This is a genomic window from Rhizobium sp. P28RR-XV, from assembly GCF_012641385.1.
In the GTDB taxonomy this organism is placed as follows: Bacteria; Pseudomonadota; Alphaproteobacteria; order Rhizobiales; family Rhizobiaceae; genus Rhizobium.
Map to the genome: position 1 here is coordinate 1 of NZ_JABAIG010000006.1, position 115,343 is coordinate 115,343.

The 115,343-nt window shown below is 60.4% G+C and carries 102 protein-coding genes, 2 pseudogenes and 1 riboswitch (1 of these 105 running past the window's edge); of the genes and pseudogenes, 51 read left to right on the top strand and 53 right to left on the bottom strand.

All coding sequences use genetic code 11. The annotated features are described in order from the left end of the window. Positions 1 to 110, bottom strand: a pseudogene (locus HGP12_RS13790) (IS5/IS1182 family transposase); the annotation flags it as partial. Between the two features lie 390 nt (positions 111 to 500). Between HGP12_RS13790 and HGP12_RS13795 the strand changes: the two are divergent. Then, positions 501 to 752 carry an AbrB/MazE/SpoVT family DNA-binding domain-containing protein gene (locus HGP12_RS13795; protein WP_168842352.1) on the top strand — a complete coding sequence of 84 codons (252 nt, stop codon included), beginning with the start codon at positions 501 to 503 and terminating at the stop codon, positions 750 to 752. After that, complete coding sequence (locus HGP12_RS13800) at positions 749 to 1,147, top strand: type II toxin-antitoxin system VapC family toxin (RefSeq protein WP_168842351.1); 399 nt, start codon at positions 749 to 751, stop codon at positions 1,145 to 1,147. The genes HGP12_RS13795 and HGP12_RS13800 overlap by 4 nt, the downstream gene beginning before the upstream one ends. Positions 1,148 to 1,382: 235 nt before the next feature. Here the strand turns inward: HGP12_RS13800 and HGP12_RS13805 are convergent, their stop codons facing one another. Both HGP12_RS13805 and HGP12_RS13810 read right to left on the bottom strand, forming a co-directional pair. Continuing rightward, complete coding sequence (locus HGP12_RS13805) at positions 1,383 to 2,303, bottom strand: dihydrodipicolinate synthase family protein (RefSeq protein WP_168842350.1); 921 nt, start codon at positions 2,301 to 2,303, stop codon at positions 1,383 to 1,385. 81 nt (positions 2,304 to 2,384) lie between these two features. Then, positions 2,385 to 3,098, bottom strand: coding sequence for a FadR/GntR family transcriptional regulator (locus HGP12_RS13810; protein ID WP_168842366.1), 714 nt, complete (start codon positions 3,096 to 3,098; stop codon positions 2,385 to 2,387). Positions 3,099 to 3,310: 212 nt separating this feature from the next. Between HGP12_RS13810 and HGP12_RS13815 the strand changes: the two genes are divergently transcribed. From HGP12_RS13815 to HGP12_RS13835, 5 genes are all read left to right on the top strand, one after another. Beyond that, the gene (locus HGP12_RS13815) at positions 3,311 to 5,257 is read left to right on the top strand and encodes an ABC transporter substrate-binding protein (protein ID WP_168842349.1); all 1,947 of its coding nucleotides are present in this window, start codon (positions 3,311 to 3,313) and stop codon (positions 5,255 to 5,257) included. A gap of 86 nt (positions 5,258 to 5,343) precedes the next feature. Next, the gene (locus tag HGP12_RS13820) at positions 5,344 to 6,330 is read left to right on the top strand and encodes an ABC transporter permease (RefSeq protein WP_168842348.1); all 987 of its coding nucleotides are present in this window, start codon (positions 5,344 to 5,346) and stop codon (positions 6,328 to 6,330) included. A 9-nt stretch (positions 6,331 to 6,339) separates the two neighbouring features. Further along, the gene (locus HGP12_RS13825) at positions 6,340 to 7,461 is read left to right on the top strand and encodes an ABC transporter permease (RefSeq protein ID WP_168842347.1); all 1,122 of its coding nucleotides are present in this window, start codon (positions 6,340 to 6,342) and stop codon (positions 7,459 to 7,461) included. 7 nt (positions 7,462 to 7,468) lie between these two features. After that, positions 7,469 to 9,190 carry an ABC transporter ATP-binding protein gene (locus HGP12_RS13830; RefSeq protein ID WP_168842346.1) on the top strand — a complete coding sequence of 574 codons (1,722 nt, stop codon included), beginning with the start codon at positions 7,469 to 7,471 and terminating at the stop codon, positions 9,188 to 9,190. Between the two features lie 128 nt (positions 9,191 to 9,318). Beyond that, positions 9,319 to 10,506 (top strand): galactarate dehydratase, encoded by a 1,188-nt coding sequence (locus tag HGP12_RS13835; protein WP_168842345.1) that lies wholly within the window; start codon positions 9,319 to 9,321, stop codon positions 10,504 to 10,506. Positions 10,507 to 11,094: 588 nt separating this feature from the next. On the opposite strand, the gene HGP12_RS13840 is transcribed toward HGP12_RS13835, so the two are convergent. The 3 genes from HGP12_RS13840 to HGP12_RS13850 form a co-directional block, all read right to left on the bottom strand. Further along, positions 11,095 to 12,405, bottom strand: a complete 1,311-nt coding sequence (locus tag HGP12_RS13840; RefSeq protein WP_168842344.1) for an MFS transporter — start codon at positions 12,403 to 12,405, stop codon at positions 11,095 to 11,097. A gap of 169 nt (positions 12,406 to 12,574) precedes the next feature. Next, positions 12,575 to 12,781 carry a KTSC domain-containing protein gene (locus HGP12_RS13845; RefSeq protein WP_168842343.1) on the bottom strand — a complete coding sequence of 69 codons (207 nt, stop codon included), beginning with the start codon at positions 12,779 to 12,781 and terminating at the stop codon, positions 12,575 to 12,577. A gap of 117 nt (positions 12,782 to 12,898) precedes the next feature. Then, positions 12,899 to 13,330 (bottom strand): VOC family protein, encoded by a 432-nt coding sequence (locus HGP12_RS13850; RefSeq protein ID WP_168842342.1) that lies wholly within the window; start codon positions 13,328 to 13,330, stop codon positions 12,899 to 12,901. A 67-nt stretch (positions 13,331 to 13,397) separates the two neighbouring features. On the opposite strand from HGP12_RS13850, the gene HGP12_RS13855 reads away from it, so the two are divergent. The 11 genes from HGP12_RS13855 (at position 13,398) to HGP12_RS34035 (ending at position 23,663) form a co-directional block, all read left to right on the top strand. Then, positions 13,398 to 13,979 (top strand): TetR/AcrR family transcriptional regulator, encoded by a 582-nt coding sequence (locus HGP12_RS13855; RefSeq protein WP_168842341.1) that lies wholly within the window; start codon positions 13,398 to 13,400, stop codon positions 13,977 to 13,979. A 198-nt stretch (positions 13,980 to 14,177) separates the two neighbouring features. After that, complete coding sequence (locus tag HGP12_RS13860; RefSeq protein ID WP_168842340.1) at positions 14,178 to 15,164, top strand: BMP family protein; 987 nt, start codon at positions 14,178 to 14,180, stop codon at positions 15,162 to 15,164. Between the two features lie 15 nt (positions 15,165 to 15,179). Next, the gene (locus tag HGP12_RS13865; protein WP_168842339.1) at positions 15,180 to 16,604 is read left to right on the top strand and encodes an amidase; all 1,425 of its coding nucleotides are present in this window, start codon (positions 15,180 to 15,182) and stop codon (positions 16,602 to 16,604) included. Then, positions 16,601 to 18,127 (top strand): ABC transporter ATP-binding protein, encoded by a 1,527-nt coding sequence (locus HGP12_RS13870; RefSeq protein WP_168842338.1) that lies wholly within the window; start codon positions 16,601 to 16,603, stop codon positions 18,125 to 18,127. Before HGP12_RS13865 ends, HGP12_RS13870 begins: the two co-directional genes overlap by 4 nt. Then, a complete protein-coding gene (locus tag HGP12_RS13875; protein WP_168842337.1) occupies positions 18,117 to 19,166 on the top strand; it encodes an ABC transporter permease in 1,050 nt (349 codons plus the stop codon). The genes HGP12_RS13870 and HGP12_RS13875 overlap by 11 nt, the downstream gene beginning before the upstream one ends. Continuing rightward, positions 19,163 to 20,104 carry an ABC transporter permease gene (locus HGP12_RS13880; protein WP_168842336.1) on the top strand — a complete coding sequence of 314 codons (942 nt, stop codon included), beginning with the start codon at positions 19,163 to 19,165 and terminating at the stop codon, positions 20,102 to 20,104. The genes HGP12_RS13875 and HGP12_RS13880 overlap by 4 nt, the downstream gene beginning before the upstream one ends. A 15-nt stretch (positions 20,105 to 20,119) precedes the next feature. Next, a complete protein-coding gene (locus HGP12_RS13885; RefSeq protein WP_168842335.1) occupies positions 20,120 to 21,412 on the top strand; it encodes an amidohydrolase family protein in 1,293 nt (430 codons plus the stop codon). A gap of 747 nt (positions 21,413 to 22,159) precedes the next feature. Continuing rightward, positions 22,160 to 22,354, top strand: a complete 195-nt coding sequence (locus HGP12_RS13890) for a hypothetical protein (protein ID WP_168842334.1) — start codon at positions 22,160 to 22,162, stop codon at positions 22,352 to 22,354. Positions 22,355 to 22,508: 154 nt separating this feature from the next. After that, positions 22,509 to 22,748 (top strand): DUF1778 domain-containing protein, encoded by a 240-nt coding sequence (locus HGP12_RS13895; RefSeq protein WP_312862887.1) that lies wholly within the window; start codon positions 22,509 to 22,511, stop codon positions 22,746 to 22,748. Continuing rightward, entirely contained in the window at positions 22,745 to 23,281 is a 537-nt protein-coding gene (locus tag HGP12_RS13900; protein WP_168842332.1) for a GNAT family N-acetyltransferase, read from the top strand. Before HGP12_RS13895 ends, HGP12_RS13900 begins: the two co-directional genes overlap by 4 nt. Positions 23,282 to 23,285: 4 nt before the next feature. Next, complete coding sequence (locus tag HGP12_RS34035; protein WP_312862888.1) at positions 23,286 to 23,663, top strand: substrate-binding domain-containing protein; 378 nt, start codon at positions 23,286 to 23,288, stop codon at positions 23,661 to 23,663. Between the two features lie 357 nt (positions 23,664 to 24,020). Here the strand turns inward: HGP12_RS34035 and HGP12_RS13910 are convergent, their stop codons facing one another. Beyond that, a complete protein-coding gene (locus HGP12_RS13910) occupies positions 24,021 to 24,350 on the bottom strand; it encodes a hypothetical protein (RefSeq protein WP_246703379.1) in 330 nt (109 codons plus the stop codon). Positions 24,351 to 24,590: 240 nt separating this feature from the next. Here HGP12_RS13910 and HGP12_RS13915 point away from each other — a divergent pair, with 240 nt between their 5' ends. The 8 genes from HGP12_RS13915 to HGP12_RS13950 all read left to right on the top strand — a co-directional run bounded on the left by HGP12_RS13915 (position 24,591) and on the right by HGP12_RS13950 (position 33,376). Continuing rightward, positions 24,591 to 25,475, top strand: coding sequence for a dihydrodipicolinate synthase family protein (locus HGP12_RS13915; RefSeq protein ID WP_168842331.1), 885 nt, complete (start codon positions 24,591 to 24,593; stop codon positions 25,473 to 25,475). Between the two features lie 21 nt (positions 25,476 to 25,496). After that, positions 25,497 to 26,156, top strand: a complete 660-nt coding sequence (locus HGP12_RS13920; protein ID WP_168842330.1) for a GntR family transcriptional regulator — start codon at positions 25,497 to 25,499, stop codon at positions 26,154 to 26,156. Between the two features lie 60 nt (positions 26,157 to 26,216). Beyond that, positions 26,217 to 27,548, top strand: coding sequence for an ABC transporter substrate-binding protein (locus tag HGP12_RS13925; RefSeq protein WP_168842329.1), 1,332 nt, complete (start codon positions 26,217 to 26,219; stop codon positions 27,546 to 27,548). After that, positions 27,548 to 28,483: a carbohydrate ABC transporter permease gene (locus HGP12_RS13930; RefSeq protein ID WP_168842365.1), complete on the top strand. Its 936-nt coding sequence runs from the start codon at positions 27,548 to 27,550 to the stop codon at positions 28,481 to 28,483. Before HGP12_RS13925 ends, HGP12_RS13930 begins: the two co-directional genes overlap by 1 nt. A gap of 1 nt (position 28,484) precedes the next feature. Next, positions 28,485 to 29,300: a carbohydrate ABC transporter permease gene (locus tag HGP12_RS13935; RefSeq protein WP_168842328.1), complete on the top strand. Its 816-nt coding sequence runs from the start codon at positions 28,485 to 28,487 to the stop codon at positions 29,298 to 29,300. A gap of 31 nt (positions 29,301 to 29,331) precedes the next feature. Then, entirely contained in the window at positions 29,332 to 30,390 is a 1,059-nt protein-coding gene (locus HGP12_RS13940; RefSeq protein ID WP_168842327.1) for an ABC transporter ATP-binding protein, read from the top strand. Beyond that, on the top strand, positions 30,387 to 31,340 hold the full coding sequence (locus HGP12_RS13945; RefSeq protein ID WP_168842326.1) for a PfkB family carbohydrate kinase: 954 nt from the start codon (positions 30,387 to 30,389) through the stop codon (positions 31,338 to 31,340). The genes HGP12_RS13940 and HGP12_RS13945 overlap by 4 nt, the downstream gene beginning before the upstream one ends. A 314-nt stretch (positions 31,341 to 31,654) precedes the next feature. Then, the gene (locus HGP12_RS13950; protein WP_168842325.1) at positions 31,655 to 33,376 is read left to right on the top strand and encodes an ABC transporter ATP-binding protein; all 1,722 of its coding nucleotides are present in this window, start codon (positions 31,655 to 31,657) and stop codon (positions 33,374 to 33,376) included. A 55-nt stretch (positions 33,377 to 33,431) separates the two neighbouring features. Here HGP12_RS13950 and HGP12_RS13955 read toward each other — a convergent pair whose 3' ends face one another. From HGP12_RS13955 to HGP12_RS13985, 7 genes are all read right to left on the bottom strand, one after another. Then, entirely contained in the window at positions 33,432 to 34,730 is a 1,299-nt protein-coding gene (locus HGP12_RS13955) for an LLM class flavin-dependent oxidoreductase (RefSeq protein ID WP_168842324.1), read from the bottom strand. A gap of 32 nt (positions 34,731 to 34,762) precedes the next feature. Continuing rightward, positions 34,763 to 36,103: an MmgE/PrpD family protein gene (locus HGP12_RS13960; protein WP_168879139.1), complete on the bottom strand. Its 1,341-nt coding sequence runs from the start codon at positions 36,101 to 36,103 to the stop codon at positions 34,763 to 34,765. Between the two features lie 2 nt (positions 36,104 to 36,105). Then, a complete protein-coding gene (locus HGP12_RS13965; RefSeq protein ID WP_168842322.1) occupies positions 36,106 to 36,894 on the bottom strand; it encodes an amino acid ABC transporter ATP-binding protein in 789 nt (262 codons plus the stop codon). A gap of 10 nt (positions 36,895 to 36,904) precedes the next feature. Beyond that, positions 36,905 to 37,678, bottom strand: a complete 774-nt coding sequence (locus HGP12_RS13970) for an amino acid ABC transporter permease (RefSeq protein ID WP_168879140.1) — start codon at positions 37,676 to 37,678, stop codon at positions 36,905 to 36,907. After that, positions 37,675 to 38,424: an amino acid ABC transporter permease gene (locus tag HGP12_RS13975; RefSeq protein ID WP_168842320.1), complete on the bottom strand. Its 750-nt coding sequence runs from the start codon at positions 38,422 to 38,424 to the stop codon at positions 37,675 to 37,677. Before HGP12_RS13975 ends, HGP12_RS13970 begins: the two co-directional genes overlap by 4 nt. A 29-nt stretch (positions 38,425 to 38,453) precedes the next feature. Continuing rightward, entirely contained in the window at positions 38,454 to 39,290 is an 837-nt protein-coding gene (locus HGP12_RS13980) for a transporter substrate-binding domain-containing protein (protein ID WP_168842319.1), read from the bottom strand. 166 nt (positions 39,291 to 39,456) lie between these two features. After that, positions 39,457 to 40,869, bottom strand: coding sequence for a short-chain fatty acyl-CoA regulator family protein (locus tag HGP12_RS13985; protein WP_168842318.1), 1,413 nt, complete (start codon positions 40,867 to 40,869; stop codon positions 39,457 to 39,459). A gap of 206 nt (positions 40,870 to 41,075) precedes the next feature. Between HGP12_RS13985 and aceA the strand changes: the two genes are divergently transcribed. From aceA to HGP12_RS14015, 6 genes are all read left to right on the top strand, one after another. Next, positions 41,076 to 42,365: an isocitrate lyase gene (aceA, locus tag HGP12_RS13990; RefSeq protein WP_168842317.1), complete on the top strand. Its 1,290-nt coding sequence runs from the start codon at positions 41,076 to 41,078 to the stop codon at positions 42,363 to 42,365. 26 nt (positions 42,366 to 42,391) lie between these two features. After that, positions 42,392 to 42,637: a hypothetical protein gene (locus HGP12_RS13995; RefSeq protein ID WP_168842316.1), complete on the top strand. Its 246-nt coding sequence runs from the start codon at positions 42,392 to 42,394 to the stop codon at positions 42,635 to 42,637. Positions 42,638 to 42,945: 308 nt separating this feature from the next. Beyond that, entirely contained in the window at positions 42,946 to 43,827 is an 882-nt protein-coding gene (locus HGP12_RS14000; protein WP_168842315.1) for an NmrA family NAD(P)-binding protein, read from the top strand. A gap of 25 nt (positions 43,828 to 43,852) precedes the next feature. After that, positions 43,853 to 44,224 carry a hypothetical protein gene (locus HGP12_RS14005; RefSeq protein WP_168842314.1) on the top strand — a complete coding sequence of 124 codons (372 nt, stop codon included), beginning with the start codon at positions 43,853 to 43,855 and terminating at the stop codon, positions 44,222 to 44,224. A gap of 70 nt (positions 44,225 to 44,294) precedes the next feature. Continuing rightward, complete coding sequence (locus HGP12_RS14010) at positions 44,295 to 45,011, top strand: SDR family NAD(P)-dependent oxidoreductase (protein ID WP_168842313.1); 717 nt, start codon at positions 44,295 to 44,297, stop codon at positions 45,009 to 45,011. A 104-nt stretch (positions 45,012 to 45,115) separates the two neighbouring features. Then, positions 45,116 to 45,574 carry a MarR family winged helix-turn-helix transcriptional regulator gene (locus HGP12_RS14015; RefSeq protein WP_168842312.1) on the top strand — a complete coding sequence of 153 codons (459 nt, stop codon included), beginning with the start codon at positions 45,116 to 45,118 and terminating at the stop codon, positions 45,572 to 45,574. 187 nt (positions 45,575 to 45,761) lie between these two features. Here HGP12_RS14015 and HGP12_RS14020 read toward each other — a convergent pair whose 3' ends face one another. After that, entirely contained in the window at positions 45,762 to 46,724 is a 963-nt protein-coding gene (locus tag HGP12_RS14020) for an asparaginase (protein ID WP_312862889.1), read from the bottom strand. Then, on the bottom strand, positions 46,721 to 48,172 hold the full coding sequence (locus HGP12_RS14025) for an amino acid permease (RefSeq protein ID WP_168842310.1): 1,452 nt from the start codon (positions 48,170 to 48,172) through the stop codon (positions 46,721 to 46,723). Before HGP12_RS14025 ends, HGP12_RS14020 begins: the two co-directional genes overlap by 4 nt. A gap of 276 nt (positions 48,173 to 48,448) precedes the next feature. Between HGP12_RS14025 and HGP12_RS14030 the strand changes: the two genes are divergently transcribed. Continuing rightward, positions 48,449 to 49,876, top strand: coding sequence for an aspartate ammonia-lyase (locus tag HGP12_RS14030; protein WP_168842309.1), 1,428 nt, complete (start codon positions 48,449 to 48,451; stop codon positions 49,874 to 49,876). Here HGP12_RS14030 and HGP12_RS14035 read toward each other — a convergent pair. Then, positions 49,848 to 50,561: a FadR/GntR family transcriptional regulator gene (locus HGP12_RS14035; protein ID WP_168842308.1), complete on the bottom strand. Its 714-nt coding sequence runs from the start codon at positions 50,559 to 50,561 to the stop codon at positions 49,848 to 49,850. The two genes, HGP12_RS14030 and HGP12_RS14035, sit on opposite strands and share 29 nt — an antisense overlap. Before the next feature lie 222 nt (positions 50,562 to 50,783). Here HGP12_RS14035 and HGP12_RS14040 point away from each other — a divergent pair, with 222 nt between their 5' ends. Then, a complete protein-coding gene (locus HGP12_RS14040) occupies positions 50,784 to 51,965 on the top strand; it encodes an MFS transporter (RefSeq protein WP_168879141.1) in 1,182 nt (393 codons plus the stop codon). 92 nt (positions 51,966 to 52,057) lie between these two features. Here the strand turns inward: HGP12_RS14040 and HGP12_RS14045 are convergent, their stop codons facing one another. From HGP12_RS14045 to HGP12_RS14125, 17 genes and pseudogenes are all read right to left on the bottom strand, one after another. Next, positions 52,058 to 52,468, bottom strand: coding sequence for a hypothetical protein (locus HGP12_RS14045; RefSeq protein WP_168842306.1), 411 nt, complete (start codon positions 52,466 to 52,468; stop codon positions 52,058 to 52,060). A 154-nt stretch (positions 52,469 to 52,622) separates the two neighbouring features. Beyond that, positions 52,623 to 53,009 carry a DUF6960 family protein gene (locus tag HGP12_RS14050; RefSeq protein WP_168842305.1) on the bottom strand — a complete coding sequence of 129 codons (387 nt, stop codon included), beginning with the start codon at positions 53,007 to 53,009 and terminating at the stop codon, positions 52,623 to 52,625. Between the two features lie 41 nt (positions 53,010 to 53,050). Then, the gene (locus tag HGP12_RS14055) at positions 53,051 to 53,395 is read right to left on the bottom strand and encodes a hypothetical protein (RefSeq protein ID WP_168842304.1); all 345 of its coding nucleotides are present in this window, start codon (positions 53,393 to 53,395) and stop codon (positions 53,051 to 53,053) included. A 66-nt stretch (positions 53,396 to 53,461) separates the two neighbouring features. Beyond that, on the bottom strand, positions 53,462 to 53,833 hold the full coding sequence (locus HGP12_RS14060) for a hypothetical protein (protein ID WP_168842303.1): 372 nt from the start codon (positions 53,831 to 53,833) through the stop codon (positions 53,462 to 53,464). A gap of 296 nt (positions 53,834 to 54,129) precedes the next feature. Continuing rightward, positions 54,130 to 54,666, bottom strand: a complete 537-nt coding sequence (locus HGP12_RS14065) for a hypothetical protein (protein WP_168842302.1) — start codon at positions 54,664 to 54,666, stop codon at positions 54,130 to 54,132. 893 nt (positions 54,667 to 55,559) lie between these two features. Continuing rightward, positions 55,560 to 59,774 (bottom strand): annotated as a pseudogene (locus tag HGP12_RS14070) (beta strand repeat-containing protein); the annotation flags it as partial. A 984-nt stretch (positions 59,775 to 60,758) separates the two neighbouring features. After that, positions 60,759 to 67,508 carry a filamentous hemagglutinin N-terminal domain-containing protein gene (locus HGP12_RS14075; RefSeq protein WP_246703380.1) on the bottom strand — a complete coding sequence of 2,250 codons (6,750 nt, stop codon included), beginning with the start codon at positions 67,506 to 67,508 and terminating at the stop codon, positions 60,759 to 60,761. Between the two features lie 188 nt (positions 67,509 to 67,696). Then, positions 67,697 to 68,254, bottom strand: coding sequence for a hypothetical protein (locus tag HGP12_RS14080; RefSeq protein ID WP_168842301.1), 558 nt, complete (start codon positions 68,252 to 68,254; stop codon positions 67,697 to 67,699). A 57-nt stretch (positions 68,255 to 68,311) separates the two neighbouring features. Continuing rightward, complete coding sequence (locus HGP12_RS14085) at positions 68,312 to 68,773, bottom strand: hypothetical protein (RefSeq protein ID WP_168842300.1); 462 nt, start codon at positions 68,771 to 68,773, stop codon at positions 68,312 to 68,314. A 20-nt stretch (positions 68,774 to 68,793) separates the two neighbouring features. Then, positions 68,794 to 70,572: a ShlB/FhaC/HecB family hemolysin secretion/activation protein gene (locus HGP12_RS14090; protein WP_168842299.1), complete on the bottom strand. Its 1,779-nt coding sequence runs from the start codon at positions 70,570 to 70,572 to the stop codon at positions 68,794 to 68,796. Between the two features lie 16 nt (positions 70,573 to 70,588). Further along, positions 70,589 to 71,266 carry an invasion associated locus B family protein gene (locus tag HGP12_RS14095; protein ID WP_168842298.1) on the bottom strand — a complete coding sequence of 226 codons (678 nt, stop codon included), beginning with the start codon at positions 71,264 to 71,266 and terminating at the stop codon, positions 70,589 to 70,591. A gap of 392 nt (positions 71,267 to 71,658) precedes the next feature. Further along, positions 71,659 to 72,879, bottom strand: a complete 1,221-nt coding sequence (locus tag HGP12_RS14100) for a DUF1501 domain-containing protein (RefSeq protein WP_168842297.1) — start codon at positions 72,877 to 72,879, stop codon at positions 71,659 to 71,661. Between the two features lie 2 nt (positions 72,880 to 72,881). Next, positions 72,882 to 74,396, bottom strand: coding sequence for a DUF1800 family protein (locus tag HGP12_RS14105; RefSeq protein ID WP_168842296.1), 1,515 nt, complete (start codon positions 74,394 to 74,396; stop codon positions 72,882 to 72,884). Between the two features lie 75 nt (positions 74,397 to 74,471). Then, positions 74,472 to 74,921 (bottom strand): periplasmic heavy metal sensor, encoded by a 450-nt coding sequence (locus HGP12_RS14110; protein ID WP_168842295.1) that lies wholly within the window; start codon positions 74,919 to 74,921, stop codon positions 74,472 to 74,474. Further along, on the bottom strand, positions 74,918 to 75,382 hold the full coding sequence (locus HGP12_RS14115) for a hypothetical protein (RefSeq protein WP_168842294.1): 465 nt from the start codon (positions 75,380 to 75,382) through the stop codon (positions 74,918 to 74,920). The genes HGP12_RS14110 and HGP12_RS14115 overlap by 4 nt, the downstream gene beginning before the upstream one ends. Next, a complete protein-coding gene (locus HGP12_RS14120; protein WP_281408244.1) occupies positions 75,375 to 75,983 on the bottom strand; it encodes an RNA polymerase sigma factor in 609 nt (202 codons plus the stop codon). The genes HGP12_RS14115 and HGP12_RS14120 overlap by 8 nt, the downstream gene beginning before the upstream one ends. Before the next feature lie 321 nt (positions 75,984 to 76,304). Further along, entirely contained in the window at positions 76,305 to 77,108 is an 804-nt protein-coding gene (locus tag HGP12_RS14125) for an EF-hand domain-containing protein (RefSeq protein WP_168842292.1), read from the bottom strand. Between the two features lie 497 nt (positions 77,109 to 77,605). On the opposite strand from HGP12_RS14125, the gene HGP12_RS14130 reads away from it, so the two are divergent. After that, on the top strand, positions 77,606 to 78,247 hold the full coding sequence (locus HGP12_RS14130; RefSeq protein WP_168842291.1) for a TetR family transcriptional regulator: 642 nt from the start codon (positions 77,606 to 77,608) through the stop codon (positions 78,245 to 78,247). 171 nt (positions 78,248 to 78,418) lie between these two features. On the opposite strand, the gene HGP12_RS14135 is transcribed toward HGP12_RS14130, so the two are convergent. Further along, positions 78,419 to 79,510 (bottom strand): porin, encoded by a 1,092-nt coding sequence (locus HGP12_RS14135; protein WP_168842290.1) that lies wholly within the window; start codon positions 79,508 to 79,510, stop codon positions 78,419 to 78,421. Between the two features lie 612 nt (positions 79,511 to 80,122). Here HGP12_RS14135 and HGP12_RS14140 point away from each other — a divergent pair. From HGP12_RS14140 to HGP12_RS14170, 7 genes are all read left to right on the top strand, one after another. Beyond that, positions 80,123 to 80,866: a hypothetical protein gene (locus HGP12_RS14140; protein ID WP_168842289.1), complete on the top strand. Its 744-nt coding sequence runs from the start codon at positions 80,123 to 80,125 to the stop codon at positions 80,864 to 80,866. Between the two features lie 133 nt (positions 80,867 to 80,999). After that, positions 81,000 to 81,132, top strand: a riboswitch (TPP riboswitch). 92 nt (positions 81,133 to 81,224) lie between these two features. Next, positions 81,225 to 83,051 (top strand): phosphomethylpyrimidine synthase ThiC, encoded by a 1,827-nt coding sequence (gene thiC / locus HGP12_RS14145; RefSeq protein WP_168842288.1) that lies wholly within the window; start codon positions 81,225 to 81,227, stop codon positions 83,049 to 83,051. Position 83,052: 1 nt separating this feature from the next. Beyond that, positions 83,053 to 84,033, top strand: a complete 981-nt coding sequence (gene thiO / locus HGP12_RS14150) for a glycine oxidase ThiO (protein WP_168842287.1) — start codon at positions 83,053 to 83,055, stop codon at positions 84,031 to 84,033. Beyond that, positions 84,024 to 84,221 carry a sulfur carrier protein ThiS gene (thiS, locus tag HGP12_RS14155; protein ID WP_168842286.1) on the top strand — a complete coding sequence of 66 codons (198 nt, stop codon included), beginning with the start codon at positions 84,024 to 84,026 and terminating at the stop codon, positions 84,219 to 84,221. The genes thiO and thiS overlap by 10 nt, the downstream gene beginning before the upstream one ends. A 2-nt stretch (positions 84,222 to 84,223) precedes the next feature. After that, entirely contained in the window at positions 84,224 to 84,997 is a 774-nt protein-coding gene (locus tag HGP12_RS14160; protein ID WP_168842285.1) for a thiazole synthase, read from the top strand. Continuing rightward, a complete protein-coding gene (locus HGP12_RS14165) occupies positions 84,994 to 85,605 on the top strand; it encodes a thiamine phosphate synthase (protein ID WP_168842284.1) in 612 nt (203 codons plus the stop codon). Before HGP12_RS14160 ends, HGP12_RS14165 begins: the two co-directional genes overlap by 4 nt. A gap of 156 nt (positions 85,606 to 85,761) precedes the next feature. Continuing rightward, a complete protein-coding gene (locus HGP12_RS14170) occupies positions 85,762 to 86,109 on the top strand; it encodes a hypothetical protein (RefSeq protein WP_168842283.1) in 348 nt (115 codons plus the stop codon). Positions 86,110 to 86,221: 112 nt separating this feature from the next. Here the strand turns inward: HGP12_RS14170 and HGP12_RS14175 are convergent, their stop codons facing one another. Beyond that, positions 86,222 to 87,082, bottom strand: coding sequence for a DUF1989 domain-containing protein (locus tag HGP12_RS14175; protein WP_168842282.1), 861 nt, complete (start codon positions 87,080 to 87,082; stop codon positions 86,222 to 86,224). A 128-nt stretch (positions 87,083 to 87,210) separates the two neighbouring features. Here HGP12_RS14175 and HGP12_RS14180 point away from each other — a divergent pair, with 128 nt between their 5' ends. Beyond that, positions 87,211 to 88,095, top strand: coding sequence for a LysR substrate-binding domain-containing protein (locus HGP12_RS14180; RefSeq protein WP_168842281.1), 885 nt, complete (start codon positions 87,211 to 87,213; stop codon positions 88,093 to 88,095). Between the two features lie 76 nt (positions 88,096 to 88,171). Here HGP12_RS14180 and HGP12_RS14185 read toward each other — a convergent pair whose 3' ends face one another. The 4 genes from HGP12_RS14185 to HGP12_RS14200 form a co-directional block, all read right to left on the bottom strand. After that, positions 88,172 to 88,573 carry a type II toxin-antitoxin system tRNA(fMet)-specific endonuclease VapC gene (locus HGP12_RS14185; protein WP_168842280.1) on the bottom strand — a complete coding sequence of 134 codons (402 nt, stop codon included), beginning with the start codon at positions 88,571 to 88,573 and terminating at the stop codon, positions 88,172 to 88,174. Further along, positions 88,573 to 88,806 carry a type II toxin-antitoxin system VapB family antitoxin gene (gene vapB, locus HGP12_RS14190; RefSeq protein ID WP_168842279.1) on the bottom strand — a complete coding sequence of 78 codons (234 nt, stop codon included), beginning with the start codon at positions 88,804 to 88,806 and terminating at the stop codon, positions 88,573 to 88,575. The genes HGP12_RS14185 and vapB overlap by 1 nt, the downstream gene beginning before the upstream one ends. A gap of 143 nt (positions 88,807 to 88,949) precedes the next feature. Further along, a complete protein-coding gene (locus tag HGP12_RS14195; RefSeq protein ID WP_168842278.1) occupies positions 88,950 to 89,954 on the bottom strand; it encodes a LacI family DNA-binding transcriptional regulator in 1,005 nt (334 codons plus the stop codon). A 72-nt stretch (positions 89,955 to 90,026) separates the two neighbouring features. Beyond that, positions 90,027 to 90,911 carry a LysR family transcriptional regulator gene (locus HGP12_RS14200; RefSeq protein ID WP_168842277.1) on the bottom strand — a complete coding sequence of 295 codons (885 nt, stop codon included), beginning with the start codon at positions 90,909 to 90,911 and terminating at the stop codon, positions 90,027 to 90,029. A gap of 114 nt (positions 90,912 to 91,025) precedes the next feature. Here HGP12_RS14200 and HGP12_RS14205 point away from each other — a divergent pair, with 114 nt between their 5' ends. Continuing rightward, positions 91,026 to 91,211 carry a 4-oxalocrotonate tautomerase gene (locus HGP12_RS14205; protein WP_120667565.1) on the top strand — a complete coding sequence of 62 codons (186 nt, stop codon included), beginning with the start codon at positions 91,026 to 91,028 and terminating at the stop codon, positions 91,209 to 91,211. A 39-nt stretch (positions 91,212 to 91,250) separates the two neighbouring features. Here the strand turns inward: HGP12_RS14205 and HGP12_RS14210 are convergent, their stop codons facing one another. Beyond that, complete coding sequence (locus tag HGP12_RS14210; protein WP_168842276.1) at positions 91,251 to 91,517, bottom strand: hypothetical protein; 267 nt, start codon at positions 91,515 to 91,517, stop codon at positions 91,251 to 91,253. Positions 91,518 to 91,675: 158 nt separating this feature from the next. Next, positions 91,676 to 92,137, bottom strand: a complete 462-nt coding sequence (locus tag HGP12_RS14215) for an Lrp/AsnC family transcriptional regulator (protein ID WP_168842275.1) — start codon at positions 92,135 to 92,137, stop codon at positions 91,676 to 91,678. A 184-nt stretch (positions 92,138 to 92,321) separates the two neighbouring features. Here HGP12_RS14215 and putA point away from each other — a divergent pair, with 184 nt between their 5' ends. From putA to HGP12_RS14250, 7 genes are all read left to right on the top strand, one after another. Continuing rightward, positions 92,322 to 96,026 carry a trifunctional transcriptional regulator/proline dehydrogenase/L-glutamate gamma-semialdehyde dehydrogenase gene (gene putA, locus HGP12_RS14220; RefSeq protein ID WP_168842274.1) on the top strand — a complete coding sequence of 1,235 codons (3,705 nt, stop codon included), beginning with the start codon at positions 92,322 to 92,324 and terminating at the stop codon, positions 96,024 to 96,026. A gap of 268 nt (positions 96,027 to 96,294) precedes the next feature. Further along, entirely contained in the window at positions 96,295 to 97,254 is a 960-nt protein-coding gene (locus tag HGP12_RS14225) for a LacI family DNA-binding transcriptional regulator (RefSeq protein WP_312862891.1), read from the top strand. A 44-nt stretch (positions 97,255 to 97,298) separates the two neighbouring features. Then, the gene (locus tag HGP12_RS14230; protein WP_168842361.1) at positions 97,299 to 98,537 is read left to right on the top strand and encodes an ABC transporter substrate-binding protein; all 1,239 of its coding nucleotides are present in this window, start codon (positions 97,299 to 97,301) and stop codon (positions 98,535 to 98,537) included. A 67-nt stretch (positions 98,538 to 98,604) separates the two neighbouring features. After that, positions 98,605 to 99,522 (top strand): carbohydrate ABC transporter permease, encoded by a 918-nt coding sequence (locus tag HGP12_RS14235; RefSeq protein WP_168842273.1) that lies wholly within the window; start codon positions 98,605 to 98,607, stop codon positions 99,520 to 99,522. After that, on the top strand, positions 99,519 to 100,382 hold the full coding sequence (locus HGP12_RS14240; protein ID WP_168842272.1) for a carbohydrate ABC transporter permease: 864 nt from the start codon (positions 99,519 to 99,521) through the stop codon (positions 100,380 to 100,382). Before HGP12_RS14235 ends, HGP12_RS14240 begins: the two co-directional genes overlap by 4 nt. Positions 100,383 to 100,406: 24 nt before the next feature. Further along, complete coding sequence (locus tag HGP12_RS14245) at positions 100,407 to 102,338, top strand: glycoside hydrolase family 127 protein (RefSeq protein WP_168842271.1); 1,932 nt, start codon at positions 100,407 to 100,409, stop codon at positions 102,336 to 102,338. Between the two features lies 1 nt (position 102,339). Then, the gene (locus HGP12_RS14250) at positions 102,340 to 103,413 is read left to right on the top strand and encodes an ABC transporter ATP-binding protein (RefSeq protein WP_168842270.1); all 1,074 of its coding nucleotides are present in this window, start codon (positions 102,340 to 102,342) and stop codon (positions 103,411 to 103,413) included. Positions 103,414 to 103,475: 62 nt separating this feature from the next. On the opposite strand, the gene HGP12_RS14255 is transcribed toward HGP12_RS14250, so the two are convergent. The 11 genes from HGP12_RS14255 to murQ form a co-directional block, all read right to left on the bottom strand. Then, a complete protein-coding gene (locus tag HGP12_RS14255; protein WP_168842269.1) occupies positions 103,476 to 103,889 on the bottom strand; it encodes a type II toxin-antitoxin system VapC family toxin in 414 nt (137 codons plus the stop codon). Continuing rightward, positions 103,886 to 104,134 carry a type II toxin-antitoxin system VapB family antitoxin gene (locus HGP12_RS14260; RefSeq protein ID WP_168842268.1) on the bottom strand — a complete coding sequence of 83 codons (249 nt, stop codon included), beginning with the start codon at positions 104,132 to 104,134 and terminating at the stop codon, positions 103,886 to 103,888. The genes HGP12_RS14255 and HGP12_RS14260 overlap by 4 nt, the downstream gene beginning before the upstream one ends. Before the next feature lie 79 nt (positions 104,135 to 104,213). Next, on the bottom strand, positions 104,214 to 106,484 hold the full coding sequence (locus HGP12_RS14265) for an FdhF/YdeP family oxidoreductase (protein WP_168842267.1): 2,271 nt from the start codon (positions 106,482 to 106,484) through the stop codon (positions 104,214 to 104,216). A 141-nt stretch (positions 106,485 to 106,625) separates the two neighbouring features. Next, positions 106,626 to 107,576: a lytic transglycosylase domain-containing protein gene (locus tag HGP12_RS14270; protein ID WP_168842266.1), complete on the bottom strand. Its 951-nt coding sequence runs from the start codon at positions 107,574 to 107,576 to the stop codon at positions 106,626 to 106,628. A gap of 108 nt (positions 107,577 to 107,684) precedes the next feature. Then, a complete protein-coding gene (locus tag HGP12_RS14275; RefSeq protein WP_168842265.1) occupies positions 107,685 to 108,800 on the bottom strand; it encodes an anhydro-N-acetylmuramic acid kinase in 1,116 nt (371 codons plus the stop codon). Between the two features lie 10 nt (positions 108,801 to 108,810). Continuing rightward, on the bottom strand, positions 108,811 to 109,812 hold the full coding sequence (locus tag HGP12_RS14280) for a serine hydrolase domain-containing protein (protein ID WP_246703384.1): 1,002 nt from the start codon (positions 109,810 to 109,812) through the stop codon (positions 108,811 to 108,813). Positions 109,813 to 109,848: 36 nt separating this feature from the next. Further along, entirely contained in the window at positions 109,849 to 111,588 is a 1,740-nt protein-coding gene (locus HGP12_RS14285) for an ABC transporter ATP-binding protein (RefSeq protein ID WP_168842263.1), read from the bottom strand. Next, entirely contained in the window at positions 111,585 to 112,424 is an 840-nt protein-coding gene (locus HGP12_RS14290) for an ABC transporter permease (RefSeq protein ID WP_168842262.1), read from the bottom strand. Before HGP12_RS14290 ends, HGP12_RS14285 begins: the two co-directional genes overlap by 4 nt. Next, the gene (locus HGP12_RS14295; RefSeq protein WP_168842261.1) at positions 112,424 to 113,383 is read right to left on the bottom strand and encodes an ABC transporter permease; all 960 of its coding nucleotides are present in this window, start codon (positions 113,381 to 113,383) and stop codon (positions 112,424 to 112,426) included. Before HGP12_RS14295 ends, HGP12_RS14290 begins: the two co-directional genes overlap by 1 nt. A 27-nt stretch (positions 113,384 to 113,410) precedes the next feature. Continuing rightward, positions 113,411 to 114,931, bottom strand: a complete 1,521-nt coding sequence (locus HGP12_RS14300; protein WP_168842260.1) for an ABC transporter substrate-binding protein — start codon at positions 114,929 to 114,931, stop codon at positions 113,411 to 113,413. Positions 114,932 to 115,012: 81 nt separating this feature from the next. Continuing rightward, a protein-coding gene (gene murQ, locus HGP12_RS14305) for an N-acetylmuramic acid 6-phosphate etherase (RefSeq protein ID WP_168842259.1) crosses the window boundary here: on the bottom strand, positions 115,013 to 115,343 show its 3' portion. Its footprint extends 593 nt past the window's final position; only the last 331 of its 924 coding nucleotides appear in the window; its start codon lies off the right edge, out of view; the stop codon is at positions 115,013 to 115,015.

Consider the following 115,343-nt stretch of genomic DNA (forward strand, 5'->3'; position numbering starts at 1 on the left):
ATGCGGTTGTCGCGGCCAGACGAGCCGCGCGTGCGCTCGTCACCAATGATGTGATGCGCTATCCGCGCCCACTGTTCGTCCCGAAGGATCAGACGATCCAAAACACCCATGACTGCCTCCAAAAGACCGTCTTGAATCTGATTCGCTCAGCCTTGGAAACCCAAGAGTCCACACCTCCTAACCGCGAGCGTCGGCGTGAAACGCGAATAAGAATATTAAGTGCTGAGGTCGCCATACCGGTCAGCTCATCATGAGCTTGTATCGGGTGACCGCAACGTCAATGGGGCCGCTTCAATACGATTAAATTGCCGCTTGTTCATTGCGCGTTGTCAGTAAGCTTCTGCTAGAGCCGATCCACTTTAATTGGGGTCATATCCCCATTCCGCGAAGCTCGCCAACAGTGTCTCATTGTGCCAAACACAACTATATTTTGAATTGGCTTGTCGGTAATGTGAATTTCAATTACTATGCAGATAGATCTTATGAAGGAGGAATTTCCTATGACGTCTCTGGCTGTAACAATGAAAGGTCAAGTCACTTTAAAGCGAGATTTGTTGCAGCACCTAGGCATCAAACCCGGAGAACGGATCGAATTCGACAAGCTCCCGGGCGGTGAGCTTCGAGTAAAGGCCGCCCGGCCAACCGGAACCATTGATAAATTCATCGGGCGGCATGCTGGCAAGATCAAAAAGCCGCTGACGATCAGTGAAATGAATGAGATTGCCGCCTCCGGCTGGGCAGGAGAAGAATGAAAATATCGGTCGATACGAATATCTTAGTTCGGGCTGTATTGCAGGACGATGCAAAGCAGGCGGAGACTGCCGGTAAACTTCTAAAAGAAGCGTCACTGATCGCCGTTTCCTTGCCGTGCCTATGTGAGCTCGTTTGGATACTGCGCCGTGGCGCCAGGTTATCAAAAGACGATATCGCCACGACAATCCGTGATTTGCTGGACGCGGGCAATGTCGTGATGAACCGTCCCGCGGTTGAGGCCGGCCTTGCGATCCTCGAAGCCGGCGGTGACTTTGCCGATGGTATCATGGCTTATGAGGGTAACTGGTTGGGCGGCGAAACCTTTGTCTCGTTTGATAAACAAGCGGTCGAATTGGTGACGCAGCAAGGACAGCCAGCACAGCTCGTGTCGTGACTAAAGGCCCCCACATATCTCCAGCGCGGGAACCCTTTTCTCAATCCACAGCGGATACAAAGAAGGCTCATCAGTATCACCCCGTCCCGACTGTCGATCCTAAAAGGTCGATCAGGAGCTTTACGGCATCAGGCGGCCGTCCCATATATCATTGTCCCATATCTAATTTTGGGCGCCGAAGCTCGCTCTTTCGGCGCCGCGCCGTTAGGTTCGAAATTTGCAGAGACGCCTCATGTCAGTTGGCGAAAAGCTCGCCTGCTTCCTGCCAGGCACGAAGCAGGGCAAACAGTTCCTCGCGATCCTTCTGATCGAGGCATGGCAGCCCCGGAACACGAACGGGGCCGACATTCAAGCCGGAGTAGGTCACCGCTTCCTTGACGACCGTGACATTGGCGCCGTTGCGGAACTTTGTGCGCATGCGCTCGAAGGGCTCGAGCTTGTCGACGATCGCGCGGGCGGCAGCAAAGTCTCCTTTCGCCAAGGCCGCGAGAACGGCAAGCGACAGCTTCGGTGCGACGTTGACGAGGCCGGAGGTGAAACCGCGCGCGCCGGCGGCTGCAAACGCCGGAGCCCAGCTTTCGGCGAGACCGCAGACGAACAGCGCGCCACTCGGATCTGAGGCGGCGATCGCTCGCGAAAGCAGCATCAGATCGGTCGTCGCGAACTTAATGCCGGCAATATTGCCGTGACCGGCCAGGCGAACCATGTCATCGACACTAAAGCCTTCGGCGCGGACATAGGCGACGAGCGGCAGGCGCGACGCCTCCGCCAGATCGTGGAAATAGTCGATCTGCGAAGCGGGGGCGGCGAAAGGATCCACCGGCTGATGCGACATCACGGCGGAGGCGCCGATCGAGGCGGCATCCTTGGCCATGCCAATTGCCTCGCGCAGGGAACGACCGATTGCCGCCGTCACCGGTGCCTTGCCGTCCACACCCTTTATCGCGGCTTCGTGGACGCGGCGGATTTCCTCGGGCGTGAGCGCATAGAATTCGCCTGTATTGCCTGCCGCGACGATGTTGTGAATGCCGGCTGCGGCCACGCGCTGGTAGACCTTGGCGGTCACCTGCGGTTCCACCTCGCCGCTTGCATCATAAGCCGTGACCGGAACACCGGATACGCCGGTCAACGCTTGCCGCATGGTCTCAATGCTCATCTTCCTACCCTTCATCACCCATCGAGGCGCAAGCGAGGAAGCTTGAAGAAGCCATCACCCCGCTCCAGCCTTATCCAATTCCTAAACGCCCTGGAACATGCGGGCGCGTGCATTCAATATGTGTCGCTTCATGGCATCATGCGCTTCGGTCTCCTGCCGCGCGAAGATCGCCTGCACGATGACGGCATGCTCGTCCTGAACGCTGCGGATCTGCTCTGGCGTCCGCTTGAGACTGAGACTGCGCGTCACCGAATGGCCGATGGCGAAGTGCGGCCTGAACAATTCGCGGACAGTGATATGGAACTGGTTGCCGGTGGCGATCGCAATCGCATCGTGCAGCTCCTGGTCCTCTTCCGCGCCGAGGCGGCCTTCGCCAAGACATTGTTCGATCTTTTGAAGCGCCGCCGTGATCCGCTCCTTGTCCTCCGGCTGCCAGTTGCGCGCCGCAAGCTCGGCGGCTTCCGCCTCGAGACCGGCACGAAATTCAAAAAAGCGCTGGACATCGGCGAGCGATCCCACGGGCACCATTTTCAGAACTGAAGAATCCGGCCTTTGGCGCACATAGGAACCGGACCCCTTGCGCGATACGATCAAGCCATCGGCACGCAGCCGCTCCAGAGCATCGCGCACCACGGGCCGCGACGCACCGAACATCTCCGCGAGCTTGGCTTCCGCCGGCAGTCTTTCATTCACCGGAAACTGTCCGTCCGCGATCATGGCGACGATCCTCTCATAGATGATGTCGCCGAAGCGCGTCGCGCCCGTACCGGGATCGTTGGCGACAGAGAGTTTCATCATCGTCCTTTTTGAATGCCGGCCAGCACCGGACATAGCGCATTTCCTGCGCGTCAGAGCTACTAAATCTGTAAAAATCTGTCAACTCTTGTAATTATCTGAGAACGTAATATGGTCTCGACGCTGCGCCAGAGGGGTGCAATGGCGACGGGTTGGGAGCTTGTCGCGTCGGCTCAGGGAAAACCCGGCCGCGGTTAAAATGGGAGGATTTGATGCGCGATGAAACAGTGTCCCGTGGCGTGAGCAGACGTGCCGTCCTCGGAGGCATGGCGGGAATGGCAGCCCTGTCTCTGGCCGGCCGCGTCAGCGCCGCCGATGCGGCCGGCGAGGCGCCTGCCTTGGCTGAACTCGTCAAGGGCGGCAAGCTGCCGCCACTGGCCGAGCGGCTACCGAAAAAGCCGATGGTGGTCACGCCTTACGAAAAGGTCGGCACGTATGGCGGTACGTTGCGGCGCGGCCTGCGCGGCTCTTCCGACCATAACGGCATCCTGCGCATGGTAGGCAACCAGAGCCTGGTGCGCTGGAATCTCGAATTCACCCAGGTTCTGCCGAATCTCGCCGAACGCTGGGACGTCAATGCCGACGCCTCGCAGTTCACCTTCTACCTCATCCAGGGCGCGCGCTGGTCGGACGGCCATCCTTTCACGGCCGACGATGTCGTTTTCGCCATCGAGGACTGCGTCAAGAATACCGATCTCTATAGTGCTGCGCCCGCGCAGCTCTCGGTCGCTGGCAAGGCCGTCGATGTCACGAAAATCGACGACCACACGGTGAAATTCACCTTCGCGGCACCGAACGCACTCTATCTGGAAAACCTTGCAACCCCGCTCGGCCAGCATCCGACGCTGTTTCCCAAGCACTATTGCAGTCAGTTCCTGCCGAAATACAATCCGAACGTTGCCGACGACGCGAAGAAGGCTGGCGCCAGCAGCTGGCCCGAATTTTTCCGCGCACGCTGCGGTGATATCGAGATCCCCTCGCGCTGGGGCAATCCGGACAAACCGACGCTCGATCCCTGGGTCGTCAAGGAGCCTTATACCGGCGGTGCCACCCGCGTCGTCATGACCCGCAATCCCTACTTCTGGCAGGTCGATACATCAGGCAACCAGCTTCCCTATGTCGACGAGATCAATTTCGGCATTTCGCAGGATGTCGAATCCCTGATGCTGAACGTCATCTCCGGCAAGATCGACATTCAGGAACGCCATATCAGCGTGCTCGCCAATAAGCCGACGCTCTCGCAGAACATGAAGAAGGGCGACTATCGCCTCCTAACTCTTGTCCCTTCGACCTCGCAGCAATGCCAGATCTATTTCAACATTACCCATAAAGATCCGGCCATGCGCAAGATGTTTGCCGACAAATCGGTCCGGCAGGCGCTCTCGCTCGGGATCAACCGGCAGGAAATCATCGACATCGTCTATTTCGGCCAGAGCCAGCCCTACCAGGCTGGACCGCGACCGGAGCACCCCTGGTACAATGAAAAATACGCCCGCCAATTCACCGATTACGATCCGGACAAGGCCGGCGCCATACTCGATCAGGCCGGCTACGGCAAGAAGGATGCGAACGGCTTTCGTCTGAGGCCGGACGGCCAGAAAATCTTCTTCGCCATCGATGTCATTCCGACCCTCTATCCCGATCTGGTCGATGCTCTCGAACTGGTGAAGGCACATTGGGCGCAGATCGGCGTCGACATGAAAGTCAACACGATCGAGCGCGCGCTCTACTACACTCGCGGTGACGACAACGCCCACGACGCCCAGGTGTGGCCGGGGCCTGGCGGCCTCGACCCCATGCTCGACCCGCGTGATTTCTTCGCCTTTCATCCGCAGGGTTCGCGCTACGCCATTCCGTGGTCGGTCTGGTACACATCGAACGGCAAGAAGGGCGAGGAACCGCCGGAAAGCCAGAAGAAGCGCATGAAGCTCTTCGACGAGGCACGTTCGACGGCGGATCTCGACAAGCGCGGCGCCGTCATGAAGCAGATCTTCGACATCGCCGCCGAAGAGTTTGAAACCGTTGGGCTTTGCCTTGCCGTCGGCGGCTTCGGCATTATCCGCAACAATCTGCACAATGTTCCAGAAAAGCAACCTGACAGCTGGTCCTGGCCCAACCCGGGACCGGCCATGCCGCAGCAATTCTTCTTCACCAGCTGACCACACCGATCAAGCGCCGCCTTGCATGGGCGGCGCTTTCCTTCATGCGGAGCTGCCCGTGGCAGCACTCACTGCGAGAAACAGCCATGCTGGTCTTCATCGGTAAACGCCTTTTGTGGATGATCCCATCCCTTTTCGCCATCAGCTTCCTGGCCTTCGTGCTGATCCAGCTGCCGCCTGGCGACTATGTGACAACCTATATCGCCACGCTCGCCTCGTCGAACGAAGTGGTCGACCAGAACACGGCCGCGCAGTTGCGCGAACGCTTCGGTCTCGACCAGCCGATGCTCATCCAATATCTGAAATGGATCTGGAACATCATTTCGCGCGGCGATTTCGGCATCTCCTTCGAATGGCAGCAACCGGTTTCCGGCCTGATTTGGGAGCGCATGGCGCTGACACTCGTGCTGGCGCTGGCAACCCTCGTCGCCACCTGGGCGATCGCCTTGCCGATCGGGGTCTATTCCGCCGTCAAGAAATATTCGATCGGCGACTATCTGTTCACCGCCTTCACCTTCCTTGGGCTCGCCATCCCGTCGTTCCTGCTGGCTCTGGTGCTGATGTATGTTGCGGCGGTCGAGTTCGGGCAGGATGTCGGCGGTCTGTTCTCCTCCGAATTCGAGACCGCGCCCTGGAGCATCGCCAAGATGCTGAACCTGCTGTCGCATATCTGGCTCCCCGTCATCATTCTCGCCGTCTCGTCAACAGCAAGCCTCATCCGCGTCATGCGTGCCAATATGCTGGACGAGCTGCCCAAGCCATATGTGACGACCGCCCGCGCGAAAGGCCTTTCGGAATTCCGGCTGCTGGTCAAATATCCGCTGCGCATCGCGCTCAACCCGTTCATCTCGACCATTGCCTGGCTGCTGCCCAACCTGATCTCGGGGTCCGTCGTGGTGGCGATCGTTCTCAACCTGCCGACAGCCGCACCGCTGCTGCTCCAGGCCCTGATGGCGCAGGACATGTATCTTGCCGGCGCCTTCGTGCTTTTGATCTGCGCACTGACGCTGATCGGGTCACTCATCAGTGACATTCTGCTCGCCCTTGTCGATCCCCGCATCCGGTTGGAATAGGAGCAGTCCATGGCCGACATTGCCGTTACAAACCTGCGTCCCGACCGCGCCGCCGTCGCCTCGCAATGGCAGCTGATCTGGTGGGCATTCCGTCGCCACAAGCTGGCCATGATCGCCCTCGTCGTCACCGTGATGATGTACATCGTTGCGATCGTGCCGGGCTTCTTTGCCATCAACGATCCCAATCAGCAAAATGCGCGCGCGACCTTCCACCCGCCGCAGCGCGTGCATTTCATCGATACTGCGAACGGCTTCTCCATCGGACTGCACTACTATCCGCTGAAGCTCACGCGCGACCCGGAAACGCTGGCGGCGATCTTCAAGGAAGATGCCAGCAAGCGGGTTTCCGTCACCTTGTTCGGGCGCGGCTACGAATATTCCGTGCTCGGGCTCTTCACGAGCAACATCCATCTGCTGGCATCCTCGGACAAGTCGACGCCGCTTCTTCTGTTCGGTGCGGATCGGCTCGGCCGCGACGTCTTCAGCCGCACCGTTCAGGGCTCACAAATCTCGCTGTCGATTGGTCTCGTCGGCGTGTTCTTTTCGCTTCTGCTTGGCATCGTTCTTGGAGGGATTTCAGGCTATTACGGCGGCAAGCTAGACTTCTTCATCCAACGCTTGATCGATTTCGTGCTGTCGCTGCCGACCATTCCGATCTGGCTTGCCATGGCGGCAGCCCTGCCGCAAGGCTGGCCGGCCGCGCTTCAATATATGATGATCACGATCATCCTGTCATTGACCGGCTGGGCGCAGCTTGCCCGTGTCGTGCGCGGTCGCTTCCTGTCGCTGCGAACGGAAGAATTCGTCGCCGCTGCCAGGCTGGATGGCGCCAGTGAGGGCCGCATCATCTTCCGCCATATGCTGCCGAGTTTCGCGAGCCACATCATCGCTTCCATCACGCTTGCCGTGCCGGCGATGATCCTGGCCGAGACCTCTCTTTCCTTCCTCGGGCTGGGACTGCAGCCGCCGACAATCTCCTGGGGCGTGCTGCTGCGCGAGGCGCAGAACATCCGCTCGATCGCAACGGCCCCATGGCTGTTCCTGCCGGGTGTCGCCGTGGTCGTCGCCGTCATGGCCCTGAACCTTCTCGGCGACGGCCTGCGCGACGCGGCCGATCCCTACAACAAATGAGGCGGGCATGACCGATATCGTTTCCATGAACACTGCCCGCCCGCTGCTGCAGGTCAAGAACCTGACCGTCGACTTCCCCTTGCGAACGGGCACTTTTCGCGCGGTCGACAACCTCTCCTTTGCCATCGAGCCCGGAAAGACGCTCTGTGTCGTCGGCGAAAGCGGCTCGGGCAAATCTGTCACCGCACGATCGATCCTGCAGATCGTCGACACCCCCGGCCGTATTACCGGTGGCTCGATCGTGCTGAATGGAGCCGGCGGCAGCTCGGTGGATCTCGTCAAGCTCAATCCGCGCGGTCGCCAGATCAGGGCAATCCGCGGGCGCGATATCGCCATGATCTTCCAGGAGCCGATGGCGTCGCTCTCGCCCGTCCACACGGTCGGCGACCAGATCATGGAAGCGCTGCGTCTCCATACGAAGATGAGCAAGGCGGAAGCGCGCGTCGAGGCCATTTCGCTTCTGAAGCAAGTGGAAATCCCCTCGCCGGAAAAGGCGGTGGACCGCTATGCGTTTCAATATTCGGGCGGCATGCGCCAGCGCGCCATGATCGCCATGGCGCTTGCCTGCAAGCCGCAGCTTCTGATCGCCGACGAGCCGACGACCGCGCTCGACGTGACGACACAGGCCGAAATCCTCGACCTCATCGCCCGGCTGCAGAAGGCCAGCGGCATGGCGGTGCTGTTCATCACCCATGACATGGGCGTTGTCGCGCAGATCGCCGACGACGTGCTCGTCATGCACAATGGTGTCGTCAGGGAATACGCGCCGGTCGAGCAGATCTTTCATGCGCCGAAGGATGATTATACGCGCATGCTGATCGGATCGGTGCTGAAGCTCGAAAGGAAGGCCGAAATCCGCCTTGCGCGGCCGCCGCTCGACAGATCCGCGGCGCCGATCCTCGAATTGCGCAACGTGTCCATGGCCTTCGGCGAGGTTCACGCTCTCAATGATGTCTCGATCTCGCTTCTGCCGCGCGAAACGCTTGGGATCGTCGGCGAGAGCGGATCCGGCAAAACGACGATGGGCCGCTCAATCATGCGCCTCATCGACCCGACCGCCGGAGAGATCCTTTATCGCCGCCCCGAGGGCGAGGTCACCGATCTTGCGAGCGCCAAGGGACCGGCTCTGGCTTCGGCCCGCCGCGAACTGCGCATGGTGTTCCAGGACCCCTTCGGCTCCCTCAATCCGCGCATGACCGTCTCGCAGATCATCGGCGAACCATTGCTCGTCAACGGCATCGCCAAAGGCCGGGCACTCGATGAGCGCGTCTGCCATCTGATGGAACAGGTCGGGCTTGATCCAAGGGCGCGCGAGCGCTATCCGCATGCCTTTTCCGGCGGCCAGCGCCAGCGTATCGGTATCGCCCGCGCCATCACGCTTAATCCGCGCGTGATCGTCGCCGATGAGGCGACCTCCGCGCTCGACGTCTCCGTGCGCTCCCAGGTGCTTGATCTTTTGATGCGCCTGCAGGACGAACTTGGTCTCGCCTATATCTTCATCAGCCATGATATCGGCGTCATCCGCTATATGTGCGACCGCGTCGGCGTCATGTACAAGGGGCGCCTCGTTGAGGTCGGCGATGCCGACAAGGTCTGCAATTCACCCGAACATGCCTATACGCAGGCGTTGATCTCGGCGATCCCGCGTCCCGACCCGCGCGATCGGGATCGCTCGCGGCGCTTCCGTTATGTCGAGCCAGAAACCGTGAAGAACGGCAGTGCCGCGTGAGGGGTCTGTCGACATAGCCACGGCAACCCATTCGCCACGGATCCGACGTCCGCTCGGCACGGCAACGTTTTCCCAACCCGCGGCATCTCCCATGCCGCATTCATGTCAATCGATAGAAGGAAGGTAAGATGAAAATCGACCGCATGCGGGTGTTCATGACCCGCGACAAGGACCGGCCACGCGTCATCGTGGCGCTGGATACGGATGACGGACTGACGGGCTGGGGCGAATGCTACAATCACGGCCCCGATTTGGCACTGCCGCCGCTGCTCGACTATCTCTATGGCTTCATCGCCGGCCAGGATCCAAGCCGCATCGACTATCTCGTCAACCTGTTGATCCAGCAGAGCCGCTTCCCGCCCGGCGCGCTTGGCCTTTCGGCGATCTCGGCGCTCGATCATTGCCTTTGGGATCTCTCGGCCAAAGCCCTCAATGTCCCGGTCTACAAGCTGCTCGGCGGCGCGGTACGAGATCGCGTCAAGGTCTATGCCGGCGTCTATACGGCACCGGATGCACCGGCGGCACGCGACGAGCTCGACCGCTTGAACGCCGAATGGGGCTTTACCGCCTTCAAGCTCAGCCCCTGGCGCATCGATATGCATGCCCATCGCTGGGGCAATGTCGTCAAGGCATCGGCCGATTATTTCCGCTCGCTGCGCGAAACCGTGCGCGACGATTATGAGATCGCCTTCGATGCGCATGCCAAAATCTTCGAGCCGGTCGCCGCGCGGCAGCTCGGCAATGCGCTGGCTCCCTATGATCCGCTCTTCTACGAGGAACCGCTGCGCCCTGAGAATATCGAAATGTGGGGCGAGCTGAAACAAGGCCTCAACTGCGTGCTGGCAACCGGCGAGTCCCTCTATAACCGCAACGAATTCCTGCGGCTGCTGCAGGTCAAGGGTGCCGACCTCATCCAGCCCGACATCTGCGTCGTCGGCGGCATCAGCGAGATGCGGCGCATCGCGACGATCGCCGAGGCGCATTTCGTCGGTGTTGCTCCGCATAATCCGATGGGTCCGCTCGCAACAGCCGTCAACGTGCACTTCTCGGCCGCCGCGCAGAATTTCAAGATCCTCGAATACCGGCTGCCGAAGGGCCAGGCCTATGTCTATGGCGGCAACGAGGTCGAGCAGCGACAGGGCGAAACCCGTTATGTCGTCGATCCTTATCTGCCGAAGGATGGCTATCTCGAGCTTAGGCCCGACCGCCCCGGCTGGGGCGTCGACATGGATGAGAAGGCTATGGAAGAGGAAGGTTATATCCATTGGCAAAGACGCGTGCCTAAGCGTCCGGACGGTTCCTACGCCTTTGCATGACAATCTCTGGCGATCTTAATCGCTCAGCCGCCAATTCAAAAATGGAACCGCTGGATTTTGCGGTTCCATTTTTTTGCCATGACCGCAGTTGGCTCTAAGCGGACTAAATGGGCGGCGCATCTCTAATCGGCGAGCGCTTAGGGTCCGCTGGTTTCGTTATTTCTTCTTCTCTTGATCGTGATGCCACTTGATGGCGAAGAACATGCCGGTGCCTAACACGAGAACCTTGAACGCAATGAAGACTATAGGGAACCAATCCCACATTTTGGATATTTCCAGACTATTACTTGACGCTAACTACCGCGAGGAGCACTACCCCAAAACTGCTGCATACGACATCAGCCATGTTGACGCAGATGAGATCACAACATTCCCATCACACGGCATAAGTGGGCTAGCTAGCCCCATGTTTCCGGACAGGGTGTTTAACCTAACAAGGTGGTGACCGCTCCTGGCTCATAGCTGCCATCGCGGCCGATGGTGGGCCGATTCCAAAGTACTTTGCTCATGGTAAAATAGTGCTTGAATGCCTGGGAACGCCCGCCGTCCTTTTCCCCAAGGCGGGTGATCGCCTGACTTCGCTCGTATTCACTTCAGGCGCGCCGCACTTACATCGCCAAGATCGTCTCGCCTCGGCGTGCGCGGCACCATGCGTCCGACGATGAAAACCAATAGTGCCGCAGCCAGCAGGCAAGCGGCAAGGAAGAACATCGGCGCGATCGTGCTTCCGGTGGAATCCTTGATCCAAGGAACGACGTTCTGCGCAATGAAACCGCCGAGATTGCCGACGGAATTGATTGCGGCAAGGCCGGCGGCGGCGCCCGCGCCCTGAAGGAAGCGTGACGGCAAGCTCCAGAAGACCGGCTGGCCGGCGAAGATGCCGGCGGCGGCAATGCAGAGGAAAGCAAACTGCAGCGTATGATCGGGAATGACAGCGGACAAGACCAGGCTTATGGCACCGATCAAGGCGGGAATGACGATGTAGGGCGTTTTCGATTCCGCCTTGTCCGCCGCTGCCGGCACTGCATAAAGGGCGACCGCGACCAGAAGCCAGGGAATGATGTTGAGGAAGCCGTTCGTCGTGTTGCTGACGCCGAAATTCTTCACGATGGTCGGCAGCCAGTAGCTGAGCCCGTAGGCGGCGAGCGGAAAGCCGACATAGCAAAGCGCCATCAGCAGTACGCGCGGATTGATAAGCGCCTTGAAGCCGTCGGCGGCATTTTGCTCCATGGCCGAATTTTCGACCGCGAGCCGATCTTCAAGCCAGCGCTTTTCCGTGTCGTCGAGAAAGGTCGCCTTGGCGGGCAGGTCCGGCAGGTAAAACAGGGTGACGAAGCCGGCGATGATCGCGGGAACGCCCGTCACGAGGAAGACCCATTGCCAGCCGGCGATGCCATAAAGCCCGTTGAGGTCCAGCAGCACGCCGCCGAGCGGCGCACCGATCGCATTGGCAAAGGCGCTGAAGATCATGAAAAGCCCGACCATGGTGCCGCGATAGGCCGAAGGATACCAAAGGGTCAGAAGATAGAGCACACCGGGAAAGAAGCCTGCCTCGCAGGCACCGAGCAGGAAGCGAAGGATATAGAACATCGTGGCGTTCTGCGTATAGGCGAGCGCGACCGTGACCACGCCCCAGGATATCAGGATACGCGCGAACCATCTGCTCGCTCCGAATCTGTCGAGAAGCAGGTTGCTCGGTACTTCGAAGATGAAATAGCCGATGAAGAACAGCGAGGCGCCGAGACCATAGGCATATTCGCTCATGCCGAGATCGCCGACCATCTGCAGCTTTGCGTAACTGACGTTCTGGCGATCGATATAGGCAATCAGATAAAGGATCCCCAGGAAAGGCATGAGCCTCCAGGTGATCTTGGATATAAGTTGCTTTTCATCAATCACGCCGCGTCCTCCCTGGGAGATGGTTCTGATTGATGTAGATAGTGCAACTCTTCGTTTATCAATGCATTGGTGGATAAGCTTGGCCACCGCCCATGGACTTGTGGCCGGAGAGCAACAGGCGAGCCGACGTCTTCAAGGCGAGACGGCGAAGTGGCTTCGCATTCTTATCTCAAGCGACGCGTTCGAACTGGGTGCGGATATGCTCGATATAGTGCTGGCCGGGTGAAGGCGCCTTCACCATGGCTAAGGCAGCCTTTTGCGGAACACCGGCAAATTGGCGCTCCTCGCCGTTTCTGAAACGGATGTAGAGTCGCCCGTCGTCCGGGCGGAAGAAAACGGATTTAATGATTTTTGATGAAACAGAAAGCTCTTGCATGGATCACCCTTACCTCTGGCCGGGTTATCGCACGAAAACCGAAATATTGGGTGAAGTGAGCTAGTTAACGAAGAATACAGTTATATCGGCGGATTTTATCGATCGCCACGCCGGGTCCTACGGGTCCTTTGGCAAGGCATCGTCAGCGTAGAGCGCTGCGAATTCCGCACTTGGTGGTATCGGCTTGATAACGTCGATCAGAACGCCATTCGGATCGGCCGTGATGAAGTGGCGCTGCCCGAAAGCCTCGTTTCGAATGGCACGCAAGATCGGCAAGCCGACCTCCTGCACGCGGCTATAGACCGCATCGACATCCTCCACTTCGAAGTTGAGCAACAGCCCCGCCACCCGGCCGCGCGCCTGCGCCGGGATTGTCTCATGCCGCCCATCCAGGATGGCGAGATTGATGCGGCCATCCTCAACCGATTGCAAATGCGCGTACCAATCGCTGGCAAAGCTTTCCTGAAAACCGAAATGCTCGATGTAGAAGGCCGCAGTTTCCGCGACGCGCTCGGTCATGATGACCGGATAGTAGCTCGTGACCTTCATGCTTCCCATCTCCTCCCAAAAGACATACAATCTGCCTGTATTTCTGAATAACATACAGGCTGCATGCATGCAAGACTATCGCTCCAATCGGGAAAGAACCGAAAAGACCAAGGCTGCGCTTATCGCGGCGGCGCGCGCATTGTTCGTGGAGAAAGGCTATGCCGAGACATCGACGCCGGAGATCGTCGCTGCGGCCGGCATCACCCGCGGTGCGCTCTATCATCACTTCGAGGACAAACGTGCGCTGTTTCGCGCCGTCGTCAGGGAGGAAGCCCTGGCGGTGACGCGCGCGATCGAACAGGCGACGCCGGAACAACTTGCGCCACGCAACGCTCTGATTGCCGGCAGCAACGCCTATCTCGATGCGATGCGCGTTACCGGCCGTACCCGGCTTCTGCTGATCGAAGGGCCGACAGTGCTCGGCCTTGCGGAGATGAAGCAATTGGACGAGGAAACGACCACCCTCACCCTGAAGCAAGGATTGGAGGCAGCCCTCGGTCACGGCCATGGGCCGGACACTCCCGTCGAGGCGCTTGCGGATATCCTATCGGCCGCGTTCGATCGGGCGGCGCTTGCCGTCGATGCCGGCGGCGACGCAAGACGTTATCGCATCGCCATTGCACATATGATCGAACATATCGCCGGCTGATATGCTTGCTTGCCAAGTCGCAACCGATCAAAGCTTGCGGAACAATTGAATACCGGCCGCTCGGACTGTTTATGGGTGTAGGCGGCAAACAGATATCAGGCGTATTCGCATATTATTTGGGCACGCCTGTTGCTTGACACTTTTTTAGCCCCCTTCTATGATTTTTACCAAATGATCAAAAAGTAGGGGAACTTAAAAATGACCAATGAAATCATACTGTCGCGCCGTGCCGTCATAGCATCCGGCATCGCGCTCGGCGTCAGTGCGCTGGCGCCGGCCGCTCGCGCCGCCGCGCCGCTCAAGGTGGCGGGCATACACGCCTCACCGGTCGAAAATGCCTGGAATTCTTGTCTTCACAAGGCGCTGCAGGACGCCGCCAAGGAAGGTGTGATCGAATACGTCTTTTCCGAGGGTGTTTCGGGCACGGACTACCCCCGCGCGATGCGCGAATATGCCGAACAGGGCAACAAGCTGATCATCGGTGAAGCCTATGCCGTAGAGAAGGAAGCACGCCAGGTTGCCGCCGACTATCCGGACACGGCCTTCGTTCTTGGGTCCAGCGGCGAAGCCGCAGGCGGCAATTTCGGCGTCTTCGGCACCTGGAACTATGACGGCGCCTATCTCGCCGGGATGCTGGCGGGCAAGATGACCAAGTCCAATATCGTCGGCTCCGTCGGCGCCATCCCGATCCCCGAAGTCAACATGCTGATCAATGCGTTTGCTGCCGGCGTCAAGGCGGTCAATCCCAACTGTAAGCATCTCGTCTCCTTTATCGGCACCTTCTTCGATCCCCCGAAGGCGCGCGAAGCCGGCCTCGCCCAGATCGACGCCGGCGCCGACGTTCTCTTTGGCGAACGCATCGGCACAGCCGATGCCGCCAAGGAGCGTCACATCAAATCGGTGGGATCTCTGATCGACTACACGCCGCGTTATCCCGATACCGTCTTTGCCAATGCCATGTGGTATTTCCGTCCTATTCTCAACGCAGCGATCGCCGATGTCGCCGCCGGCAAGCCGGTCGGCCGCAACTACACGGCCTACGGCCTGATGAAGGAAGGCGGCAGCGATATCGTCTATGTCAAGGGCGTGGCGCCGGCGGAGGCGGAAGCTGCGATGGAGAAGGTTCGCGCCGACATCAAGGCCGGTACCTTCGAAGTGCCGAAGGTACCGGATCAGCCGAAGTAACCGTCCGGCTCGATCATGGGCAATCCGTCGTTCGCAGATGCCACGGAGCTGGCCGGCGCCATCAAGTCCGGCAAGCTTGCCTGCATGGATGTCATGCGGGCAGCCATTGCCGCCTGCGCCAGATACGAAACGCTTGGTGCCACCGCCTATCTGGATCCTGAAATGGGGCTTGCTGCCGCACAGGCCATGGATCAGGAGGCATCGGCGCGGCCCGAGCGGTTTGCGATGCGACCGTTTGCAGGCGTCCCAACCCTTGCCAAGGACCTCGGCGGCCCCTTTGCGGGGCTGCCGGTGACGGCTGGTTCTCGCCTGTTCAGCCGCACGGGCAAAGGCGCGGACAGCGATCTGGCAGAGCGTTTTCGCAAGGCCGGCCTCTGCACCTTCGGGTTAAGCACCAGCCCGGAATTCGGCCTCTCGCTCGCTTCCGAGCCGGCGATCGGCCCGATCTGCCGAAACCCCTTGGATCGAAGCAGAACTGCCGGGGGATCATCAGGAGGTGCTGCGGCCGCAGTTGCGGCCGGCATCGTTGCGATCGCCCATGCGACGGATGCCGGCGGCTCGATCCGCGTGCCGGCTGCCTGTTGCGGCCTGGTTGGGTTGAAGCCGACGCGCGGCGCGGTTCCAGCGGGTCCCTCCTTCGGAAATCATCTTGGCGGCATCGCCAGCGAACTCGCCGTCACTCGCTCGGTACGCGATACCGCGCGGATATTCGATGCCGTGCGCGGTCGAACAAAGGGGCCATTCGCCGGTATCGCCGAGCCCTCGCCCAAGACGGGCCGACTTCGGATCGGTCTCCTTGCGGACACCGGAAAGCACTACCCCATCGCAGCCGATCGGGTCCAAGCTGTGGAAGCAGCAGCCAGTTTTTTCGAAAAGCAGGGAAACGAGCTGGTATCCCTTCGTTGGGACGAGATGGAAAGCGCCGTTCGGGCCAGTTCCCGCGCCTTTGGCGACATCATTTCCGTCAATATTGCCGGCTTGGTCGAGGACCTCGAGCTGGACATGCTGGCGGCCGAGGCGATGACGCAGGCGTTCGTCATGCGCGGACGCGCCATGGCGGCCACGGCACTTTGGCATTCCCTCAATGGCGCTGTTCAGGCCAGTCGGGTTCTTTGGGAAATCTTCGACAGGGTGGATGTCATCGTCATGCCCATGCTCGCCTCGGCGCCGCCACCCGTCGGCTCCTTCCCGACGGATCATTCGGACACCGAATTGCACCTTGAGCGCATGACGTCCTTCGCCCCGCTTGCCTCGCTCGCCAACATATCCGGCTTTCCGGCACTGACACTTCCTTTCGGTGAAGATGCAGAAGGATTGCCGCTGCCGATCCAGATGATGGCACCCATGGGAGAAGAGGCCCTGCTATTGCAGCTTGCATCGACGCTTGAGGCCGAGCAACGATGGCAGCATCGCTATCCGATCGCAGGCTTTCGGGCATGACCATCCCTGTCCTCACGATCGAAGGTGTCAGCAAGCGCTTCGGTAGCACCATTGCCAACGACAACATCTCCTTGTCTTTGGCGAAGGGCGAGATCGTTGCCTTGCTCGGCGAGAACGGTGCCGGCAAGACGACGCTGATGAGCATCCTCTTCGGGCATTATGTGCCCGATGCCGGGCGTATCCTCATCGACAACGAGGAATTGCCGCAAGGCAAGCCGCGTGCGGCGATCCGGGCCGGCGTCGGCATGGTGCATCAACATTTCTCGCTCGCGCCAAACTTGACCGTGCTCGAGAACATCATGACGGGCACCGAGAGGCTATGGTCGCTCAGGTCTCAAACGACGGCTGCCCGTGGCAAGCTCCTGGCGATCGCCGAACGCTTCGGCCTGAAGGTCGATCCCGATGCGCGCCTTGGCGATCTCTCGGTCGGCGAGCAGCAGCGGGTGGAAATCCTCAAGGCGCTTTATAACGATGCGCGCATCCTGATCCTCGACGAGCCGACTGCCGTTCTTACGCAAATCGAGGCGGAAAAGCTCTTTTTGACGCTGAAGCAGATGGCCGCGCAAGGCCTGTCTCTCATCTTCATTTCTCACAAACTCGATGAAGTCATGGCCACGGCCGATCGCATCGTCGTCCTGCGTGGTGGCAAGGTCGCGGCTGAGCGGTTGGCATCTCAGACCAGCAAGGCCGAACTCGCGGAGCTTATGGTCGGACATCGCGTGACCCGACCGACCCGCGAGGAAAGCATGCCGGGCGACATTGCCCTGGAAGCTCGCGATATCACCGTGAAAAGCGGCGGTGTCGAGCGATTGAAGAGCATCCACTTTCATGTCCGTGCCGGCGAGGTTCTGGGAATCATTGGCGTATCGGGCAACGGCCAGGCGAGCTTGGGCCAAATCCTTTCCGGCACGTTGAACCGCTCATCCGGCGAACTTCTTTTATTCGGCAGGCCCGTCGGCGATCTCGACGTGGCCGCAATCATCGACGCTGGCATTGGACGCATTCCGGAAGACCGCAACCGCGATGGCGCGATAGGCGAAATGGCGATCTGGGAAAACGCCGTGCTCGAGCGCCTGTCCTCCTATTCGAAACACGGCCTGGTCGACCGCAGCGCCGGCATGGCCTTCGCGCAAAAGATCATTGAGGCATTCGATGTGCGCGGTGGTAGCGCCGCCAGCCGCACCAGGCTGCTGTCAGGCGGAAACATGCAAAAGCTGATCCTCGGCCGCAATCTCTTTGAACGCCCGCGTATCCTCATTGCGGCACAGCCGGCGCGCGGACTGGACGAAGGGGCGGTCGCCGCCATTCACGGGCGTATTCTGGAAGCACGCCGGCAAGGCACCGCCGTATTGCTCATCTCGGAGGACCTCGATGAAGTCATTGCGCTCGCCGATCGCATTCAGGCGATCGTCGGCGGCCGCCTTTCAGCACCGATCGATGCCGGTGAGGCCGATGCACGCCTGCTGGGCCTGATGATGGCCGGGGAATGGAAAGAAAACAGCGGGACCGAACATGCGATTTGAACGGCGCGAACACCGTCCACTCTACATGATGATCCTCGCTCCCCTGTTCGCGATCATCGCGGCGCTCGCTTTGGCCGGCATCCTGATTGCGATTGCCGGCGCGCCGGTGCTCGAAGCCTATCGGCGGATCCTGCTCGGCGCCTTCGGCTCGCGACTTTCGGCAACGGAAACGCTCACCCGCGCAACGCCGTTGATCCTGACCGGGCTCGCCGCCGCAGTCGCCTTTCGTGCCCGTCTCTGGAATATCGGCGCCGAGGGGCAATTCTATTTCGGTGCCATTGCTGTTGCGGCCTTCGGCTCGAAAATGCTCGCCGGCTTGCCCAGCCCGATCCTCATTCCGCTCTTGATGATCATCGGCGCCCTTGCCGGGGCCATTCTGATCCTCGTGCCACTATGGCTGCGGCTGCGATTTTCCGTCGATGAGGTCGTCACCAGCCTGATCCTGAATTTCATTGCCGTTCTCTTCGTCTCCATACTGATCGATGGTGTATTGAAGGACCCGACGGCATTCGGCTGGCCGCAATCCCAGGCCCTTGCCGACCACGCCATGCTGCCGAAGCTGATCGCCCGATCGCGCCTTCATATCGGCTTTGCAATTGCAATCGTCATCGCCGCAATCGTCTATTTCGTCCAGTCGCGCACCGTCTTCGGTATGCAATCGCGAGCAGCCGGCCTCAACCCTTCTGGCGCTGCCTTTGCCGGCGTTCGCCTCGGCGCGACGCTCGTCAAGGTCGCCTGTCTTTCGGGTGGCCTTGCCGGCCTTGCCGGTGCCATCGAAGTGATGGGGGTCAAAGGCTATGTGACCACCGATCTGTCGCCCGGCTTCGGTTATGCCGGCATTGTCGTTGCCATGCTGGCAAACCTCAATCCGCTCGGCGTCGTCCTTGCGGCGATCTTCACCGCAACGATGTTCGTCGGCGCCGATGGCATGAGCCGCAGCCTCGGCATTCCCACCTACATTGCCGACGTCACGGTCGCCCTATCGCTGCTGACCATGCTGATCGCGTTGTTCTTCACGCAGTACAGGATCCGCCGATGAGCACGCTGGTCGACATCATTGCTTCAGCCGGACTCTGGGCCGCCGTGCTGCGGATTGCCACGCCACTGATCTTCGGCACGCTCGGCGCACTTCTTTGCGAGCGGGCCGGCGTTCTCAATCTCGGCATCGAGGGCATCATGACCTTCGGCGCGATGATCGGCTGGCTCTCCGTCTATCACGGCGCCGATCTTTGGACCGGCCTTCTCGTCGCGGCAATCGCCGGCGGCATTTTCGGGCTTCTGCATTCGGCGCTGACGGTAACGCTCGGCTTGTCGCAGCATGTTTCGGGGCTCGGCGTCACGCTTTTCGCCTCCAGTTTCAGCTACTATATCTTCCGGCTGATCGTGCCCGTCGCCGGAACACCGCCGACCATTATGCCTTTCCAGCCGATCGCCATTCCCGAACTTTCCAACCTGCCCTTCATAGGGCCCGCCCTCTTCACCCAGACGGCACCGACCTATCTGGCGATCCTGGTGGCACTCGTCATGGCCTACCTCATGTTCCGCACACCGGTCGGGCTTGCGATCCGCATGACCGGTGAAAACCCGCATGCTGCGGAGGCTCAGGGCGTCAACCCGATGAGGATCCGCTACGGTGCCGTCATTGCCGGCAGCGCGTTGATGGGCATGGGCGGCGCGTTCCTGACCTTGTCCGCCTTCAACAGCTTCTTTCCGACCATGGTGCAAGGGCGCGGCTGGATCTGCATCGCGCTGGTCGTCTTTTCGTCCTGGCGGCCGGGCCGGGCGCTGTTCGGCGCCCTACTTTTTGCCTTCTTCGACGCTTTCCAGCTGCGCCTGCAGACCGCGGTGCAGGGCGTGCCCTATCAGATTTTCCTGATGACGCCATACATCCTGTCCATCGTCGCACTCGCCGTCATGAGCCGGCGAGCCCGTGTGCCGCAGGCGTTGATGCAAGCTTATCGCCGTGGCGAAAGATAATCCGAGGAGCCTTTCATGTTCGATCTGATCATTCGCAATGCCAATCTGCCCGATGGCCGCAAAGCCATCGATATCGCGGTCAAGGACGGCAAAATCGCTGCCGTGGAAGCATCGATCACAACCGAGGCAAGGGAAGAGATCGACGCGACCGACCGGCTGGTGAGCCCGCCCTTTGTCGATCCGCATTTCCATATGGATGCCACGCTTTCGCTCGGCCTGCCGCGCATGAACGTTTCCGGCACGCTTCTGGAGGGCATTGCACTTTGGGGAGAGTTGCGCCCGATCGTGACGAAGGAAGAACTAGTGGATCGTGCGTTGCGCTACTGCGATCTCGCCGTGACGCAAGGGTTGCTGTTCATTCGCAGTCATGTCGACACGTCCGATCCCAGGCTGGTGACGGCTGAGGCGCTTCTGGAGGTGAAGGAACGGGTCAAGCCCTATATCGATCTGCAGCTCGTCGCCTTCCCGCAGGATGGGTATTACCGCGCCAAGGACGGTGTCGCTTCTCTTGAGCGTGCGCTCGACATGGGCGTCGACATCGTCGGCGGCATTCCGCATTTCGAACGTACGATGGACGAAGGCAGAGCCTCGGTCGAAGCACTTTGCAGAATTGCGGCCGATCGCGGTCTTCCCGTCGACATGCATTGCGACGAGACCGACGATCCCATGTCCCGCCATATCGAGACGCTCGCGGCGGAAACCATCCGCTTCGGATTGCAGGGACGCGTTGCCGGATCGCACCTGACCTCGATGCATTCGATGGACAATTATTACGTCTCCAAGCTTATCCCCCTGATGGCGGAAGCAAGAATCAATGTCATTCCCAACCCATTGATCAACATCATGCTGCAAGGCCGCCATGACACCTATCCCAAGCGTCGCGGCATGACCCGCGTGCGTGAGTTGATGGACGCCGGCCTCAACGTCTCCTTCGGCCATGACTGCGTGATGGATCCCTGGTATTCGATGGGCTCGGGCGACATGCTCGAAGTCGGCCATATGGCCATCCACGTCGCGCAGATGGCCGGCATCGAAGACAAGAAGAAGATCTTCGACGCGCTCACCGTCAACTCCGCCAAGACGTTGGGACTTGAAGGCTACGGCCTCGAGAAAGGCTGCAACGCCGATTTCGTGGTGCTGCAAGCCGTCGACACGCTGGAGGCGCTGCGCCTGAAACCCAATCGTCTTGCCGTCATCAAGCGCGGCAAGGTCATCGCCCGCTCAGCGCCACGTATCGGTGAGCTTTTCCTCGATGGCAGACCATCGCGGATCGATAGCGGGCTCGATTACGTTCCTCTCCGGAAATAACTTTCTTTTTTCAAATGCGTGAGCAGCGGGATAATTTCGTCGCTCAACGAAGCGATTGCCTCTGTGGCGCACATGCTTTGCAATTTCGGCAACGGGCAACGAAACACTCAAAAAGTTCCTCTTCTTGGACGAGGCAAAATGAGAAATTGTACCTTAAGATTTTTGACCTATGCTAGGTCAAGCTGGCCTCGAACGGCTTGACATCCAAGCAAAAGACGACATTTTTCGCCGCCTGCTACGCATGAGACGTTATTCATACAGCAATATCATCTTGATAGCTTCTCATCTTCCAAAATTAATGTTGTCGGATTGTCTGCCTAAAGAATCCCTATGGCTCCCATTTACCAAAACAATATGGTTGACGCGGCACCCGCAAGCATCACGATCAGGCACAACAAGCGTCTATATATTTTTTGGACGCTCTCCGAGGGATCGCGGCAATACTGGTGGCGCAGCGACATATTTCGGAAACTTTTGGCGGCGAGCCATTTCAATCAAGCTATCTGGCCGTTGATTTTTTCTTCGTCCTGAGCGGTTTTGATCGTGTCCCATGTCATTTTCACCCTGATTTTCATTTCGCGGTGACCCATCAAAACCGTCGCAAATCCTTGCGGCGCAGCGCATTATGCATATTGGCCTTGGTTCGCCGCAACGGAAAGCGGTCAAGAGGAGGTGCCACTAACAGGTGGTCGTTCTACCGGATGGAATAGGCATGGCCTGTGCGCTTCAGTCAGGTGCCGAGTCATCGTGGCACAAAAGCATGTGCGTGCCGTCATCGCGGCCCAATTGATCCGGTGGCCCCTTCAGCAACGCCTGCAGCGCGGCCCGCAAGTCGTCGTCACCAACGCTCTCAACCGCGGCGCCATGACGCAGAAACGCATGGGCAAGCAGAGCGTCGCGGCCTCTGCGGCATGCCCTATCCTGCATTTCAGCGGATGTTGATCAAGCAGTCGGACGGAACTTTCAGCATTATCCGTTTTTAATAGGTGCTTTCATTGAACCAACGTTGAAATTGAGCATAGGAAGACCTATAGTCCGCGCTGAAGAGGATTTGACCATGCCCAGAGCCGCCGCAGAGAATACGACCCGATTCCCTATGCAGATACCACCAGCCGAAAAGGCTAGGTTGATGCGTGCGGCTGCACTTGAGCGAACCAGCCTCAAGGACTTCGTGCTGCGCAATGCGCTATTGGCGGCCGAGGCCGTGATCGAGAAAGCCGAGCGAGTCAATCTCGATGAAGAGCAGACACGCTTCATGCTAGATCTGCTGGAGAATCCGCCGAAGCCGAACACTAAGCTGCAGGCGGCGGCTCGTTCGCTCGCGACCCGCAAATGACGCTTCTGGACTGGCGCGAGGAGCCGATTTCCAGGAAGCATAATCGCAAAGGCTTTGACTGCGGTCAGGCGGATCTCAACGACTTCTTGACGAAATATGCCCGTCAAGCGCACGGGAGCGGCGCTTCCAAGACGTTCGTAGCGGTCGACGATGACGACGGTACGACGATCTATGGTTTCTATACGCTCAGCCCCGCGCAGGTCGAATTCGATCTCACGCCAGAGAGGGCACGGCCGGCTGGCGGGGGACGACATCCGGTCGGCGGGTTCCGGCTTGGCCGGCTCGCAGTGAGCACGTCGCTGCAGGGTCGGGGTCTCGGTGGCGAATTGCTGATCGCAGCCGCACGCCGCTGCATTCAGGCATCAGTGCAGGTTGGCGGATCATTGCTGCTGATTGACGCCAAGGATAAGCGGGCGGCCGAATGGTATAAATCCTACGGGGCTCTCGAAATCCCGAAGACACCGCTCGCACTGGTTCTACCCTATTCTGTGATCATCGACGTCATGGAGCGAGCAGGCAAACCGGTCCTGTAACACGGTGGCTGCCGCTAAGGTCGCCGCCCAGCGCGAGATCACCTATCGCCAACGAGTGGAACAGGAGGGATTGGGCGCCGAGATCGTGCACTTCCTGCGCGCGAAGGATCGGCCGCGCGCCGTTTTCGTCTGGTCCGATCTCGATGCAGTACCGTTGCTGAACGCAGCCCATATGAGCGGCATCCGCGTTCCCGAGGATTGGGTGAGCGACGACGTTATTCATGACAACGCGTCGATGCAAGTCTTCTCCGAAGGCGATACGCGGAGGCGACTTGTCTGGATCCACGATACGCTTCCAGATCCACTGGCGACGTGGTTAGCCAGCGCGATGGATCAGATGGCACCCGTCTTTCAGCAGGCGCTGAAATCGCCGAAAAGCTGACCACTGCACTCCGGTGGAGGGCGGTCTCTCTCAGCAATTGCCCCATCGGCCAAGACGAGATAGCGACTCCGCCGGCCCCAACCAAATTGGCGAGTGGCTTCGACTTGTTACGAAGCTGCTCGCTGGAGCCGTCGTCCAAGGACGTCATCGATACTCGTTTTGAGACGTGCGCGATGGCCCAACTGCAGTCATTGCGGACAACGGCGGTCGAGTTCGGGAAATGGCGGAGAAGATGGGATTCGAACAGCGGACCGTGCAATTCTGTTGTGGTCTCGCAGATCCCTCGGCAGTTTCCTTGTGTCTTTCGGGCCGGATGATCGGGTTGGCTCAAAACTTCCTCTCCCAGCATTTCGATTTTCAGAGACTGCTCATCGCCGCCGGCGTTGCATGGGTTGTTACAAGTTCCTGCCGTGCATAGGCGGCGTGGTGATACCGGCCGACGAGCGCACTAAAGTCTGCTGGCTTCATCCCCTTGATGCCAACCGCGCCCAGCGTAACGATGCGCTCACGTCGGTCGATTTTGCTATAGGGCGTGCGCCAGTTTTTGTTTGGCAGGGTCGCGTTTTCGTTGAGCCACAGGCGCAACGCGAAACGGCTAGATGCATAAACCGCATATCCGGCAACGTCCGTCCAGGCAATCGGCTCGCCCAATACGGATGCGTGCAAACCATCGGGAGTCAGCACCATGAGCGGTCGATGTTCGTCACCTTAAACTTCATCTTGCCGATACGATGACGGCGGCCGGAATTGTGCTTATGCGGCATGGCGTGCAGATCAATCACCCATAGGCGCTAACCGTTGAAATTCGATCCCTGCACCAATACTGCCTGCAATGCAATTTTGGCGGCGTCAGACTGAATAAATCCTCGCTTTACAGCTAACATGTCAGTGTGCTACGCAGTAATCCTACAAGATCGGGAGGATCGGATGAAAGAGAGTTTCGGCCTGTCAGCCGCCCTGGCAACGCCCTTTGATACGGATGGCGAGATCGCAATTGCGGGCGTGATCGAACAGGCGAAGCATTGCCTTGCCAATGGCTGCAAAAGCGTGACGCTTTTCGGCACCACGGGCGAAGGTGCTTCCATCGGCATGCAGGAGCGCAAGCAGGTTCTTGCCGCCATGATCGCCGCCGACATCGCGCCTGAGCAGATCGTCATGGGCGTGCTCGTCGATGCTGCCGAGGATGCGGCAGCTCAGGCTGGTCAGGCACTGGCGCAAGGCGCGCGCAACATCCTTCTGGCGCCGCCTTCCTACTTCAAGAACGTCAGCGACGATGGTCTCTTCAAATGGTTCGCGGCCGTTTTTACCATGCTGGGCACCCATGCCCGCGACGTAATCGTCTACAATATTCCGTCGGTGACGATGGTGCCGCTGTCGATCTCGCTGGTCGGTCGCCTGCGCACGGCATTTCCGGATATCATCGTCGGCGTCAAGGATTCTTCCGGTGACTGGTCCTATACCGAGGAGCTGCTGAAAACGCATGGCGATCTCATCATTCTGATCGGCGACGAGCGGCACTTAGCGCGCGGCGTGCGCCTCGGCGGACAGGGTGCCATCTCCGGCATGGCAAACCTCCTTCCCCGCGAGGTCCAGGCCATGGCGGAAAAAGGCATCGACGACGCCAATGTCGAGCGTTTCGTCGAACAGCTGCTGAACTATCCGATCATTCCCTCGATCAAGGCCATTCTTGCCCGTTTGACGGAGGACGACAGCTGGCTTGCCGTGCGCCCGCCGCTCGTGCCAATAAACCGGCAGGATTCCGACACGCTCTTTGCTGCCTTCGGCGCGCTGTTTCGCGCCAAAGCCGCCTAACCGAACAGCCCGGAGCTGCCGATGGACGGACCAGGCGAACAGACGACGTTGAGAGAGAAAGCCTATGAGAGCTTTACGCGCCACCTCTTGGCGCGCGACGTTCGGCCAGGGCAATTCATCTCGCAGCGGCGGCTTGTCGAGCTGACGGGACTGACGCTTGGTGCAATCCGGGAATTGATCCCGCGCCTGGAGGCCGAAGGGCTGATCAAGACGGTGCCGCAGCGCGGATTGCAGATCGCCCATATCGATCTGGACCTGATCCGCGAGGCCTTCCAGCTTCGCCTCTTTCTGGAAAAGGAGGCGGTCGCGCTGTTCACCTATTCGGCGTCGGACGAGACGATCGCCAAGCTTTTGAAGGATCATCGCGATATCGCCGATGCGATCCGGGCTGGCGACAGCACGCAGGAACTCGAGCTTCACGCGCAATCGGTGGATTGGGGCATGCACGATGCCTTCATCGATGCGCTCGGCAACACCATCATCTCGAATGCCTATCGGGTCAATTCGATCAAGATGCGCCTGATCAGCCAGGACAGGTTCCGCATCAATGGCCATGTCGGCCCCGTGATGGAGGAGCATTTGAAAGTGCTTGAGGCGATTCAGCGACGATCGGCCGAGGAGGCGGTTGCCGCTCTCGTATCCCACATCGGCGGAGCACGGGATCGCGCATTGAAGATTTGAATAGTTTTGAATAACGGGGCCGCGAATGAGGAGATTTTCGGCCAAAGGAGGAGGAACGGAATGTCATCGTCATTTTTCAATCCGACACGTCGCGGCTTCATGGCCGGCACGGCAGCCCTTGGAGCGGCAAGCTTTCTGGGTGTCCGCACCGCCTCGGCGGCCGTCGACTGGAAGCGCTTTTCCGGCACGACGCTGGAAGTCAATCTGGTCAAGAGCCCGCGCAGCGAAACGATCCTCAAATATTTGAGCGAGTTCGAAGCCCTGACGGGCATCAAGGTCAATGCCGAGGCGACGCCCGAGCAGCAGCAGCGCCAGAAGACCACGATCGAGCTCAGCTCCGGCAAGCCGAGCTTCGACGTCGTACATCTGAGCTACCACGTCCAGAAACGTCAGTTCGAAAAGGGCGGCTGGCTCGCCGATATCAGCGGCTTCATGAAGGATCCGGCGCTCACCGATCCGTCGCTGACGGAAAGCGATTTCGCCGAGGCCGGCCTGAAATTCGCCAAGGACTCCGAAGGCGTCATGCGCTCCCTGCCCTTCTCGGTCGATTACTGGATCGTCTACTGGAACAAGACCCTGTTCGAGAAGAAGGGCCTCGCCTATCCGCAAACCTTCGAGGACATGGCCAAGGCCGCCGAGGCGCTGACGGATAAGGCGACCAACACCTACGGCTTCGTCGCCCGCGGTCTGAAGAACGCCAATACGCCAGTCTGGACGGCCTTCATGCTCGGCCACGGGGCGACGCCGCTTTCGGCCGACGGCAAGCTGCAGACGGAATCGCAAGGGGCCGTGGATGCTGCGAAGCTCTATCAGCGCCTGATGACGAAATCGGCGCCTCCCGGCGTTTCCGGCTTCAACTGGGCGGAGGCGCAATCGGCCTTCCTGCAGGGCAAGATCGGCATGTGGCTCGACGGCGTCGGCTTCGCGCCGCCGATCGAAAATCCTGAGAAGTCCCGCGTCGTCGGCCAGGTCGGCTATGGCGTCATGCCGAAGGGGCCGAATGCGCAGGCTGCGGCAACCTTCGGCGATGGCATCGGCGTTACCGCTGCCAGCCAGAAGAAGGAGGCCGCCTATCTTTTCTGCCAATGGGCGATCTCGCACGACATGGGCGCTCGCCTGCTGCAGGCCGGCGCCGGCGTTCCCTTCCGTCAGTCTGTTCTGGAGGATCAGAAGGTCCGCGAAGGCGTGAAAATGCCAGGCGCCTGGCTGGATGCCGTCGCCGGCTCGGCCAAGGTCTCGCAGCTGGCGCTACCCGTCATCATCCCGGTTACCGAGTTCCGCGACATCTATGGCGTCGCGCTGACGAACATGATCGGCGGCGCCGATCCGGCAGCCGAGCTGAAAACGGCAACTGCCCAGTTCGAGCCTGTGCTGGCGCGAAGTGAGGGATGATGGCCTCCGTGAGCATCGAAGATACCGCCGCGAAGACAGCTGACGGAAGGAGCAAGCCGCACCGGCTTGCTCCCAACTACTGGCCCTTCGTCGTCCCCGCGCTGATCGTGATTGCCGCCGTCATCGTCTTTCCCTGGGTCTTCACCCTGTGGATGAGCGTGAACAAATGGACGCTCGGCCAGTCTCAGAGCTTCGTCGGCTGGGACAATTATGTCCGGCTGGCGACCGATGCGCGCTTCTGGGAATCGCTATGGCACACGGTTCTCTACACCGTGCTGTCCGTCGTCGGCCCGTTGTTCTTCGGAACGCTGGCCGCACTGATCTTCGATGCGAACTTTCCGCTGCGCGGCTTCCTGCGCGGCATTTTCGTCATGCCGATGATGGCAACGCCGGTTGCCGTCGCCCTCGTCTGGACCATGATGTTCCACCCGCAGCTCGGGGTGCTGAACTATCTGCTCTCGCTCATCGGCATCGGGCCGCAGGAATGGATCTACAATCAATATAGCGTCATCCCCTCGCTCGTCCTTGTCGAGGTGTGGCAGTGGACGCCGCTTGTCATGCTGATCGTGCTCGGCGGCCTCGCTTCCGTGCCGCGCGAACCCTATGAGAGCGCCGAAATCGACGGCGCCAATGCCTGGCAGAAGTTCCGCTATCTGACGATGCCGATGATCGCGCCCTTCCTTATGATCGCCGTCATCATTCGCGGCATCGACGCGATCAAGAGCTTCGACATCATCTATGCGATGACGCAGGGCGGCCCGGGAACGGCGTCAGAAACGATCAACATCTATCTCTACAACACCGCGTTCGCTTATTACGACATCGGCTATGGCTCGGCCATGGCAGTGGTGTTCTTCATCGTCATCGTCGCGCTCTCGTTCGTCCTTTTGATGATCCGCCAGCGCACGCGGTGGACGGACGCGGAGGGCCGTTGACATGAAGCGCTCGACACTCAATCGCATCGGCCTGTTCTTCGTCGCCCTGGTGATCGTTTCGCCTGTCGTCCTGTTCTTCATCTGGATGATCTCGCTGTCGTTGAAATACGAGATCGACAACGGCGCCTATCCGCCGATCCTTATTCCGGATCGCATGGCCTGGACGAACTATGTCAATGTTTTCCAGGAAAACAATTTCTTCCTCTATCTGTGGAACTCCGTTCTGGTGACGGGTGCGGCCACCCTGCTCGCCCTCATCATTGGCGTGCCGGCCGGCTACGGCATCGCGCGGCTGAAGGCGGAAAAATCGGCTGTCGTCATCATGATCGCCCGCATGACACCGGGGCTTTCCTTCCTCATCCCGCTGTTTTTACTGTTCCAATGGCTCAATCTGCTCGGAACGCTCTGGCCGCAGATCATCATCCACCTCGTCGTGACAGTGCCGATCGTCGTCTGGATCATGATCGGCTATTTCGAGACGACGCCGATGGAGCTGGAGGAGGCCGCAAGCATCGACGGCGCGACGCCGTGGCAGGTTTTTCGCCTGGTCGCCCTGCCGATCGCGCGGCCCGGCATCGTCGTCGCCTTCATTCTCTCGGTCATCTTCTCGTGGAACAACTTCGTCTTCGGCATCGTGCTTGCCAGCCGCGAGACCCGCACGCTGCCCGTCGCCGTCTACAACATGCTTTCCTTCGAGCAGGTGAGCTGGGGGCCGCTTGCGGCCGCGGCCCTGATCGTCACGCTGCCGGTCCTCGTTCTCACCATGTTCGCGCAGCGCCAGATCATCGCAGGCCTGACCGCCGGCGCCGTTAAATGACACACCTCTTCCTTCCGACAGGATCACATTCATGGCACCCGTAAACATCCAGAATATTCAGAAGCGCTACGGCCAGGTGAAGGTCATCCACGACATCAGCGTCGATATCGCCGATGGCGAGTTCGTCGTCCTCGTCGGCCCCTCCGGCTGCGGCAAGTCCACGCTGCTGCGGATGATCGCCGGGCTGGAAGAGGTCAGCGACGGCGAAATCCGCATCGGCCGGCGTGAAGTTAGCAACCTGCCCGCGCGCGATCGCGACATCGCCATGGTGTTCCAGAACTATGCGCTGTATCCGCATATGACCGTGGCCGACAACATGGGCTTCGCGCTGAAGCTGAAGAAGGCAAACCCGGCGGAAATCGCCGCCAAGGTACAGAAGGCCGCCGCCATCCTTGGCCTGGAAAGCCTGCTTGAGCGCCTGCCTCGCCAGCTTTCCGGCGGCCAGCGCCAGCGTGTCGCCATGGGGCGTGCTCTGGTGCGCGATCCACAAGTCTTCCTGTTTGACGAGCCTCTTTCCAATCTCGACGCAAAACTGCGCGTGCAGATGCGTGGCGAGATTAAGTCCATGCATCAGCGCATCGGCACGACGACGATCTACGTGACGCATGACCAGGTCGAGGCGATGACCATGGCGGACAAGATCGTCGTGCTTCACGGCGGCCTCATCGAGCAGGTCGGCGCGCCTCTCGATCTCTACGACCGTCCGGCAAACCTGTTCGTCGCCGGTTTCATCGGCTCGCCTTCGATGAACTTCATCGACGGCCGGATCGAGGAAGGTGTCTTCCGCAGCGAAAAGGGTCTCATCCTGCCCCTGCCGCAAGGTTTCTCCGTTGCCGAGCATGGCGGGCGGCGGCTCGTCTATGGCATTCGGCCCGAGCACATCCGCGCCGCCGCCGGCGGCTTGTCTGCCCGGGTCGGCATCGTCGAAGGCACGGGTTCGGAAATCTATGCCAAGCTCGACTGCGGCGGCGAGGAAATCTCCTGCCTGTTCCGCGAGCGGTTGAACATCCGCTTCGGCGACAAGATCGACATTGCCATCGACCCGGCCAGTATCCATCTGTTCGACAAGGCGAGCGGAAAGCGGCTTTGAGCGCTCCCTCGATCTTCGATCCACCGGCCGGCGAACCCAGGCATGTCTTATGCGTCGGCGCGGCCGTTCTCGATACGCTCTTTCGTGTCCGCGTGCTTCCGCAGGGTCAAGGGAAGGTTCTGCCTTACGACATGCTGCAGATTGCCGAAGGCATGGCCTCGAGTGCTGCCTATGCCGTCGTGCGGCTCGGCGGCAAAGCGAGCCTGTGGGGCGCGGTCGGCCGTGACGAAACCGGCGATCGGATTGTTCGCGAACTGGACAACGCCGGCATCCACGTGGACGGCATGCTGCATGTGGAAAGCGCCCGCTCCGCCGTCTCGACGATCCTGGTGGACGATGACGGCGAAAGACTGATCGTTCCTTTCTATGATCCGAAGCTGCATCACGCGGTCAAGAAATTCACGGCGGCTGATGTCGCCGCGTTCGATGCCGTGCTTGTCGACGTCCGCTGGCCGGCGCTGGCGTTTCAGGTTTTGAAGACGGCAAGAGCAATGGGCAAGCCGGCCATTCTTGACGGCGACGTCGCCCCTGACGGCATCATCGAGCAGCTGGCGCCGGAAGCGACCCACATCATCTTCTCCGAGCCGGCGGCCGAGCGCCTGACGGGAAGCGACGATGTTGCCGAGATGGCGCGGCGGCTGAAGCGGCGGTTCGACCATGCCTTCGTCTGCGTGACGGCGGGTGCCGCCGGCAGCCACTGGTTCAACGAAGAAACCGGTAAAATCCAGCACTGCCCGACCATATCCATCAAGGCGGTCGATACGCTTGCCGCCGGCGATATTTTCCACGGCGCCTTCGCGCTTGCCGTTGCCGAAAAAATGGTGGCGGAAGATGCGATCCGCTTCTCCTCCATCGCGGCAGCGATCAAATGCGAGCTCTTCGGAGGGCGGGCAGGAGCGCCGGGACGCGCCGATGTGATCAGACGTTCTGAGCCGCTTCAAAGATTCTGACGGTATCGAAGCCACCGTCGAGACCTCTCTCGAATTTATAACTCACCGAAGGCATTCCCTGCAGCCGTCGTCCGTCCATGGCGGGCGTTGTCTTCCTCCATGCGGCAAGCCAAATGCCAAGACCGTCACCCGTCGTTTATAGGGATGACACGCTTGCACGCGTCGGTTATAAAAATCGCGCGACTCAAGCAGGAGGATCGCCAGATGAGAAATTTCAGCACCCACTGACGCTGAACGGCGGTGCCGAACTTCGGGCTGCCGCTCAGTCCGTTCTTGTCTTTCCATATCCTCTTCTGTGCCCATGGAGGGCATTCATGCTTCGTCGTTTCTTTTCCTATTATGCCAGCTATAAAAAGCTGTTTTTCCTCGACTTTGGCTGCGCCGTGCTTGCGGGCCTGCTAGAGCTCGGCTTCCCGCTGGCGGTCAAGCTTTTCGTCGATGAACTGCTTCCGAGCCGCGATTGGGGTCTGATCTTCGCGACAGCGGCGCTGTTGCTTGTCGTCTATGCTGTGAGCACCGGCCTCTCGGCGATCGTCAACTATTGGGGTCATGCGCTCGGCATCTCGATCGAATCGGACATGCGCCGCCAGGCCTTCGATCATATCCAGAAGCTGTCCTTCCGCTACTTCGACAATAACCGCACCGGCCACCTGATCACCCACGTCACCAAGGACCTAGAGGAAGTGGGCGAGATCGCCCATCATGGTCCCGAGGACCTGTTCATCGCGATCATGACCTTCATCGGCGCCTTCCTTTTGATGTTCAGCGTCCATTGGAAGCTCGCACTGCTGACGACGACCATCGTGCCTTTCATGACCTGGCTGGTGAGCCGCTACGGCTCGAAGATGACGCTGAATTCGCGCAGCCTGTTCGGCAAGGTCGGCAACTTCAACACGCGCATGCAGGAGACGGTCGGCGGCATCCGCGTGGTCAAGGCTTTCGCCAACGAGCGATATGAAAGCCAGCTGTTTGCCAGCGACAACGAGGACTACAAGGCGACCAAGCTGGATGGCTATGCCTATATGACGGCGAGTATCGCGCTCAGCTATTTCAGCACGCGCCTGGTGCAACTTGTCGTCATGATGGCCGGAACCTGGTACGTCATTTCAGGCGAGCTGAGCTATGGCGGCTTCGTCAGCTTCCTGCTGCTTATCAACGTCTTCTTCCGGCCGATCGACAAGATCACCTCGGTGATCGAGACCTATCCCAAGGGCATCGCCGGCTTCAAACGCTTCCTGTCGCTGATCGATACGGAACCGGATCTTGCCGACCGGCCGAATGCGGCTGCGGTGGATCATCTGAAGGGCAATATCGCCTACCAGAACGTCGCCTTTGGTTATTCCGATCAGGCGGCGATCTTCAAGGATCTGAACTTGACTATCGCGGCCGGCGAAACCGTCGCCTTTGTCGGTGCCTCCGGCACGGGCAAGACGACGATCTGCTCGCTGCTGCCGCGCTTCTACGATGTCACGGCCGGCAGCATCACGATCGACGGCATCGATATCCGCGACATGACGCAAGCCTCGCTGCGCGGCCAGATCGGCATCGTGCAGCAGGACGTCTTCCTGTTCGGCTCGACCATTCGCGAGAACATCGCCTATGGCAAGCTCGGCGCTACCGACGAAGACATCATGAAAGCCTTGCAGCGCGCCTCGCTCGACGAATTCGTCCGGTCTCTGCCCGCCGGCCTCGATACGCCGACGGGCGAGCGTGGCGTCAAGCTCTCGGGCGGACAGAAACAGCGGCTGGCGATTGCCCGCATCTTCCTGAAGGATCCGCCGATCCTCATCCTCGATGAAGCCACCTCGGCGCTCGATACGGCAACTGAATATGCGATCCAGCAGGCGCTGTTGGAACTCGCGAAGGGACGCACGACGCTGGTCGTCGCCCATCGGCTGTCAACCATCCGCAATGCCGACCGCATCATCGTCATGGGCGATAACGGCATTGTCGAACAGGGATCGCATGACGAATTGCTTGCCCGCCGTGGCGCCTATGCGCGGCTGCACAATGCTCAGTTCGGGCTTTATGCCTGATCCATTGACATCGATGAATGAAAAAGAGAGCCGGGGGTGAACGCCTCGGCCTCCGTCAAGCCCAGGCCGGCCTGGCAATCCCTAAGTGATCGCGCAGCGTCGTGCCTTCATAATCGCGGCGGAAGAGGCCTCTCTCCTGCAGGATCGGCACAACGTCGTTGGCAAAATCCTCAAGGCCGCCGGGGAAGAAGGGCGGCATGACGTTGAAGCCGTCTGCGGCGCCGTTTTCAAACCATTGCTGCATGCGGTCGGCGATCTCTTCAGCCGTTCCGAGCACGATGTGATGGCCGCGGCCGGCGGCCACACGCAGGGCAAGCTCACGGATCGTCAGCTTTTCGCGACGGGCAAGCTCGGTCAGCAGTTCGGCCCGGCTGCGCAGCTGGTCGGAAATCGGCAGGTCGGGCAGCGGTCCGTCGAGATCATATTCGGCAAGGCTATGGCCAAGGCGTTCCTCCAGAAGCGGCATGGCGCTCTTGATGTCAGTCCAGCGGTTCAGCACGTCGAGCTTTTCGCGCGCCTCGGCAACCGTTTTGCCGATAACGGGCAGGAAACCAGGCATGACGGCGACGTCGTCCGGGTTGCGCCCGAAGCCGGCGACCTTGCCCTTCAGGCTCTTATAGAAGGCCTGCGCCTCATCGAGGCTCTGCTGGGCGGTAAAGACGATGTCGGCCGTGCGGGCTGCGAGATCCTGACCCGGCCCCGACGAACCGGCCTGGATCAGCACCGGGTGCCCCTGCGGCGGGCGCGGAATATTGAGTGGACCCTTGACGGAATAATATTTGCCGTTGTGGTCGAGCACCCGCACCTTGGCGGGATCGGCATAGACACCGCTCTCCTTGTCCTTGCGGAAGGCATCGTCGGCCCAGCTATCCCAAAGGCCGCGCACGACATCGACGAATTCTTCCGCCACCGCATAGCGCTCGTCATGCTCCGGGTGGCTCTTGGAGAAATTGGCGGCCGTGCGGGCGTAGGACGTGGTGACGATGTTCCAGGCCGCGCGGCCGTGGCTCAGATGATCGATCGAGGCGAAGGCGCGGGCGAGATGATAGGGTTCGCCATAGGTGGTCGACGCGGTCGCGGCAAGACCGATCTTGTCGGTCACCATCGCGAGTGAGGCGAGCAACGTCAGCGGCTCGAAACGGGCAATCATCGAGGGATGCGCGTCAAGAGCGCTCGTCAGGCCGTCCGCCAGGAAGAGCATGTCGAACTTGGCAGCCTCGGCGATCCGGGCCACGCGGCGCAGCAGGTCGAAATTCTCACTGCCGGCTTCCGCATCTGGATGACGCCAGCCTGAGACGTGATGGCCGGCACCTTGCAGGAAAAGGCCGAGATGGATCTTGCGGGTCTTGCTCATGGGCGCATGCCTTGCGTTTCTTGGAACTTGGATCAGTTCAAACTGTTGGATAGAAGCTGGACGAGGCGATCAAGATCGTCCTCGCTATGCATGGTTCTCACCATATCGGGAACGGCCGACACGGCCGGATGGTTGCCGGTCGCGTCGCGGAATTTTTCGGTGGGATCGCTGAGGCCGGGCAGGCCCTTGAACTCGCGGCTCAGGCGGCGTCCATCGTTCAGCGTTATCTCGGCAATGACGAAGCGCGTTTTCGGGTCGCTCGAAAGTCGCGGCGCCGTCTCGTCGTGCCGGCGGCGAACGCGCCGGGCGATTGCCATCAGATCCTCTCTTACCGGCGTCTCTCCGAAATGGCCGATCTTCAACGCGCCGTCCATCAGCGCCGTTGCGAACACATATTCGGCGCTGAAACGAGCGTCGATACCGGTCGTCGGATCGGTCACGACCAGTGCCGCATCGCCTCCCGGCGGGAAGGTAATGACGACAGCCTCGATCTGTTCCGCGTTCAATTCCTCTTCGTGAAGCTGAAGACCGATCATCGCAACCGGGTGGCTCGCCGTGCAGCACGGGAAGGCCTTGAGCGTGAGGCCGGGCGCCACGATCTGCCAAGGCGCGCCCCAGCCCTCGATGGCCGCCTGCGGCCGCGCCTCGCCAAAGGCGAAGGCCGAATAAAAGCCGATCGCGCTGTCGAGGAAATCCCTTGCGCCACCGAAGCCTGCCTTGACGAGCTTGGCCGAAAGCAGGCCCGAGCGCGCCGCCATGCCGGCATGATAGGGCTTGGCATCATGACCGAACTGCAGGCGCAGACCGCTCGAATGCGTGGCCGCCAGCCCGAGCGTCGTGGCGGTCTCGACGACGGAATAGCCAAGCACATGGGCGACGGCCGCCGCCACACCGATCGTGCCGAGCGTTGCCGTTGCATGAAAACCGTTCTCGTAATGGCGCATGCCGAGCGAGAGGCCGAGGCGCGCCATCGCTTCCAGGCCGACAATATAGCCGGCGATCAGGCGGTCCGCTGAAATCGGCGTCTCCGATGCCAGCGCCAGCAGAGCGGGAACGATGACCGTCGTCGGGTGACCGCGCACGCTCGCATGCACGTCGTCATAATCGAGCACATGGCCGGCATGGGCATTGACCAAAGCCGCCGTCAGCGCATCGGTGCGCCGCCCCTGCCCGATGATGACGGCGTCACCCGGACCTGCCGGCAACTGTTCCAGCAGAATGCGTGTCGTGCGGTCGGCCGAGCCGCCTAAGGCGCAGGCCAACCAATCGACGAGCGCCATGCGGGCTGCGGCAACGGCCGCCTCATCTCGCAGCGGATCGGCCGATGTGATGGCTTCGGCAAAGCCTGTCGTCAACGGAAAAGTCTTTTCCATCGTCAAATCCCCTCCCCGTCCTCGAGCGAAGCCCGCGCACCGGCGAGGCCGTTGACGAAGCGGCGGATGCGCGCATTTGTCGATGTCTGGAAGATGGCTTCGGGCGGCCCCTGGTCAACGATGCGGCCGTTTTCGGTGAAGACCACGACATCGCTGATCTCCTCGGCAAAGCGCATCTCGTGCGTGACCAGGATGCTCGTCATGCCTTCCTTGACGAGATCGCGAATGACGGCGAGCACCTCGCCGACGGTCTCGGGATCGAGTGCCGAAGTCACCTCATCGAAGAGGACGAGATCCGGCCGCATTGCCAGCGCCCGCGCGATCGCGACGCGCTGCTGCTGACCGCCGGAAAGCTGTCCGGGATAGACGCTTGCCTTTTCGGACAGGCGCACCCGCGCCAGGAGATCCCGGGCATGACGTTCGGCATCGGCCTTGTTGACGCCGAGGATTCGCGTCGGGGCGATTGTGATGTTGTCGAGCACGGACAGATGCGGAAACAGATTATATTGCTGGAAGACGATGCCGATCTTCTGCCGCAGCTTGATGCGTTCGGCCTCGCTGCGCATCTGGTCGACACGCGCGCCATTGACCGAGATGCGCCCCGTCTGCGGCGCGACCAGCGCGTTGATGCAGCGCAGGATCGTCGATTTCCCCGACCCGGAGGGACCTATGATCGAGACGGTCTGCCCGCGGGCAACGGAAAGATCGATCCCTTTCAGGACCTCGGTCGATCCGTAGGCGAGATGCACATCAGCCAGTTCGACGATCGGATTGGTCTGAGCTTGGCTCATGCCGGCTCCTTTAAGCTTTCAGGCGGCGCTCAAGGCGGCGCGTCAGGCTAGAAATGGGATAGCAAAGGGCAAAGAACGCCGCCATGACGACGATATAGGCGAGGACGGTGAAATCCAGACGGCGGACGGCCGTACTGGCATCAGTGGCGGCATGCAAAAGCTCATGCACGCCGACCAAAGAGGCAAGCGCGGTTCCCATGGTGATCGAGGCAAAGAGGTTCATCCATGGCGGCAATGACCGGCGCGCGCATTGCGGCAGAATGATCCAGCGCAGCGCCTGGGACCGGGAGAAGCCGAGGCCTTTGGCCGCCTCCCACTGCGTCGTTGGAATTGACTGAATGGCGCCACGCGTGATTTCGGCGACATAGGCGCTTGCCGGAATGGCAAGCCCGATCACGGCCTTCACCCAATCGGGAAAGGGCAGGTAATGGCCGAAGAGCACGATCTCGAAGGGAAAAATATAGGTCGTCGCAAAGATCAGCACGAGATGCGGCGCATTGCGGAAGATCTGGACATAAAGGCCGACGGGGTAGCGTATGATCTTCAGCGGTGCCAGCTCGAGAATACCAAGCAAGACACCAATCAAGGTTCCTCCCGCCATGGCGAGCAGGCTGATGAGGATGTTCATCAGGAAACCGCTGCCAAGATAGGGCAGCCATTCGATCAGCACATGCAGCAGCGACAGATCGGCCAGCAGCCAGATGACCGCAATCGCGACCAGTGCCCCGAAGAGCCAGGGCAGCCAGTTGCTCGAGGGAGCCGCTGAGAGCTTCGCCACACTCACGCGCCCACTCCGAAACCGGGTACAGCCAGGCGCTTTTCGATCCAGCGCCCGGTTCTGGCGAGGGCAAGGTTGATGGCGCTGAAGAACAGCAGGATAACGATCATCAGTTCGACGACATTGTCACGCTGCGTCCAGACCATGATCGACGCGTAGGTGATTTCGCTCACCGCGATCGCGTTCCCCACCGTCGTCAGCTTCACCAGATTGATCATATTGTTGACGATCGCCGGCAGCGATGCCCGGAGGGCGAGCGGTATCGCGACAAAACGAAGGATCTGCAGGCGTGTGAAGCCAATGGCGCGCGCCGCTTCCACCGTTTGCTCGGGCACGGCCTCGATGCCGGCGCGAAGCGCATCGGCGTGGAGTGCAGCGACATGCAGGCCGACCACGGCGACCACCCAGAAGAACGGTGTCAGAGGATTGTGCTGCGCGCCGCCGAGGCCATTGGAGACGAGGGTGTTCAGCACGAGGAAGCTGAACATCAGCTGCACGAGCGTCGGCGTGTTACGGGTCACTTCGATGAAGGCTCTGACCGGCACGGCCAAGGTCCTGTTTCCCGAGGTCAGCATGGCGGCAAACAGCAGGCCGAACAGCAGGCTTATCGGAATGAGGAGCACGATGAGATAGAGCGTGGTGATAAAACCACCACGCCAGATCTGCGCCTCATAGCCGCTGGCCAGGAACTCGTAGTGAAGCCCGATCTTGCCAGTCCAGTCTATGAAGGTCTGAAGTAGCGAACTTCCCATGCAAACCGTTCCTCAAGCGACCGACAATGTCACTTGCCCTCGAGCTTCTTGTGCTCTTCCTCAAGATAGGTCGTGTTGAGCAGGCGGTTTGCCTTGGCATAGTCGAGAAGCTTGCCGTTGGCATGCAGCTCCTGGACGGCCTTGTCGAGTGCGGCGCGCGTGTCGCCTTCGCCCTTGCGCAGCCAGATCACCGAATCCGAAGGAACGAGCTCGGTCGGAAACAGGATCTTGTAATCCTTCCATTCCTCCGGCCGATCCTGAAGCAGCAGGCCGACCGTCGCGCCGACATGCACGGCGGCAACGCAATTGCCGCCCTGAAGGGCCAGCAGCGATTCCGGCTGGCTCGGCAGCGCCTTCACTTCGGCGCCATATTGCTCCATCAGCGGCTGCGTGTAGTTCGAGCCTTGAGAAACGCAGACGGGCTTGCCCTTGAGGTCGCTCCAGTCGCTGAGGCCGCTATCCTTGCGGCCGACGGCAGCGCCGCCGCTGCGGTCATAGGGCGTCGGCACATAATCGAGGATCTTGGCGCGCTCTTCCGTGTACTGCATGTTGGCGATCAGGATATCGACCTTGCCCTGCTGCAGGAACTGCACGCGGTTCGGCGGCGTTACCGTGACCGTCTCCAGCTTGACGCCGAGCTTTTCAGCAAGCGCCTTGGCGATGTCGAGATTGTAGCCCTTCTGTTCCTGGCTTGCCGGATCGATGTAGCCGAAGGGCGCTCCGGAGAGGATGACGCCGACGGTCAGCGCGCCACGGCCCTTGATGCGGTCGAGCGTCGTATCGGCATGCGCAATCGTGGTGAACAGCGCGCCGCAGGAAAGCGCAGCGGCAAAAATGGCGGCAGATGTTCGCTTGGCAAAATTCATGGATCTCGGACTCCTTGTCTGCGCGGAACCTAGTAAGGGCAAGCGCGGCACGCGAGGAATGAGATCCTATTTATCGGAGTATCGACGCAACAATTATCCATATAAACGATAGATTTTAATATACTGAATTTGCCGTTTCCCATCCGCGACGGCAAATTCAATGCGATCACTGGAAATCGAATACGCTCAGGCCCGCCGCCATTTCGTCGAGACCGAGTGGGCGCGTCACCGGCGGTTCGGCCCTTACCAGGCAACCCTGACGTTCGCATAGGCGACAGGCCGGGCCGATCGCGATGGACATCGAGCCAAGTGCCTTGCCATAGATCACCTCGTCGCGATGGGCGATATCGCAGCCGATGAGGAGCGCGGTGCGGCGCATCCTTTCGCCAAAATCGGCCTGAGGTCCATCGACCGTCCGCGATATGGTGAGAAATCCGCTACCGTCCGGCATTTGCGTATCGTCCACCAATATCTGTCCGGGCTGGGCAAAGGCGGCATGAATATTGAGTTTGGGACAGCCGCCGCCGAAGCGTGCCTGCGGAAAGCCTTGGGCGCCAGCCTTGCGCAGTCGATGGCCGGCACTATCGATCTCCATCAGAAAAAACGGAATACCGGATGCGCCCGGACGCTGCAGGCTGGTCAGCCGCGTGGCGGCCTGCTCATAGGAAACACCGAAGCGAGCCCCAAGCCCATCGATGTCGTAATGCAGGCGCTGGGCTGTTGAAAGATAGGAGCCATATGGCATCAGCAGGGCGTGGGATGCGTAGCGCGCCAGCTCGAAGCGGGCGATGCGCTTGGCTTCCGGTGTCGAGAGAGCAAGCGCATCCAGTTCGGCGGCAATCTCCTCGCGCATGACCAGAGCCGAAACCTCGGTCGCAATCTCCCGAAGCTGATCGAAGGGAGACAGCCGCTCGGACAGGAAAAGCCGCATGGAATGCCGATCATAGCGCCGGCGCAGGCCCGGCATGGCGCGCACCGGCAGCAGACGCACGGCAATGCCATGCTCGTTCCTCAACCACAGCTTCAAGCCGCCAACCATATCGTCGCTGGAAGAAAGGCGCTCATGGAAGGCTTCGGCGGCATCTTCGATGCGAGCAAAAAAATTCGGCCGCGCCTGCAGACGATCGTGCACCTCATCGAGCGGCAAGCGGGGACCGGCGACATCGGCAATCCGGCCTTCGCGGGACAGAAGCTCGGCGAGATCGGACAGTCTTGCGGCCTGCTCGCGATAGGCGCGATACAGACGGATCATGCCGTTTGCCGCATTCGGCGCGGCTTCGGCGAGCTCGATCAACTCCTGATCGCCAGGGATTTCGCCCGCAAGCAGCGGATCGGCGAAAACTTCACGCAGCTGCCCTGCACTGCCACCCTGCTCGCCCTGCAGCGCATCGAGATCCACCTTATAGACCGCCGACAGTTTGAGCAGCAGCTGCACGGTCAACGGCCGCTGATTGCGCTCGATGAGATTGAGATAGGACGGCGAGATATCGAGAGCCTGCGCCATGGTCGTCTGCGTCAGGCCGAGCCCCATGCGGATACGCCGAACCCGTGGACCGGCAAAGATCTTGCGCTCAACCATATGTCAAACCTTTTACAAATTTTTCCTCAGGCGAATTTAACAAGATTTACAATTTTACTGAGAACCAATGTCAACGATAGCACATCCTAACCCTTTTATCGAATGGGATCTTTCGGTTTTTCTGGCTGCGGCAGCATCAATATTGTAAAAACAGTCATGCAATCGAGATCGATCGGAGGATCGAGAGACAGTATCGGGAGAATAGCATGACAGATTTTTACAAACTGGTTCCTAGCGCGGCCGCCAGGCGTTTCGACGGCATCGAGCGTCCCTATCAGGCCGCGGATGTGGAGCGGTTGCGTGGGTCGATCACGATCCGCCATTCCCTAGCCGAAATGGGTGCGAACCGCCTCTGGCAGCTCATTCACGAGGAAGATTTCGTCAACGCGCTCGGCGCGCTCTCGGGCAATCAGGCCATGCAGATGGTTCGCGCCGGCCTGAAGGCAATCTATCTGTCCGGATGGCAGGTCGCAGCCGACGCCAATACCGCCTCGGCCATGTATCCCGACCAGTCGCTTTATCCCGCCAATGCGGGTCCGGAGCTGGCGAAGCGCATCAACCGCACCCTGCAGCGCGCCGACCAGATCGAGACCGCTGAAGGCAAAGGACTTTCCGTCGACACCTGGTTTGCGCCGATCGTGGCTGACGCCGAAGCGGGCTTCGGCGGCCCGCTGAACGCCTTCGAGATCATGAAGGCCTATATCGAGGCGGGTGTCGCCGGCGTCCATTTCGAGGATCAGCTGGCATCGGAAAAGAAGTGCGGCCACCTCGGCGGCAAGGTGCTTATTCCGACGGCTGCCCATATCCGCAATCTCAATGCGGCCAGGCTAGCCGCCGACGTCATGGGCGTACCGACGCTTGTCGTCGCACGCACCGATGCCGAGGCTGCCAAGCTGCTGACATCGGATATCGACGAGCGCGATCGGCCCTTCGTCGACTACGACGCCGGCCGCACGGTGGAAGGCTTCTACCAGGTCAAGAACGGCATCGAGCCCTGCATTGCGCGCGCCGTCGCCTACGCGCCGCATTGCGATCTGATCTGGTGCGAGACCTCGAAGCCGGATCTCGAACAGGCACGCAAATTTGCCGAAGGCGTGCATCGCGCCCATCCCGGCAAGCTGCTGGCTTACAATTGCTCGCCGTCGTTCAACTGGAAGAAGAACCTGGATGACGCGACGATCGCCAAGTTCCAGCGCGAGCTGGGCGCGATGGGCTATAAGTTCCAGTTCATCACGCTTGCCGGCTTCCACCAGCTGAATTTTGGCATGTTCGAGCTCGCTCGCGGCTACAAGGCGCGCCAGATGGCCGCCTATTCGGAGCTACAGCAGGCGGAATTTGCTGCGGAAGCCAATGGCTACACCGCAACCAAGCATCAGCGCGAAGTGGGTACCGGCTATTTCGATGCGGTGTCGCTGGCGATTACCGGTGGCCAGTCATCCACCACGGCCATGCACGGATCGACTGAGCATGCGCAGTTCAAGCCGGCAGCAGAATGATATCGGGACTATAGGAGGAGAATGAAATGGCATCGATAGCACGCGTTCGCGAGAGAGCCGAAGAGCAATCTCTCACCATGAATACCGATCAGCAGGCGGTCATCCGCATGCTGGCCAACGAGCTGCATCGCCTCAATCAGGCCGTCATGAACGCGGTCGAGGCCGGCGTTTCCGTCGAGCTCATCCGCTCGGCCCGCCACCACGGCGGCAACGGCAATTGGGGTGATCTCTTGATCCCTGTCGTGGTCGCCAATGCGACGCACCAGGCTTGATGGACAAACCATCCAGCCAATGTTCGGGCCGCGCCGTTTTCAACGGTCGGCCCGTTCTCGCGGCTGGCACTGACATGCCTTAATTGGGGGTGCCTTTTCCCGAACTGGATGCTCAATCGAGCCAGTTCGCGCAAGTTCGGACACAATATCGGTATCCAGCATGTAGAGCCCGCTCAAAGGTCGATTTCCTTCACCGGCAACAAGGCATCGTCGATATTTCGGCCAAGGCTGCTTGACATTAGGAGCATATGCTCTCATGTCTTCCTCATCGAGAGCATATGCTCTTATCAGGCCGAGGAGTGAAGATCGTGAGCCAGGCTGAAATACTTGTAAGCGGTGCGACCGGAAGAACCGGGACGGCTACCGTCGACGAACTGCTCAAGATGGGCAAAACTGTTCGTGCCTATGTGCGCTCGGACGATGACCGGGCGGCAGCCCTGAGACAGCGCGGCCTTGAAACCGCGATCGGTGATTTCACCGATATCGATGCCATCCGGGCCGCCATGGAAGGCATCAGGTCTGCCTATTTCCTACATCCCATAGCGCCCGGGATCGTTGGGGCAGCAGCCTATTTCGCACAGGCCGCCAAGGAAGCTAACGTGTCGGCGATCGTCAACATGTCGCAGATCTCAGCTCGTCGGGAATCGACAAGCCACGCGGCACGGGATCACTGGGTTTCGGAACGTGTCTTCGATTGGTCGGGCGTCCCGACGACCCACCTGCGTCCGACGTTCTTTGCCGACTGGCTCGTCTACCCGCATTTCGCAAAGGAAATCTGGGCAACGCGGAAGATCCAGTTCCCCTTCGAGAACGGTCGCCACGCGCCTATTCCTGCTGATGACCAGGGTCGGGTGATCGCTCACCTTCTGGCCTATCCGCAGGGCCACGAAGGCAAGATTTACCCCCTCCACGGTCCTGTCGAGATGAACCACACCGAGATCGCCGCGGTCATCAGCGAGGTACTTGGCGTGAAGATCGAATACGCGCCGACGTCGATCGAGGCGTTCAAGGACAAGATGGAAAATCTCTACAAGTTCCCGCCGTTCCTCGTCCAGCACCTGGTCGAAGTCGCGCAGGACTATCGCGACGGCGTCTTCTCGGGAACCAACGATGCAGTCGAGGAGATTACGGGAACCGCCGCTCTCACGGTCAAGCAATTCATCACAAACAATCGCGCCGCCTACAAATAACGGCAAGAAGGCAGGAGATTTTACAATGGCACACGAAGAAGAACGTCATCCGTTTCTTGATGACCTGACGGCAGACGCCGAGCTGACCAGCTCCGTAGCGCGAGACACCATCGTGGGACGTGAGGAGATCAAGCTTGCAGTCAACACAGTTGGAACTTTCTACGTCTCGCAGAGCCCTACGTTTTTCGAGACGATCGGCTCGCGGCTATTCCTCGAATACGAGGCTGTGCTGACGACTGGCGAAAAACTGACCGCCACCGTCGTCGTGGACCGTAATCCCGATGGCTCCGTGCCGCGGGTCAGCGTCCGAATGAGCCCGCTTGGTTCGGTCATGGCCCTCTCCGCCCGTCTGCGGGAAGCACTCTCCGGAAAGTTGCCGGAAAACCTCTTTCTTTGAACGCAGCACCCATCGCGCCGACAGGCCAACGTTGGCCTGCCGCTCACTACTTTGGAAAGGAAATTCAGTCATGGACGTCGCCAAGAACACAGTCTTCATCACCGGTGCCAATCGCGGTCTGGGCTTGGCCTTCGCCCGCGAAGCCGTCCGCCGAGGAGCCTCCAAGGTCTATGCGGGGATGCGAAACACCAGCGGCTTTAGCGAACCGGGTATCGTTCCAGTTCAGATCGATGTCACGGATAAGGCATCGGTCGCCACTGCCGCCGAAATCGCCGCGGATACCAACATTCTGGTCAATAACGCGGGCATTGCCGCTCTGATCGACGGACCACTGGCGGAGGACTTCGAAACTCAGTCGCAGCGCCTCTTCGATACCAACTACTACGGCGTGGTCCGCGTGAGCCAAGCCTTCGAGCAAGCGCTCTCGAATAAGTCGCATGCCGCCATTATCAATGTTCTGTCTGATATCGTGTGGCTGCCACGGCCAATCCTGACCCCATATGCCGCCTCAAAAGCGGCCGCATGGAGCTTCACGAACCAGCTCCGGCATCACCTTCGTGACCGCGGCATCCAGGTTCTCGGTCTTCACGTAGGCTTCGTCGATACCGATCTGACCAACGGCATTGACGTCCCGAAGGCCTCCCCGGCGGACGTCGTGCGCCAGACCTATCATGCACTCGCCATTGGCAAGAGCGAAATCATGGCTGACGAGGGAACGGCTTTGCTGAAGAGTACGCTTGCAGCCGTAGATCCCGGCTATATCTCGCCTCCCCAAGGCATGTTCTGATAGTGGCGAAGGCCGCCGGTATCTATAGGCAGGCCATGGGCAGAAGATTCTCAGAACTTTCCTGCCCATGGCTTTAGCAATGCACGGATCGAGAGGAAATTGAGATGTTGACAACTAACCAACCACTAGGAATCGATCAATGCACCTGCTCCGCCATGAGAAAGGCTACTCGGCAGATTACCCGTTTCTACGATAGCCACCTGGAGCCAACCGGGCTACGCATCACGCAGTTTTTGACCCTCGCCGCCCTTGAAGAAGCGGGCGGAGCTGCTGTGAACATTCTCGCCGAGCGGCTCGATATCGAGCGGACGGCTATGGGAAAGATGGTCGGCTTTCTTGAGCGCGACGGCTTTGTCACGATGAAGCCGTCTCTCACGGACGGCCGGGTTCGTATCATTGAACTCACAGACCAGGGCCGCCGCCTCCATAAGCAAGCAGAACCCCTCTGGCGAAAGGCGCAGCTGGAATTTGCGCAGCTTAACGGACCTAAAAAAATCCAAGCGTTGCGGCTGGAACTGAACGCCATCGATATCGGGAGTTCGACGGCCGCTTCCGGAGAATAATCCATCTGGCTGGCGGCGACCGAAAACACGACGGAATAATCGTCGCTCGTCGAACGATTGTTCCAATCGGAACCTGCGCAGTTAAACCGGCCATATCGACTCGAGTTTAATGATCGCCTTTGGATACGAACTCGCCAACTCACTCTTGCACAATCAAAGCCCTTGATGGACCCGAAAGCCGAGGCCTTCAGGGGATGGCGTTGGCTGCGAAGTCCGCGAAGGCCTGCTCGACGAGCTCAGCGCTGGCGCCGGAGGCGATGAGGGCCGCCAGCACGATTCTCGCTTGCCCCGGCCGCAGTGTGGAGGAATGAACAGCACCGGCATCGGCAAGATCATGTCCGCCGCCACCGCCGCCATAGCTTGAAACAAGCAATCCATCCGGCACCCGGCTGGAGACCACGACGGGCACGCCGACATCGACACAGCGCCTGACGGCTTCGACTAGACGCGGATTGGCATTGCCCGAGCCGAGAGCCGCCAGAACAATGCCATGGGCGTCGGCCCTGAGGCTCGCGTCCACATGCACGGAGTCACAGCCAGGATAGATCGCCACAACATCGATACGCACGCTGTCGAGCGCTGCCGCAAGGCGCATGCTTGGCGGGTTTTCGAGCGGCCGCGATTGCCGAAAAGCATCTGCAACATCCGACGAATGCTTATAAAGCCCCCAAGCCGGCAGCAGCCGGCCACCGAAACAGACGAGCACGCCGCGCGCTGCATTGACCGGATCGGTAACGGCGGTAACGGCGGCGGCAAGGTTGGCGGGGCCGTCGGCCTTGGGATGATCGGCGGTGAATTGCGCGCCCGTGAACACGACCGGCTTGTTCAACCCATGCTGCAGATGGACGAGCAGCGCTGTCTCTTCCATCGCATCCGTGCCATGCAGGATGACGATGCCACTGACGGCGGCATCGTCAAGCAGCTCACCCACCTTGTCGCTGATGTCCTGCATATCCGCGAGCGTGAGGCTTGCAGAATCCTTCGCCATCAGTTCGATGGGTCTAAGATCGATAGGCATGTCTGGCAGGAACGCCAGCAGGCTTTCTCCCGTCAGAGACGGCGCGCTGGCGCCGTTGCCGGCGCGCTCGCTTGCGATGGTGCCGCCGGTGGCAATGACTGCCACCAGCGGATTTGCATTTGCTGCCGTCACGACTGGCCCCGCTCGGCCGCCAGCCGATGGATGCGGTCGCGCAGCAGATACCAGCCGATAACCAAAGCCGGCGCGATCAGGACGAGGGAAGCGATCGTCCATGTGCCGACCGGATAATCGAGCGCCATCAGCACCAGCACCGCGAAGAGGAAGACCAGCGTCAGGACGCCGGTATAGGGCGCGCCGAACATGCGGAAATCCGGGCGGGCCATCTCGCCGCGCTTCGACAGCTTCCAGAGCTTCAATTGGCACAGCACGATCACGCCCCAGGCGGAGATGATACCGAGCGCCGAGAGGTTGAGCGCAATCTCGAAGGCAGCCGACGGCACCACGGCATTCAGCGCCACGCCGATGACGGTCACGACGGCCGTCACCGCTATGCCGCCATAGGGCACGCCTGCCTTGTTCATCCTGGCAAGTGCTGCCGGCGCCGAGCCGGAAACCGCCATCGAATGCAGGATGCGGCCGGTGGAATAAAGGCCGGCATTGAGCGACGACAGCACGGCCGTCAGCACGACGAGATTCATGATGACATCGGCGCCTTCGATGCCGATCGTCCCGAAGAAGGTCACGAAGGGGCTCTCGCCGGCCTTATAGGCCGTATAGGGCAGCAGCAGCGACAGAAGCAGCACCGAGCCGACATAGAAGATCAGCAGGCGCGCAACCACCGTGCGGATCGCACCCGGCATGATCTTGCGCGGATCTTCCGTTTCACCTGCCGTCGTGCCGATCAGCTCGATCGACGCATAGGCAAAGACCACGCCTTGGATGATGACGAAGGCTGGCAGGATGCCATTCGGGAAGAAGCCGCCGCTGTCGCTGATGATGCTGAAACCGGCCGTATGACCGGCAATCGGCGTGCCGGAGACGACGAAATAGATGCCGATGACGAGGAAACTGGCAAGCGCCAGAACCTTGATCAGGCTGAACCAGAATTCGAGCTCGCCGAAAACCTTGACCGACAGCAGGTTCATGACCAGCACCACCATCAAGGCAATCAGCGCGAAGACCCACTGATCGATGCCAGCGAGCCACGGCACATAGTGCTTGAAGAAATTCATGTAGAGCGCGACGGCCGTCACATCGGCAACCGAGGTCATGGCCCAGTTCAGCCAGTACATCCAGCCGACTGCAAAGGCCATTTTCTCGCCGTAGAACTCGCGGGCATAAGAGACGAAGGAGCCGGAGCTCGGGCGATGCATGATCAATTCGCCGAGCGCACGCAGCACCAGAAAGGCAAAGAAGCCGCAGAGCGCATAGACGAAGATCAGCGCCGGGCCGGCTGCGGCAAGCCGCCCGCCGGCACCAAGGAAAAGACCGGTGCCGATCGCGCCGCCAATAGCGATCATCTGGATCTGGCGCGGCTTCAGGGCCTTGTGGTAGCCAAGGTCCTCATTGGCCGGCGGCTGACGATCCGCGGGTATATTCTGGATGGTTTCGACTGACATTGCTCCTCCCTTGAGCCGTTTGTCCATGGACGGGTCTGGGGTGCTCGTTTGCACCCGACAGGATGCCCTTTCGCTTTAACAAGCCGCCGATCGATGCTGGCGATCGCCGGTCATGCTGTAATGCTGTATGACAGATTTTTCCTCTTAGACATAGAATTTGCCCAAGGTCAACCCGACAGCAGGCTTATTGACGCGGCTCGGCGCAATCGATAACAGATTTCAAATCTGTCATACAGCTTGACAGATATAGCTTGATTTCGACCATAGGAGGATAATGTGGTCAAGACGCGAAGCGAATATGACCTGCTGGGCGAAAAGGATGTTCCGGCCGATGTCTATTGGGGGGTGCATACCGCACGGGCGGTTGAAAACTTCCAGGTAACGGGCACGCCGATCGGGCGTTATACGCATCTCATCCGCGGCCTTGCCTTCGTCAAGGAAGCGGCCGCCCTTGCCAATCACGAGCTTGGCCTGCTTACCAAGGAAAGGTTCGATGCCATCGTGCGCGCCTGCCGCGAAATCCGTGCCGGCGAGCTTCACGAACAGTTCGTCGTCGATGTCATCCAGGGCGGTGCCGGCACCTCGACCAACATGAACGCCAACGAGGTCATCGCCAATCGCGCCCTCGAGCTGCTCGGCCATGCCAAGGGCGACTATGGCCACCTTCATCCGAACGATCACGTCAATCTCAGCCAGTCGACCAACGACGCCTATCCAACGGCTGTCAATGTCGCGGTGATCGAGGCGATCGACGGCCTGGCCGCGGCAATGGAAGTGCTGCGGGATGCCTTCGAGCGCAAGGCCAGGGAATTCGACACGATCCTCAAGGTCGGCCGCACGCAGCTGCAGGACGCCGTGCCGATGACATTGGGACAGGAATTCAGGACCTTCGCCGTCATGCTCGGCGAGGACAGAGCCCGCCTGCTCGAATCGGCCTCCCTCCTGCATGAGGTCAATCTCGGCGCCACCGCCATCGGCACCGGCCTCAATGCGCCAGCCGGCTATGCAGCACTCGCCTGCGCCCATCTGGCCCGGCTGACGGGCCGCCCGCTCGTGACCGCCAGCGACCTCATCGAAGCAACGCAGGATCCCGGCGCCTTCGTCCATCTCTCCGGTGTGCTGAAGCGCGTCGCCGTCAAGCTTTCGAAGACCTGCAACGACCTGCGCCTGCTCTCCTCCGGGCCGCGGGCCGGCATCGGCGAAATCACGCTGCCGGCGATGCAGGCCGGTTCGAGCATCATGCCCGGCAAGGTCAATCCGGTAATCCCGGAAATGGTCAACCAGGTGGCCTTCTCCGTCATCGGCAACGACATCACCGTCACCATGGCCGCGGAAGCCGGCCAGCTGCAGCTCAACGCCTTCGAACCGATCATGGTGCGCGCGCTATCGGAAAGCATCATGCATCTGACCGCGGCCTGCCATATCCTTGCCGAACGCTGCGTCGATGGCATTACCGCCAACCCCGCTCTCATGGCGCAGCGCCTGCAGGAATCGATCGGTCTTGCGACAGCGCTGAACCCGCTGATCGGCTACCAGGCGGCAACCAAGGTTGCCCGCGAGGCACTGGCAACGGGGCGCACCGTACCGGAAATCGTGCTGGACCATGGATATCTGACCGCCGAAGAGCTTTTCGAGGCGCTGCGGCCGGAGCGGCTCGCCAATCTGCCGGCCGCCATCAATGGTGCGGCTGGTCCTCGCCGATGATCGTAGTCACCACACGCTTGACCTGACCGAGATGCGCTTCCATCGCCGCGATGGCCTCTTCTTCCGATCCCGCCGCAATCGCCTCGACGATGCGGCGGTGTTCGACATTCGAAGCCACGCGGCGCTGCGCCATCATGTTGACCAGCTCCGACTGCCGCATCAGCGCATCGCGAGCATCGGCGACGATCTTGCCGAAGACGGCATTTCCGGAGGATTCGGCGATCATCGAGTGGAATTGCGAATCCAGATTGACCCACTTCAGGGGATCTTCTTCCCGGTCCATCTCATCGCAAAGTTCAAGCAGGCGCCCCAGCTGCTGCTCCGTGCGCCGAAGCGCGGCCCAGCCGGCGGCGGGGACTTCGATGAAGGGTCGCGCCTCGATCAGATCCCGCGCGGAATAACCGCCGTAGCGTAGCTCCGAACCGGGTGTCGAGGTCACGACATAGGTGCCGCTGCCGGTGCGGGTCTGAGTAAGGCCGAGCGTCTGCAGCGAACGGAGCGCTTCACGGATGATGGGCCGGCTGACACCATAGCGGGTGGCAAGCTGCGCCTCGGCGGGCAGCCGTGTCCCGACCGCCAACCGTCCCGATGTAATTGCCGAACGAATATCCTCAAACACTGCCTCGGCAGCATTTTTCCGACTGATCGGACTTGTATAAGATAACCAATCAGCCACCTCACTCATGGCGACAAGCCTTCACAAACATTGTTGGCTTGTCAAGGATCGCTCCTGGAATGATGTATGTTTGACAACCGAAAGCCATCCAGGAAATCGCCTTGTGCGGAATGAATGTAGTTGATTCAGACGGGCTCGTTCCTTTGCTCCCGCTTTCGACGATATCTCGCACTTGATGTGCCCTCACCCGTAATTTAGAGAAATCCTTATACCTCTATATGGGAGCTGGATTTGCCCTTACCGCTGTTCGCTTTGTTTCTGGCTGCGTTCGCATTCGGCACCACCGAGTTCGTCATCGCAGGCATTCTCCCGGATGTGGCTCAAGGGTTGGATGTCTCGATCCCGTTTGCCGGCTATCTGGTTTCCGGTTACGCGTTGGGTATTGCAATCGGCGGCCCGCTCCTGACCATGGCGACCCGGCAGGTTCCGCGCCGGACCATTCTGGTCGCTCTTACGATCGCCTTTTGCCTGGGGCAGATTGCTTGCGCACTCGCGCCGGACTTCGCCACCATGCTTCTCTTCCGCATTGCGACCGCCATCGCCCATGGCGCCTATTTCGGCATTGCCATGGTGGTTGCGGTCGGCCTCGTCCCGCAGGCGTTCCGGGGTCGTGCCGTCGCCGTGATACTCGCCGGCCTGACGGTCCCGAACATTATCGGCGTCCCTGTCGGCGCGGCGATCGGCGGACTTTGGGGATGGCGGACGACTTTTTGGGCGATGACTTCGGTCGGCGTCCTCGCATTGGCCGCGATCTGGGCCTTGATCCCACCAACGAAAGCCGAGCTGCAGCCATCCGGCCATTTGAGCCGCGAAGTGCGCGTTCTTGGCCGCCAGCAGGTTTGGACATCCCTCATCATCGTGCTCGCGCTGATGATCGGGCAAATGGTGCCCTTCACCTACATCACGCCTCTTCTGCGCGAAGTGACGGGCCTTGATGCCATGATCATTCCCTGGGTCCTGCTGCTCAATGGCGTCGGAGCAACATTGGGTGTCTTGTTGGGCGGCCGGCTTTCGGATTGGAAGCTGATGCCGTCGCTGATCGTCATGCTCGCCATTCAGGCCGCGATACTCGTCATCCTTTACCTCGTCAGCCCCTATCCCTTGCTGATGACCGTGACGATCTTCATTTGGGGGGCGCTTAATTTCGCGATCGGTGCCCCGGTTCAGGCTCGCATTCTGATGTGGACCGCCGATGCGCCGAGCCTCGCCTCCTCGCTCATCCCCTCAGGCTTCAATATCGGCATTGCGATCGCAGCAAGCGTCGGTGCCGCTCTGCTCGAGGGTGGATATGGCTATCGCAGCCTGCCGGTGCTGGGTGCCGTGGCGCTTGCTCTGGCCTGCGTGGTTGCCATTCTTTCGGCAGCGCACGAAAAACGCGTGGGCGCTATGCCGCCAGCCGCGGTTTTCACGTGATTTCGCATGGCACCCGAATTTGGCGAAATGCGTCGCAGACGGTGGGTGCTTTGAAGCGCAGATCGGCTCTGCGCGATTGGCAAGGCCACTGTTTAGAGCAATGTCGCTGAATCTTCTTTAGGATTGGGCAATGCCATAATGGCCTCATGGGCGGTCTCGGAAAAACCAATAGTATCCGTCGCTGCTGCGGAAAATGAAAGAGACGACATCAAACGAGCGAGAGCAAAATAGACTGTTGAATCCTCATCGCGCCCTTCATCTTCGGCATCGAAGTATTTCTCATCCATCTCAGCGCTTAGTGCATTGAAATCGAAACCTTGTGGCAATTCACCGGCCGCCAAATGCGCCGCAAGCTGGTTATTCTCCAGCAAGACGTACCAGTGGCTTTCAATTCCGCGAGCGCATGCCCGGAATATCTCTTCGAATATTCGTTGGGCATCTTTTGTATCTGAAGCGTGTCGAAAGAGCCGGGCGAGATTTTCATTGACCGTAAATAAACGCATGACAATCACCTTAACGGTGTTGAAATTTCACCGCCAGAGCTCGCGCTTTGCACATATTACGACTAGGGCCGATCATAGAAGCGATAATTTACACTCCACCAGAACTAGCTTCTTGGAAGGTTTGAGACTGCCTGGGTCGCGATCCCTTAACCCATCAAATTTTCTCGAGTTCTTCCGGCCAATATCTTCTGGATTTGATTGTTCCTCCGACCTTCAACAAATACATCGGCTTGTTTTCTTTCTGATGCCAACGGATGCTGGCGACCGTACCGGAATATCCGCTCTCCTTAATGAATGCGCTCTCCTCAACTTCAAAGCGCCAGCACTCTTTTGGCTCGATCATCTTCAGAATATCGCGTCGCACTCTGAAAACTTGGTCGCCACTGCATATCGTGACATATTCCCGATCCTCATCAAAGACTCGGAAAACCACGCCATACGGCCTAAATGCTCGTATGCGTTCGAGATCATCTGGGTCAATCAGCCATTCACCATTCTCTTCGAACCAAGGGCACAATGCCCATATGACGTTATTGTCCATTGAACGGTTTGTATCCTTGAAAATGAGAGCTGAAGCTGCTGTCAGGCCTCGACTTCTGGATATTCGAACTTCGTACTGACGCTGCCATCTTTGTTGATCATCAACGTAAACGCCTGCCAGTCCCCACCCGTATGCGCTTTCATCTTGGCATGTAACTCGGGCACGATAAGCATCGGATTGGTAGCAACGTCGTCAATCAACAGTGCCGAAACTCGCTTACCGTCAATAAAGTACCAAAATTGTTCGTCCACTGCGCGAGATCCGTCTTTCTCCTGAAAGTATCGAAAGCGGCAGGCGATGTCAGAGGACCCTATCGGAGCACTCTTGCGTACCAAGATATAAAGCTTTTCTATGAGCCGCTTTTGTTCCTCAATCGGATTACTCATTGTCCGCCTTCTACCCCGTTTACGAACCGACGTCGAAAACTCTCACCATTGGCGAGGCTGTACCCCCTAATTTCCCTGGTAGGTATCTTTAAATATCACTTTATATTCATCGAGTGATTCAAGGGCGGAATCAATTTCTGGTCTACATTTAGGGGCTTCCCGCCTATAAGCTTCCAAGAGTGCGATGCTGTCTTCGAGACGGTAATTTGTTCGGCACATCCCATAGAAAGTTTCAAACAGGTTCTTTAACCAACGTTTTTCCGCGTGTTTCGCCCTAGAGAATTCTCCAATCAACGTGTCCCCGGAAAATTCAATAGTTCTCCCGTAATAGATTGCCGATAGAACCGCCTTTATGCGTTCCTCTGCACTATTGTCCGTAAGCGAAAGGGTTTCGATTATCTCTTCCTCGCTTCTGCTTTCTGGTGGTTCATACTTCACTTGATCGGCCTTCCTTTTGAAGCGTTTGCAACAGCTACGGCAACGTCCTCGCCTAAACGATCTCCACAGGGCCACGGTCATCCGTCGGCATAGACCATCGCGCAGCTTCGGAGCAGTTGAACGCCACCTTGGAAGGGTCGACTGGTTAACCATCGACGGCCTCTGGAACCAATCCGAACATTCCTTCAGCCGAAGCCGAAGCCGAGGAACAATATTGCGCCACGCCGCACGAACCAGCCATGGCTGCATAACTTAACCGAAACTACCCCCGGCGAACTCGGCGCGGTTTACCTTGTCTACACCGAATTCTCGGGCTGCCAGAACGTCAAACATACCCCATATTCATCGAGCAGATCGTCTGCCACCTCGAACTCAAACGTTCGATGAGGAAAGCATTCAAACAGAGCTATCTTCCAATATCGAACAAGCTGCTGCGCGAAGACATGACACAACTGATAATCTTTATCTGTCAAGCCAACCCGAGAAACCGAATTCTCAGAGGTATCCTCCCATTTTGAAAAAAATTGGCTGACAGAAAAGTTGTTTTGGTAGCGCTCTACGTCTATGCGCTGAGAGCTCGGTTGCAACTGCCCTGTTTCGGTTACCATTAATCCGACAAGACGAAGCCCACTGGTAGCATCCGCCGAGGCTTTCGCACGCCAAAAGACGTGATTCTCATGTTCGATAAAATCAGGAGAAAGTATTCCAAAAACCGCTAGCGCTTGCTCTACGGATACGAGATTTCCAACATAGCTAAAGAATTCATCTGAGCCGGTGCCTGAAGTAAACAAGCCCAAGATTTCTTTAGAGATTTTCCCTTTATAAACGTCCATTATTTCAACCCTAGATCTTCCAAGATGGATTGTGGAACATTTCCTTCAAAAACCTTGGTGTCATTTCCTTTTTTGGGAATCCACTTTCCATTCGGCGCTTGGTTCCATTCGACAACCTTAATTCTCGCTCCAGAGACATCATACAAGGCCCTTCCATCGGGGCCATACACTACAGCATGACCGTTGCCGAGATTAGCATATGAATTTGGCAATTGATCTTGAAGCGGATATTGAACTGAGCCTCTCGAACCTGTGACAGAGACGTTGGTTTGGGTAAGGCCTCTGGAGAAATTTAAGTCAATCGTATTACCTGCGGAGTCTGTCAGAAACCTCGGTGCGCTTTTCGGTGTATTGGCCCCCGTTGTTACGGTGCCCTCGGTGCTATTGTTACCACCTCTAATAAGGCCTTCCAGCCCAAGTGAGGCTCCGGCAATAACAAGCGCGGCAATGTTATCATAGCCAATCTGCTTCCAGGCTTCGGCAACAGATGGTCGATATTGTTCAAGCAGCGCTATGATATCTTTTCGCTCATCGTAGATCGCCCGCTTCAAATCACGATTTGCCGTCTCATCGAAATGGCCGCTGAGAATTTCGTTCTCAATATCGCGGTAGCCGCTGTCCGGCAGGTTCATGAATAATGTCGAAAGATAATCCGGTGAAACGTAGTATTCTGCGGCGATCAGCGCTCGTGTCACAGCTGAAACACAAGCTGATCCCTTTGGTGCGGCATCGCAGGCTGCCTTAAGTTGGCGATCAGTCTCCTGATCCTCTTGATTGTACTGATCGACCATCGACTGATAGTTTGCGATCTGCGCAGCACTGCAGGTCCCGCTTTCCCTGCATTCTTCAAGTTTGGCTTTCGCAACGACGCGCGATCGTGCCTTGTTTTGCGCAAGATAGTTGAACTGATAGTTCGCGGCTCCATAAGCAGCACCTTCTCCACCGCCAACAACTCCTCCGACCGTGGCGCTGAGGCTGGCTCCGACCAGTGCGGCAAGCGTCTGCTTGTCTTGATCGGAGAGGGTGCTGTCCTTGAGCATGCCCTTGACGAGATTATCGATCGCTGGCGCTAGTAATGTTGTTGTCGCGCCACCAAGAGCACCCTTCAGAGCGCCCTCCCAGCCGTTCACCCCACCAAGCAGGCCTGCGCCAATGGCGTGTAACAACGCCCGACCCGCACCGCCCTCTTCCCAATAGGCCGCGTCCTCAGGGTGCCCGGCTGCGAGGGCCTGTCCTTCGAATTGGTCCGCAATGGTCGCCACCAACCCAGCCATGGTGGCTTGCGCCGCCTGCAAATCCGCCTGGGTCTTGTACTGATCCCGCAGAATGTTCTGCAGATCCGGCAGACCGGGCAGCGAGGTATTGGTGTTGTCCGTGTCGCGGCGGATCGTGCCGATGTCCTGCGTCTGGTGCGCGGGATCGGTGATCGTGATGCCGATATTGCCGCCGATGGCCGAATAGGCCTTGCCGGTCTCCTTCTCGCCGGCCTTGACCGGCGGAGCGATAGTTAGCCCCCCAGTGCCGATCCCGCCCCCATAGGTTTCGGCCTTCCAGGTCGAATGAGTGTCGATATCCGCAACCGTCAGGGTGCCGGTGAAGAAGGAGTTTTTGTCCGCCGTCGCCTGGCTGGTAATCAGCCCGCCGATAACTGACGTCTGGCCGCTGACATCGATGTTGAGGCCGCCGGTGCGTGCATGAATGCCCGATTGTTCGGAGACGAGCACCGCATCGCCCTTGGCCTTCTGCACAGTGCCGGAGACGCCGGTGTTTCCAAAGCCGATCTGACCGGAGACATTGAACTGATCGGCCTTGGCCTTCTGCGTATCCAGCTGGCTCTCGATCGTCAGCGAGCGGGCATCGATGCCAACCGAATTGCCGGCGACCGTCGCCCCCTTCAGCGCGAGATCATTGGTGGCGATGGTGACATCGCCGGTGCCGTTCACATGTGTGTTCGTGTGGTTGGTGCCGGAGGTTTGGGAACCACCCTTGCCGTAGGAGGCGTTGACCCCGACACTGGTCTCCTGGCAACCACCCTTGGTACTGCAGCCGAAGTTGACGCCAATGCCGGCGCTCCAGGAGTCGTTGGAACTCGACGAATCCGACGTGCCCGCGGCAGCGTTGAGGTTGATGTCGCCATTCGCTGCTGACAGGAAGATGTCGCCGGTCAGCGCATCTCCTGGAATCGTGGGTATGCCGTTCTTGTCGTAACCGGCCAGGATCTGCGCGCCATCGCTGGTGATGGAACCCTTCTCGGCCTCCATGGTGATCGAGCGGCCCGCGCGAATATCCGTCACGACCGGGGTCGAAGACGACGAAGACCAGCTATTTTCCTGATGGCTCACGCCAGCGTTGATGCCGATGCTGAAGGAAAGGCCCTTGGCGATGTCGGGATCGTTGCTGGTAAGCCCCTCATATGCGCCCTTCAGCCCCTTGTAGCCCTCATAGAAACCGAGGCTGGCAATGGCCGTATTAGTCACCGCATTGACGCCACCGCTGTCGGAAAGACGCTCGGCCGAGTTCATGATGCTATCGGCCGCCTTGCCAATCTGGCTGGTCACCGAGATGGTCACACCGGCAAAGGTTTTCTCATGTACCTCCTCGTAATTGGTGACGTCATTGGCCGAGAGCAGATTAATGTCCTTGCCGGCGAAGAGAGTGACGTCGCGCTCGGCCGAAGCGCTGGTTGCCTGCAGGTTGACATTGTTGCCTGCCGAGATGTTGAGATCACGACCCGCCGCCAATGTCGATACTGCATTGGTATCGGACTGCTGCGCTTTGCTGTCCTTCGTCGACTGCGCGCCGATACCGACCGAGAAGCCGCCATTGCCGGCGGAAAGTGCCAAGCCGAACCCGGATTTCTTCTGCTGTTCGGATTGTGACGAGCTCTCGGCGCCCGGGGTCACGTTGACGTCGCGAGCGGCCGACACATTGATGTCGCGATCGGCATTGACAGACGAGCCCATGATGTTGAGATCGGTTGCCCTCGCCGCTAGGTTGACGTCGTTCCCGGCCGTAAGCTCTGAGCCGACGTTATCCGTGGAAGATTGCTGGCCCTGCTTCTCGTTCTTGCCGTAAAGTGAGATGAAGCCGCCGCCGGAGCCGACGAAGAGGCCGGAATCCTTGCGCTGGCTATCGGACTGGTGGTTCTCCTGCGCGCCGATGATGGAGACGCTTTCGCCGGAAATATTCAGCGAGCCATCGGCATTGACCTTCGAGCCGACAATGGCGGCCGCCTTGCCGGCATCGAGATTGACGTCGCCCGAGGCTGAAAGCTGCGACCCGATGGTGGTCTCGTTATAGCCGTCGTAGCTTGAGCTGCCGCTGCGCAGGAAGCCCTTGCGCTTGGCGCTGTCGTTCTCCGTCTCGGTGTCCTTGCCGGCCGTCACGATCAGATTGCCACCGGTCTGGACAGCAAGATCGGCGGTATGCGTGGCGTCGCCCGCCGTCACCTTGGAGGCCGAGACCGTGGTGTCGCCGCCTGAAATGATCGTCACACCATCCTTGCCGGAAAGTGCCGAGCCAGCCGCGGTCGTGGTCTCCAGATGGCCGGAGGCATTCTCCTTCGTCGAACCAAAGAAGCCGCTCTTCTTGCTGGAGCTCTTGACATCCAGGGTTGCGCTATCGGTCGCCTCGGCGATGGTGACGTTTTTATCCGCCTGCAGGCCGAGCTTCCCGTCGGCGGCCATGGTCGAACCGATGACGTTGATGTCGTCCTTGGATTTCGCGACGAGATCGCCACCAGCCGTAATGGTCGAGCCATTGTGCGACAGCTCGGACGAGGAGTTTTTGCCGAATGTCGAGTTCGACTGGTTCTGCGACGTGGTGACGTTGATGTCACCGTTGGAGGTCAGGCCAACATCACCCTTGGCCGTCAGGTCCGAGCCCGAGATCAGAATACCGGTATTGGCATTGACCCCAGCGTCACCGCTTGCGGTGATCGCGAGGTTGCCGCCAGCCGAGAGCTGCGAGGCTTGCTGATCGGTACCTGATGTCTTGGTGTAGCCATCATCCGTCTTGCGAGCGAGATCGGTCGAAACGATGTTGACCGCACCATCCGTGGCCTTGAGTTTGAGATCGCCACCGGCCTTGGCGGAGGAACCTATAACGTTGATGTCATTGTTGGCAGCGATGGTGAGGTTGCCACCGGCGGTGACGCGCGCGCCAGTCGCATTCTCAGCGCGATTGCCCGCAATCGTCGCGGGCTGGCCATTATTGTCGACCTTGACAGCAGCAAGGTTGACATTGTTGCCGGAAAGCTGGGCTGCGCCACCTGCGGCGATCTTGGTGCCCTGCAAACTCAATGTGCCGCCCGCGGCGACCTGCAGGTTGCCGCCGACCGACACGCCGGCATTGGTGTTGACGACATTCTGGCCGCCGAGGGTCATCGTCTGTGCGGCAAGGGTAATGCCATTTGTGGCATTGAGGTTCATGTTGCCGCCGGCCAGGAAGGTGCCGCCATTGGCCTTGATCTCGGTGGCATTGATGGTCATGCCATCCGCTGCGGCAATCGCACCGGAATTGTTGACGGAGCCGGCATCGATGTTAACGCTGTTGCCGGCGATGACGGCGCCGCCGCCGTTGACCTTCGCCTTATCGGCGGCCGAGAGATAGACGACCGGCACCAGCACCTGCGCGCCGTCGACGATCTCAGTCTGATAGATCACCATCGACTGGGTCAGCGATGCCGCCTGCTGCGGCGTCAGTGCTTGCCCGAGAGCAAGCCCGTTCGCCTCGGCATAAGCGACGCCGTTGTCGAGCAGCGTCTTCATCTGGTCGGTGGCATTGTTGCCGGGGATGAAGGACCCCGCGCCAAGACCATCGCCCACCAGTTGCCGCATCTGTTCGTCTACGAGCTGATTGTCGAAATAGGCGTCGCCGAGGAAGGGAACCTTGGTCTCGGGCGTATAGCCGACGCGGTCGATGAAATAACTCGAGCCGTAGAACTTCGACACATCGAGGAAAGCCGCCCGTGTCTCGAACAGGAAGACCTGGCCCGGCACGGTGCCGCCAACGCCGCCTGATTGCGGCTTGGCAAGCGAGGCGAGTTCCGCGCCATTGACCTGCAGTACCTGGGCAAGGTTGCCGCTGTTGCCGAGAGCAGCGGTGAGCTTGCCCATCAGGCTGTTCGGATTGATCGCAGCGCCGCCGGTCGTCAGGGTGCCCGAGCTGATCGAAGGGCCGCTCGCAAGCGTCACACCGTTGCTGCTCACCGAAGCACCGACGGCTGCCGTCAGGCCGCTGCCGTTGACCGTCGGGCCGCTACCGATCGTCGCGCTGCCACCTGCCAGCGATGGGCCACTACCGACGCTGGCGCCGCCATTTGAGGCGACACTGCTCAGTGCGGCATTGACATTGAACAAAGCGCCGCCGGCCGTCATGCCGTTAAGGGCGGACAAAGGATCGTTCGATGTCGAAGGCGCACTGACGGCCGCGCCGCCGCCCGTCGAACCGAGCGACGTATTGTTGACCGTACCAAAATTGAGGCTCAGGGCGCCGGCCGCCTTGAGCGTGCCAGCCGCGCCGCCGATAACCTGCGATCCCGACACGATCGACGTGCCGTTGGCGATATTGCGGGAAGGATCGGCCGTGCCATCGGCGTTGTAGGCCGAGCACGCGCTTTGAGCGCTACAGGTCAGCGTCGTGGTGCGATTGAGAACGACGCCTTCGTTGGTGAGCGTCGATCCCTTGAGCGTCGCACCACCGCCGGCCTCGATCCGGCTGTAGGAGTTGGTGAGGTTGGTGGCATCGACTGTGAGATTGCCGCCGGCGCGGATCACTGCCTCGGGGCTGAGCGCACTGGTGAAGCGGTCTTCATAAACCGACTGCGATATGTTGGACGTCGGATCCCAAGTGTAGGTCGTACTGGTGTCCGAACCGCTGCGGATGACTTCATCGACAATGAAATAGCGTGACGGATTGTTGGGATCGAGAATGGGATTGCCATTGGCATCCTTGGGAACGCGAGCCTTGATCCAGTCGAAGATCGGCCGCACTTCCGTCGGGCCACTGCCGCTGACCCAGGTCCAGGCGTGATAGGAGGTGCCGTCGGCAAGCGTTGCGACCGAATACAACAGCGGCTGATAGTCAGAAAACTATCCCGGATCGACCCCCGCATAAAGCTGGAACATGTTCTGGTCGGTCGATTCCAGATAGGCGAAGGGTTGGCCCGCGACCGCTGGATTAAGCACGAAGGTGCCGACGGCAGCACCAGAGGAGACCAACTGACCCGTCACCCAGGTCGGCGTCGTCGATCGCCTGTTGGTGAGATTGTTGGTCAGGATCGACATGTCACCATCGGACTGAATAAGACCGGACACATTGGTGACTGCCGCATTGCGCTGACCGGCGGTCGCTCCCTGGATGCTCAACCCACCATTGGCGACGATAGCGCCCTGATCGTTGGTCAACGTGCCGCCGACGAAGAGATTGGCATTGTTGCCGGCAAAGACGAGGCCGGACGGACTGTTGTAGAAGTCGCCAGCGACGTTGAACGTGAGATTGTTGCCGGCGGCAAGCTGGCCGGTGTTGCCGAGCGACGGCAGGGTGAGCGTCAGGTCATGCGCGGCAAGCAGCGATGTATTGGCGGTGGTGATGAGACCCGCGGCGGAGATGGCGATGTCGCCGGAACCGCCGGCATTGGTGACGGTACTGACCTCGGCATTGGAGAGATCGGCATTGCCGGAGAGATTAAGGGCAAGGCCACCGAAGACGAGATTGCTGCCGGAAAGATTGGCCGAAGAGCCGTTGACAATCAACGTACCGCCGCCGGAAATCCGGCTACCCCTGCTGCCGGAAAGATCGACGGCAGCGGTATTGAGCGTCAGATTGCCGCCGACACGGGTGGTGTTGGCATAGGCGATGGCACCAGGCGCGGTGAGCGTGGCAGTGCCGAGGCTCTGCAGGCTGTTGTAGCCGATGTTCTGCGTCGCCGTGGCGGCAAGATCGCCGCCCGAAAGCAGGGAATTGGCGCCAATGCTGCCGTTTGAGGCTGACAGCGTCATCGCACCAGTGCGCTGCAGCATCAGGCTGCCGCCGGCCGCAGCATTGGTGGCGGCGAAATCGACGCCGGCGACCAGCGTGTCGATCGTCATCGATCGGGCGGACAGATTGGCGTTGCGGCTGGCAAGCGATTGGCCGGTGAGCGTGATCGCATTCCCCGCTGTGAGCGACAGATCGCCATGGGAAACCGCGTTGGCGCTGACATTGTTCGCCGCGTTGGCGGTGATGCTGCCGGCCGCCATCAGGCTGTTGACGGTTGCATCGCCGGACGTCGCCTTCAGGGTGAGATCGCCGGCGCGATTGCCTGCAATCGTCGCGGCCTGACCGAGAACGATATTGCCGGTCGCCGATTGGCTGGTCGCGGCAAAATCGACGCCGGCGACGATGACATTGCCGCTGATGCCCGATCCGATGATCGAGACGTCACTTGCGCCGAGAAGCTGGCCGTTGATCGCGACCGCACCGGGACTTGCGGACGAGCCGATCGCGACGGTGCCATGGCCTGTGATGTTGCCGCCCGTAAAGGCGCTTGCCGCCACGTTGAGGTTGCCTGCGACGATCAGCGTACCGGCCGATGCACTTCCAGCGTTAATGGTGAGATCGCCGCTTGATCCGAGAGCGATGGCGCCGTTTGACGATCGTGCGCTGGCGGCAAAATCGACGCCCGTGACGGCCTGATTGATCTGGACGGTCGAACCGGACAGCAAGACATCGCCGGCACCGAGAAGTTGGCCGGTCACGTTGACACTACTGCTGCCGGCAAGGGTGATATCGCCATGTCCGGTAACAGCATTGGCGCTGATCGTGCCGCCGCTGACGTCGATTGCGCCGGCCGACACCATGGTCTGCGTGGTGATGCCAGCGGAAGCGGTCAGATTCATATCCCCGGACGATCCGAGCACAATGCCGCCGCCGGCATTGGTAACAGCGAAATCGATGCCGGAGATCAGCGTTGGCGCACGGATGCTGCCGCCATTGATCGCGAGGTCGCCTGCGGCCAGGATCTGGTTGCTCACATCAATGCGACCGCTTGCGGTCGTCGTGGCGACATTGCCGGCAATGCCGGCGTTACCGCTAGCGGTAATCGCGACCTTGCCGTGACTGGTGATGCTGTCGGCGCTGAGGTTTGCCGCCCGTGCCGTGACATCGCCGGCCGACAGGATCGTGCCGGCCGTGATGTTGCCGGAGGCCGTCAGGCTGGTCTTGCCGGATTGCGCCAGCACGATAGCGCCGCCGGCGGCGTTGGTGGCGGCAAAGTCGATGCCGGAGATCAGCGTCGGTGCGCTGATGCTGCCGCCATTGATCGCAAGATTGCCTGCGGCCAGAATCTGGTTGCTGACATCGACATTGCCGAGAATGCCAGCGTTACCGCTAGCGGTAATCGCGACATTGCCGTGGCTGGTTACGCTGCCGGCCTCAAGATTGGCCGCGTTTGCCGTGATATCGCCGGCCGACAGGATTGTGCCGGCCGTGGCATTGCCGGAGACGGTAAGATCCGTCGCGCCGGACCCTCCAAGCACGATGTTGCCGCCGGCAGCGTTGGTGGCGGCAAAATCGACGCCGGAGGCCAGAAGTCCGGCGTTGAGGCTGGCGCCATCGATCGAGAGTTTGCCTGATGACAGCACCTGGCCGGTGACATTGACGCGACCATTTGCCTTCAGGTCGGTGCTGCCATGGCTGGTGATGCTACTTGCCGTCAGATCGATCGCTTGTGCGGTCAGATTGCCCGCCGACAACAGCGTGCCGATGGTGAGATTGCCGGTCGAGGCCAGCGACACATCGCCACTTGATGTCTGGACGATGTTGCCGTTGGCGGCGGCCGTGCCGATGAAGTCGACACCGGAGACGATGGCGCCGGCCGCGATGCTCGGGCCTGAGACGCTGATGTTTCCGCCACCAAGGACTTGGCCATTGACGGTGGTCGTACCGGAAAGCGTGATATCCTTGTGCCCGGTGACAGTATCGGCCGTCACGCTGGCGGCGTTGACGTTGGTCGCACCGGCGACTTCCACAGTCGATGCAGAGAATCCGCCACTGAGCCGGGCGGTCAGGTCCCCGGCCTGGCCAAGAACGATATTGCCACCGGATGCATCCGTGGCGGTAAAGTCGATACCGGCGACCACAGACTGCGCCGACAGGCTTTGACCGGTAATCAGGACATTGCCCGCACCGAGAATCTGTCCAGAAACATCCACGCGACCGCTTGCGGCCGTCGTGTTGGTCGCGCCGTTGAGCGCGATAGCCCCATGCGCTGTGACTGCATTCGCGTTCACGGCTGCGCCGCTGGCCGAAAGAGCCCCTGCTGACAGCAGTGTGCCGGTGTCGATATTACCGGCGGAGGCAAGTGTCAGATCGCCGCTGTTGGCCAGCATGATATTGCCGTTGGAAGCAGCGGTTCTGGCGAAATCCACGCCGGAGACGATGGCGCCGGCCTTGATGCTCTGCCCGGAGACACCAATGTTGCCGCCGCCGAGGACCTGATGAGTGACATTTACACCGCCAGTCGAGCCGGAAAGGCTGATATCCTTATGAGCGGTGATGACATCGGCAGTGATAGACGCGCCGCTGGCGTCGACGGTTCCGGCGGACTGTACGGACGATGCCGCAATGCCACCACTGACGGCGACGTTCAGGTCACCTGCCGGACCAAGCACGATGTTGCCGCCACTGGCGTTGGTCGCATGGAAGTCGATACCGGAGACGATGGTTTGAGCGGTGAGGCTCTGACCGGTGATCGATATGTTGCCAGAGCCGAGGATCTGATCCGTGATGCTGATGGCACCACCGAGCATCATGTCGCCATGGGCGGTCATGCTGCCCGCGCTAACGGTCGAAGCATTGGCCGTGAGATTGCCAGCCGACAATAGCGTGCCGGCGTTGATATTGCCTGACGCAGCAAGGCTCAGGTCGCCGCTGCCTGCCAGCACGATGTTGCCATTGGCGGCAGCCGTCCCCAGGAAATCGACGCCGGAGACGATGGTGCCTGCCTGAATGCGCGAGCCGGAGATCGCGACGTCCCCACCGCCGAGGACCTGATGGGTCACATCAACGCCACCGGCCGTGCCGGAAAGGCTGATGTCCTTATGACCGGTGATCGCATCGGCGCTGATCGTCGCACCGCTGGCGTTGATGCTGCCGGCGGCCTGTATGATCGGTGCGGCGATAGACCCGCTGACCGAAATCGTGAGGTCACCATTCGCTCCAAGCGCAATATTGCCGCCGGCCGCATTTGTGGCAGAGAAGTCAAGGCCGGCGACGATAGTCTGCGCAGACAGGCTCTGGCCGGAGATCAAGACGTTGCCGGAGCCGAGAATCTGGCCGCTAACGGTGGTGGCACCGTTCAGCGTCAGCGCGCCATGTGCGGAGACGTTGTCGCCGGTGATCGTCGCGCCGCTCGCATTGAGCTCGCCGGCAGACAGCAGCGTGCCCACCTTGAGCTGGTCGGACGCCGTCAATGACAGATTGCCGGTCCCGGCGGCGGTCGGGCTGAGGACGATGCTGCCGCCTGCGGCATTGGTGGCGGCGATGTCGACGCCGGAGACAACAGCGCCCGCCTGGATGCCGGAGCCGGAAATGCCGACATTGCCGCCGCCAAGGACCTGGCCGCTGACATTTACAAGACCGCTGCCGGCCGCCACGCTGGTGGCGCCTGAAAGCGCAATATCCTTATGGCCGGTGATCGTATCGGCGGTGATGGTCCGGCCAGTCGCGCTGATCGTACCGGCTGCGAGGATCGTCCCTGCGTTGATCGCGCCGGCGCCGTCGCTGATGATCAGGTCACCGCTACCCGCCACCACGATATTACCATTGGCCTTGGTCGCGGCGAAGTCGACGCCGGAAGCGAGGAGACCGGCGCTGACGCCGTTTGCATTGCCGTTGATAGTGATATTGCCCGCGCTGAGCAATTGGTTGGCGACATTGACGCCGCCGGCGATGCCGATGGTCCCATGGCTCGTGATATTATTTGCCTGCAACAGGGCAGCCTGAGCAGTCAGGTCGCCAGCCGACAGCAGCGTGCCGACAGCAATGGTGCCGGCCCCGGCCGTCAGATCGAGTGTGCCGGACGAACCGAGGACGATGTTGCCACCTGCGGCATCGGTGGCGGCAAAGTCGACGCCGGAGACGATCGTCGTTGCCTGTATGCCCTGGCCATTGATGGAGACGGCACCTGAGGCTAAGAGCTGACCAGAAACATTGGTGGCGGCATTGATGCTGGCAGCAGCATGTGCCGTGACGTTCTGGGCTGTCAGCGACATCGCATTGATCGCGACATTGCCGGAGGACAGCAGACTTGCGGTATTAACCGCACCGCCGCTTGTCGTCAATTGCAGGTCGGCGGCGCCGGCAAGGACAGTCTTGCCGTTTGCCTGGGTGGCGGCGATATCGAGTCCGGAGGCGGTCGCGCCCGTTGCGATCGACCGTCCGGTGGCGGCGATCCTGCCTTGACTAAAGACCGTGCCGGAAACGGCAATATCGAGGCCGGCGTTGAGGCCGATATTGCTGTAGCTCAGAAGTGATCCGGCCGAGATCGCGCCGGACGTGGCGACGATCGACAATGCGCCGCCGCTCGTGGCAGCACCCGTCAGGCCGATATTGCCGGCCGAGGCCGACAGCGTTGCCGTGCCGCCGGCCGTCACATTGGCGGCGGCGATGCCGCCCGCAGACGTCATTGCGAGATTGGTGGCACTGTTGACGTCACCAGCAATACTTAGCAGACCGGTTCCGCTCGATAAGGCGACATCATTGTCGGCGGCAACCGACTGCAGGGTGATGCCTTGATCGGCCTGGGCGGTGACCTTTTGCTTCGAGGTCACCTTGGCCGCCATCACCTTCTGTTTCGAGGTGATGGTGACGCCATCGCGTCCCGACGCATTGCCGATCGAGATCTTGCCATCGGCCGATAGTATCAGTTCGCCGGCATTGGCGGCCATGTCGCCGCTCATCTTGACGCCGGCACCCTTCTCGGTGACGACGACCTTGATGCGATCGGCCTGCATGGCGCCGAGTGCCGTGCCGTCGATCGCGTATTCCGGCGTGCCTGACGTGGCGGTGAGTGCCGTCGCTTCGCCGGTGGCATAATTGTATTGGCTGGCGCCGCCCGTCAGCCGGATGGTTTTGCCGTAGACCGGTGCGTTGACATGGATATTGCGGGAGACCACGTCGAACAGGTCGACGGCGCCGGGGGCGGCTGCAAAATTGCCCCCCGCCCCTTCGAAGGTCACGTCGCCGCCATTGACGGTGAAGCCGGTAAGCCGGCCGTCGGCGCCGATATTCGGCACACCGGTCGTCAGGGTGGCATGCGGCGTGTTGATGAAGCCGCAGCCCGAGCACGTAATGCCGTTCGGGTTCGCGATCACCACATCGGCCCTGCCGCCGAACACTTCCGTCGGGCCATTGAGTGCGGAACGATTGCCTGATGTGACTTCGTTAAGGATGACCGAGGCCGGGCCGGAATTCCTCAAATTGGGATTGCCAGGTGTGGCGCCGCCGAGGTTCGAGGTGCCGACTTCGCCGTTGAAGTTATTAAGGATGAGACCGGGCGTGCCAACGTTGAAGTTGTCGTATTTGTTGTGAGACAGGCCCGTGCCATTCGGCGTGACGATATCGATCAACGGCACGCCGTTCGGTGCAGTCCCCACACCCGGCTGGTTGGCTGCTGGCGCCGTGGTGCTTGCCGATACCGACTGAGCATTTGCGATCGCCGGCTGCAGGAATAGAAGTGCGCTGAGAGTCACCGCGAGCAACTGATGGGCAAGGCGTGCCAGTCGCGACAGGAAGCTGCTATCCGCTCCGATGCGTCCGGTGACATTCGTCGATCCATGCAACATGATCTTCTTGCTCATTGTGCGCCTTCACTGCTGCTTCGCGAGCGGATAATCTCGCCCCGGTTGTGGGAGGTCGCCGACAGCGAGACCATGGTCGCAGGACCGAAGTCAATTTCGGCTTGTGGTTGAGGTAAAGCTATTCCAAACAAAATATGTCGGTTGTGATGGTCATTGCGGCAGAATCCCTGCCGCAATGAGGTCTGGCGTTACTTCTTCGTCAGCAACCACTGCTTGGTGTTTTTTGTGAACGAATCGGAGAGACGCTGAGCCATCACCTCCGGCGATCCAGAGGTCTGCATTGCATTGATCGCTACGGCGACAATCACACCATATCCGCTGCCGCGCATGGAAAGGTCCTCCCCATGGATGTTCTGCGCTGCCGCGATCAGCTCGCCCGTCTTGGCATTCTCCAGTCGAACCGTTCCGTCTATGCGGCTGTCATGGCCTCCGATGACGCGGGCCTTCTTGGTACTGACGTCAAAGACATGAAGCGTGACGACCAAGCGACCCGGAATAGGTCCGCCTGGCAGGCCGATCAGCTGCTTCGTCATCGTGGTGCGAAGCACGCGGATTGCGTCCGTAAGCTCCTGCTGTGCAAGCTTCTGATCTGCTTCCGGAAATGCCGACAGATCCGGCGTCGTCTCAACACGGATTTCACGAACCGAGGTTCGCTGGAGAGCAGCGACAAGCCGCGGATCGGTCGTTACGCAGGAACTGAGTACTGTCATCAGAATTATAGCGATGCCGCCAAACATGTATCGCATTAGTTGAGCCCCCATGATGCCAGTTTCGGACGTCGAGCGGATATGCATCGTCATACCTCAACCGTCTCTCTTGGCCGGCTTCGTCTTCACGCTGCCGTCGAGCTTCTTGTAGAGATCACCCAACTGCGATGTCGGCGCCGGGCACTTTCTCGAACGGGCAAGGTCCGTCAGCACCTGATTGCGATTGCGCAATGCGTCGATCTCGATCTTCTCCGGCGATTTGGGATCCATGAAGAACAGGGCCGGCCAGAACAAAAGAACACCGGTAGCTCCCAAAATCACGTTCTTGCCCTGCGCCTGCGAACGTTCCTTCACGGTCGAAAGGATCTGCCGTTCGTTAGCTGTGAACTCGCGGGATGTTCCACCGCAATCGATCCCGCTATCGCCGGCACCGGTCGATGCGATCGGATGCGCCTCACGGCCACCACAGCTCGAAAGCACGATCGCGAAACAAACAAGCGCCGCAAAAGAAGGCGACACCACGGATACTCTCTTATCTTTCCGCCCGATTAAGCTCATGATTTCCTCTAGATATACAATCACCATTTCACCGACGTACTGACGAACAGAAGTCCGGCCTCATGCCGATCGACCGTGCCGCCCACTACATCCGAATAACCCATGTCAAAATTCACGTGCCCGCCGGCGAGCTTGGCGCCCACCGTCCAGCCGAGCATGTCACCACCCTCGATGCGATAGCGCGCTTGGCGTGCGATCCGTCCATAATCGAGGCCGACATAAGGCCGGAACTCACCAAGGATCTTGGCAAGATCTGCATTGTCGGCGAAGGGCTGCGTGCGCCAGACGAGATCGTTGCGGATGAAGAAGCCGTTATTGCCGAACAGCATCGTCTCGCGCGTACCGCGCACCGAGGAGTAGCCGCCGACCGAGATCTGCTCGGCCCCGAACAGGTTGTCAGGCGAATATTGTCCGGTGATGAGCGAATTGATCTCGAAGCGCTGGTCGGCAAGCTCAAACGGCTTCGTCACGGTGATCGTGCCTGACAATTTCGAAAAGCGAGGATCTGCATCCCCTGCTCCGGCATCACCGGGGGCGACCGCATCGAAGAGGTTCAGCCCCTGGCTATAGGAAAGGTCGAAAACCCAGAGACCGCCCAGCATGCGGCGCGAATGCGAGATGCCAAGATCGCCGACCGTATATTTGCGGCTGCCGACTTCTATTCTGTTGCCGAGGAGGAAATTGTTGGTTTCCTTATAGGTCAATCCGCTGTTGAAGGTGGTGATCGAATCCTTATCGCGGAAAATCACCCGATCGGCGCCGATCCCAACCTGTTTGGAATCGCCTGAAGTATCGAGCGGCCCGAAGTTCCCTGGAACCGTACTGTCGTATTCGTACCAGGAGCCGTTCGCCGAGAACGTCCAGTAACCGTAGGGCACGCTGACATTGCCGGAATAGCTGTTGCTCTTGCCCAGGCCGTCGTCTCGCCACGGATAATCCGGGCCGCTATGCTCGTATGAAAAGTTCCATTGGTCGTTGATGCCGAACAGATTGTCATAGCCGATCGAGGCCGAGGACTTGGAGTATCCCGTCTGCTCTTGACCGAGATTGCTGTTGCCGAAGGAAAGATGCCAGGGATGATCCGGCTTGTTCTCGATATTGAGGATCGAGGTCCCATCCGTCTTTCCCGGCAGCATCGCGGTCTTGGCATTGTTGGAGGTCAGGCGGTTGATCTGGTCGAGACCCTGCTCGATGTCGCGCAGATTGGTGATCTTGCCCTTCATGCCGGGAAAGGCCGTGGCGATCATACCCGAACCCATTGCACCGGAATCTGGCGCCGGCTTGCCGTTGATGTAGATATCGGCAAGCGTGCCTTCGACCGCGACAAGGCGCAGCACCTTCGTCCCGGCAATATCCTGCGCCGGCACATAGACGCGGGAGCTCACGAATCCCTTGTCGAGATAAAGATGCGTCAGGTCCCGCAACAGACCGTTGATCTCACCGACGCCGACACAGCGGTTCGCATAAGGTGCGGTGATCTTGTCGACGACATTGGCCGAAAACTGCCTGACGCCTTCGACCTCGACATGGGTGATCGCAAAACAGGGGCCAACCTTTTTGCCATCAGCAGTCGCGGGCTGCTGGGCTTCCACCGCAGATGGCTTCGGCGTCATTTCACCCAGGGCCTTCAGGCGCTGCTGCTCGGCCTCCTGAGCCTGCCGGCGCGCGAAGTCGTCATTGGGCGCCGATGGAGTTATTTGCGCCATTGCGGGCGAGACGACAAAAACCACCGCCAGCAGAGCGCTGGCGGCCAGATCGAGACCGTACCGAGCGGCAGCGGATCGCCGGGCAGATTTCATAAATGCGCCTACCCGGTCAGTTGGAAGCGGTCTTCTGCAGCGCATCGAGCGCCGCCGGCAATCCCTTCAGGGAAAATTTGATATTGACCTTCTGGCCATTCATCATCTGGACGTGGCCGGTGCCATCGGACGCCTTGGTGAGCGCCGCGACCATCTTGGCGTCCAGCTTCTGCTGCGACCAGCAGCCGGTCTGGTTGCAGTTACGGTAGGCCAACTGCACCACAGGCTTCTCGGCAGCATCGATGCCAAGACCTGCGGGAATGTACATGTTGAGCGGTACGAGCGCCGTCAGCACGAGGTCGTTTGCCGGCTGCTTTGCCGCCTTCTTGTTCGATGGAGCCGGTGCATCCGTCGCCTTGGCGATCGCCAGCGTCAGGACGTTGACGTCCTGATCGCCCTGCTTGACCGTGGCAATCTGCGCCACTTCACAATGCGTTGATGTCGAGCCGTCGGCCGCCTTGCCGTCGATGCAGCGATAATACCAATCGTCGAACTTCTGCACCCGCGCCTGCGGAGCCGGCTGTTGTTCGCTTGCCGCGGGAGCGGGAGTTTGCGCGGCACTTGTATTGGAAGGCGCATTTGCGGCTGGTGCAGGCTGCTCTTGTGCCAGCCCGGAGGATGCAACAAATGCAGTCGACAGAACCGCAACGGCTGCCAGAGTCTTGATGGAAAACGCCTTAGTCGCGAGAGACATTCATAACTTCCCAAAGTCAAAGCCATTCGCTTGCGCAAGGCGCACCTTGCTCAATCGGCAGATCGTCAAAATTCATGAAAATGCACCAGTAACGCAGTGCGACCGCTCATCGGCTAAGGCGCTACATAGCAGAATTCTAATCCATGCATCATAAAGTAGTGGGTGCGCCGCAATAATTCACGCACGTTTCCGGGGAGGCGTGTCGATTCCGCAACATTGGCGGTTGCTATTCGCGAGATTTGTGTGGCGTGCGACACAATGCATACAACTGATGAGTGATTTTATTTGTGCCGGCCGCGATCAGTCAAGGCCACTTGTCCGCTATCGAACGCAATTGCCATCGCCCGTGATGGCGTTGATAAGGAATGCGCAGTAGCCAATCAGAGCGCGGCTCAGACGATCAGCCCCTTCGTCGGCAGGACGTGATCGGATCCCGGGAAGACATCGCGCGTCAATACGGCTGGCGAGGCGCCAAGCAGGTCGACGGCGATGCCCTTGACGACGGCGCGCAGATCCGTGGTGGCGGCAAGATCGCGGCCATCGCGCAATTGCGCCGGCTTGAGGCCGGGCCAATCGGCAATTACCCGGCCACCCTTGATCGCGCCGCCGGCGAGGAAGGCGGTCGTTCCGGTGCCGTGGTCCGTGCCCTGCGTACCGTTGACCTGCGCCGTGCGGCCGAATTCCGTCGCGACGAGGATGGCGGTATCCTTCCAGGCGGGGCCGAGTTCCTGCTGGAATGCGGCAAAGGAATTGTCGAGCCCGACGAGAAGCTTGCTCAGCCGATCCACCTCGCCGGCATGGGTATCCCATCCCTCGAAGGCCAGTGCCGCGACGCGGGGGCCGTCGTCCTGCGCCAATAGCCGCGCGGCACCTCTCGCCATCTGCTCCATTCCCGTGGGGTCTCCGGGGCCGCCCCTTGCCTTGACGTCGAGGCCAGCAGCGATCTTGCCGGTCGAAATGCCCTCGGCGAGGATTTTCGCAAAAAGCGGATCGGTGTGGTTGTAGAGGTCCATCAGGCGCGGCGGCAGATCGTCGCCAACCGGCTGCAGATTGGACGGCGACCAGCCCAGCACCGGCGCCTTGCCGCGAATGACGAGCGGTGCGTTGGCGCCGACGGACAGGCCACGGATCTCCGAAGCGCTTGGTGAAACCTTGTCGCCCTTCGGCAGCCCCTCCAGCAGCCGGTTGAGCCAGCCGGACTCGACACGGCCCGGCATCTCGTAGCCCGACTCCAAAACGTCCTGCCCGTCGAAATGGGATCGGTCGCGGTAGGGTGTGGCGCTGGCATGCACGGCGGCGGCCTGTCCTGCGCGATAGAGCCGGTTGAAATTCGGCATCGACGGATGCAGCGCAAAGAAACTGTCGAGCGGAAGAGCGGCATCGGGGCCGCTGGTCGTCATGGCAATTGATTGCCGCAGCGTCTGATAATCAGGATCGCCGATGGGCGGCACGGCCGTTAAACCATCGAGCGCGCCGCGGAGAATGATGGTGATGAAGCGCGGATCGCGGCCGCCGGCGGCATGGGCGAAGCGCGGGATGAAGGCCCAGGCGAACAGAGCGCCGGAAGCGCCAAGCACGGCACGACGGGTGGGGGTCATGAATTCGCAGGTCATGGTCAGCGCCTTTGAAATTCGGGGGAGAGATAAGCGATCGCCAGGCCCTGGTTGCGGGTCTCGGCACGCGAAACGGCCCGCAGCGTCTCATTCGAAAGCAGCGGCCCCAGGCTGTCGGACACGAAACGGCGGGGGTCGATCTGCGGCGGCACAGCGTTGGCGATCATATTGGCGACATCCATGCGCATGCTGAGGCTCTCGCTGGAGGCCCAGACATCGGCGGTGTCAGCAAAGCCGTTGGGGCCGGCGGGCGCCCAAAATGGCTGGCCCATGGCGGTCAGGGCGCCGAGAATAACATTCGGCTTCGGCGTCTCGCCGCTCGCCCGCAACAGCGCGGTCATGAACTCCAACGGCGAGCGGACCTTTGAAAGCGTCGGGTTCCATGCGTCTTCCGAGCCGATGAGCGCCCGATAAACGGCTGAGAGATCGCCATCCGTCTTGCTGAAGGTCGCAGCGACGGTCTGTACGAGGGCCGGCGGCGGAGTATCGGCGACGAAATGCCGGACGAGCTTGGTGGCGATATGCTGCGCCGTCGCCGGATGGCGGGCAAGATCCCGCAGCGCCTCCCGCCCCTGCCCGACGCCGTTATCGGCATAGGTGAGGCCGAGCAGCGTCTGGTCGCCAGGCTCATGGGCGCCTGCGTTGAAGACGAAGGTGCCGGGTGCGCCGAGCTTGCCCTCGGCGCGCGCCACAGTCCAGCCGGTGATGATCTTGGCAAGCGTCGTCACATCGGTCTGCGTATAGCCGCCATTGACGCCAAGCGTGTGCAATTCCAGCGTCTCGCGGGCGAGGTTCTCGTTGAGGCCGCGCTTCTTGTTGGCATTGGCCTTGGAGTTCGGCCCGATCGACTGCTGATTGTCGAGGTAGCCGAGCATGGCCGGATGGGTCTCTACGGCGAGCAGCATATCGGCAAAACGCCCGAAGACATGCGGCCGTATGGCTTCGCGCTCGAAGGCGCCGGCAACGATATGAACCTCCTCGCTCTTCGAAACGGCAACCGCGAAGTGGTTTGCCCAAAACATCGCGAGCCGCTCGCCGAAACCGATCAGCGGCTGCCGGATGGTGCCGTTGAAACGAGCGTCCACTTCGGCCAGCAGGATCTGCTGTGGCAGATAGGGCATTTGGGGCTTTTCCAGCTTCTCCGCCGCCTTGCCGATCACGGCCGCCATCGCTTGATTGTTCGGCTGGGCTGCCATGACGCCGGACGGCTGTCCCGGCAATTGTTGCGGCCGCGGCGGTCCTTGCACCGGCTTGTCCTGCGGCATCGCGGCGGCTGCGGTTGCCGCCTGCTGCCTTGCCTCCTTACGCTGTTCCTGGAACGCGTAGAGGGAAACGAGAAGATCCGCGGTGGATTGAAGCTGCGGCCCGACGGGCACCGGCGCGAAGCGCTCGGTGATTTCTTCCATCAGCGCTCCGCGCGGATCCGATGCGATCGACGCAGCGCCATTATGATCCGCCCCTAACCCAAATCGGGAAAGAGCGAGCGCGGCATAAACATCATTCGATTGCTGAGCCATGTTCCGGCCAACTCCTGCATCAAACATGCTCCTTAAACGCAGGGCTTGTTCCGATCCGTCGCTCGGCAAGTATGATCATTTTGTGGCAGCGGCTCTCAGCACGCTGCGGCGAACAAGGCTTTCGGCAAGCGCCCGGCGTTCGTCATAGGAGAGTGTTGCGGCGAAATCGACGGCGCGTTCCTCGAGCTTTGCTCTGAGGCCGGTATCGGCATTGCGCGCCCGCGCCAGGGCAGCCAGGAGCGCTTCCTTGTCCAGTGTCGGCTGGCCCAGGATGGAAGCGGCATCGACTTTGGCCTGCTGCGCCTCGAGAATGGTCTGCCGGTTGTCCTTGCGCGCCTCGTTGAGCGCCGCACGCAAAGCTTTCTTCTGCGCCGATGGCAGCTGTTCGCCGGCGAGCGGCATCATCCCTGCACGCGCCTGCGTCTTGCGGATCCACGTCAGGCCGCCGCCGGCCAGCGCGCCGATCAGGAACGTATTCAATACCAGTAGGGAAATGACCACTATTCTAAAACTGCGATCCGTCATTGGCTGTCCTGCGCTATGCCTGCGTCCACCATGCCCGCGTCCGGCCCGATATCGCCGAACATGGTTGCGGTTCCGTCGGAGACGACTGAAGTATCGGATGTCAGGCTGGGCGTCAGCACGGCAATGGCAATGCTGCCGGCAAGCGCGCCGGCGATGCCGATACCCACAAAGCCGATACCGGCCGAGCCGAAGCGGAACCAGTTTCTGATCGTCAGGCGGTGCACGAAGCCTTTCAGGATTCGGCGTTGCAGATCCACATGGCCCGGCCTGACGATATAGGTATCGAGCAGCGCATCCAGATCGGCGGCACGCGCGAGAATTCCGGCTGTGGCGGGATCTTTCGCAAATTCCCGCGCGGCGGCGCGCTCGGCCTGCGGCCACCGGGCGATATCGCCGCCATAAGCAGCGGTTAGCTCCTCAAACCGCCCGGCATTCATCGGAGCTGCGATATTCTCAACCATCGCCCTGTTCCTTCAACAAAAGCAGCTGCAACGAGCGCCTTCCGCGCGCAAGCAAACTTTCCAGTGCGTCGACGCTGACATCCATGATCTCGGCCGCCTCGGCATTCGACAGCGCCTGATAGTAAACCAGAATGATCGCCTCGCGCTGCCGGGGGGCAATCATCTGCATGGCCCGCTCCACGCGCTTGGACGGATCGTCCTCGCTCATCAGGCCCGCATCCGGCGCCGGCCCTTCATATTCGATGTCGGGCGAATGCTCGGCCAGAATATCCTTACGCCGGCGCAGGCGATCGTAGCAGAGGTTGATCGCCACGCGATGCACCCAGGTGCTGAAGCGGGCATTGCGCTGACGCCAGCCGCCGGCATTCCGCCAGACGCGCAGAAACGTCTCCTGCGCCACATCCTCGGCTTCGCTCGCATCGCCGAGCATGCGGGTTGCCACGGCGATGATGCGCGGCAGCTGCCTTGCCACCATCATACGCATTGCTGGAACGTCACCAGCGGCGATACGACCAAGCAGATCCTCGTCCGCATCGCCGCTCCTGGGCGCGCGATCCCACTTCATCGACAATCGCCACCGCTCCTGTTTCGTGCGAGACAGGCATGGCGCGCCGCCCGGCTCGGGTTTTCGGCAGAAAAACTCTGCCCGGCCGTCAAATCCGGCAAGCGGCTCCCGTCAGATCGCAGCATCTCGGTCAGCGCATCATCCTTCGACATCAAGCATGGGTTCGCAAGGATTGAACGGCCTATCCGCCGAATTCCGTCGCTCTCACATCGAGGATTTTCGGATTTTTCTCCCCTCCCCGGCAACTAGCTATCGGGCGAACACAAGAAGAGCCGGCTCACCCGGACGTGGAGGCCCAACGTCTCTCGTCCGGGTTGCCGGCACTTCGCATGGTCAAATGCGAAAGCTCGTGTTCGATCAGAGCGTCAGGAGATCGCTCGTCGTCTGGTCGTGCTCACTGAATGTGTAGAAACTGCCGAAGTCCCGCATCTGCGGCTTCATGGCCTGCTCGAACTGGCTCTGCGTCAGCGATCCGGAACCGGACGTATCGAGACTCTTGAACAACGCCGTTGCCTGATCTTCGCTGACATCGGATGGACGGGCAGCAACGAACTCGGATTCGCTCACATTGCCGTCGCCATCCGCATCCATGGAGGAAAACGCGGTGGAGAGTTCGTCGTCGCTCATCTGGCCGCCCGGTGGCGGAGGCGGCTGCCGACCTGCCTGCATGGCATTTTCAAGCTGCGATTCGGTGAGCGAACCGGTAGTGTCCTGATCGAAGCTTTTGAACAGTTGGTCTGCCTGGTCTTCGCTGACATCGGACGGCCGCGCAGCGACAAATTCCGCCTCGCTGATATTGCCGTCGCCATTGGTGTCCATGGCGCTGATCATATCGCGCTGCTTGCTGTTTTGGCTGCCGGTGGCGGAAGTCTCTTCCGTGCTCGATGTCGAGTCGGTCGAATCACCATTCGAGTTCGAGCTGTCGCTGCCGCTATTGGCCTGAAGGTTGAGAATGATGTTCATCAGCTGCGCGATCAGCTGTTGCGCCGAGGCAAGCTGAGACGATTCGTCAGAAGAGGAGGAGGAACCCGTGCTGGAAGAACCGCTCGAAGAGCTGCCGGACAGCAGCGATGAGATGGAATCGTCGTCGCTCGAAGACGTGGAGCGCGACGACTTATATTGATAATAATTATTTGAAGAGACTGAGGTAATGCTCGTCATTGGGGCCTCCAGATACGAGCGTTGAGAGGAACTCGGATGACTTACGCTTACGCGACTTGAACATGACGATCGCCAAGCTTCGTCGCGCGAAGGCGACGGCACGACGTCGACGATCGAGATGAGCAGACGGACTTGCGAACGCCTAAGATCAACCGCGCCCTGTGCCCCGATTTGACGGGCGCATCGTTTCCCGGGCGAGCGAATTCGGCTTCGTCCAGCCGATATATTGCCATCATGGCTATATCAGCATCCGCACATTTTCGATTTTCACTTCCCAACGCCGGGAAATTGCACCCCGAAACTTGCGCGTGGCTTATAGGCGCTTGACGAAGACCTCCTGTTACGATTTCCTTCCCTAATTTTAGGGGATTATATAATTCGGCCGTTTTGTTGAGCATTGCTGGTATAGGGGATTTCCAGCGATAATCTGCGTCGATGGGATAAGAACGCCAAAAAAGAGGGGTAGAGCTTGAAAACTGATTTCCGTGGAGACGTGAATGAGGCGCACTAAGGAGGAGGCTGCGGAAACGAGGAGCGAGATTTTGCACTCTGCAAAGGCTCTGTTTCTCGACAAGGGCTACGAGAATGTCAGCCTCGAGGAGATAGCCGCAGCGGCTGGTGTCACGCGTGGGGCGGTGCACTGGCATTTCAAGAACAAGCAAGGTCTGATGTTCGCGATTCGCGACGAGGCACAGCAGCCGTTTCAGGAATTGGCCGAGCGGATGTCGAAGGAGCTGCCGACAAATCCGCTTGATCTGGTGGCCGAGGCCATTGCCGGGATATTCGACGATGTCCAGGGCGATCCGCGCAAGAGAAGCATGCTGAAGGTGATGATGCACCTCGACATGGCTTTTTGCGACGGGACCACGAGCCGCGCCAGCTCCTTCCGGCACGATATGCACGAACACTTCGAACGCATATTCACTCTGATGAACGAGAAGACGAAGCTGCCCGCGCCCTGGACGCCGGATACGGCCGCCTCCGCGCTGACGGCCGTCATCGGCGGGCTGATCACCGAATGGACGCTCGACAGGGGCAATTTCCAGCTCGTGCCTTGCGGGCAGATGTTCATCAAGATGATCTTGAAGACATGGTTCCCGATGGAGCAGGCACATGAGGTAGAGACCTCGGCTGCATAAAGCAGGCCCAGAAGCAGGCCCAGCAAAATCAACGCTTTGAACATAAAAAAGGATCCGGAGGGAAAACCGGATCCTTTACTTTGATCGGAGGTCAACCGATCGGGGAAAGAAGCCTGACGGATTGGAACATCAGGCTTCTCTATACCCGGCACGAGGCCGGGTAATTCGAAATTAGAAGCTACGCTCGAAGCGCAGGATACCGGCCCACTGATCCTGGTTTACAGAATCGAAGTTGGTGTAGGAGACTTCCGGCTCGATGAGCAGGTTCTTGACCGGGTTCCACTTGACGTTCGTGGTAGCGGCGAAGATCTTCGAGTCGGTGTAGGCGAGCTGCAGGTTCCACTTCAGCTTTTCGTTGATCGGAACGCCAACGCCGCCCCAAACAGCCCAGTCACCCCAGCCGCACTTCGACGGATCATTAACGGGGCAAGCCGAACGGTCGAGGTTGGTACCTGCATACTTGTTGAGCTTGTCGCCATCGGTGTTCCAGCCGCCCATCAAGAAGGCCGAGAATACGCCGAAGTCGGCATCGACACGAGCCTTGATAGCGCCTTCTTCGACGATCGAGTCGTAACCGCCGACGACCTTGAAGCCCCATGCGCCAGACTTGAAGCCAGCACCAGCAACGACGTCAGGAGCGTAGTGGTTGCCCTTGTCGTCGGACCACCAGCTTGCGCCGTAGGAAGCGTCGGAGCCGCTGGAGTTCGAGTCTTCAACCGAGATCATAGCCGTGAAGCCGTTGCCGGCATCATAGTTGTAGGTCAACTGGTTGAGTTCGTACGGGCCGTCATAGATCACGTCGTCGTTGATGACGTCGCCGGCATAACCGATGTAGGAGTTGTACTGCGAATCGGCCTTACCGACGAGGAAACCGCCGAGGCTGATGTTGGCGAACAGCAGCTTGGTGGAGGTCGAGTTGCCGTCGTTCCAGTCCCAACGAATGACCGTGTTGGTCTTCAGCGGGCCGTATTCGGTGTCGGTCGCGGTGTCGACGCTCAGTTCCGCACGGGTGTGCCAGAGCGTGCCGTTCTTGCTGTTCGGGTTGTAGGCATCGTACCACTCGCCTTCGGAACGGACACGTCCGCCGATCTTGAGGCAGGTTTCAGTGCCCGGAATGAAGAAGTAACCAGCACCGTAAGCGTCGCAGATGCGGACGTATTCCAACGGCTCCGGCTCGGCAGCAACGATGGCGTCAGCTGCATGGGCGCCGGAAACTGCTGCCAGCGCAGCAGCGGAGCCGAGAAGAAGGCTCTTGATATTCATATTAAACTCCTGGTTGTAATATGCATTTCTAATTTGCCGCGAGTGCTGAGCTGAAACCACCTTGAAGATCGACTCGGTCGAAAACGCGACCGCGCAGCCCGGCAAGTACGCACGTAATGTTGGCTTGAGTCCCCTCGAACCTCCATGATTGACCCCGCGGCAAAGGTCTTGAAATGCCCCTACCGATCCGGCCGATCGCTCGACCGTAAGACAAGTTCTGTCCTGCTTCTGACTTACAAACAGCCCGTATGTTTGTCAATTATATGAAGGCTTGACGGACGCTGGTCTGGCGTTAGTCTTGGCCGCTGTTGCTTAAATGCAACTGGCGACGGCAGTGCGGGGTTCGCTTCATCCGGCGAGAGCACCAAAGGCGCGAACGCGCGGCAAGAAAGGCTGCCGGCGGCATTAAAGGCGAGGTCGCCAGAGATAATCGATCAGAGCATGGCGGATAGATTCACGGCCGGCGACGGTCCTATCCGCGCTTGGGCGCCCGCAAAGGCTTGCGAATTCCGGCAAGGCTCAGAAATAAAATTCAACAATTCGCTACACACAGAAATGGTGAATCTTCCTAGATTCCGGCGACTCGCGCCATGGGAAGGGAACAAATCGCGCATGAACGAGAAACGAATGATCTTCATCGCGACCCCCTGCTTCGGTGGCCTCGTCACCAAGGATTATATGCAATCCATCTTTTCCCTGATGCAGACGGGCGCGCAGGCCGGCATACAGCTGACGCTCGCTCTCCTCGGCAATGACGCGCTGATTACCCGCAGCCGCAACACGCTGGTGTCGTCCTTCCTGAACGATACGGCGGCGACCCACATGCTTTTCATCGACGCCGACATCAGCTTCGAGCCTGATCAGGTGATGCGATTGCTGGATGCCGACAAGGATGTGGTCGCCGCCATGTATCCGATCAAGGACTACGACTGGGACACCGCGGCCCTTGAAAATTCGCGCGATGGGATGTCGCTTGCGGCGGCAGCACTTCATTATGTCGGAACGCCGCTGGTCGGCCAGAGCGCCGAGCGCGAGGGCGATTTCGTCAGTGCCGTCTATGCGGGCACGGGCATGCTTTTGATCAAGCGCGCTGTCATCGAAAGGATGATCGCCGCCTATCCCGACCTGCGCTACAACGCCATACACGCCTATCCGAGCACCAAGCGTTCGCCGGGCACCCAATATGCCCTGTTCGAATGCATGGTCGAGGAAGGGACAGGAATTTATCTGAGCGAAGACTTCGCCTTCTGTCACCGCTGGCGCGCGCTCGGCGGCAAGATCTGGCTCGATACCGCCAGCAAGCTCTCCCACACCGGCCCTCACCGCTTCAATGGCAACACCGCTCCTCGTTATTGAGGCGACGCCATGCCGGCTACCCGTTTAAATACGTTTAAATTGTAGATTCTCCAATGCGCCGAGCGCAGCCGCCCGAAAAAAGGCAATCATCGTTGCGGGGTTGACAGAAGCCGAAGGGAGAGCATAGCCTTTCAGTATTCACCAGGGGGGTCCCGGCAAGGGGCTGAGATACTGCTGAACAATACGGCTTTGCCGGTTGTGGGCGCAGTGACCCGTTGAACCTGATCCAGTTCATACTGGCGTAGGGACGGTGCAAGCGCTCGAAGGCCTCGGATTCCCGCGTGGATTCCATGTCGGCGTCTTTTCATCATTCCGGCTGATTGACTGGGTCTCCAACCGCAACTTGGAGCCTCAAACCATGACCATTGCCGCAAAGACCCTTACCCCAACCGTCACGACAGGCCCGCTGCCGGCATCGCGGAAGATCTATATCCCGGGAGACATCCACGCCGATATCCGCGTGCCGATGCGCGAGGTCAGCGTCCATCCGACATCGGGCGAGCCGCCTGTTATCGTCTATGATTCCTCCGGCCCCTACACCGTCGAGGGCGCCGATATCCGCATCGAGCACGGCTTGCAGCAGCACCGGCGCGACTGGGTGCTCGCTCGCGGCGACGTCGAGGCCTATGAGGGCCGCCATGTGCGCCCCGAAGACAATGGTTTCGTCACCGGCGAGCGGCTGACGCCGGAATTTCCGGCCAAGCGCGAGCCGCTGCGCGCTAAAGACGGCAAGGCCGTCACGCAGCTTGCCTATGCGCGGGCCGGCATCATCACGCCGGAAATGGAATTCATCGCCATCCGTGAGAATCTCGGTCGCAAGGCGAATGCCGAAGCCCTGGTGCGCGACGGCGAGAGCTTCGGCGCCCATATTCCGGACCATGTGACGCCGGAATTCGTCCGCCAGGAGGTCGCGGCCGGCCGGGCGATCATTCCGGCCAATATCAATCATCCGGAAAGCGAGCCGATGATCATCGGCCGGAACTTCCTGGTGAAGATCAACGCCAACATCGGCAATTCCGCCGTCACCTCTTCCATGGCGGAGGAAGTCGAAAAGATGGTCTGGGCCGCCCGCTGGGGCGCCGATACCGTCATGGACCTTTCGACCGGCCGCAACATCCACAATATCCGCGAATGGATCGTCCGCAATTCGCCGCTGCCGATCGGCACCGTGCCGCTCTATCAGGCGCTGGAAAAGGTCGGCGGCATTGCCGAGGAGCTCACCTGGGAAGTCTATCGCGACACGCTGATCGAGCAGGCCGAACAGGGCGTCGACTATTTCACCATCCATGCCGGCGTGCGGCTGCATTATATCCCGCTGACCGTCAATCGCGTCACCGGCATCGTCTCGCGCGGCGGCTCGATCATGGCCAAGTGGTGCCTCCATCACCATCGCGAGAGCTTCCTTTACGAGCATTTCGACGAAATTTGCGACATCTGCCGCGCCTATGACGTCTCCTTCTCGCTAGGCGACGGCCTGCGCCCCGGCTCGATCGCCGATGCCAACGATGCCGCGCAGTTTGCCGAACTCGAAACGCTCGGCGAACTGACCAAGATCGCCTGGGCCAAGGATTGCCAGGTGATGATCGAAGGTCCCGGCCATGTGCCGATGCACAAGATCAAGGAGAACATGGACAAGCAGCTCGCCGTTTGCGGCGAAGCGCCCTTCTACACGCTCGGGCCGCTGACGACGGATATCGCGCCGGGCTATGATCACATCACCTCGGGGATCGGCGCTGCCATGATCGGCTGGTTCGGCACGGCGATGCTGTGCTACGTCACGCCAAAGGAACATCTCGGCCTGCCTGACCGCAACGACGTCAAGACCGGCGTCATCACCTACAAGATCGCCGCCCATGCGGCCGATCTCGCCAAGGGTCATCCGGCCGCGCAGGTGCGTGACGACGCATTGTCGCGCGCCCGCTTCGAGTTTCGCTGGGAGGACCAGTTCAACCTGTCGCTCGACCCCGACACCGCCCGCAGCTTCCATGACGAAACCTTGCCGAAGGAAGCGCACAAGGTGGCGCATTTCTGCTCGATGTGCGGCCCGAAATTCTGTTCCATGCGGATTTCGCACGACATCCGCGCCGAGGCGCAGAAAGAAGGATTGGAGGCGATGGCGGCAAAATATCGCGAAGGCGGTGATCTCTATATGCCGGTCGAAACCCCTGCGCAGCCGGCCGAATGAAATGCGCATCCTTGTCAAAGGGGCCGGCGTTGCCGGCCTCACGGTCGCACATGAACTGCACGTTCGCGGTGCCGAGGTCACGGTTGTCGATCCTGGCCTGAATTTCCGCCGAGCCGCCTCCTGGCTCGCCGGCGGCATGCTGGCGCCCTGGTGCGAGCGGGAAAGTGCCGATGAGGCCGTGCTCGAGCGCGGACGTGATTCCGCCGATCGATGGGACGCGATTCTACCGGTCAAGATCATCCGCAATGGCACGCTTGTCGTCGCACCGAACCGGGACCAAAGCGAGCTGAAACGATTCGCCGGCCGCACGACGGGCTATCGCTGGGTCGAGGAACGCGAGATCGCCACCCTCGAACCCTCGCTTGCCGGTCGCTTCAGGCATGGCCTGTTCTTCCCGCAAGAAGCACATCTCGACCCTCGCGACGCCCTGCAGTCGTTAAAAGGCGCACTCGCGGCGAAGGGCGTCACCTTTGCCGACCATATCGGAGATCGCGATCCCTTCCCCGATGTCGTGGACTGCACGGGCGCTGCCCGCATCGGCGAAAGCCGAGAATTACGCGGCGTGCGCGGCGAAATGCTCTATCTGCAGACGCAGGAGGTCGCCCTTGCGCGGCCTGTCCGACTGCTGCATCCGCGATTTCCCGTTTACATCGTGCCGCGCGGCGAAGGCCTGTTCATGGTCGGCGCCACCATGATCGAAACGGACTTCGAAGGACCGATCACCGCCCGCTCGCTGATGGAACTGCTGAACGCCGCCTATGCGCTGCATCCCGCCTTTGGCGATGCCGCCATCGTCGAAACCGGCGTGGGCATCCGTCCCGCCTTTCCGGACAACCTTCCGCGCGTGACGCGGGAGGGCAAGACCATTCTTATCAACGGCCTTTATCGCCACGGCTTCCTGCTGGCGCCGTCGATTGCGACAGAGGCCGCGGATCTCCTTTTTTCCGGACACAAAAACGACAGGAGCCGCCAATGCGCCTGATCATCAATGGCGAAACACAGATCGTCGACGCAACCACGCTTTCGCAGCTTCTCGCCGCGCTCGAATACGAGGGCGAGTGGCTGGCAACCGCCGTCAACGGCGAACTCATCCATCGCGAAGAACGCGACGACCACATCTTGACCGACAATGACAGGATCGAAATCCTGACGCCGATGCAGGGAGGCTGACCATGTTCGAGCTCTACGGAACCGAGATCCGATCGCGTCTTCTTCTCGGCACGGCGCGCTACCCCTCCCCGGCCGTGCTGGCCGAATCGGTCCAGCGCTCCGAAACCGAAATCGTCACCGTATCGCTGCGCCGGGAAACGGCCGGCGGCCGCAATGGCGGCGCCTTCTTCGACATGATTCGCGAACTTGGCGTTCGCGTTCTTCCCAATACCGCCGGCTGCCATGGTGTCTCGGAAGCGGTGCTAACGGCGAAGATGGCGCGCGAGGTCTTCCGAACCAACTGGATCAAGCTGGAGGTGATCGGCAACCACGACACATTGCAGCCGGATGTTTTCTCGCTGGTGGAAGCAGCCAGAATCCTCACAGACGAGGGATTCGAGGTCTTTCCCTATACGACGGACGATCTCGTCGTCGCCGAGCGGCTGCTGGAGGCCGGATGTAAGGTGCTGATGCCCTGGTGCGCACCGATCGGTACGGCGGCCGGGCCGCTCAATCTTTCCGCTCTCCGCTCTATGAGGGCGCATTTTCCGGAAACACCTTTGATCGTGGATGCCGGCATCGGCAGGCCCTCGCATGCGGCCACAGTCATGGAACTCGGCTTCGATGCGGTGCTGCTCAATACGGCCGTCGCCGGTGCCGGCGACCCGGCCACGATGGCGGAAGCTTTCGCCAAGGCGATTGATGCCGGCAGACAGGCATTCGGCGCGGGCATGCTGGAACCGCGCGACATGGCGGTGCCGTCGACGCCGGTCATCGGAAAGGCGGTTTTCTCATGACACTCGATCCCTTCTACCTGATCGTCGATAGTGCTGCCTGGATAAAGAGGCTGGTGCCGCTCGGCGTCAAACTGGTGCAATTGCGCATCAAGGATCGCACGCCGTCGGAAATTCGTACGGAGATTCGCGAATCAAAGGCAATTTGCGCCGCGCATGGATGCCAGTTGATCGTCAACGATTATTGGCAGCTCGCGATCGAAGAAGGCTGCGACTTCATCCATCTCGGCCAGGAGGACCTTGCCGCTGCCGATCCCTCGGCCATTCGCGCCGCCGGATTGAAACTGGGGCTATCGACACATGACGAAACGGAGTTGGCGGCAGCACTTGCGGCCACGCCAGATTATATAGCCCTCGGACCGATCTATCCGACCATCCTCAAGGCCATGGCCTGGGCGCCGCAGGGCCTTGCGCGCATCGGCGAATGGAAAAGCCGTATCGGCAACCTCCCGCTTGTCGCAATCGGCGGGTTGACGGTCGAACGCCTTGGCGGCGTATTTGACCATGGTGCCGATATCGCCGCCGTGGTGACCGATATCACCCGAAATCCGGATCCCGAATCGCGGACGCTGGAATGGATAAGAGCAACGCGGCCGATACCGCCGCGCTGAACTATCGTGCCGAAATCGCAGCTTAGGCCTGTTTTTCAATCTCTTGCCCGATGAACGACGCATTCATCAAATATTCAGCTGAACATAATCATGCTTAAGACGTTGAATAAATGACTCGCGCATTCGCTGAGCATAAAGGCTGCTTTGGAGGTAGTCATGATAAAGAAGACGGTTCTTACGGTTATGCTGGCCGCTGCGGTGGTAGGCGGCGCATTGGCGCCCGTCAGCAACGCACAGGCACAGTATTACGACGGCCGCGGTCGCGGCGACTGGCGTGGCCACGACGACTGGCGTCGCCATCATCACCATGGCAATGGCGGCGCGATCGCCGGCGGTGTTGCTGCGGGTCTCCTCGGCGGACTGATCGTCGGCGGCGCCCTTGCCAATAGAGGTCCGGTGTACGAAGCACCCCCGCCGCGGCCGAGGTGCTGGTACGAGGACCGTCAGGTCGACAACGCCTATGACGACGGTTGGCACTACGAACGTGTTCGCGTCTGCGACTAAGCAATCAACCGAGTTCTGCCCTTTGGCAGATGCTTGGCCTGACGGACGACTTTGAGATTGCCGGCGGCCGAAACCGCCGGCAAACTTTTTTGGAGCCTTTCGGACGATCGAGCTACAGGCCGTGCGTCCGCGGATAGGCATTGCGCTCCGGAAATACCCTGCTGGCAAGGCTTACGGGCTCGGGCCGCCAAATCTCCACCCGCAACGGATAGCAGGGCACCGTATCGCTCGAATGTTCACTGCCGCAATCACCGCCCGGGCAGGCCGAAAGAGCGCCAAGAAGGTCGATCTCGGCGAAGAACTCGATGAAATCGCCCGGCCGCACCGGACTTGCCTTCATGAAATATTGATAGGTGTCGCGCGTGAAACCGGTACACATGAAGACGTTCAGCACGTCATGGACGTGAAACTCGGCTTCCCGGACGGAAATCTTCAGTTCCTTGGCGAGGGCGCGCGACAGGTTGGAATGGCAGCAATGGTGATAGTTGTCACCGTTCAGCAGCCGGTTCGTGTAGGGATCGCAACGCGTGCCGATGACATCGTGGATGCCGGCTCCATCCGCATCAAAACCATACCAGCCGAGCGTATCGTGGGTAATCGTCGCCATCGGCCGCAGATAAGGCAGATTACTCCATAACCTGTCCCCGACGCCGACATGCGTGCCGTGCAGCGCACGGGTCTTGCCGCTGAAGAACCGTTCCGAAAGATCATCGGCATTCCACAGATTGAGGTCGCCAACCTGCGAGCCATCCACGCCGACGATGCGAAAGAAATGTCCTTTGGGCACGCGAAAGCAGCCGCCATCGCGCGGCGGCACGGTGATGTCTTCTATCTTGGCCACGTCCCGCCGCGCAGCACGCAGCACATCCATATCGGCCGGCGGCAGCGTCCCGTTCGGATAGACGACGACGGGCGGCTTACGGCGCCGCTCCTCGGCATCTGCAGGAGCAGGCATATCAAAAAGATTATCCATAGCGACGTTTCATTCCTTACCGATTTTAGAACCGAGCCATTCGTTTGCGCAGCAATGTAAGGATATAAGCTTCTCGCGCAACGTCGATTGCACTTGTGCTTTGGCTAAGTCTTACTTAGCCTTGAGGGATGCAACCTATTCCGCTTGCCTCCCTTCGCGCCTTCGAGGCCGCCATCCGTCATGAGAGCTTCGCCAAAGCAGCGAGCGAACTCAATCTCACGGCTGCGGCAATAAGCCAGCATGTGCGCACGGTGGAGGAGTGGCTTGGCATCAGGCTCTTTACCCGCCATGCCCGCGGCGTGACTGCGACGATAGCGGGCCGCGAATTCGGGACGGCGGTCGCAAGTGGTCTTGGACATATCGAGATCGCCGCTCGGCGGTTGACGCTGGATGGCAATGAGCGGCCCGTCAGCGTCGCATGCATTGCGTCCGTCGCCACCCGATGGTTGATACCGCGATTGCCGGCATTCAGGAATGAGCATCCCGAGATTCATATCAATATCGTCTACGCGCTCGACGCGAGGACGCCGGAAGCAGCGAGCGTCGATCTGCTGATACGCCATGGACCGAGACCTGGCGCAAACGCCATCTCAATTCTGAGCGCGGAGACGAGGCCGACCTGCTCGGCAGAATACGAGCGTCGTCATGGCCCTGTCAGGAAGCCAGCCGATCTTCTCGATCTGGATCTCTTGCACGACGAAACGACGGCAGCCTGGACACGCTGGTTCGCCCTCGACGATATCTACCACCCCCTAAAGCCCGGCCCGATCTTTGCCGATTTCAGCCTGATGATCGCTTCTGTCATCGGCGGGCAAGGTGTAGGTCTTTGCCCGACCGCGCTCATTGCCGAGGAACTGGCCAGTGGCACACTGGTCACCCTATCCGATACGCCGTTGGATACGGAAAAATCCTATTGGCTGCTTGAGGCCAGCCGCCTTTCCGATGAGGCTGAAACGTTCCGCGACTGGCTGATTGCCGCCAATGGCCAAGCCGCTTCGGCCACGGATCTGTGAATAACCTTGTTAGACGAATTTGCAGGGTCAGGCCTTTCCCGTACCTGCAGGAAGGCCATCGCGTTCGCGGCGATGGCTACACCCAATTCTCCACCCGGAGACCGGGCATACGGATAAACTCCTTCATGTTGTTCGTCACCACAATCAGTCCCTCGCTGCGAGCATGGGCACCGATCTGCATGTCGTGCGGACCACAACACGGAGTTCCGGCGCGTTCCAACTCGGCCCGAACCTGTCCGTAATGCGCAGCCGCCTTGTCGCCGAACTGCAGAACCTCCAACCGCGCCACGAAATGCTCGATGGCAGTCAAGTTTTCCATGCGCCGGGCTGATTTTTCCGCGCCGTAGTGCAACTCACCAAGCGTTATGCTCGATATGCAAAGCTGTTCCGCCAGCGCGTTAAACTTCTCTCGAATGGTGGGCGGATAGGTCTTCATCACATAGATGCAAATATTGGTATCGAGCATATAGGTCAGCATCAGAAGGACTCGCGTTCCTCCACCGCCGGCTGTTCGCGCTTGCCGAGGAAGTCGTCACCAGCACGGGGGCCATGCAGGAAGAGATCATCCCATCGCTTGCCCTGGGGCACGATCACACGACTGCGGCCGATCTTCAGGATGTCGACCTGATGCACGTCCTCGGGGAACGCGACAGCCTTGGGGAGACGCACCGCCTGGCTTCGGTTGCTGATGAATACAGTCGAACTCGTCATGTCCGCCTCCTGATTCTTGGGATATGCAATTGGGATATACTTAGCTCCGCGAGCTCAAAAATTCAAGATGTCGCCTCGCCATACGACATCGATTATCGCGCCAATCCTCGCAACCATTCCATAGTCGACAAGCGTGGTGAGGCTCAAAAGCTTTCAGGGGTAATGGTCAGAAAACGGACCGGTTCGGGATCGATATCGGTATCGATCAGACCCAGCCGCTTCAGCGTCAGGTCGATGGCACGGCGGGCCTGAACTTCCGGAGCCTGATCGAGAACGATCGTCATCAAGCCTTGCCTGAGGTAGCCCCGCGTCGCATCGGATAATTCATGGCCGACCCAGAAGACGGGGCGCTGACGATGCCGGCGCAGAACCGTGGCGATGGCGGCATTGTCGCCGCCGGCGCTATAGAGGCCGGCAATATCGGGATATCTCGCAAAGGCGTTCGTCAACAATTCCATCGTCTTCATCTCGTCGTCCTCGTCGAACATGACCTCGGCGAAACGATGGGCCGGATTGGCATCCGCGGATAAGTAGTTGGAAAATCCGCGGATGCGCGCCTTGTGGTTCTCGTAAGCGCCGCTGTGGCACAATGCGACGAAGGTGCCAGCGATGCCGGCCTGCATGCGCGCCGTGTAGAAAGCGGCCGTGCGACCGGCGGCCTCGTTATCGATCCCGACATAGGCGAGTTCCGGCGCCGGCCGCGTCATGATCTGAACGACAGGAATGCCGGCGGCGGCGGCCTTGCGAACGCTGCCGACCACATCGGGATGATCAGGCGCGACAACGATCAAGGCTGAACGACGTGTCTGAGGGTTTGCGATATGACGCGAGAAATCGGCAGGATCGTCCTCGCGCGCAAACGTCCGCTGAATAAGAATGTCCTTGTCGAGCAGGGCGGCGATGCGCTCGAAGGCGCGATTGAGCCTCGAGTAGAAATAGGTCTCAGGCCGGAGCAGCACGACCTCGATGCGCACCAGGCCGTGCCTGGCGCCGGCAAGCGGCGCGCGATAGCCAAGCCGTTTGGCCGCGATGAAGATCTTCTCCGCGGTCTCCGGCAACACGTTGCCACGCCCGTTCAGCGCGCGCTCGACCGTCGCGGCTCCGACGCCCGCGGCAGCCGCCACGTCCTTCAATGTAACCTTGGCCACGCTTCCCCTCGCCCTCCAAGCCGATGATCAGAATTGATCATAGATTCGCAGCCGGCGAAAGAGGGTCGACCATCAGCCGAAGCGGGCCACGAGAAAATCGATGACACTGCGCAGCATTGCCGTCGGACGCCGATCCGGCGCATAGACCAAATGCATCGGTGTCGGCTTGTACGACCATTGCGGCAGCACCGGCTCAAGCCGGCCGGCGTCGAGATCGGCCGCGAGCAGCAGTTCCGGCTGCAGCACGATACCGGCTCCATGCAGGGCGGCAACACGCAGAGCCCCGCCCTGGTTCGTGGTGAACCGGCCCCTTATGGCGATTTCGCGGACTTCTCCTTCCGGGCCGACGAGATGCCAGCGGCCCTGCAGGCGCCAGTAGGAATGGCCGAGGCATAGATGATTGGCGAGATCCTCAGGGGTTTCAGGCCGGCCACAGCGGGCGAGATAATCCGGCGATGCCGCCAAAATGCGCCGATAGGGTTTCAACGGACGAGCCACGAGATTGGTGTCCGTCAGCTCGCCGATATGGAAGCCGAGTTCGTAGCCCTCGCCGATCAGATCATGCGGATTGTTGTCGAGCGCCAGATCGACGCTGACATCGAGATTCTCATGCAGATAGTCGACAAGCGCCGGCACGAGGCTCTGCGTCCCGAAGCTGACAGGCGCGACGAGCCGCAGGCGTCCGCGCGGAGCCGATTGCAGTTCGGATGCCGAGGACTCGGCCAGCTCGACCTCCGCCAGCACCGTCTTGCAGCGTTCGTAATAGAGCCTGCCGACCTCCGTTAGCTGGTGGCGGCGCGTGGTCCGGTGAAGCAGGCGCGCGCCGAGCCGCTGCTCGATCGTCCTGACATGTTTGGCGACCATGGTTGATGACACCTGACTGATGTCGGCCGCGGCGGCGAAGCTGCCATGCTCGACCACTCTGACGAACATCGCCATACCGGCCAACTTGTCCACGATTGCATACCTATAGGTTCGGAGTGAAGCAAATGTGAGCGTATTTATCGCCTACGGGTTTTGCAAGATAGTCCGCGGTGCCTACGTCAGGCCATAATCTATCAAGGAGTCACCATGCCCATCCTTCGCTTGGAAATGCATCCCGGACGCACGCAGGACCAGAAGCGCGCCTTCGTTCGTGAGGCGACCAGGGTCGCCGTCGAAACGCTCGTTTGCCCGCCGGAATCGGTGGAGATCGTCATTACCGAGATCTCGAAGGATTCTTGGGCAACGGCGGGCAAACTGAAATCCGATAATTGATCCGATTTCATGATGATGGCCTGGCGATCGTAACCGACGTCAGGCCTCGTTCGGCATCAGGTTCCGGCGTCCCCAGGCCTCGGCCCAATCCATCAGGCGCACCATCTCCTGCTTGAGAGCGTGGGAACGGATGATATCGGCTGCGTGGTTCGGATTGGTGCGCGGGTTGTAGAATACGCCGATCTCTTCGCCATTCTCCCGCCTTGCCGCCTCCAGGCGGGATTTCACGTCCTCGACTTCGGCCTTCACCGCAAAATACCGCTTCATGACCTCGACAAGGTCGCGGTCTCCGGCATTGGTCTCCATGCGCACTCCATCTCAACTATTTCAGCTTGCTTATTTTAGCGTCTCGCAATGATCCGATTCGGATGGCAAAATCTAGGCCATTGTTTAGCCGGCAAGATGAGTTGGCCGATGGGAGGCTCATTAAGCGCGTGAGAGCGTGCACGGTGGGCGAAGCGGTTTCACGACCAGTTTTCCTTGACCGACTGCATCACCACATTGGTCGATGTACTGGCCACGAAAGGCAGGCTGGAAATTTTTTCGCCAAGAACGATGCGGTAGCGGCGAATGTCCGAGGTCCGCACCTTGAGGAGATAATCGAAGCGGCCGGCGATCATGTGGCACTCCTCGATTTCCTTGATCTTCTTGACGGCGTTGTTGAAGCTGAGCAAAGCTTCCTCGCGGGTATCCGTCAGCTTCACTTCGGCAAAGGCGACGTGGTCGAGGCCGAGCTTGATCGGATTGAGTATGGCCTTGAAGCCATCGATATAGCCGGAATCGATCAGTTTCTTCAGGCGCGCCTGACATGGGGTCTTGGAAAGACCGACCCGCTCGGAAAGCTCGGTGATCGACATGCGGCCGTCCTCGACCAGCGCGTCGAGGATTTTTTGGTCGAATTGGTCAATTTCACTGGGTTTTGTCATTTTAGCAGGCATTCCTATTTGAAATCAGCGCTATTGAAGTTCAATATGACTGGAAAGCCGCAGTTTCAAGGCGGAACGCTTTTCTGGAATGAAGTATGTTCTGATCGAAGCAACGGGAGGGCTGCGTGGGGCGATATCGCCGACGCCCACAAGGCCATCGGGACCCTTGCACCTTGAGGTTATCATGACTGTCTCTGCCAAGCTCGCCACTGAAGAACCAGCTCCAGACGCTGCCCCATTTTCGAATTTCGCGCCGCCCATTCGTGAACAAAGCCCGCTCCGTCTGGCGATCACCGCCGCCTACCGGCGGCCCGAAACCGAATGCCTGCCCACGCTGATCGAGGCGGCCACCCTGCCGGAATCCTCCCGCGAGGCGGCAAGGAAGACGGCCAAAAAGCTGATCGAAGCATTGCGCGCCAAGCATAAGGGCGATGGCGTCGAGGGACTGGTGCAGGAATATTCCCTTTCGAGCCAGGAAGGCGTTGCGCTGATGTGCCTTGCCGAGGCACTGCTGCGCATTCCCGACACCGCGACGCGCGATGCGCTGATCCGCGACAAGATCGCCGGCGGCGACTGGAAGGCGCATCTGGGCGGCGGCCGCTCGATGTTCGTCAACGCCGCCACCTGGGGACTGGTCGTCACCGGCAAGCTGACATCGACCGTCAGCGAAGGTGGGCTTTCCGCCGCGCTGACAAAGCTGATTGCCCGCGCTGGCGAGCCGGTCATCCGCCGTGGCGTCGACATGGCCATGCGCATGATGGGCGAGCAGTTCGTCACGGGCGAGACGATCGACGAGGCATTGCGGCGCGCCCGCTCGCTTGAGGCGAAAGGCTTCCGCTATTCCTACGACATGCTCGGCGAGGCCGCGACGACGCATGCCGATGCCGAGCGCTACTATCGCGACTATGAAAATGCGATCCATGCCATCGGCAAGGCATCGGCCGGCCGCGGCATCTATGAAGGTCCCGGCATCTCCATCAAGCTTTCCGCGCTGCACCCGCGCTATTCGCGTTCGCAGGCCGACAGGGTGATGGGCGAACTTCTGCCGAAGGTGAAGGCGCTGGCGCTGCTCTCCAAGCGTTATGATATCGGCCTGAACATCGACGCCGAAGAGGCCGACAGGCTGGAGCTCTCGCTCGATCTCCTGGAAGAACTGTGCCTCGATCCGGAGCTTTCCGGCTGGGATGGCATCGGCTTCGTGGTGCAGGCCTACGGCAAGCGTTGCCCCTTCGTCCTCGATTTCATCATCGATCTTGCCCGCCGCTCCGGGCATCGCCTCATGGTTCGCCTGGTCAAGGGCGCTTATTGGGACGCGGAGATCAAGCGCGCGCAGCTGGATGGCCTCGAAGGCTTCCCCGTCTATACCCGCAAGGTCTACACCGACGTCTCCTATATCGCCTGCGCCAGGAAGCTGCTGGCGGCGACCGATGTGGTCTTTCCGCAATTCGCTACCCACAACGCCCAGAGCCTGGCCACGATCTACCACATGGCCGGAAGCGATTTTTCCGTCGGCAAATACGAGTTCCAGTGCCTGCATGGCATGGGCGAACCGCTCTATGAAGAGGTCGTCGGCGCCCACAAGCTTGGCCGACCCTGCCGCATCTACGCACCCGTCGGCACGCATGAGACGCTGCTCGCCTATCTCGTCCGGCGCCTGCTGGAGAACGGTGCCAACTCCTCCTTCGTCCACAAGATCGCCGACCCCACCGTCCCTGTTTCCGAATTGATTGCCGATCCGGTCGAGCGCGTGCGCGCAATGGCTGTCGTCGGCAAGCAGCACGAGAAGATCGTGCGTCCTGCCGACCTGTTCGGCGGCGCGCGTCAGAATTCCAGCGGCGTCGATCTGTCGAACGAGATGGCGATCTCCGATCTATCCGCGCAGCTGCAGGCCTCCGCAGCCAGGGACTGGATCGCCAAGCCACTCCTTGCCGACGGCTCCGAGCGCGGCGTGGCCCGCGCGGTTCTCAACCCTGCCGACCATGCCGACGTCGTCGGCCACGTCACCGAACTCGAAACACAGGATGCTGCCGACGTCATGCGGCTGGCGGCGACCGCTGCCGAGTGTTGGGCCGCCGTGAGGCCCAACGAGCGTGCCGCCATATTGGAGCGTGCCGCCGACCTCATGCAAAGCGAGATGCCCGCCCTCGTCGGCCTCACCATCCGCGAAGCCGGCAAATCGGCTGCAAATGCCGTCGGCGAAATCAGGGAAGCGATCGACTTCCTTCGCTATTACGCCACACAGGCCCGCAAGGTCTTGAAGCCGGAAAGCGTGCCACTCGGCCCGGTGGTCTGCATCAGCCCATGGAATTTCCCACTGGCGATCTTCACAGGCCAGGTTGCGGCCGCACTCGTTGCCGGCAATCCTGTCGTCGCGAAACCCGCCGGCAATACACCGCTAATTGCCGCACAGGGTATCCGCATCCTGTATGAAGCCGGCATCCCGCGCGACGTGCTGCAATTTGCACCCGGCAGCGGCAGAATGGGTGCCGCGCTCGTCGGCTCGCCCGAAACCGCCGGCGTCATGTTCACCGGCTCGACGGAAGTCGCGCGCCTGATCCAGGCGCAGCTTGCCGAACGGCTTTCCAAATTCGGCAAGCCGATCCCGTTGATCGCCGAAACCGGTGGTCAGAACGGCATGATCGTCGACTCCTCGGCCCTTGCCGAACAGGTGGTCGGCGACGTGATTGCATCGGCCTTCGACAGCGCCGGACAGCGCTGCTCGGCATTGCGGGTCCTTTGCCTGCAGGAGGAAGTGGCGGATCGTACCCTGACCATGCTGCGCGGCGCGCTTCGCGAGCTCTCGGTCGGCAAGACCGATCGTCTTGCGGTCGATATCGGCCCGGTCATCGACGATAACGCCAAGCGCGGCATCGACGAACATATTGAGCGCATGCGCCAGCTTGGCTGCAACGTCGAACAGCTCGATCTTCCCGAGAGCGCCGGCAAGGGCACCTTCGTTGCCCCGACCATCATCGAGCTGAAGAAGCTGAGCGATCTCAAGCGGGAAGTGTTTGGCCCGGTTCTTCATATCATCCGCTATCAGCGCAAGGGACTGGACAAGCTCATCGCTGATATCAACGCCTCCGGCTACGGCCTGACTTTCGGCCTGCATACCCGGCTCGACGATATGATCGCCCATGTGACCGGGCGTGTGCGGGCCGGCAACCTCTACGTCAACCGCAACATCATCGGCGCTGTCGTCGGCGTCCAGCCTTTCGGCGGACGTGGCCTTTCCGGCACCGGTCCGAAGGCGGGCGGCCCGATGTATCTACGTCGTCTGGTCGCCTCCTCGACCGAACCGTTGCGCGATGCCTCGGTGCAAAGCGATCCGGCCGCACAGCAGTTCATCGCCTGGCTCGAAAGCAAGGGGGCGGCGGACGCGGCAAAGCAGGCGCGCGCCGTCGCCGACCAGTCGTCGCTGGGCTTCAACATCGAGCTTCAAGGCCCGGTCGGCGAACTGAACCTTTACGCGCTGCATCCGCGCGGCAGGATCCTGCTCGCTCCGCAGACGGCCCTCGGCCTCAATGTCCAGATCGCCGCAGGGCTTGCGACAGGCAATTCGATCGTCATCGATGACGCATCGGGCTTGCAGGACGAGCTTCGCAACCTGCCGGCACAGGTCGCCAATCGCATCTCCTGGACGAAGGACTGGGCGGCGGACGGACCATTGGCCGGTGCCCTCATCGAGGGCGATGCCGCGCGGGTCCAACAGGCGATCAAGACGATCTCGGCAATTCCCGGCCCGCTGGTTCTCACCCAGGCGGCTTCGAGCGAAGAGATCGCCAAAAATGCCGATGCCTATTGCCTGAACTGGCTGCTCGAAGAGGTGACGACATCGATCAATACGGCCGCAGCCGGCGGCAACGCCAGCCTGATGACGATCGGATAACGTCTTTCGCAATTTGCAATTTACGCGGCGGCCGGACCGGAAAAGGTTCGGCCGCCGCTCTTTTTCCAGTCGGAAGACCCGAACCGTCCTCGCCCTTCGAGGCCATTTCGGCTTCGCTATAGAAATTCCTGAGAAAAGCTTTTCTCATATTGACTCTTCGATTGAGAAAAGCTTTTCTCAAGAAAATTCAAATGGGAGAAGACATCTGGAAAATCAGCGTGCGAAAAGCGGACGCGCAACGATTCACGATGTTGCGGCAGCTGCGGGCGTGAGCATCTCAACGGCATCCAAGGCCTTGAACAACACCGGCCGCATGGGCGAGAAAACCAGGGAAAGGGTCAAGCGCGCCGCTACCGAAATCGGCTTCCGTCCGAATGCGCTCGCCAGGGGGTTGCTCAGCAATCGCACCTTCACGATCGGTCTTCTGACCAATGATACATATGGTCGCTTCACGCTGCCGGTCATGGCCGGCATCACGGAGGCACTCGTCGATCATGGCGTCTCGGTCTTCCTTTGCACCATCGAGGACGATCCGGCACTTGGAAAGGTTCATGTGGACGCGATGCTGGACAAGCATGTGGATGGCATCATCGCCTCTGGAAAGCGGATCGACCGCCGCCTGCCGGTGGACCTGTCCAACCTGCCGGTCCCGGTCATCTATGCATTCACCGAGGGAGCGCCGGGAAGCGTCACCTTCTGCGCCGACGATTATCAGGGGGCGGCGCTTGCTGTCGAATGGCTGCAAGGGCTTGGCCGACAGCGCATCGCCCATGTGACCGGCCCTGAAAGCTTCGTTTCGGTACGCGAGCGCGCCAGGGCCTATCATGATCTCGCCGGAGGGGGCGAATTGCCTGTCATGTACGGCACGTGGTCGGAGGCCTGGGGTCACGAGGCGGTGGCGCAACTATGGGCTTCGTCAGGGGAAAAGCCGGATGCGATCTTCTGCGGCAACGATCAGATCGCCCGTGCGGTGGTCGATGCGCTTCGCGAGCGTGGCGTGCGGGTGCCGGACGATGTCTCGGTGGTCGGCTTCGACAATTGGGAGATCGTCGCCGCGCAGACCCGGCCGCCGCTGACGACGGTCGATATGAATCTTAAAGCGCTTGGCCGCGAGGCGGGGTTGACGGTCCTGGCCCTTGCAGAAGGACGCGACGTCGAACCTGGCATCAGAACTTTGCCGTGCGAGCTTATCGTGCGGCAATCGTGCGGGGGAAACCCCGATCGTTGACAGAGGAAAAGGGGCTGACGGGAGTAGCCCTGTGGGAGGAGAAGATGATGAAGCGCTTTCTGGCCGCAACCGGCCTCATATCCTTAATGCTTGCATCCGGTGCATCTGCCGAAAACATCTCCATGTGGGTTCGAAGCGGCATCGGCGATTCCTTCAAGAAGGTCGTCGAGGCCTATAATGCGGGCCATGACGACAAGGTCACGCTGACGGAAGTGCCATTTTCCGAACTGGTACAGAAATATGCGACCGCGATCGCCGGCGGGCAGGCGCCGGACGCCTTGTCGATGGACCTGATCTATACGCCGGCCTTTGCCGCCGCCGGGCAGCTGGAAGATCTAACGGACTGGGCGAAGAGCCTGCCCTATTTCAATTCCCTGTCGCCCTCGCATGTGAAGCTCGGCACCTATGACGGCCACATCTATGGCCTGCCTCTGTCGGTCGAAACCTCTGTCTTTGCCTGGAACAAGGATCTCTACCAGAAGGCGGGTCTCGACCCTGAAAAGGCCCCGGCCACCTGGGAAGAGATCGAGCAGAATGCCGAAAAGATCCGGGCGCTCGGCGGCGACACCTATGGCTTCTATTTCTCCGGCGGCGGCTGTGGCGGCTGCATGATCTTCACCTTCACACCACTCGTCTGGGGTGCCGGCGCCGATATTCTCTCCGCGGACGGCAAGACGGCGACACTCGACACACCGCAAATGCGCAAGGCCGTGGGCTTCTACCGCGACATGGTCAAAAAGGATCTGGTGCCGGCGGGAGCCGCGAGCGACACCGGCGCCAATTTCCTCAGCATCAGCAACGGCAAGATCGGCCAGCAGAGCATCGGCGCCTTCTCAATCGGCACGCTGATCACCCAATACCCCAATATCCACTTCGGCGTGACGCTGATCCCCGGCGCCGATGGCAAACCGTCATCCTTTGCCGGCGGCGACAATTTCGTCATCTCCAAGGGCACGAAGAAGCTCGATGCCGTGAAGAAGTTCCTCGAATATACCTATTCACTCGAGGGACAGAAGATCATGGCGAAATACGGCAGCCTGCCGACGCGCGGCGATATCGCCGATCAGGTGCTTCAGGGTCTGGATCCACGCATGCAGGTCGGGCTGAAGGCGATCGCCGTCGCCAAGACGCCCTATACGCTGCAGTTCAACGACCTGATCAACAGCGCCAATGGCCCCTGGGCGGGCTTCACCAATGCAGCCATCTTCGGAAGCGATGTCGATGGCGCATTCTCCAATGCCCAATCGGAAATGCAGTCGATCATCGACAACGCCCAACAATAATCAATCCATGAAAGCCGGGGAGCCTCAAGGCTTCCCGGTCCCTCCATCGCAACATCGGGAGCATTCCATGGCTGGCCCTGGAGCTATCGCAACCGCGCGTCGTCGAAAACAACGAAGTCGTGCCGGCTGGCACGGGTTTCTCTACATCGCGCCGGCCATGGCGCTCGTTATCGTCTTCTTCGTTCTGCCCGTGGCCTTCACCATCTGGATGAGCTTTCACAATTGGCCATTGCTCGGCAATCCCCGCTGGATCGGCTTCGGCAACTATATCCGCATGGTCTCCGACATGCGCTTCATGGCGGCGTTGCGCTTCACCGCCTATTACACCGTCATCGTGACCATTGCGATCTTCGCCGTCGCCTTCCCGCTCGCCTTCTTCGTCGAAAAGCACCGGCCGTTCGTCGGCTTCTACCGCACGATCATCTTCCTTCCCGTCGTCGTCGGGCTGGCAACGGCGTCGCTGCTCTGGGTCTGGCTCGCCAATGTCGACGCCGGCTTCTTCGCACCGGTCGCGCTGGCGCTTGGTCTCGTCGACAAAAGGCCGAACCTGCTTGCCGATTTCGATTTGGCCTTTGCAACGATCATCGTCATGGTGGTCTGGAAGATCGCCGGCTTCACAATGATCATTCTATTGACCGGCCTGCAGGCGATCCCCTCCGAATTGACGGAAGCCGCCCGGATCGACGGCGCGAAACGCTGGCAGCGGTTCCGGCATCTGACCCTGCCGCTGATGCGCCGCACGATCGCGCTCGCGCTGATCATTTCCATTACCGGCTCGGTGCTCGCCTTCGACCAGTTCTACATCATGACATCAGGCGGCCCGCAGAACCGGATGATTTCGGTGGTCTACTACATCTTCAACCAGTCCTTCGTGTCCTTCAATCTCGGCTATGGCGCGGCACTCTCGATCGCCCTCCTTGTCATCCTGGTGCTGATCAGCATCGTCCAGCTCTGGCTGCTTCGCGTCGGGGAGGACCGTCCATGACCACCGCTAAGGAACGGCGCGCGCGGCGCAAGCTGTGGGGTGGCATCGGCTACCATGGCATCGGCGTCGTCATCGTCATCTTCTTCTTCGCGCCTTTCGCGATCGCATTGCTGTCGTCCTTCCGGCATGGAACCGAGGCGAGCCTTCCGCCTCTGCCGCCATGGCCGACGACCGGTTTCAGTTTCGATGCTTACCGCTCGCTGAACGGCTTCGGCGCCGGCGTCATCCAGCATACGCTGAACTCGCTCTTCGTCTCGGTCGCAACCGTGCTTCTGACCGTCATCGTCAGCCTGCTCGCCGGCTACGGCTTCTCGCGCTATCATTTCCCCTTCAAGGGCGCGCTCTTCATCCTGATCATCGCGACGCTGATGATCCCGTTTCAGTCGATCCTGACCCCGCTCTTCATCATCCTGGCAAGGCTCGGCCTCAACAATTCGCTGATTGGCCTCACACTGGTCTACGTGACGCTGCAGCTTCCTTTCTCGGTCTTCATGATGCGCAACGCCTTCGACGCCGTACCGAAGGAAATCGAGGAGGCCGCGCGCATCGACGGCGCGCGCGATCTGAAACTGCTGTTCCGCGTTCTCCTCCCCTTGGTGCTGCCGGGTGTCGCGACCGTTGCGATCTTTGCCTTCCTCAATGCGTGGAACGAGTTCCTGGCGGCGTTGGTGCTCCTGTCGAACAACGAGAAATTCACCCTGCCGGTGCTGATGATCGCCGTCAGGACTGGCCGCCTTGGAGCCGTCAACTGGGGGGCAGTCCAGGCCGGCATCGCCGTCATGACCATCCCCTGCGTCATCGTCTTCCTGCTTCTGCAACGCTACTACATGCGCGGGCTGATGGCCGGCGCGGTGAAATAACCCTTTCAACAACGGATCAAAGCCATGTCTGACAGAGAAAACCGCCAGTTTCGCCCCCTGCCCGTCCCGAATGTCGAACTTGCAGGCCTGTTCGGCGCCCGCCAGGATGCAATCTGTAACTCCACCGCGGCAACCCTGCTCGACCGCTGCGTCGAGGCCGGCATGATCCAGGCGATCGACGTCAGCCAGCCGAGCCCCGGCATCGTCATCCCCTTGCAGACATGGTCGGGCTCGACGCAAATGTTCTGGGACAGCGATCTCGGCAAGTCGATTGAAACCATCGCCTATTCGCTTTATCGCCGCCCCAATGCCGAACTGGAAGCGCGCGCGGATGCTATCATCGACATGTATGAAAAGCTGCAGCAGGAGGACGGCTATCTGAACGCCTGGTTCCAGCGCGTCCAGCCCGGCCGGCGCTGGACCAACCTGCGCGACCATCACGAACTTTATTGCGCCGGCCATCTGATCGAGGCGGCCGTCGCCTATTACCAGGCAACGGGCAAACGCAAGCTGCTCGACATCATGAGCCGTTTTGCCGATTACATGATCACTGTCTTCGGGCATAGCGAAGACCAGCTTCGCGGCTATTGCGGCCACGAAGAGGTCGAACTCGCGCTCGTCAAACTCAGCCGGGTCACCGGCGAGAAGAAATATCTCGATCTGGCAAAATACTTCATCGACGAGCGCGGCCAGGAGCCGCATTTCTTCACCGAGGAAGCGCTTCGCGACGGCCGCGATCCGAAGAAATTCGTGCAGAAGACCTATGAATACAGCCAGTCGCATCTGCCGGTGCGCGAACAGACCAAAGTCGTGGGCCATGCCGTGCGCGCCATGTACCTTTATTCCGGCATGGCCGATATCGCCACGGAATATAACGACGATACACTGACGTCGGCACTCGAGACGCTCTGGGACGACCTGACGACCAAGCAGATGTATGTGACCGGCGGCATCGGGCCGGCTGCCTCCAACGAGGGATTCACCGACTATTACGACCTGCCGAACGAAAGCGCCTATGCCGAGACCTGCGCCTCCGTCGGCCTGGTGTTCTGGGCCAACCGCATGCTGGGCCGCGGGCCGAACCGCCGCTATGCCGACATCATGGAAGTGGCACTCTACAACGGCGCGATGGCGGGCCTGTCGCAGGACGGCAAGACCTTCTTCTACGAAAATCCGCTGGAGAGCGCCGGCAAGCATCATCGCTGGACCTGGCACCATTGCCCCTGCTGCCCACCGAACATCGCGCGCCTGCTCGCCTCCGTCGGCTCCTATATGTATGCCGCGGCCGACAACGAGATCGCCGTCCATCTCTACGGCGAGAGCAAGGCCCGCATACCGCTGGCGGGCGGCGTGACGGTGCAGCTTTCCCAGACGACACGCTACCCCTGGGACGGCGCAATTCGCTTCGAGGTCAATCCCGATCGCAACGCGAAATTTGCGCTGTCGCTGCGCATTCCCGAATGGGCCGAGGGTGCTGCGCTTACAATCAATGGCGCGCCGGTCGATCTGGCAACGGTCACGGTCGATGGCTACGCCCGCATAGAGCGGGAGTGGCGGGCGGGCGATCGTGTCGACCTCACCCTTCCGCTCATCCCACGCACGCTGTTTGCCAATCCGAAAGTCCGCCAGGACGCCGGACGTGCTGCGCTGATGCGTGGCCCGCTCGTCTATTGCGTCGAAACGACGGACAATGGCCGCGATCTCAACGGCATTTCGCTTTCCAGCGATCCGGCATCCGCCAAGACGACGGAAATTGCCGCGCTCGAAGGGGCTGTGGCGCTCGATGTGTCCGTGACGCGCGAGACGGCCGACTGGGGCTCCGATCTCTACCGTACGGCACCGCCGAAAAGCGCCGCCTCCACCGCGCGCTTCGTCCCCTATCATCTCTGGGACAATCGCGAGCCCGGCGAGATGCTTGTCTGGATCCGCGCCGATCAGATGCAGCGTGGAGCCTGACATGACGAAGAACGGCATGCGCCTGACCGGCGTCCGCAAAAGCTTCGGCGGGCTCGCCGTCATTCACGGCGTTGACCTCGACATACCGGAAGGGGCTTTCGTCGTCTTCGTCGGCCCGTCCGGCTGCGGCAAGTCCACGCTGCTGCGCATGATTGCCGGGCTGGAGGAAGTCACCGACGGTGAGATCGCCATCAAGGGCCGGGAGGTCACCGATCTCGACCCCTCCGAGCGCGGTATCGCCATGGTTTTCCAGTCCTATGCGCTCTATCCGCATATGAGCGTCCGCGACAATCTTGGTTTCGGGCTGAAAATGGCTCGGACCGAGGCATCCGAAATCGAAAGACGCGTGCGCTCCGCCGCCTCGATCCTCAAGATCGACCACCTGCTCGACCGCCGGCCGGGCCAGCTTTCCGGCGGCCAGCGCCAGCGTGTCGCCATCGGACGCGCCATCGTTCGCGAGCCGGATGTCTTCCTCTTCGACGAGCCGCTCTCCAACCTCGACGCGGAACTTCGTGTCTCGATGCGCATCGAAATTGCCCGGTTGCATCGCGAACTCGGCAATACGATGATCTATGTCACCCACGACCAGACCGAGGCCATGACGCTTGCCGACAGGATTGTCGTGCTGAGGGACGGCCGGATCGAGCAGGTGGGCAGCCCCCGCGAGGTCTATGAAGATCCGGCCAACAGTTTCGTCGCCGGCTTCATCGGCTCGCCGAGGATGAACATGATCGAAGCGACATGGTCAGGCGACGGATCGGCAAAGGTCGGCAATGGCAGCATCAAGGTCGATCTTAGCCAGCACAAACCATCATCTGGCGAAAAGATCCTGCTCGGCATGCGCCCCGAACATTTCGTCGTCATTTCCGGTGCGACCGATGCGTTGCGGGTCACGGTCGACGTCACCGAATATCTAGGCGGCACACGCTATCTCTATTGCCAGACAGAGGATGGTCAATCCGTTATTGCCGAGTATCGTGATGGGCCGGAGATCGAGCGCGGCGACACGCTCCATCTTTACTGCCCGTCTGAGCGCCGCCGCTATTTCAACGAAGACGGAAAGAGGCTTCGCTAACTTATTAGCTCCTTTTGAGCAGCGAGCGATGCAAACAAGAGATCGTTGCTATTGAAGACTTGCTAGAATTCCCAAGGAGATATTAACTCCAGCCCTGTCGTGTGAAAGTCAGGTAGATTCCGGGTGGCCAAACGTCCGCCATTTACGCGGGCGATTGCTGCAATCATGCCATCCGCCGTTGACATTGGTCGTCCTTGCCTCTTCGCCGCGCCCATAAGCTCGCCATACTCCAATGCGGCCTCTTCGGTAAGACCGAACATCCGATCAGCGAAACGATGGCGCCATTCGGACAATTTCTGCTCAAGCCGCGCAGCGCGCTGATCGGGAACAATCTTTTGAATGCCAAAGGCGATTTCAGCAATAGCCACAGTGGAAAGTGCTAGCTCCGCATCATACCGACCAAGCCACGATATCACGGCCTCGTCAGGCAGTTTCCGGAAAGTTTCAGAGATAACATTCGTGTCCAGAAATATCACAAATCAATACCGTGATTGGGTTGACGCCCCTCGCGAATGACAGATTCAAGGTCGGTATCCTCATCATCGCTCATCGCCATTCGAGCATAGAAAGACGATGCTGGTTCGCGACCAGCCTCTCGAATCTCATAAGCTTCCAGCGCACGTTCGACGACATCGGCGATTGTGCGGTTTTCGCGGCGAGCGAGCCGATGCGCGAGGTCGCGCGCTCTAGCACTACGAACGGACAATTGTGGTTCTGCCATATCTGTCTCCTGTCCGAGATCAATATAACGATTCGCAACTCAGCCATCAAGATGGCAGAAGATGGCTGGATGGCTGAATCTATGCCGCCTTGCTGACCCGTACCGGAACGGACTTATACGAAGGAGTGCCACTTTCCTTGTCCTGGTAGTCGATCGGGATCAGGCAATTTGCCTCCGGGTAATAGGCAGCAACAGAGCCCTCGGAAATATCGTAGGAAATCGCCGTCAGCTTCAGCAGCCGCTTGGCGCCGGAGGGAAGCGCGGTCTCGATCTCAACGAGATCACCATGTTCCAGCCCCTTCGCCTTCAGATCCCTGTCATTCATGAACAGGATGTCACGACGGCCGAAGACGCCGCGATAGCGGTCGTCCAGGCCATAGATCGTCGTATTGTACTGATCATGGCTACGGATGGTCGCCAGCTTCAAAATGGTCCCGTCGGAAAGCGAAATGTCTTCGTTGAGGCCGGAAAACAGCTTGAATTCGGCCTTGCCGGAAGGCGTCTTCCAGACGCGTTCCGTCGGCCCGAGCGGCAGGCGGAAACCACCCGGAACACGGATGCGCTCGTTATAATCAGCAAAATCCGGATAGACGATTTCGATCTTGTCGCGGATCAGGTCATAGTCGGTGATGAGCTCCATCCATGCGACCTTGCTATCAGGCAGCGTCGCCTGCGCCATCGCGGCAACGATGGCGGGCTCCGAGCGAAGCTGGTCGGAGGCCGGTTTCAGCCGGCCGCGCGAGGCATGCACCATCGACATCGAATCCTCGATCGTCACGGATTGCGCGCCGGTCGCCTGAACGTCCTGTTCGGTACGGCCAAGTACGGGGAACAAGAAGGATTCTTTGCCGATCAGGAGATTGGAGCGATTGAGCTTGGTATTCATATGAACGGCAAGATCGAGCTTGCGCATAGCCTCGGCACATAATTCCGGATCGGGAAGCGCGATCGAGAAATTGCCGCCGAGGCAGAGCAGCACCTTGGAGCGCCCCTCCGCCATCGCCTGCATGGCGGCAACGGCATCGTGGCCATGATGGGCAGGCGACGTGAAACCGAAAGCGCGCTCGATGCCTTCGATCAGCGCAGGAGTGGGCTTCTCGGTGACCCCGACGGTGCGATTGCCCTGCACGTTGGAATGTCCGCGCAGCGGGCAGATGCCGGCGCCCGGCTTGCCGAAATTGCCGCGCAGCAGCAGCAGGTTGGCGATCTGCTGGACATTCGCCGTCCCCTTGGCATGTTGGGTGATGCCCATCCCATAGGCGACGATCGTCGCCTTGGATTTAGCGTAAGCAGCGGCCACCCGCTCCAGATCGGCACGCGCCAGGCCCGAAACCCGCTCGATATCAGCCCATTCCGTCTGGCTGAGATCCGCAACGAGCGCGTCAAAACCGATGGTGTGCTCGGCGATGAAGGCATGATCGAGAACGTCAGGCGAAGTTTCGGCAAGCGCCAGGACCGCTTTCATGATACCCTTGAGCGCCGCGGCATCGCCGCCGATCTTGACCTGATAATAGGACGACGCGATCCGCGTCGAGCCGAAGGTTCCCATCTCGATCGGGTCCTGCGGATCGGCAAAGCGCTCCAGCGCCCGCTCCTTCAGAGGGTTGAAGACGATGATCGGCACGCCACGACGCGAGCATTCATGCAACGTGCCCATCATGCGCGGATGGTTCGTGCCGGGATTATGTCCCATGGAGATAATGAGATCGCATTCGTCGAAGTCGTCGAGCGACACGGTGCCCTTGCCGATGCCGATCGATTGCGGCAGGCCGACGCTGGTCGCCTCGTGGCACATGTTCGAGCAATCGGGGAAATTGTTGGTGCCGTATTCGCGCGCGAAGATCTGAAACAGGAAGGCCGCTTCGTTAGAGGCACGGCCGGACGTGTAGAACTCGACCATATCCGGATCGGGCTGACTGCGCATGACCTCGCCGATGCGGGCAAAGGCGTCCTCCCAGGCAATCGGCCGGTAGGTATCGGATGCGTGGTCATAGACCATCGGATGGGTCAATCGGCCCGAGTTTTCCAGCTCGTAGTCGCTCCAGGTCCGAAGTTCGCTGACCGTATGTTCGGCAAAGAATTCGGGCGTCACGCGCTTGTTCGTCGCTTCCCAGGTCACGGCCTTGGCGCCGTTTTCGCAGAATTGGAACGTGGAGGTATGCTCCTTGTCGGGCCAGGCACAGCCCGGGCAATCGAAGCCCGTCGGCTTGTTGGTGCGCAGGAGAAGACCGGGCGCTTCGGTGACATCCATCTGGTCGCGAACCGCCTTGGCGGTGGCTTTCAGTGCGCCCCAACCGCCGGCGGGGCTATTGTAGGGACGGATACCAGGGACTTCACGCTTCTGCGCCATCATACACTCCTTTGGCTACCCAAACGGCTTCCTCCCAAAGGCCGGGCTTACAAGAAATAAGCTTGTGACTTCAGGGAGTAAAGCACAATCAAGCGACAGTAAATCAAACAATCGCTACGGGTTATGGCGCCACGCAGAACGCTAGTTCCGGAAGACCAGGCAGGAGCCGCCCTGCTGCCGGATCTGCGTGCAAACGGCATCCGCTTGCCCCCGTGTTTCCCGCCCGATGCGCGCCGCATAGCGGACACGACGGCCGAAATCGGCATTGCGCTGGCGCACGATCAACGGCTTCTCCGCATTCAGCGGAGACGGCAATTTCTGGATGTTCGCGGTAAACAGACGCCGGGCGGCATCCAGCTGAAAATGCTCGGCCAATTGAACACCCCAGGGCGCCCAGGGCCGCTCCTGCTCCAAAGGCGTCGGTTTCAGGCGCCGGCTTTGGACAAGCGCGACGCAGGAATCGACGAAGGATTTGCCCTTGTCCAGCACAGGGGCGGCGATATCGGGCGGATCGTCCCGCCATTCCTCGACACTATGGGCGGTGATCGCGCTCACATAGTTGCGCGTTTCGAAGGGAAGACCGCCGGAATTCAGAAAATTGGCAAGACCGCCCTCACCGGCATTATAGGCGGCGGCGGCGAGACCAAGATTGCCGAAACGGTCGCGCAGTTCATCGAGGTAGGTCGCCGCCTTGCCGAGCGCTTCGAGCGCATCATAGCTGTCGCGCACGCCACGCAGCTTCGCCGTTCCCGGCATGAACTGCGCAATACCGCGAGCACCCTTTGGGCTGACGGCATCGGAGCGAAACAGGCTTTCGCGCCAGACCAGCCGCGCCAGATAGTCCGGCGGCAGATGATTGGCGTGAGCGAAATACTCGATGGCCGTGCACAGATCGCGATTATAGCTGTCCTTGCGCAGGCAAAGCGTCTGGCCCGTTTCCGTCGTCATTGGGCCGGAGACGCAAGCGGGCGGCGCAACCCGCCATTCCGGTTGCGCTGCTGCGGGATTGGAAGTCGACATGCCAATGGCGCAAGCGATCGCAAAAGCGACAATCATGCCGACGGAGCCTGCCCGATACTGCCTGCCTGCCATCTAAGCGATATCCGTCCGAAACCAACCGATCGCAAATTCGCGGCCTCTTCATATCATCGAAGGACCGCAGCGAAAACCTCTGACGTGACGGCGATTGTTCGTCGGCCGCTACTGTGCGAGGCGCCCGCCGCGCATCGGCGCCGGCACGCCCGTCGTGCCGGGAAAGCTGATCGGCAGGCCGCGTAAGACGCGCACGGCGAGAAACGCAAAGCACTCCGCCTCCACCGCATCGCCACGCCAGCCGAGATCCTCGGCAAAAATCGGCTCGACGCCGGCCCGGCTCCGGAGCATCGACATGATCGTCGGATTGTGCCGGCCGCCGCCGCTGACGACCACTTTGCTCGGCCTGCGCGGCAGAAGATCCAACGCCTTGCCGACGGCGCTTGCCGTGAAGGCCGAAAGTGTGGCGGCGCCGTCTTCGGGACCCAGGCCATCCGCCATGGCGGCACCGAAATCGAACCGATCGAGCGATTTCGGATAGGGCGCGGTCAGATAGGGGTGCTGCAACAGCTTTTCGAGCCGCGCCTCGTCGACCTTGCCGGCGCGCCCAAGCGCGCCGTCCCGGTCCATCTCGCCGAGCCCGTGAGACTTGATGAAATCGTTCAGAGGCGCGTTGGCCGGGCCGGTATCGAAAGCAACGAAATTGCCCTCTCCGTCCCACCAGGTGACGTTGGCCACACCACCAAGATTGAGAATGGCGGCCTCCCCCGCAGCACCCGCGCCACGCAGCAGTGCGGTGTGATACGCCGCGGCAAGTGGTGCGCCCTGCCCGCCGGCGCGCATGTCGGCCGAGCGGAAATCATAGGCGACCTTGGTGCCGAGGATGGAGCACATCAGCTCGCCATCCCCCAGCTGGCGCGTCTGTCCCAGCCGATCCTTCTGCGGCGCGCGATGCAGCACGGTCTGGCCGTGGAAGCCGACGACGCCGATGTCGGCCATCGTCATGCCGTTGCTTTCGACCAGCTCCCTGACCGCCTCCGACTGGGCGCGCGTCAGGGCCTCCTCGGCTTGCTTGAAGATCGCTGGCTCCGGCCCTTCGAAGTTCCAGGCGCGCGCCTGCGCCAGGGTCTCTTCCAGAAGCTTGCGGATCCAATCGGGATAGGGCGCCAGCACGTAAGGACCGAATTCCACGATGCGCTCGCCATCCGTCTTCAGCATGGCGACATCGATATTGCCGTCGAGGACGGTCCCGGTCATCAGACCCACTGCCCAGATTGGTTCCATGGTCAGGCTCCTAAGCTGCGTTGACGAGATCACTCACCGTTTGACGAAGCGCCAGGATGCCGCTGTCGAAGTGGCGTGTCGGATGAATGCGATTGGTAAGCAAGGTCCAGGCCCTGCCCTTATCGAAATCGACCCAGAGGGCCGTGCCGGTGAACCCCGTATGGCCGATGGTTCCCGGCGAGCAAAGGGTGCCGCCATGCCAGCCGTCATGTGGGCGCTCCCAGCCATGCGTACGGGTGGCCGAAAGCGGCGCGCGCATCAGGGCAATTGATTGAGCCGATGCGCCGCTACCGTCAAGCAATCCCCTGGCAAAATCGAGGATCGCGTCCGCCGTTCCGAATAGGCCGGCATGACCGGCGCCTTGCAGCGCGGAACAATTGTCGTCATGAACCTCGCCCGACAGAATGCGGGGGCGCCAGGTGCAATCTTCCGTCGCGGCCGACAGCTCGGGCGGCGCGGAGAAGGCAAAGCCCGGCCCCGGATCCATGGCGCGGAGCGTCTGTCCGGCCAGCCGCTCCAGCGCGAAGCCGAGGAGAATGAAGTTGATGTCGGAATAGACAGGTGGGCCGGCGCGCCATTCGCGCTGCAGGATGAAGGTGCGCAAAAGCTCCGGATCGCGGCCATAGGTATAAATTGGCTCGACCGCGGGGAACGGTGTCTGATGGCCCAAGCATTGCCGGAACGTCACCTTCCGTTCCCAGGCTTCGGCGCTGTATTGGCGCAGATCGGGCAGGAGCGCTGTCAGCGGCGCATCGAGATCGATCGTGCCGGCCTCGGCGAGGGCAAGGATGCGCGGCGTGGTGAAAATGACCTTGGTGAGCGATGCAAGGTCGAACCAAGTATCGGCAAGCATCGGCCTGACATCAGGCACCTTTTGCGCCGAGCCGACGGCGCGGACCTGCCGGTTCCCTTTAAGATCGACCATGCCAAACACGCCGCCCGGAATGCGGGCCGCTGCAACCGATTGTTCGAGCGGCGCGAAGGCCCGGTCGAAACGCTCCTGAAACTGCATGCTCCCCCCTTCCATCTCGGCTCCCTGCAGCTCCGCTCAGGCTTCCGCCAGAGCGATATGATCCGCTGCGAAACGGCGCCATTCCGGTACGGTGGGCTCGAAGCCCCGCGGGCGCACCAGCGACGGAACCTGGCGTGTGTCGAGCGTAAAGGTTTCCTTGCGCCGCTCAACCGTTGGAACCGCCGCGATCAGCTGCCTGGTATAGGAATGCTTGGGCTCCGACAAGACGGAGACGGCATCGCCGATCTCGACGATCTGCCCGGCATAGATCACGGCAATGCGATGGGCGATGCGCTCGACGACCGCCATGTCATGCGAGATGAAAAGATAAGCGAGACCGTATTCTCGCTGCAATTCGATCAACAGGCTCAAGACCTGGGCCTGGACGGAGACGTCAAGTGCCGAAACCGCTTCGTCGAGCACCAGCACGGAAGGATTGAGCATCAAGGCGCGCGCGATGCAAAGCCGCTGACGCTGGCCGCCGGAAAATTCGTGCGGATAGCGCTCCAGGGCGTTTTCGGGCAAGCCCACGCGCTTCAGCAGCATGACCATGCGCTCGCGCGTTTCGGCGGAAACCCCCACTCCCGATGCGATCACCGGTTCGGCAAGGATACTGTCGACGCGAAGGCGCGGATTAAGGGAGGCATAGGGATTCTGGAAGACCATCTGCACCGCGCCCGTGCGATCGGCAGCCTTGCCGCCATTCGCCGTGAAGACGCCGCGGGTCGACTTGACGAGCCCGAGGATCGCCCTTGCGGTCGTGGATTTGCCCGATCCGCTCTCGCCGACGATTGCCAGTGTCTCACCCGGCATCAGGTCGAAACCGACGCCTTCGACGGCATGGACTGCGCCGGTCGAGCGCCGCAGGAAGCTGCCCTTGACCGGGAAGCGGACCGTGAGCCCTTCCACTTTCAGCGCCGGCTTGGATGGTACCTTATCGCGCTGGAAATCGCTGCGTGCCGCCTGCCCGGAGGCGAAATGCGGGACCGAATGCAGCAGATGCTGGGTATAGGGATGCGCGGGATGATCGAGGATCTGATTGAGCTCACCCTGCTCCACCGCCTCGCCGGCCTGCATCACCATCACCTTGTCGGCAATGCCGGCGACAAGGCCGATATCATGGGTGATGAAGATCATCGACATGCCGGTCTCGCGCTTCAATTCGGCAAGCAGCGCCATGATCTGCGCCTGCACGGTGACATCGAGCGCCGTTGTCGGCTCGTCGGCGATCAGCAGACGGGGATTGCAGGCAAGCGCCGTTGCGATCATCACGCGCTGCAACATGCCGCCGGAGAGCTGGTTCGGACAATAGGTCAGACGGCGCGCAGCATCGGGAATGCGCACGCGATCCAGGGCATCCTTGGCCGCCGCCTTTGCCTGGCTTCCCGTCAGACCACGATGCAGCCGGAACGATTCCTCGATCTGCGTCCCGATGGTCAGGACCGGGTTGAGGGAGGTCATCGGTTCCTGGAAGATCATGCCGATCTCGCCACCACGGATCTTCGTCAGCTGAGCTTCGCTCGCCTTGGTCAGGTCGAGAATGCGGTTGTCGGCCCGCGTCAGACGGATCGAACCGGCGGTAATGCGGCCACCGCCGAAATCGACGAGGCGATTGATCGAAAGCGCCGTGACCGACTTGCCCGAGCCGCTTTCGCCGACGATCGCCAGCGTTTCGCCGGCATCGAGATTAAAGCTGACGCCGCGAACGATGGGGTTGGCTTCGGGATTGCGGCCGAAACCGACGCGCAGATCGGACACAGAGAGAAGTGGTGTCATACCGTCGCCCTCCGCATCTTCGGATCAAGGATATCGCGCAGGGCGTCGCCGAGCAGATTGAAGCCGAGAATGGAGATCATGATGGTGATGCCGGGGAAGATCAGCAGCCAGGGTGCCGTTTCCATCAGATTGCGGCTGTCGCTCAGCATCAGGCCCAAGGACGAGGCCGGCGGCTGCGTTCCCAAGCCGAGGAAGCTCAGGCCCGCCTCCGTCAACAGCGACCAGGCGAGTGCCAGCGTTACCTGCACGGTCAAGGGTGCGACGAGATTGAGCAGGAGATGCCGCGTCAGGATATAGGACCTACTGCTGCCGAAGGTCCGGGCCGCATCGACGAAATCGCGTGCCTTCAGCGAAAGGGCCGGGCCGCGCACCACACGGGTAAAGATCGGCGTATAGACGATCGCGATCGCGGCGACGCTGGTCCAGGTGCCAGGCCCGACAATGGCGATGATCAGCAGCGCCAGCAGGATCGCCGGAAAGGCCAAAAGCACATCCATCAGACGCATGATCACGCCGTCCCAACGCTTGCCCGACCAGGCGGCGGTCAGGCCAAGCACGGTGCCGATCAGGCTCGCAAGCGCAACGGAGAAGAACGCAACGGTCAAGGATTCTCCGATACCATTCATCAAGCGGCTGACCACATCGCGCCCAAGCAGGTCGGTGCCCATCCAATAGGCATAACCGGGCGATTGCAGGCGGGCCAACGGATTGCGTGCCACCGGATCATGCGGCGTCAAGCCGAGCATGCCGAGGATGGCAGCCAAGATGTAGATGAGCACGATGACGCCGCCGATCCGGCCGCTGACATGTCCGAAAATGGCCTTGATCATCCGCATCAGCCTTCTCCCAGACGGACGCGCGGATCGAGCGCGACATAGGCGAGATCGACAAGCAGGTTGACGATCATGAAATTGAACGCGATGAACAGCACGCAACCCTGAACCAGGGCATAATCGCGCTGCTGGATCGCATCGAGCACCAACCGCCCAAGCCCGGGCAGCGCATAGATCTGCTCGACCAGCACCGCGCCGCCGAGCAGGTAGCCGAATTCGACGCCGCTCAGCGTCACCACCGGGATGAGCGCATTCGGCAAAGCATGCCGCCAGATGACGCCGCGCGCCGGCACGCCGCGACTGCGGGCCGTACGCACATAGTCATCGCTCAAGACATCGAGCATGGCGGAGCGCACGACGCGCGTCACCGACGCCGCGAAGGCAAAGCCGAGGGTGAGCGCCGGCAGGATCATCTGGCCGAGATTGCCGAGCGGATCCTGCCAGATCGGCGTGAATTCCCCCATGGTCGGCAATACGCCGAAACCGGCCGACAAGGCATAGATCAACAGAAGTCCGAGGACGAAATTGGGCGTCGACTGGCCGATCATGGCGAAGATGCGCACGGCAAGATCGGACAGTTTTTCGTTTCGCGTGGCGGCAAAGACGCCGGCAGGCAGGCCGATGGCGAGTGCGATCACCATGGCGAGCAGCGCAAGCTCGAGTGTCAGCGGAAAGCGCTCCAGGATGATATCGAGCACCGGCTTGCCATAGGTGACGGATATGCCAAGATTGCCCTGGAATACGCCGAGCAGCCAATGCCAGTACTGGATCGGCCAGGGCTGGTCGATACCGAAATAGACGGCAAGGGCCTGCCGCTGCTCCGGCGTCAGCAGGCCCGCATTGGTCCCGAGCATCGCGGTGATCGCATCTCCGGGCACCAGCCGGATGGCGACGAAGACGAAGATGGACACGCCCAGCATGATCAGTGGGAATGTCATCAACCGGCGCGTCAGGTATGCCATTTCGCTTCCTCTAGGTCTCGACTGCCGTTACTTGATCGAGACTTTGCTCAGACCGAATAGCGAACCGGTCGGCGTCGGCACGAAGCCCTCGACGTTCTTCTGCTCGGCCGTATAGCCGTAGGCCGTGTAGAGCCAGATCCAGGGCGAAGCTTCGGCGATGTGCTTTTCGAATTCGGCGAAGATTTCCTTGCGCTTGGCCGGATCGGTCTCGGCGCGGCCCTTCTGCATCAGGCTGTCGAGCGTGTCGTCGATATAGTTGGCGACCTTCTGCAGGTTGCCGGATTTCGTCCAGTAGCGGTTATACATCGAATAGGGATCGGCACTGCCGCCGTTGAGCGCCACCGCCATGTCGAAATTGCCCTTGAGCCAGGTGTCGACATAGACGTTGAGCTCCATCACCTTGATATCGAGCTTGATGCCGATTTCGGAAAGCTGCGACTGGATGACCTGCGCCTCGGCCGTGGCCGTCGGCGGCTCGCCGGTTGCGGCGATCACGGTCGCGGAAAAGCCATTGGCAAAACCGGCATCGGCCATCAGCTTCTTCGCCTTGGCGACGTCGCGCGTATAGCAGAAGAGCTGGCTGGGATCGGTGGCATAAAGCGGCATCGTCAGCGGCCCGGTCACCTTGCCTTCGCCGAGAGCGGCTGTATCCATCACATCCTTGCGGTCGATGGCACAGGAGATCGCCTGGCGCACGGCCAACTGATCCATGGGTTTACGCGACGGATTGAGCTGCAGCACGTTGTAGGAGAGCACCGGCGTGCGGGTGAGCTGCAGCTTCGGCTCCTTCGGCACCAGTGTTGCAACGAGCGGATCGTTGAGCAGCGCGAAATCGATCTGGCCGGTGCGCAGCGAGGCAAGGATCGCCGTTTCGTCCGGCAGCACGCTGATATTGATGCCGTCGACGCCGACAGCGCCACCTGCCCAATCCTTGTTGGCGCTCAGGACTTCCTTGGAATTCGGAACCCAGCTCTCGAGCTTGAAGGGGCCGGAGCCGATCGCCTTCGTGCCGATGGTACCGGCGGTGATTTCGCTTGCCGGAACCACGGCCGCATTGAGGCTCGTCATCGCCGTCAGAAGGGGAACGTCGGGCTGCGACAGGTTGAAGACGACGGTATTGGCATCGGGTGTGTCGATGCTTGCGATCGACAGGAAATTGGCGCGGGCGACGGCGGCTGTCGCCTGGTCGAGAATGCGCTGGAACGAGGCCTTGACGTCGGCCGAAATCACCGGCGCGCCATTCTGGAACTTGGCCTTGGCATTGAGCTTGAAGGTCAATTGCTTGCCGTCGGGCGAGAACTGCCAGCTTTCTGCGACACCGGGCACGATCTGCAGATTGCCGTCGAGGCGAACCAGCGGCTCGTAAATCAGTTCTAGCAGGCGGATGGAGGAGAAGGCCGTCTGCTTGTGCGGATCAAGCCCAGTTGCGTCCTGCGACCATGCCATGCGCAGCGTTGCCGCCTCCACAGGCATCGCGATCGTCGCCAGACCAAGCCCGATGACCAGCGCTGCTCCCGAAAACAGCGTCCGTCTAAAATTTCCTCTCATTGCCAGTCCTCCAAATTTTTTAAATGTCCCCGGCCGATTTTGGCCCATTGATTGCCATCGCGGCATGCCGCGATGGTTGTCTCAAGCAGTCCTGGCGTTGATGGCCTTGCGCAGGAATCCATCAGCGTTTTGCAATGCCGTGCGGGCTTCTTCAATGCCCATCCCGGTAATTTCCATGAGAATGGCAAGCTTGACGTCGTTTCCCGTCAGATCGAGTACGCGGCGCGCTTCATGCTGGGTGCAGCCGGTCGCCTGCATGACGATGCGCGAGGCGCGCGCCACCAGCTTCTTGTTGCTGGCACTGACGTCGACCATGAGGTTTTGATAGCTCTTGCCGATGCGGATCATGCTTGCCGTCGTCAGCATGTTGAGAATGAGCTTCTGGGCCGTGCCGGACTTCAGCCTGGTAGAG

What these genes read in the sequence shown, in the direction of transcription:
- HGP12_RS14075 (WP_246703380.1), bottom strand. Translation starts at nt 67,508, where the DNA reads ATGAGCAAGAAGATCATGTTGCATGGATCGACGAATGTCACCGGACGC.
- HGP12_RS14105 (WP_168842296.1), bottom strand. Translation starts at nt 74,396, where the DNA reads ATGGCTCAGCAATCGAATGATGTTTATGCCGCGCTCGCTCTTTCCCGA.
- HGP12_RS14125 (WP_168842292.1), bottom strand. Translation starts at nt 77,108, where the DNA reads ATGACGAGCATTACCTCAGTCTCTTCAAATAATTATTATCAATATAAG.
- HGP12_RS14045 (WP_168842306.1), bottom strand. Translation starts at nt 52,468, where the DNA reads ATGCGTTTATTTACGGTCAATGAAAATCTCGCCCGGCTCTTTCGACAC.
- HGP12_RS13895 (WP_312862887.1), top strand. Translation starts at nt 22,509, where the DNA reads ATGCAGATACCACCAGCCGAAAAGGCTAGGTTGATGCGTGCGGCTGCA.
- HGP12_RS14025 (WP_168842310.1), bottom strand. Translation starts at nt 48,172, where the DNA reads ATGTCAGTCGAAACCATCCAGAATATACCCGCGGATCGTCAGCCGCCG.
- HGP12_RS14215 (WP_168842275.1), bottom strand. Translation starts at nt 92,137, where the DNA reads ATGACAAAACCCAGTGAAATTGACCAATTCGACCAAAAAATCCTCGAC.
- HGP12_RS13950 (WP_168842325.1), top strand. Translation starts at nt 31,655, where the DNA reads ATGCTTCGTCGTTTCTTTTCCTATTATGCCAGCTATAAAAAGCTGTTT.
- HGP12_RS14175 (WP_168842282.1), bottom strand. Translation starts at nt 87,082, where the DNA reads ATGGATAATCTTTTTGATATGCCTGCTCCTGCAGATGCCGAGGAGCGG.
- HGP12_RS14130 (WP_168842291.1), top strand. Translation starts at nt 77,606, where the DNA reads ATGAGGCGCACTAAGGAGGAGGCTGCGGAAACGAGGAGCGAGATTTTG.
- HGP12_RS14080 (WP_168842301.1), bottom strand. Translation starts at nt 68,254, where the DNA reads ATGCGATACATGTTTGGCGGCATCGCTATAATTCTGATGACAGTACTC.
- HGP12_RS14265 (WP_168842267.1), bottom strand. Translation starts at nt 106,484, where the DNA reads ATGGCGCAGAAGCGTGAAGTCCCTGGTATCCGTCCCTACAATAGCCCC.
- HGP12_RS13900 (WP_168842332.1), top strand. Translation starts at nt 22,745, where the DNA reads ATGACGCTTCTGGACTGGCGCGAGGAGCCGATTTCCAGGAAGCATAAT.
- HGP12_RS14035 (WP_168842308.1), bottom strand. Translation starts at nt 50,561, where the DNA reads ATGAGTGAGGTGGCTGATTGGTTATCTTATACAAGTCCGATCAGTCGG.
- HGP12_RS14210 (WP_168842276.1), bottom strand. Translation starts at nt 91,517, where the DNA reads ATGGAGACCAATGCCGGAGACCGCGACCTTGTCGAGGTCATGAAGCGG.
- HGP12_RS13845 (WP_168842343.1), bottom strand. Translation starts at nt 12,781, where the DNA reads ATGCAAGAGCTTTCTGTTTCATCAAAAATCATTAAATCCGTTTTCTTC.
- HGP12_RS14135 (WP_168842290.1), bottom strand. Translation starts at nt 79,510, where the DNA reads ATGAATATCAAGAGCCTTCTTCTCGGCTCCGCTGCTGCGCTGGCAGCA.
- HGP12_RS13995 (WP_168842316.1), top strand. Translation starts at nt 42,392, where the DNA reads ATGGCATCGATAGCACGCGTTCGCGAGAGAGCCGAAGAGCAATCTCTC.
- HGP12_RS13920 (WP_168842330.1), top strand. Translation starts at nt 25,497, where the DNA reads ATGGACGGACCAGGCGAACAGACGACGTTGAGAGAGAAAGCCTATGAG.
- HGP12_RS14290 (WP_168842262.1), bottom strand. Translation starts at nt 112,424, where the DNA reads ATGCGGATGATCAAGGCCATTTTCGGACATGTCAGCGGCCGGATCGGC.
- HGP12_RS13915 (WP_168842331.1), top strand. Translation starts at nt 24,591, where the DNA reads ATGAAAGAGAGTTTCGGCCTGTCAGCCGCCCTGGCAACGCCCTTTGAT.
- HGP12_RS14065 (WP_168842302.1), bottom strand. Translation starts at nt 54,666, where the DNA reads ATGGACGTTTATAAAGGGAAAATCTCTAAAGAAATCTTGGGCTTGTTT.
- HGP12_RS13860 (WP_168842340.1), top strand. Translation starts at nt 14,178, where the DNA reads ATGACCAATGAAATCATACTGTCGCGCCGTGCCGTCATAGCATCCGGC.
- HGP12_RS14010 (WP_168842313.1), top strand. Translation starts at nt 44,295, where the DNA reads ATGGACGTCGCCAAGAACACAGTCTTCATCACCGGTGCCAATCGCGGT.
- HGP12_RS13985 (WP_168842318.1), bottom strand. Translation starts at nt 40,869, where the DNA reads ATGGTTGAGCGCAAGATCTTTGCCGGTCCACGGGTTCGGCGTATCCGC.
- HGP12_RS14095 (WP_168842298.1), bottom strand. Translation starts at nt 71,266, where the DNA reads ATGTCTCTCGCGACTAAGGCGTTTTCCATCAAGACTCTGGCAGCCGTT.
- HGP12_RS14015 (WP_168842312.1), top strand. Translation starts at nt 45,116, where the DNA reads ATGTTGACAACTAACCAACCACTAGGAATCGATCAATGCACCTGCTCC.
- HGP12_RS13960 (WP_168879139.1), bottom strand. Translation starts at nt 36,103, where the DNA reads ATGGAAAAGACTTTTCCGTTGACGACAGGCTTTGCCGAAGCCATCACA.
- HGP12_RS14280 (WP_246703384.1), bottom strand. Translation starts at nt 109,812, where the DNA reads ATGCAGTTTCAGGAGCGTTTCGACCGGGCCTTCGCGCCGCTCGAACAA.
- HGP12_RS13820 (WP_168842348.1), top strand. Translation starts at nt 5,344, where the DNA reads ATGCTGGTCTTCATCGGTAAACGCCTTTTGTGGATGATCCCATCCCTT.
- HGP12_RS14140 (WP_168842289.1), top strand. Translation starts at nt 80,123, where the DNA reads ATGAACGAGAAACGAATGATCTTCATCGCGACCCCCTGCTTCGGTGGC.
- HGP12_RS14245 (WP_168842271.1), top strand. Translation starts at nt 100,407, where the DNA reads ATGTCTGACAGAGAAAACCGCCAGTTTCGCCCCCTGCCCGTCCCGAAT.
- HGP12_RS14050 (WP_168842305.1), bottom strand. Translation starts at nt 53,009, where the DNA reads ATGGACAATAACGTCATATGGGCATTGTGCCCTTGGTTCGAAGAGAAT.
- HGP12_RS13800 (WP_168842351.1), top strand. Translation starts at nt 749, where the DNA reads ATGAAAATATCGGTCGATACGAATATCTTAGTTCGGGCTGTATTGCAG.
- aceA (WP_168842317.1), top strand. Translation starts at nt 41,076, where the DNA reads ATGACAGATTTTTACAAACTGGTTCCTAGCGCGGCCGCCAGGCGTTTC.
- thiO (WP_168842287.1), top strand. Translation starts at nt 83,053, where the DNA reads ATGCGCATCCTTGTCAAAGGGGCCGGCGTTGCCGGCCTCACGGTCGCA.
- HGP12_RS13850 (WP_168842342.1), bottom strand. Translation starts at nt 13,330, where the DNA reads ATGAAGGTCACGAGCTACTATCCGGTCATCATGACCGAGCGCGTCGCG.
- HGP12_RS13875 (WP_168842337.1), top strand. Translation starts at nt 18,117, where the DNA reads ATGCGATTTGAACGGCGCGAACACCGTCCACTCTACATGATGATCCTC.
- HGP12_RS14285 (WP_168842263.1), bottom strand. Translation starts at nt 111,588, where the DNA reads ATGACACCACTTCTCTCTGTGTCCGATCTGCGCGTCGGTTTCGGCCGC.
- HGP12_RS13885 (WP_168842335.1), top strand. Translation starts at nt 20,120, where the DNA reads ATGTTCGATCTGATCATTCGCAATGCCAATCTGCCCGATGGCCGCAAA.
- HGP12_RS13810 (WP_168842366.1), bottom strand. Translation starts at nt 3,098, where the DNA reads ATGAAACTCTCTGTCGCCAACGATCCCGGTACGGGCGCGACGCGCTTC.
- HGP12_RS13795 (WP_168842352.1), top strand. Translation starts at nt 501, where the DNA reads ATGACGTCTCTGGCTGTAACAATGAAAGGTCAAGTCACTTTAAAGCGA.
- HGP12_RS13980 (WP_168842319.1), bottom strand. Translation starts at nt 39,290, where the DNA reads ATGAATTTTGCCAAGCGAACATCTGCCGCCATTTTTGCCGCTGCGCTT.
- HGP12_RS13955 (WP_168842324.1), bottom strand. Translation starts at nt 34,730, where the DNA reads ATGAGCAAGACCCGCAAGATCCATCTCGGCCTTTTCCTGCAAGGTGCC.
- HGP12_RS14005 (WP_168842314.1), top strand. Translation starts at nt 43,853, where the DNA reads ATGGCACACGAAGAAGAACGTCATCCGTTTCTTGATGACCTGACGGCA.
- HGP12_RS14240 (WP_168842272.1), top strand. Translation starts at nt 99,519, where the DNA reads ATGACCACCGCTAAGGAACGGCGCGCGCGGCGCAAGCTGTGGGGTGGC.
- HGP12_RS14110 (WP_168842295.1), bottom strand. Translation starts at nt 74,921, where the DNA reads ATGACGGATCGCAGTTTTAGAATAGTGGTCATTTCCCTACTGGTATTG.
- HGP12_RS14055 (WP_168842304.1), bottom strand. Translation starts at nt 53,395, where the DNA reads ATGAGTAATCCGATTGAGGAACAAAAGCGGCTCATAGAAAAGCTTTAT.
- thiC (WP_168842288.1), top strand. Translation starts at nt 81,225, where the DNA reads ATGACCATTGCCGCAAAGACCCTTACCCCAACCGTCACGACAGGCCCG.
- HGP12_RS13940 (WP_168842327.1), top strand. Translation starts at nt 29,332, where the DNA reads ATGGCACCCGTAAACATCCAGAATATTCAGAAGCGCTACGGCCAGGTG.
- vapB (WP_168842279.1), bottom strand. Translation starts at nt 88,806, where the DNA reads ATGACGAGTTCGACTGTATTCATCAGCAACCGAAGCCAGGCGGTGCGT.
- HGP12_RS13965 (WP_168842322.1), bottom strand. Translation starts at nt 36,894, where the DNA reads ATGAGCCAAGCTCAGACCAATCCGATCGTCGAACTGGCTGATGTGCAT.
- HGP12_RS14235 (WP_168842273.1), top strand. Translation starts at nt 98,605, where the DNA reads ATGGCTGGCCCTGGAGCTATCGCAACCGCGCGTCGTCGAAAACAACGA.
- HGP12_RS14090 (WP_168842299.1), bottom strand. Translation starts at nt 70,572, where the DNA reads ATGAAATCTGCCCGGCGATCCGCTGCCGCTCGGTACGGTCTCGATCTG.
- HGP12_RS14180 (WP_168842281.1), top strand. Translation starts at nt 87,211, where the DNA reads ATGCAACCTATTCCGCTTGCCTCCCTTCGCGCCTTCGAGGCCGCCATC.
- HGP12_RS14270 (WP_168842266.1), bottom strand. Translation starts at nt 107,576, where the DNA reads ATGGCAGGCAGGCAGTATCGGGCAGGCTCCGTCGGCATGATTGTCGCT.
- HGP12_RS13815 (WP_168842349.1), top strand. Translation starts at nt 3,311, where the DNA reads ATGCGCGATGAAACAGTGTCCCGTGGCGTGAGCAGACGTGCCGTCCTC.
- HGP12_RS14165 (WP_168842284.1), top strand. Translation starts at nt 84,994, where the DNA reads ATGACACTCGATCCCTTCTACCTGATCGTCGATAGTGCTGCCTGGATA.
- HGP12_RS14300 (WP_168842260.1), bottom strand. Translation starts at nt 114,931, where the DNA reads ATGAGAGGAAATTTTAGACGGACGCTGTTTTCGGGAGCAGCGCTGGTC.
- HGP12_RS14260 (WP_168842268.1), bottom strand. Translation starts at nt 104,134, where the DNA reads ATGGCAGAACCACAATTGTCCGTTCGTAGTGCTAGAGCGCGCGACCTC.
- HGP12_RS14230 (WP_168842361.1), top strand. Translation starts at nt 97,299, where the DNA reads ATGATGAAGCGCTTTCTGGCCGCAACCGGCCTCATATCCTTAATGCTT.
- HGP12_RS13935 (WP_168842328.1), top strand. Translation starts at nt 28,485, where the DNA reads ATGAAGCGCTCGACACTCAATCGCATCGGCCTGTTCTTCGTCGCCCTG.
- HGP12_RS13930 (WP_168842365.1), top strand. Translation starts at nt 27,548, where the DNA reads ATGGCCTCCGTGAGCATCGAAGATACCGCCGCGAAGACAGCTGACGGA.
- HGP12_RS13865 (WP_168842339.1), top strand. Translation starts at nt 15,180, where the DNA reads ATGGGCAATCCGTCGTTCGCAGATGCCACGGAGCTGGCCGGCGCCATC.
- HGP12_RS14205 (WP_120667565.1), top strand. Translation starts at nt 91,026, where the DNA reads ATGCCCATCCTTCGCTTGGAAATGCATCCCGGACGCACGCAGGACCAG.
- HGP12_RS13835 (WP_168842345.1), top strand. Translation starts at nt 9,319, where the DNA reads ATGAAAATCGACCGCATGCGGGTGTTCATGACCCGCGACAAGGACCGG.
- putA (WP_168842274.1), top strand. Translation starts at nt 92,322, where the DNA reads ATGACTGTCTCTGCCAAGCTCGCCACTGAAGAACCAGCTCCAGACGCT.
- HGP12_RS13855 (WP_168842341.1), top strand. Translation starts at nt 13,398, where the DNA reads ATGCAAGACTATCGCTCCAATCGGGAAAGAACCGAAAAGACCAAGGCT.
- HGP12_RS14250 (WP_168842270.1), top strand. Translation starts at nt 102,340, where the DNA reads ATGACGAAGAACGGCATGCGCCTGACCGGCGTCCGCAAAAGCTTCGGC.
- HGP12_RS13975 (WP_168842320.1), bottom strand. Translation starts at nt 38,424, where the DNA reads ATGGGAAGTTCGCTACTTCAGACCTTCATAGACTGGACTGGCAAGATC.
- thiS (WP_168842286.1), top strand. Translation starts at nt 84,024, where the DNA reads ATGCGCCTGATCATCAATGGCGAAACACAGATCGTCGACGCAACCACG.
- HGP12_RS14160 (WP_168842285.1), top strand. Translation starts at nt 84,224, where the DNA reads ATGTTCGAGCTCTACGGAACCGAGATCCGATCGCGTCTTCTTCTCGGC.
- HGP12_RS14275 (WP_168842265.1), bottom strand. Translation starts at nt 108,800, where the DNA reads ATGGAACCAATCTGGGCAGTGGGTCTGATGACCGGGACCGTCCTCGAC.
- HGP12_RS13870 (WP_168842338.1), top strand. Translation starts at nt 16,601, where the DNA reads ATGACCATCCCTGTCCTCACGATCGAAGGTGTCAGCAAGCGCTTCGGT.
- HGP12_RS13925 (WP_168842329.1), top strand. Translation starts at nt 26,217, where the DNA reads ATGTCATCGTCATTTTTCAATCCGACACGTCGCGGCTTCATGGCCGGC.
- HGP12_RS14100 (WP_168842297.1), bottom strand. Translation starts at nt 72,879, where the DNA reads ATGACCTGCGAATTCATGACCCCCACCCGTCGTGCCGTGCTTGGCGCT.
- HGP12_RS13910 (WP_246703379.1), bottom strand. Translation starts at nt 24,350, where the DNA reads ATGGTGCTGACTCCCGATGGTTTGCACGCATCCGTATTGGGCGAGCCG.
- HGP12_RS14085 (WP_168842300.1), bottom strand. Translation starts at nt 68,773, where the DNA reads ATGAGCTTAATCGGGCGGAAAGATAAGAGAGTATCCGTGGTGTCGCCT.
- HGP12_RS13880 (WP_168842336.1), top strand. Translation starts at nt 19,163, where the DNA reads ATGAGCACGCTGGTCGACATCATTGCTTCAGCCGGACTCTGGGCCGCC.
- HGP12_RS13825 (WP_168842347.1), top strand. Translation starts at nt 6,340, where the DNA reads ATGGCCGACATTGCCGTTACAAACCTGCGTCCCGACCGCGCCGCCGTC.
- HGP12_RS14170 (WP_168842283.1), top strand. Translation starts at nt 85,762, where the DNA reads ATGATAAAGAAGACGGTTCTTACGGTTATGCTGGCCGCTGCGGTGGTA.
- HGP12_RS13805 (WP_168842350.1), bottom strand. Translation starts at nt 2,303, where the DNA reads ATGAGCATTGAGACCATGCGGCAAGCGTTGACCGGCGTATCCGGTGTT.
- HGP12_RS14295 (WP_168842261.1), bottom strand. Translation starts at nt 113,383, where the DNA reads ATGGCATACCTGACGCGCCGGTTGATGACATTCCCACTGATCATGCTG.
- HGP12_RS14185 (WP_168842280.1), bottom strand. Translation starts at nt 88,573, where the DNA reads ATGCTGACCTATATGCTCGATACCAATATTTGCATCTATGTGATGAAG.
- HGP12_RS14115 (WP_168842294.1), bottom strand. Translation starts at nt 75,382, where the DNA reads ATGGTTGAGAATATCGCAGCTCCGATGAATGCCGGGCGGTTTGAGGAG.
- HGP12_RS13830 (WP_168842346.1), top strand. Translation starts at nt 7,469, where the DNA reads ATGACCGATATCGTTTCCATGAACACTGCCCGCCCGCTGCTGCAGGTC.